98 protein-coding genes and 2 tRNA genes (2 of these 100 only partly in view) are annotated in these 115343 nt (G+C 44.1%); 36 read left to right on the forward strand and 64 right to left on the reverse strand.

Annotated elements, in window-relative coordinates; translation table 11 throughout:
* The 3 genes in view from pdhA to NL647_RS05170 are tightly spaced (each overlapping or abutting the next) and all read left to right on the forward strand, a layout consistent with a single transcriptional unit that may run on beyond the window.
* Window positions 1–337, forward strand: partial view of a pyruvate dehydrogenase (acetyl-transferring) E1 component subunit alpha gene (gene pdhA, locus NL647_RS05160; RefSeq protein WP_009704619.1) — the final stretch only. It extends 758 nt beyond the left edge of the window; 337 of the gene's 1095 nt are visible here — the last part of the coding sequence; its start codon lies beyond the left edge, outside the window; its stop codon occupies window positions 335–337.
* The gene (locus NL647_RS05165; protein ID WP_253649760.1) at window positions 330–1313 is read left to right on the forward strand and encodes an alpha-ketoacid dehydrogenase subunit beta; all 984 of its coding nucleotides are present in this window, start codon (window positions 330–332) and stop codon (window positions 1311–1313) included. Before pdhA ends, NL647_RS05165 begins: the two co-directional genes overlap by 8 nt.
* Window positions 1310–2452 (forward strand): dihydrolipoamide acetyltransferase family protein, encoded by a 1143-nt coding sequence (locus NL647_RS05170; protein ID WP_253649761.1) that lies wholly within the window; start codon window positions 1310–1312, stop codon window positions 2450–2452. The genes NL647_RS05165 and NL647_RS05170 overlap by 4 nt, the downstream gene beginning before the upstream one ends.
* Window positions 2453–3166: 714 nt before the next feature.
* Here the strand turns inward: NL647_RS05170 and NL647_RS05175 are convergent.
* Window positions 3167–4132 carry an electron transfer flavoprotein subunit alpha/FixB family protein gene (locus NL647_RS05175; protein WP_253649762.1) on the reverse strand — a complete coding sequence of 322 codons (966 nt, stop codon included), beginning with the start codon at window positions 4130–4132 and terminating at the stop codon, window positions 3167–3169.
* An 11-nt stretch (window positions 4133–4143) separates the two neighbouring features.
* The gene (locus NL647_RS05180) at window positions 4144–4893 is read right to left on the reverse strand and encodes an electron transfer flavoprotein subunit beta/FixA family protein (protein WP_253649763.1); all 750 of its coding nucleotides are present in this window, start codon (window positions 4891–4893) and stop codon (window positions 4144–4146) included.
* 278 nt (window positions 4894–5171) lie between these two features.
* On the opposite strand from NL647_RS05180, the gene NL647_RS05185 reads away from it, so the two are divergent.
* Window positions 5172–6833 (forward strand): electron transfer flavoprotein-ubiquinone oxidoreductase, encoded by a 1662-nt coding sequence (locus NL647_RS05185; RefSeq protein ID WP_253649764.1) that lies wholly within the window; start codon window positions 5172–5174, stop codon window positions 6831–6833.
* A 145-nt stretch (window positions 6834–6978) separates the two neighbouring features.
* Window positions 6979–7146: a hypothetical protein gene (locus tag NL647_RS05190; RefSeq protein WP_153303268.1), complete on the forward strand. Its 168-nt coding sequence runs from the start codon at window positions 6979–6981 to the stop codon at window positions 7144–7146.
* A 52-nt stretch (window positions 7147–7198) separates the two neighbouring features.
* On the opposite strand, the gene NL647_RS05195 is transcribed toward NL647_RS05190, so the two are convergent.
* Both NL647_RS05195 and NL647_RS05200 read right to left on the reverse strand, forming a co-directional pair.
* A complete protein-coding gene (locus NL647_RS05195; RefSeq protein ID WP_253649765.1) occupies window positions 7199–8170 on the reverse strand; it encodes an FAD:protein FMN transferase in 972 nt (323 codons plus the stop codon).
* 95 nt (window positions 8171–8265) lie between these two features.
* On the reverse strand, window positions 8266–11280 hold the full coding sequence (locus NL647_RS05200) for a flavocytochrome c (RefSeq protein WP_253649766.1): 3015 nt from the start codon (window positions 11278–11280) through the stop codon (window positions 8266–8268).
* Between the two features lie 501 nt (window positions 11281–11781).
* Between NL647_RS05200 and NL647_RS05205 the strand changes: the two genes are divergently transcribed.
* From NL647_RS05205 to NL647_RS05220, 4 genes are all read left to right on the forward strand, one after another.
* Complete coding sequence (locus tag NL647_RS05205; protein ID WP_253649767.1) at window positions 11782–13188, forward strand: DUF3404 domain-containing protein; 1407 nt, start codon at window positions 11782–11784, stop codon at window positions 13186–13188.
* The gene (locus NL647_RS05210; RefSeq protein WP_005531518.1) at window positions 13166–13816 is read left to right on the forward strand and encodes a response regulator transcription factor; all 651 of its coding nucleotides are present in this window, start codon (window positions 13166–13168) and stop codon (window positions 13814–13816) included. The genes NL647_RS05205 and NL647_RS05210 overlap by 23 nt, the downstream gene beginning before the upstream one ends.
* On the forward strand, window positions 13813–14637 hold the full coding sequence (locus NL647_RS05215; protein WP_009696335.1) for a DUF2861 family protein: 825 nt from the start codon (window positions 13813–13815) through the stop codon (window positions 14635–14637). Before NL647_RS05210 ends, NL647_RS05215 begins: the two co-directional genes overlap by 4 nt.
* Before the next feature lie 73 nt (window positions 14638–14710).
* Entirely contained in the window at window positions 14711–16981 is a 2271-nt protein-coding gene (locus NL647_RS05220; protein WP_253649768.1) for a glycoside hydrolase, read from the forward strand.
* An 88-nt stretch (window positions 16982–17069) separates the two neighbouring features.
* Here NL647_RS05220 and NL647_RS05225 read toward each other — a convergent pair whose 3' ends face one another.
* Window positions 17070–17717, reverse strand: coding sequence for a glutathione S-transferase family protein (locus NL647_RS05225; protein ID WP_253649769.1), 648 nt, complete (start codon window positions 17715–17717; stop codon window positions 17070–17072).
* Window positions 17718–17835: 118 nt separating this feature from the next.
* Between NL647_RS05225 and NL647_RS05230 the strand changes: the two genes are divergently transcribed.
* A complete protein-coding gene (locus NL647_RS05230; RefSeq protein WP_017190893.1) occupies window positions 17836–18666 on the forward strand; it encodes a LysR family transcriptional regulator in 831 nt (276 codons plus the stop codon).
* Window positions 18667–18675: 9 nt separating this feature from the next.
* On the opposite strand, the gene NL647_RS05235 is transcribed toward NL647_RS05230, so the two are convergent.
* The 6 genes from NL647_RS05235 to NL647_RS05260 form a co-directional block, all read right to left on the reverse strand.
* Entirely contained in the window at window positions 18676–19248 is a 573-nt protein-coding gene (locus NL647_RS05235) for a protocatechuate 3,4-dioxygenase (RefSeq protein ID WP_061066509.1), read from the reverse strand.
* A gap of 138 nt (window positions 19249–19386) precedes the next feature.
* Complete coding sequence (gene artM, locus NL647_RS05240; RefSeq protein ID WP_005450156.1) at window positions 19387–20055, reverse strand: arginine ABC transporter permease ArtM; 669 nt, start codon at window positions 20053–20055, stop codon at window positions 19387–19389.
* Window positions 20052–20741 (reverse strand): arginine ABC transporter permease ArtQ, encoded by a 690-nt coding sequence (artQ, locus tag NL647_RS05245; protein WP_005388570.1) that lies wholly within the window; start codon window positions 20739–20741, stop codon window positions 20052–20054. Before artQ ends, artM begins: the two co-directional genes overlap by 4 nt.
* Before the next feature lies 1 nt (window position 20742).
* Window positions 20743–21474, reverse strand: a complete 732-nt coding sequence (locus tag NL647_RS05250) for an arginine ABC transporter substrate-binding protein (protein WP_005443853.1) — start codon at window positions 21472–21474, stop codon at window positions 20743–20745.
* A gap of 88 nt (window positions 21475–21562) precedes the next feature.
* A complete protein-coding gene (artP, locus tag NL647_RS05255; RefSeq protein WP_101905864.1) occupies window positions 21563–22291 on the reverse strand; it encodes an arginine ABC transporter ATP-binding protein ArtP in 729 nt (242 codons plus the stop codon).
* Between the two features lie 265 nt (window positions 22292–22556).
* Window positions 22557–24449: a methyl-accepting chemotaxis protein gene (locus NL647_RS05260; RefSeq protein WP_005450160.1), complete on the reverse strand. Its 1893-nt coding sequence runs from the start codon at window positions 24447–24449 to the stop codon at window positions 22557–22559.
* A 628-nt stretch (window positions 24450–25077) separates the two neighbouring features.
* On the opposite strand from NL647_RS05260, the gene NL647_RS05265 reads away from it, so the two are divergent.
* Both NL647_RS05265 and NL647_RS05270 read left to right on the forward strand, forming a co-directional pair.
* Window positions 25078–27312 (forward strand): hypothetical protein, encoded by a 2235-nt coding sequence (locus tag NL647_RS05265; protein ID WP_253649770.1) that lies wholly within the window; start codon window positions 25078–25080, stop codon window positions 27310–27312.
* A gap of 192 nt (window positions 27313–27504) precedes the next feature.
* Window positions 27505–28302 (forward strand): glycine betaine ABC transporter substrate-binding protein, encoded by a 798-nt coding sequence (locus NL647_RS05270; protein ID WP_253649771.1) that lies wholly within the window; start codon window positions 27505–27507, stop codon window positions 28300–28302.
* Window positions 28303–28360: 58 nt separating this feature from the next.
* Here NL647_RS05270 and NL647_RS05275 read toward each other — a convergent pair whose 3' ends face one another.
* The 7 genes from NL647_RS05275 to NL647_RS05305 all read right to left on the reverse strand — a co-directional run bounded on the left by NL647_RS05275 (window position 28361) and on the right by NL647_RS05305 (window position 36194).
* Window positions 28361–28753, reverse strand: coding sequence for a nuclear transport factor 2 family protein (locus NL647_RS05275; RefSeq protein ID WP_080994935.1), 393 nt, complete (start codon window positions 28751–28753; stop codon window positions 28361–28363).
* A 134-nt stretch (window positions 28754–28887) separates the two neighbouring features.
* Window positions 28888–29619 (reverse strand): DUF3726 domain-containing protein, encoded by a 732-nt coding sequence (locus NL647_RS05280; protein WP_253649772.1) that lies wholly within the window; start codon window positions 29617–29619, stop codon window positions 28888–28890.
* Complete coding sequence (locus tag NL647_RS05285; protein WP_253649773.1) at window positions 29616–31355, reverse strand: CRASP family complement regulator-acquiring lipoprotein; 1740 nt, start codon at window positions 31353–31355, stop codon at window positions 29616–29618. The genes NL647_RS05280 and NL647_RS05285 overlap by 4 nt, the downstream gene beginning before the upstream one ends.
* A 112-nt stretch (window positions 31356–31467) precedes the next feature.
* Complete coding sequence (locus NL647_RS05290) at window positions 31468–33072, reverse strand: BCCT family transporter (protein WP_009696346.1); 1605 nt, start codon at window positions 33070–33072, stop codon at window positions 31468–31470.
* 114 nt (window positions 33073–33186) lie between these two features.
* Complete coding sequence (locus NL647_RS05295) at window positions 33187–34173, reverse strand: membrane dipeptidase (protein ID WP_069687663.1); 987 nt, start codon at window positions 34171–34173, stop codon at window positions 33187–33189.
* 67 nt (window positions 34174–34240) lie between these two features.
* A complete protein-coding gene (locus NL647_RS05300; protein WP_253649774.1) occupies window positions 34241–35701 on the reverse strand; it encodes an aldehyde dehydrogenase family protein in 1461 nt (486 codons plus the stop codon).
* Window positions 35702–35795: 94 nt separating this feature from the next.
* Window positions 35796–36194 carry a RidA family protein gene (locus NL647_RS05305; protein WP_253649775.1) on the reverse strand — a complete coding sequence of 133 codons (399 nt, stop codon included), beginning with the start codon at window positions 36192–36194 and terminating at the stop codon, window positions 35796–35798.
* A 155-nt stretch (window positions 36195–36349) separates the two neighbouring features.
* Between NL647_RS05305 and NL647_RS05310 the strand changes: the two genes are divergently transcribed.
* Entirely contained in the window at window positions 36350–37240 is an 891-nt protein-coding gene (locus tag NL647_RS05310) for a LysR family transcriptional regulator (RefSeq protein WP_253649776.1), read from the forward strand.
* A gap of 97 nt (window positions 37241–37337) precedes the next feature.
* Here the strand turns inward: NL647_RS05310 and NL647_RS05315 are convergent, their stop codons facing one another.
* Together NL647_RS05315 and NL647_RS05320 are read right to left on the reverse strand one after the other, a co-directional pair.
* The gene (locus NL647_RS05315) at window positions 37338–38531 is read right to left on the reverse strand and encodes an acetate/propionate family kinase (protein ID WP_009696351.1); all 1194 of its coding nucleotides are present in this window, start codon (window positions 38529–38531) and stop codon (window positions 37338–37340) included.
* A 362-nt stretch (window positions 38532–38893) separates the two neighbouring features.
* Window positions 38894–40825 (reverse strand): DEAD/DEAH box helicase, encoded by a 1932-nt coding sequence (locus NL647_RS05320; protein ID WP_009696353.1) that lies wholly within the window; start codon window positions 40823–40825, stop codon window positions 38894–38896.
* Between the two features lie 379 nt (window positions 40826–41204).
* Between NL647_RS05320 and rnb the strand changes: the two genes are divergently transcribed.
* Together rnb and NL647_RS05330 are read left to right on the forward strand one after the other, a co-directional pair.
* Window positions 41205–43208 carry an exoribonuclease II gene (gene rnb, locus NL647_RS05325; protein WP_253649777.1) on the forward strand — a complete coding sequence of 668 codons (2004 nt, stop codon included), beginning with the start codon at window positions 41205–41207 and terminating at the stop codon, window positions 43206–43208.
* 71 nt (window positions 43209–43279) lie between these two features.
* The gene (locus tag NL647_RS05330; RefSeq protein ID WP_005452179.1) at window positions 43280–44074 is read left to right on the forward strand and encodes an AraC family transcriptional regulator; all 795 of its coding nucleotides are present in this window, start codon (window positions 43280–43282) and stop codon (window positions 44072–44074) included.
* Window positions 44075–44112: 38 nt separating this feature from the next.
* Here NL647_RS05330 and NL647_RS05335 read toward each other — a convergent pair whose 3' ends face one another.
* On the reverse strand, window positions 44113–44469 hold the full coding sequence (locus NL647_RS05335) for a DUF3024 domain-containing protein (protein WP_005452180.1): 357 nt from the start codon (window positions 44467–44469) through the stop codon (window positions 44113–44115).
* 299 nt (window positions 44470–44768) lie between these two features.
* On the opposite strand from NL647_RS05335, the gene NL647_RS05340 reads away from it, so the two are divergent.
* Window positions 44769–45596, forward strand: coding sequence for a phosphate ABC transporter substrate-binding protein (locus NL647_RS05340; RefSeq protein ID WP_038897478.1), 828 nt, complete (start codon window positions 44769–44771; stop codon window positions 45594–45596).
* A gap of 64 nt (window positions 45597–45660) precedes the next feature.
* Here NL647_RS05340 and NL647_RS05345 read toward each other — a convergent pair whose 3' ends face one another.
* Window positions 45661–46341 (reverse strand): MaoC family dehydratase, encoded by a 681-nt coding sequence (locus tag NL647_RS05345; protein WP_005452183.1) that lies wholly within the window; start codon window positions 46339–46341, stop codon window positions 45661–45663.
* A gap of 329 nt (window positions 46342–46670) precedes the next feature.
* On the opposite strand from NL647_RS05345, the gene NL647_RS05350 reads away from it, so the two are divergent.
* The 5 genes from NL647_RS05350 (at window position 46671) to NL647_RS05370 (ending at window position 53431) form a co-directional block, all read left to right on the forward strand.
* Window positions 46671–46761: transfer RNA gene (locus tag NL647_RS05350), tRNA-Ser, on the forward strand.
* An 85-nt stretch (window positions 46762–46846) separates the two neighbouring features.
* Entirely contained in the window at window positions 46847–47032 is a 186-nt protein-coding gene (locus NL647_RS05355; protein ID WP_253649778.1) for a DUF6538 domain-containing protein, read from the forward strand.
* 497 nt (window positions 47033–47529) lie between these two features.
* The gene (locus NL647_RS05360; RefSeq protein WP_253649779.1) at window positions 47530–48183 is read left to right on the forward strand and encodes a hypothetical protein; all 654 of its coding nucleotides are present in this window, start codon (window positions 47530–47532) and stop codon (window positions 48181–48183) included.
* A 1-nt stretch (window position 48184) separates the two neighbouring features.
* On the forward strand, window positions 48185–49219 hold the full coding sequence (locus NL647_RS05365; RefSeq protein ID WP_253649780.1) for an ATP-binding protein: 1035 nt from the start codon (window positions 48185–48187) through the stop codon (window positions 49217–49219).
* Between the two features lie 399 nt (window positions 49220–49618).
* Window positions 49619–53431, forward strand: a complete 3813-nt coding sequence (locus NL647_RS05370; protein ID WP_253649781.1) for an SIR2 family protein — start codon at window positions 49619–49621, stop codon at window positions 53429–53431.
* A gap of 297 nt (window positions 53432–53728) precedes the next feature.
* On the opposite strand, the gene NL647_RS05375 is transcribed toward NL647_RS05370, so the two are convergent.
* The 7 genes from NL647_RS05375 to NL647_RS05405 form a co-directional block, all read right to left on the reverse strand.
* Entirely contained in the window at window positions 53729–56056 is a 2328-nt protein-coding gene (locus NL647_RS05375) for a hypothetical protein (protein ID WP_253649782.1), read from the reverse strand.
* Between the two features lie 314 nt (window positions 56057–56370).
* Entirely contained in the window at window positions 56371–56535 is a 165-nt protein-coding gene (locus NL647_RS05380; RefSeq protein ID WP_253649783.1) for a hypothetical protein, read from the reverse strand.
* 455 nt (window positions 56536–56990) lie between these two features.
* The gene (locus NL647_RS05385) at window positions 56991–58175 is read right to left on the reverse strand and encodes a sensor histidine kinase KdpD (protein WP_253649784.1); all 1185 of its coding nucleotides are present in this window, start codon (window positions 58173–58175) and stop codon (window positions 56991–56993) included.
* Window positions 58172–58867, reverse strand: a complete 696-nt coding sequence (locus NL647_RS05390; protein WP_253649785.1) for a response regulator transcription factor — start codon at window positions 58865–58867, stop codon at window positions 58172–58174. The genes NL647_RS05385 and NL647_RS05390 overlap by 4 nt, the downstream gene beginning before the upstream one ends.
* Before the next feature lie 419 nt (window positions 58868–59286).
* Window positions 59287–59895, reverse strand: coding sequence for a peroxiredoxin (locus NL647_RS05395; RefSeq protein WP_253649786.1), 609 nt, complete (start codon window positions 59893–59895; stop codon window positions 59287–59289).
* Between the two features lies 1 nt (window position 59896).
* On the reverse strand, window positions 59897–60394 hold the full coding sequence (gene tpx / locus NL647_RS05400; protein ID WP_050940421.1) for a thiol peroxidase: 498 nt from the start codon (window positions 60392–60394) through the stop codon (window positions 59897–59899).
* Between the two features lie 111 nt (window positions 60395–60505).
* Window positions 60506–61417 carry a DMT family transporter gene (locus NL647_RS05405; protein WP_253649787.1) on the reverse strand — a complete coding sequence of 304 codons (912 nt, stop codon included), beginning with the start codon at window positions 61415–61417 and terminating at the stop codon, window positions 60506–60508.
* 366 nt (window positions 61418–61783) lie between these two features.
* Here NL647_RS05405 and modF point away from each other — a divergent pair, with 366 nt between their 5' ends.
* On the forward strand, window positions 61784–63232 hold the full coding sequence (gene modF, locus NL647_RS05410; protein ID WP_253649788.1) for a molybdate ABC transporter ATP-binding protein ModF: 1449 nt from the start codon (window positions 61784–61786) through the stop codon (window positions 63230–63232).
* 5 nt (window positions 63233–63237) lie between these two features.
* On the opposite strand, the gene NL647_RS05415 is transcribed toward modF, so the two are convergent.
* The gene (locus NL647_RS05415) at window positions 63238–64707 is read right to left on the reverse strand and encodes an EAL domain-containing protein (protein WP_009696021.1); all 1470 of its coding nucleotides are present in this window, start codon (window positions 64705–64707) and stop codon (window positions 63238–63240) included.
* 449 nt (window positions 64708–65156) lie between these two features.
* Between NL647_RS05415 and NL647_RS05420 the strand changes: the two genes are divergently transcribed.
* The 3 genes from NL647_RS05420 to NL647_RS05430 all read left to right on the forward strand — a co-directional run bounded on the left by NL647_RS05420 (window position 65157) and on the right by NL647_RS05430 (window position 70178).
* Window positions 65157–65891 (forward strand): IclR family transcriptional regulator, encoded by a 735-nt coding sequence (locus NL647_RS05420; protein WP_005452217.1) that lies wholly within the window; start codon window positions 65157–65159, stop codon window positions 65889–65891.
* Between the two features lie 6 nt (window positions 65892–65897).
* On the forward strand, window positions 65898–66737 hold the full coding sequence (locus tag NL647_RS05425; RefSeq protein ID WP_009696019.1) for an arginase: 840 nt from the start codon (window positions 65898–65900) through the stop codon (window positions 66735–66737).
* Between the two features lie 324 nt (window positions 66738–67061).
* Window positions 67062–70178, forward strand: coding sequence for a polymer-forming cytoskeletal protein (locus tag NL647_RS05430; protein ID WP_253649789.1), 3117 nt, complete (start codon window positions 67062–67064; stop codon window positions 70176–70178).
* Between the two features lie 105 nt (window positions 70179–70283).
* On the opposite strand, the gene NL647_RS05435 is transcribed toward NL647_RS05430, so the two are convergent.
* The 5 genes from NL647_RS05435 to pcp form a co-directional block, all read right to left on the reverse strand.
* Window positions 70284–71576, reverse strand: coding sequence for a DEAD/DEAH box helicase (locus NL647_RS05435; protein ID WP_009696017.1), 1293 nt, complete (start codon window positions 71574–71576; stop codon window positions 70284–70286).
* A gap of 165 nt (window positions 71577–71741) precedes the next feature.
* Window positions 71742–73361 (reverse strand): sensor domain-containing diguanylate cyclase, encoded by a 1620-nt coding sequence (locus tag NL647_RS05440; RefSeq protein WP_009696016.1) that lies wholly within the window; start codon window positions 73359–73361, stop codon window positions 71742–71744.
* Window positions 73362–73525: 164 nt separating this feature from the next.
* Window positions 73526–74512: a GTP-binding protein gene (locus NL647_RS05445; RefSeq protein ID WP_253649790.1), complete on the reverse strand. Its 987-nt coding sequence runs from the start codon at window positions 74510–74512 to the stop codon at window positions 73526–73528.
* 63 nt (window positions 74513–74575) lie between these two features.
* The gene (locus NL647_RS05450; RefSeq protein ID WP_005452225.1) at window positions 74576–74839 is read right to left on the reverse strand and encodes a hypothetical protein; all 264 of its coding nucleotides are present in this window, start codon (window positions 74837–74839) and stop codon (window positions 74576–74578) included.
* Window positions 74840–75005: 166 nt separating this feature from the next.
* Window positions 75006–75644: a pyroglutamyl-peptidase I gene (gene pcp / locus NL647_RS05455; RefSeq protein ID WP_253649791.1), complete on the reverse strand. Its 639-nt coding sequence runs from the start codon at window positions 75642–75644 to the stop codon at window positions 75006–75008.
* Between the two features lie 307 nt (window positions 75645–75951).
* Here pcp and NL647_RS05460 point away from each other — a divergent pair, with 307 nt between their 5' ends.
* Window positions 75952–76200, forward strand: a complete 249-nt coding sequence (locus tag NL647_RS05460) for a hypothetical protein (RefSeq protein ID WP_005452227.1) — start codon at window positions 75952–75954, stop codon at window positions 76198–76200.
* A 360-nt stretch (window positions 76201–76560) separates the two neighbouring features.
* Here the strand turns inward: NL647_RS05460 and NL647_RS05465 are convergent, their stop codons facing one another.
* Complete coding sequence (locus NL647_RS05465) at window positions 76561–76842, reverse strand: DUF2218 domain-containing protein (RefSeq protein WP_017818692.1); 282 nt, start codon at window positions 76840–76842, stop codon at window positions 76561–76563.
* Between the two features lie 374 nt (window positions 76843–77216).
* A complete protein-coding gene (locus NL647_RS05470; RefSeq protein ID WP_253649792.1) occupies window positions 77217–79223 on the reverse strand; it encodes a TonB-dependent siderophore receptor in 2007 nt (668 codons plus the stop codon).
* A gap of 116 nt (window positions 79224–79339) precedes the next feature.
* On the opposite strand from NL647_RS05470, the gene NL647_RS05475 reads away from it, so the two are divergent.
* Together NL647_RS05475 and cueR are read left to right on the forward strand one after the other, a co-directional pair.
* Window positions 79340–80311 carry a helix-turn-helix domain-containing protein gene (locus tag NL647_RS05475; protein WP_049537694.1) on the forward strand — a complete coding sequence of 324 codons (972 nt, stop codon included), beginning with the start codon at window positions 79340–79342 and terminating at the stop codon, window positions 80309–80311.
* A 360-nt stretch (window positions 80312–80671) separates the two neighbouring features.
* Window positions 80672–81058 (forward strand): Cu(I)-responsive transcriptional regulator, encoded by a 387-nt coding sequence (gene cueR, locus NL647_RS05480; RefSeq protein ID WP_005437780.1) that lies wholly within the window; start codon window positions 80672–80674, stop codon window positions 81056–81058.
* 87 nt (window positions 81059–81145) lie between these two features.
* On the opposite strand, the gene vctC is transcribed toward cueR, so the two are convergent.
* The 4 genes from vctC to NL647_RS05500 are packed head-to-tail and all read right to left on the reverse strand — an operon-like array spanning window position 81146 to window position 84713.
* The gene (vctC, locus tag NL647_RS05485) at window positions 81146–81901 is read right to left on the reverse strand and encodes an iron chelate ABC transporter ATP-binding protein VctC (RefSeq protein WP_009696072.1); all 756 of its coding nucleotides are present in this window, start codon (window positions 81899–81901) and stop codon (window positions 81146–81148) included.
* 2 nt (window positions 81902–81903) lie between these two features.
* The gene (gene vctG / locus NL647_RS05490) at window positions 81904–82854 is read right to left on the reverse strand and encodes an iron chelate uptake ABC transporter permease subunit VctG (protein ID WP_009696071.1); all 951 of its coding nucleotides are present in this window, start codon (window positions 82852–82854) and stop codon (window positions 81904–81906) included.
* The gene (gene vctD / locus NL647_RS05495; RefSeq protein WP_253649793.1) at window positions 82847–83782 is read right to left on the reverse strand and encodes an iron chelate uptake ABC transporter permease subunit VctD; all 936 of its coding nucleotides are present in this window, start codon (window positions 83780–83782) and stop codon (window positions 82847–82849) included. The genes vctG and vctD overlap by 8 nt, the downstream gene beginning before the upstream one ends.
* Window positions 83783–83804: 22 nt before the next feature.
* A complete protein-coding gene (locus NL647_RS05500) occupies window positions 83805–84713 on the reverse strand; it encodes a siderophore ABC transporter substrate-binding protein (RefSeq protein ID WP_253649794.1) in 909 nt (302 codons plus the stop codon).
* Between the two features lie 302 nt (window positions 84714–85015).
* Between NL647_RS05500 and NL647_RS05505 the strand changes: the two genes are divergently transcribed.
* Window positions 85016–85171, forward strand: a complete 156-nt coding sequence (locus tag NL647_RS05505; RefSeq protein ID WP_005452237.1) for a DUF3012 domain-containing protein — start codon at window positions 85016–85018, stop codon at window positions 85169–85171.
* 84 nt (window positions 85172–85255) lie between these two features.
* Here NL647_RS05505 and NL647_RS05510 read toward each other — a convergent pair whose 3' ends face one another.
* From NL647_RS05510 to rbsD, 10 genes are all read right to left on the reverse strand, one after another.
* Complete coding sequence (locus NL647_RS05510; protein ID WP_005452238.1) at window positions 85256–85936, reverse strand: Crp/Fnr family transcriptional regulator; 681 nt, start codon at window positions 85934–85936, stop codon at window positions 85256–85258.
* Window positions 85937–86058: 122 nt separating this feature from the next.
* On the reverse strand, window positions 86059–86790 hold the full coding sequence (locus NL647_RS05515; protein WP_005452240.1) for a nucleoside phosphorylase: 732 nt from the start codon (window positions 86788–86790) through the stop codon (window positions 86059–86061).
* A gap of 4 nt (window positions 86791–86794) precedes the next feature.
* Window positions 86795–87532 (reverse strand): nicotinamide riboside transporter PnuC, encoded by a 738-nt coding sequence (gene pnuC / locus NL647_RS05520; RefSeq protein WP_005452241.1) that lies wholly within the window; start codon window positions 87530–87532, stop codon window positions 86795–86797.
* 158 nt (window positions 87533–87690) lie between these two features.
* Window positions 87691–87909 carry a hypothetical protein gene (locus tag NL647_RS05525; protein ID WP_005452242.1) on the reverse strand — a complete coding sequence of 73 codons (219 nt, stop codon included), beginning with the start codon at window positions 87907–87909 and terminating at the stop codon, window positions 87691–87693.
* Window positions 87910–88135: 226 nt separating this feature from the next.
* Window positions 88136–89143: a substrate-binding domain-containing protein gene (locus NL647_RS05530; protein ID WP_005452243.1), complete on the reverse strand. Its 1008-nt coding sequence runs from the start codon at window positions 89141–89143 to the stop codon at window positions 88136–88138.
* Between the two features lie 15 nt (window positions 89144–89158).
* Window positions 89159–90076, reverse strand: coding sequence for a ribokinase (rbsK, locus tag NL647_RS05535; protein ID WP_253649795.1), 918 nt, complete (start codon window positions 90074–90076; stop codon window positions 89159–89161).
* A 203-nt stretch (window positions 90077–90279) separates the two neighbouring features.
* On the reverse strand, window positions 90280–91158 hold the full coding sequence (gene rbsB / locus NL647_RS05540; RefSeq protein ID WP_005452246.1) for a ribose ABC transporter substrate-binding protein RbsB: 879 nt from the start codon (window positions 91156–91158) through the stop codon (window positions 90280–90282).
* Between the two features lie 92 nt (window positions 91159–91250).
* Window positions 91251–92234 carry a ribose ABC transporter permease gene (rbsC, locus tag NL647_RS05545; protein WP_005452248.1) on the reverse strand — a complete coding sequence of 328 codons (984 nt, stop codon included), beginning with the start codon at window positions 92232–92234 and terminating at the stop codon, window positions 91251–91253.
* On the reverse strand, window positions 92231–93736 hold the full coding sequence (gene rbsA / locus NL647_RS05550) for a ribose ABC transporter ATP-binding protein RbsA (RefSeq protein ID WP_005452250.1): 1506 nt from the start codon (window positions 93734–93736) through the stop codon (window positions 92231–92233). The genes rbsC and rbsA overlap by 4 nt, the downstream gene beginning before the upstream one ends.
* Window positions 93737–93760: 24 nt before the next feature.
* On the reverse strand, window positions 93761–94180 hold the full coding sequence (rbsD, locus tag NL647_RS05555) for a D-ribose pyranase (RefSeq protein WP_009696124.1): 420 nt from the start codon (window positions 94178–94180) through the stop codon (window positions 93761–93763).
* 541 nt (window positions 94181–94721) lie between these two features.
* On the opposite strand from rbsD, the gene NL647_RS05560 reads away from it, so the two are divergent.
* The gene (locus tag NL647_RS05560; RefSeq protein ID WP_053050914.1) at window positions 94722–97058 is read left to right on the forward strand and encodes a bifunctional diguanylate cyclase/phosphodiesterase; all 2337 of its coding nucleotides are present in this window, start codon (window positions 94722–94724) and stop codon (window positions 97056–97058) included.
* A 94-nt stretch (window positions 97059–97152) separates the two neighbouring features.
* Here the strand turns inward: NL647_RS05560 and NL647_RS05565 are convergent, their stop codons facing one another.
* The 4 genes from NL647_RS05565 to NL647_RS05580 all read right to left on the reverse strand — a co-directional run bounded on the left by NL647_RS05565 (window position 97153) and on the right by NL647_RS05580 (window position 99854).
* Window positions 97153–97908 carry a 5'-methylthioadenosine/adenosylhomocysteine nucleosidase gene (locus NL647_RS05565; protein WP_005452257.1) on the reverse strand — a complete coding sequence of 252 codons (756 nt, stop codon included), beginning with the start codon at window positions 97906–97908 and terminating at the stop codon, window positions 97153–97155.
* 136 nt (window positions 97909–98044) lie between these two features.
* A complete protein-coding gene (locus NL647_RS05570; protein WP_009696122.1) occupies window positions 98045–98218 on the reverse strand; it encodes a hypothetical protein in 174 nt (57 codons plus the stop codon).
* A gap of 48 nt (window positions 98219–98266) precedes the next feature.
* Window positions 98267–98965 carry an aspartate/glutamate racemase family protein gene (locus NL647_RS05575; RefSeq protein ID WP_253649796.1) on the reverse strand — a complete coding sequence of 233 codons (699 nt, stop codon included), beginning with the start codon at window positions 98963–98965 and terminating at the stop codon, window positions 98267–98269.
* Between the two features lie 451 nt (window positions 98966–99416).
* A complete protein-coding gene (locus NL647_RS05580) occupies window positions 99417–99854 on the reverse strand; it encodes an NUDIX hydrolase (RefSeq protein WP_045490919.1) in 438 nt (145 codons plus the stop codon).
* Window positions 99855–100428: 574 nt separating this feature from the next.
* Between NL647_RS05580 and NL647_RS05585 the strand changes: the two genes are divergently transcribed.
* From NL647_RS05585 to NL647_RS05595, 3 genes are all read left to right on the forward strand, one after another.
* Window positions 100429–101070 carry a murein L,D-transpeptidase catalytic domain family protein gene (locus NL647_RS05585; RefSeq protein WP_005452264.1) on the forward strand — a complete coding sequence of 214 codons (642 nt, stop codon included), beginning with the start codon at window positions 100429–100431 and terminating at the stop codon, window positions 101068–101070.
* A gap of 210 nt (window positions 101071–101280) precedes the next feature.
* Entirely contained in the window at window positions 101281–101688 is a 408-nt protein-coding gene (locus tag NL647_RS05590; RefSeq protein ID WP_050932161.1) for a hypothetical protein, read from the forward strand.
* Between the two features lie 94 nt (window positions 101689–101782).
* A complete protein-coding gene (locus tag NL647_RS05595; protein WP_005452266.1) occupies window positions 101783–102100 on the forward strand; it encodes a hypothetical protein in 318 nt (105 codons plus the stop codon).
* Window positions 102101–102185: 85 nt separating this feature from the next.
* On the opposite strand, the gene NL647_RS05600 is transcribed toward NL647_RS05595, so the two are convergent.
* The 3 genes from NL647_RS05600 to NL647_RS05610 form a co-directional block, all read right to left on the reverse strand.
* Complete coding sequence (locus tag NL647_RS05600) at window positions 102186–102863, reverse strand: DedA family protein (protein ID WP_005435728.1); 678 nt, start codon at window positions 102861–102863, stop codon at window positions 102186–102188.
* A gap of 50 nt (window positions 102864–102913) precedes the next feature.
* Window positions 102914–103321 carry a hypothetical protein gene (locus NL647_RS05605; protein WP_222324628.1) on the reverse strand — a complete coding sequence of 136 codons (408 nt, stop codon included), beginning with the start codon at window positions 103319–103321 and terminating at the stop codon, window positions 102914–102916.
* Between the two features lie 137 nt (window positions 103322–103458).
* Window positions 103459–103977 carry a DUF4136 domain-containing protein gene (locus tag NL647_RS05610; protein ID WP_005452270.1) on the reverse strand — a complete coding sequence of 173 codons (519 nt, stop codon included), beginning with the start codon at window positions 103975–103977 and terminating at the stop codon, window positions 103459–103461.
* A gap of 325 nt (window positions 103978–104302) precedes the next feature.
* Here NL647_RS05610 and NL647_RS05615 point away from each other — a divergent pair.
* Window positions 104303–104377: transfer RNA gene (locus NL647_RS05615), tRNA-Gly, on the forward strand.
* 181 nt (window positions 104378–104558) lie between these two features.
* Here the strand turns inward: NL647_RS05615 and NL647_RS05620 are convergent.
* The 6 genes from NL647_RS05620 to NL647_RS05645 all read right to left on the reverse strand — a co-directional run bounded on the left by NL647_RS05620 (window position 104559) and on the right by NL647_RS05645 (window position 111361).
* Window positions 104559–104966, reverse strand: coding sequence for a hypothetical protein (locus NL647_RS05620; RefSeq protein ID WP_253649797.1), 408 nt, complete (start codon window positions 104964–104966; stop codon window positions 104559–104561).
* Between the two features lie 103 nt (window positions 104967–105069).
* Entirely contained in the window at window positions 105070–105927 is an 858-nt protein-coding gene (locus tag NL647_RS05625; RefSeq protein ID WP_005452272.1) for a sterol desaturase family protein, read from the reverse strand.
* 9 nt (window positions 105928–105936) lie between these two features.
* Window positions 105937–106947 carry a DUF2804 domain-containing protein gene (locus NL647_RS05630; protein ID WP_253649798.1) on the reverse strand — a complete coding sequence of 337 codons (1011 nt, stop codon included), beginning with the start codon at window positions 106945–106947 and terminating at the stop codon, window positions 105937–105939.
* 495 nt (window positions 106948–107442) lie between these two features.
* The gene (locus NL647_RS05635; protein ID WP_005452274.1) at window positions 107443–107910 is read right to left on the reverse strand and encodes an OsmC family protein; all 468 of its coding nucleotides are present in this window, start codon (window positions 107908–107910) and stop codon (window positions 107443–107445) included.
* A 120-nt stretch (window positions 107911–108030) separates the two neighbouring features.
* The gene (locus tag NL647_RS05640; protein ID WP_017190713.1) at window positions 108031–110391 is read right to left on the reverse strand and encodes an ATP-binding protein; all 2361 of its coding nucleotides are present in this window, start codon (window positions 110389–110391) and stop codon (window positions 108031–108033) included.
* Window positions 110384–111361 (reverse strand): cytochrome-c peroxidase, encoded by a 978-nt coding sequence (locus NL647_RS05645; protein ID WP_253649799.1) that lies wholly within the window; start codon window positions 111359–111361, stop codon window positions 110384–110386. The genes NL647_RS05640 and NL647_RS05645 overlap by 8 nt, the downstream gene beginning before the upstream one ends.
* A 259-nt stretch (window positions 111362–111620) precedes the next feature.
* Between NL647_RS05645 and NL647_RS05650 the strand changes: the two genes are divergently transcribed.
* On the forward strand, window positions 111621–115223 hold the full coding sequence (locus NL647_RS05650; protein WP_367618290.1) for a transporter substrate-binding domain-containing protein: 3603 nt from the start codon (window positions 111621–111623) through the stop codon (window positions 115221–115223).
* Window positions 115224–115343 carry the start of an EAL domain-containing protein gene (locus NL647_RS05655; RefSeq protein WP_045408925.1) on the forward strand. 1023 nt of this gene lie beyond the right edge of the window, so 120 of the gene's 1143 nt are visible here — the first part of the coding sequence; its start codon is at window positions 115224–115226; the stop codon falls past the right edge of the window.

Consider the following 115343-nt stretch of genomic DNA (forward strand, 5'->3'; position numbering starts at 1 on the left):
AATAAGTTACCGCCTGAGCGATCACACCACCGCCGACGACGCGACCCGCTATCGAAACGAGGACGAGGTTCAAACGGCTTGGCAATATGAACCCGTTCGTCGACTTAAAGCTTTTCTCACCAATCAAGGCGTTTGGAGTAACGAGAAAGAGCAAGAGTGGCAAGCCCACTGTAAAGAACAAGTTGAACTCGCCGTTGAACGTTATCTCAACATGCCGAATCAAGCGCCTGAAACGGGCTTCGATTTCCTTTATGAATCCCTACCCCAAGAGCTTCATGCGCAGAGGGATGAGCTAATCAACAAAGCAATGCGAATGCAGGGAGGGAAACATGGCTGAACTCACGTTAGTTGAAGCAGTGAACCTCGCGCTGCACCATGAAATGGAACACGATCCGAATGTCATCGTCCTTGGCGAAGATGTGGGTGATAACGGTGGTGTATTCCGCGCCACAGTTGGACTCAAACAAAAATACGGTCTTAAGCGCGTTATCGACACACCTCTAGCTGAAGCGCTTATTGGCGGTGTCACTGTCGGCATGGCAACGCAAGGCTTAAGACCAGTGGCAGAGTTTCAATTCCAAGGCTTTGTCTTCCCTGCACTGGAGCATTTAATGTGTCATGCAGCGCGAATGCGTAACCGTACTCGTGGTCGACTCACCTGCCCTGCAGTGTTCCGCGCGCCCTTTGGTGGCGGTATTCACGCACCAGAACACCACTCCGAAAGTGTCGAAGCATTGTTTGCTCACACCGCAGGTTTTAAGGTTGTGATTCCTTCATCACCGCAACGCGCTTATGGTTTGCTCCTAGCAGCCATTCGTAGCAACGATCCGGTAATGTTCTTTGAGCCAAAACGTATCTATCGCACAGTGAAATCTGAAGTGGTGGGTAATGGCGAAGCGCTACCTCTCGACACATGCTTTACCCTTCGCAAAGGTCGCGACATCACGCTCGTGACTTGGGGCGCCTGCGTGGTCGAATCACTGCAAGCGGCTCAAACGCTGTCCAATCAAGGTATCGAAGTTGAGGTGATTGATTTAGCCAGTATCAAACCCATTGATACCGCGTCCATCTTCCGTTCGCTAGAGAAAACCGGACGCCTCTTGGTGGTACATGAAGCCAGCAAAACCTGTGGTGTCGGCTCAGAGCTGTTAGCCAGAACCGCAGAACATGCCATGTGCCTACTCAAAGCGCCACCAAAACGTGTCACAGGTATGGATACCATCATGCCGTACTACCGCAACGAAGATTATTACATGATTCAGGAAGAAGACATTGTGCTCGCCGCGCGCGAACTCGTGGAGGATTGGAAATGAAGACGTTTAACTTACCCGATCTCGGCGAAGGTCTCGCTGAGTCAGAAATTGTGAAATGGCATATCAGTGTCGGCGATATGGTCAAGCTCGATCAAGTGGTGCTTACCGTCGAAACCGCAAAAGCGACCGTGGACGTCCCTGCGCCTTATGGCGGTCGTATCGTGAGTCGTCATGGTGAAGAAGGCGACGTAATCAACATTGGTGCTCTACTTCTGGAAATTGATGAATCCGGAGCAGAGCAAACCGTCTCTGAACAGAAACAAACTGCCGATGCAGCAACCGTGGTCGGTAATGTATCCCAACATGCACACAGCGTGAATGTGGACGACTTCTGGATTGGTGGCGAACACAATCCATCGCCTGATAACCTCATCACAGCCCTACCTTCTGCTCGCTTATTAGCGAAGAAACTGGGTGTTGATTTGGAGTTAGTTAAAGGCAGCGGTCCGGATGGTTTGATCGTCGATGCCGACATCTACGATGAAGCAGGCAAACAACGTCCCGGTACAGAAGTACTCAAAGGCGCACGCCGAACCATGGTGTCGACCATGGCGGAATCCCATCACAATGTCGCGGCAGTGACCATTACTGAGGAAGCTGTCTTAGATGGCTGGAAGCAAGGTGAAGACATCAGTATTCGTCTGGTCCAAGCGATCGTGCATGCGTGTCAGGAAGAGCCAGCTATGAATGCATGGTTCGATGCCGAAACCATGACGCGTTGTGTCCACAGCACGGTGAACATTGGTATCGCCGTAGACAGCCGACACGGTTTGTACGTGCCAGTTCTGCGACATGCCGACGAATATGAGCCTCAAGAGGTACGTCGTTGGTTGGACCAAACCGTACAAGGCATACGTGAACGTAAGATCGGTCGTGAGCAGTTACAGCACGCCACCATTACGCTTTCAAACTTTGGCGCGATTGCAGGCATTTACGCAACGCCTGTAGTTACGCCGCCACAAGTCGCCATTGTCGGTGCAGGTCGAATCATTGAGAAAGTCGTAATTCGAGACGGACAAGCTGTGGCAGTGAAAGCTATGCCACTTTCGATTACGTTTGATCATCGCGCATGTACCGGCGGTGAAGCGGCAAGATTCACAAAAGTGCTGGCAGAGCACTTGAGAAAACCGAGCATTTAAAACAACGTTTGCCATGAATAACAAAAGGGCTTCCGATTGGAAGCCCTTTGTTTTGAGAGTGAATTTGAAAAGATTCTGAATCACGCTCGTTTCTCGCAGTTCAGAATGACGACTTAAAGTAGTAAGCAAGAAAAAGATTCCCTACTCGTTCATTCTTCACTCTAGGGAATGACGCTGTTTGGTCTGTAATCAACAAAAAGCGCCGTAAAAACCTAATACTTAAGAAGAAACTTTAGCGCGTCATTCCAGCAAGCCTAAGCGCGACTAGCAATCTAATGGCAAAATGCACTGAAGGGCTTTCATAGCGATATTCCAACCGTGCACTTTGACAATAGATTCTGAATCACGCTCGTTCCTCGCTGTTCAGAATGACGACTTAAAGTAGCGAGCATGAAGGGATTCCCTACTCGCTCATTCTTCGCTCTAGGGAATGAGGCGGTTTGGTTTGCACTTAGCAAAAAGCGACTTAAGAATTTGAATCTTAGCAAGAAACTCTAGCGCGTCATTCCAGCAAGCCTAGGCGCGACTAGGAATCTAAGAACAACGAACACCGAAGGTCTTTCGTAGTAAGAACCCACAGCGCACTTTGATAGCGGATTCTGAATCGCGCTCGTTCCTCGCTGTTCAGAATGACGACTTAAAGTAGTGAGCAAGAAGGGATTCCCTACTTGCTCATTCTTCGCTCTAGGGAATGACGCCCCACAAATACCGAACTTAAACCTTCTCCAGCAACTCCGGCATAATCTCAAACAAATCACCAACCAAACCATAGTCTGCGACTTGGAAGATTGGCGCTTCAGGATCACTGTTGATCGCCACAATCACCTTGGAATCTTTCATCCCAGCCAAATGCTGAATCGCCCCAGAAATACCCACAGCAATGTACAGTTGAGGCGCAATAATCTTACCCGTTTGCCCAACTTGCAAATCGTTAGAGACAAAACCAGCGTCTACCGCAGCACGTGATGCACCAATTGCACCACCAAGCTTGTCGGCAAGCTGTTCCACCAGCGCGAAATTCTCTTTACTGCCTAACCCTCGACCACCCGAGACAACAACGTTTGCCGCAGGTAGTTCTGGTCTTTCACTTTCCGCTTTTTGCTGTGAAACAAACTCACTGTGCTCTGCCTTAATGACCGTTTCTAACGTCACGACATTCTCGACTACTGGTGAGTCAGACACCGGAATTGCGTCAAACGATGAACTTCGAATCGTCATTACTTTGGTTGTATCGTCCGAACGAACTCTGGCTAACGCATTACCGGCATAAATGGGGCGAATAACCGTATCGAGCGATTCGATCGCAATCACATCTGACAACTGCCCAACATCCAGTGAGGCAGCGACACGGGGCATCAAATTCTTACCAAAGGTACTGGCAGGGGCAAGGATATGAGAATAATCCCGACCAACTTCGGCAATCAAAGTAGATAAATTTTCTGCCAGTGCATGCTGATATTCGGCAGCATCAATAGCGATGATCTGCGAGATACCTTGCACAAACTTCAACTCATCCAAAACCGAGCTGCACTGATGTCCGACTAACAAGGCGGTGACAGGCAAAGAGGCACCGTCTTGTTGAATCTGAGAAGCCGCGCTCAACGCACGTAATGTATCCGCTGAAAGTGATTTGTTGTCGTGCTCCACAACGACCAAGGTTGCTAACGGTTTGTTTTCCATGGTTATGCCTCCTAAATCACTTTCGCTTCATTTTTGAGCTTGTCGACTAACTCGCTCACACTGCCCACAATCTCACCGGCTTTACGGGCAGGCGGTGTCATGACTTCCAGTACTTGCTGAGAGCGTTCAACACTCACACCAAAGAAGTCTGGCGTCATTACCGATAACGGCTTCTTCTTCGCTTTCATGATGTTCGGTAGCGAGGCATAACGCGGTTCATTCAATCGCAAATCCGTACTGATGATCGCAGGCAGATCCAATTTCAGAGTTTCTAAGCCACCATCGATTTCTCGCGTAACCAGAACCGTTTCCCCTTCTACTTTCACTTCCGATGCAAATGTCCCCTGCGGACGATTAGTCAGTGCCGCCAACATTTGCGCGACTTGGTTGTTATCAGTATCGATTGACTGTTTACCCAGAAGCACCAATTGAGCCTGCTCTTGCTCCATCACAACTTTGAGTAACTTCGCGACCGCGAGCGGTTCTGGTGACTGTTCAACATCAATATGAATCGCACGATCCGCACCTAATGCGAGCGCTGAGCGCAATTGTTCCTGACAACTGGTGTCACCAATCGACACCACCAACACCTCCTCTGCTACCCCAGTTTCTTTAAGGCGTACTGCCTCTTCCACCGCGATTTCACAGAATGGGTTCATCGTCATCTTCACGTTGTTGGTTTCCACGCCGGAACCATCAGATTTGACTCTTACTTTAACGTAAGGGTCAATTACACGTTTAATCGCAACCAGTACTTTCACATTCCCTCCTAGCAGATCGCAAAGCGATACGCGTCCTAGCAATTGGGTCATGCGTGACGAAGATTTGTGTTAAAGCTCAGTCTTTTCATTACCTTGCTAACAAAAAACGCATTGTGACATTGTCACTCAAAATCTTTATCACGCCCTATGACGTTACCATTTGAGCTTAGTTTAGTTTACGTTTACGTCAACTGGACTATAGTTCTTTATACGAGCACTGCGTAATAGAAGAAGCACCTGAATCACAAAGAAAGGTTTCGCATAAAGGAAGCAAGAAGATGGAAAGAGAATGCATGGAATTTGATGTGGTGATTGTCGGCGCCGGACCTGCAGGTTTGAGTGCAGCATGCCGCTTAGCGCAACTCAACCAAGAGCGTGAAGGTGAGCCGCTGTCTATTTGTGTGGTAGAGAAAGGTTCAGAAGTTGGTGCACATATCTTATCTGGCGCGGTATTCGAAACGCGTGCATTAGACGAACTCTTTCCTGATTGGCAAAGCATTGGCGCACCGCTTTCCGCCGCGGTAAAAAACGATGCCTTCTTGTACCTAACCACAGACCTGAATCACATTCGTATTCCCCACTTTCTTACTCCCAACCCAATGCACAATGACGAAAACAACTACGTCATTAGCTTGGCGAACTTGTGTCGTTGGTTAGCAGAACAAGCAGAATCGCTTGGCGTTGAGGTCTATCCCGGTTTCGCTGCATCCACGATTAACTACGATGCATTTGGCGCTGTTACAGGGGTAAACACCAGCGACATGGGCTTGGACAAGAACGGAGAAGCCAAACCCAACTTTGAAGCCGGTATTGAGCTAAAAGCCAAATATACGGTATTCGCCGAGGGGTGCCGAGGTCATTTAGGAAAAGAGCTCATCCAACGATTTGGTTTAAACGATGACAAGCAACCGCAACATTATGCGCTCGGGCTTAAAGAGATTTGGGAGTTACCTGCCGATGCCAGAGACCAATCAGGCAGCGTGATTCATTCTGCAGGGTATCCTTTGAGTGAATCCAACACCACGGGTGGCGGTTTTCTCTATCACATGGAGAACAACCAAATCGCTGTCGGGCTTATTGTCGACTTGAATTACAGTAACCCTTACTTAAGTCCGTTTGACGAATTTCAACGCTTTAAACACCACCCTGCAATCGAACAACATTTGAAAGGCGCTCAACGCATCGCTTACGGCGCAAGAGCCATTGCGAAAGGTGGACTATCTTCTCTGCCGAGACAGCAATTCCCCGGCGGTCTATTGATTGGCTGTGATGCAGGTACTTTGAACGTCGCCAAAATCAAAGGCAGCCATACTGCGATGAAATCCGGTTTATTAGCCGCAGAAGCCATTGCTGAAGCATTCACACAATCCAATTCGGAACCGGATTACCAAACCAAGTTTGAAGATTCATGGTTGTATGAAGAGCTTAGTGACACACGCAACTTTGGTGCGAACATTCACAAATTCGGCAGCATACTCGGCGGCGTACTTTCCACCTTCGAACACAATCTGTGGCAGCCTCTGGTTAAGAAACCAGTACCGTGGACAATCACTGATCCTTCGCACGATCATGAACAGCTGAAACCAATTGATGAGTGCCAACCTATTCAATACTCGAAACCAGATGGTGTAATCAGCTTCGATAAACCCTCATCAGTATTTTTGTCAGGTACACAACACGAAGAAAATCAGCCTTGTCACTTGCAACTCGCCTATCCTCATATTCCGATTCAAGTCCATTTGAAGAAGTTTGATGAGCCAAGCCAGCGCTACTGCCCTGCTGGCGTGTATGAAGTGGTAGAAGTCGAAGGCGAGCGAATATTCCAAATTAATGCCGCAAATTGTGTGCATTGCAAAACCTGTGACATCAAAGATCCATCGCAAAACATTACATGGAAAGCACCAGAAGGTGGCGGCGGACCAAGCTATCAAAACATGTAAAAACGTTAGTATGTTTACGCTCTAACAAATGGATAAACAATCCAACTGCTGTTTTTATGCAGAGAAATTTGCCTTCGACACGAACAAATCCACCAGCGCATTTCAATTCCGGATATAATGCCGCCCTTGTTCCAACTGATGAATCATGACAATGCGAAAATACTACGTAACTGAAGGCGACACGACGTCTAAGAAAGAGAAAATTGCCTACCCAAAACTGGCGCTATGTGACCAATGTGTGGGTAGCTATGTTGTGATCAGTGAAGGCGAACGCACGTACGAAGAGTGCGCTAAATGCGGTGCGGACGATTAACGCTAACGCGATAAGTTAATGATACGAGGCAGGTTTGAATCTCTGCCTCATATTACTCTCCCAGAGCTGACTCTTCGCGCAATAAAATACAGCCTTTATAGTCCATCAGCCCTTGTGTGACGTGCACTTCACCTTGCTTTGAAACAACCACTGCCTCGATACCTTGTTGCTGATTTAGGTACGACATCGAATCTTCTACACTCGGTAAAAAGCCAGCAGTACTCCAAATTTCACCATCGACAGACAGGCGAGAGATAATCGTCAAACTGGCGATATCGGTTGAGATTGGCATCCCCGTTTTGGCATCCAACAAGTGATGATAACGCTGCCCGTTGGATTCAAAAAATCGCTCATTGATACCCGATGTCACCATCGACATGCCTTGTAAAGGTACGACGCGAACTACGTCACCACGCTCTGATAATGGGTTCTGAATGCCCACATTCCATGCTTTGTTGCTGTTATCTGGCGAATGACCGATGGTCAGTACGTTCCCACCCAAACTGATAAAACCGCTTTGTACGCCTGCTTCAACCAGTTTGTGCTTTACCTGACCAGCGAAGTAACCTTTAGCAATCGCGCCCAAGTCTATCTCCATCCCCTTTTGAGCTAAGAACACCGAGTGGTCATCTTCGTTCAAAATGATCTTGGTAGGATCGACCAAGGATAACTTGTCGGTAATCACATCATGAGACGGCACTTTGGCATCCTTAAAACCAATTCGCCACGCTTTTACAAGCGGACCAACTGCAACGTTAAACGGGTTTCTTGTGTCTTCACTGTATTGTTTAGCAAGCTTAATCAGGTCAAATAGGTCATCTGCTACCACCACAGGCGCAATGCCCGCATTTTGGTTGACGCACATCAGCTCAGAGTGGGATTGATTGACCGTGAATCGCTCTGCATAATCGGCGAGTTGGGCATAGGCTTCTCTGATCAGTTGCTCACCATTCGAGTGATACACCACCACATCGATAAAGGTGCCCATCATCTGAAATCTGGCGCTGTATTTATTGGTGCTCATCGATTTCTCCAAACACTGAATACGGAAAAAGAGGGAAGCATCACTCCCCTCTTATTGATTACTTATCTTGCTCTGTTTCGCTCTTGAATGAGTGCTTAAACAAGATCAGATGCACTCTCACCAGCGATGCGACCATAAGTGAAGATATCGATCAGCGCGTTACCTCCGAGACGGTTACCCGCGTGGATGCCACCTGTTACTTCGCCCGCTGCGTATAGACCTTGAATAACTTCGCCGTCTTTACCAATCACGCGCGCCTTAGTATCAATCTTCAAGCCGCCCATAGTATGGTGAACTGAAGGCTGACGTGGCGTCGCGTAGAACGGTGCTTTTTCCACTTTCAAACCGAACGCACTCTTATGGAACTCAGGATCCTGTCCTGCATCCACACAAGCGTTGTATTGTGCGATGGTGTTAGTTAGCTCTTGCGTCGGAACGCCAATTTTCTCTGCCAACTCTTCTAGCGTGTCAGCTTGAATAATGATGCCTTCTTTGATTTCACGTTCGATGGTTTCATCTGACGTATTCGCTGCGGTTTGACGAATGTTCTCGTCCGCAATCATGTAAATCAGACCACCGTTATCGAAGAACGCCTCAGAAAGCACGTCACGGCTACCACACTCATCAACAAAGCGCTTACCTTGCTTGTTCACGAATACAAAGTTCTCTGGTGGCACAATCAGACCGGTCAGCAGCGCACCTGATTTAGGGTCACCAACTGGCATTAATTGCACAAAGCCCATACCAACTAATTCTGCGCCTGCTTTCTCACCAATTTCGATGCCGTCACCAACCAATGCTGGTGAGTTTGTGGTCTTGATGTCGTCCGCGATTTCTTTCCAGTATGTGTTGTACTTTTTGATCATCTGAGTGTTTGCGCCGAAACCACCAGAAGCCAACACCACACCATGATTCACGTGAAGGATAAGCTCTGTGCCGTCCGCTTGAACCGCTTTGATGCCCACCACTTTACCGTTATCAACCATCAAATCCGTTGCACGCGTATCTGTAATGATGCGACCGTTTTGCTCTTGAATGCGTTTTGATAGTTTGTCGACAAACTCTACGCCTTTTGGACGTTTAGGTTTGTGTGCACGACGCCACAAGGCACCAACGGGGATCTCAACAACGCTACGGTCAAAATCAATGCCCTTTTCACTCAACCAATCAATAGATTCCATAGAGCGAGATGTTAGGGTTTCAACCAAGTCGTATTGACCGTAAATCGATTCACCGTTCAAGTCGGTACGTTTACCACCAAGGTAGGTTTGAATGCGGTGTAATTCGACAGAATCAAACAAGTACTGCTTGCCGTTCTCAAGGTCTGTAAAGTAGCCATCCAGTTGCGCTTTAAGCACTTTGAAGTCTTCTAAGTACTCACCCGCAAACTCGGATTCCGCTGTTTTCGCTAGCAGCATCAAGGTTTCTTTTTCGCCAGGAAGTGCAGGGAAATCACCTTGCCATTTTGGTTCTGCCGCGTTCACCCAACCGCCAGTACGCACCGTGTTACCACCGATTGCAGGGAACTTCTCAAGCAAAATAACCGACTTGCCTTTATCTAGCGCCGTTAACGTTGCACTCAAGCCGGCACCGCCGCCGCCAACAACCACGATATCCACGGTTTCTTCGATGGTTTTCGATGACCATGCCACCGCTTCTTTGGCTTTGCAGCGCAGTGCTTCTGAGTTACCGCCCGCCAGATCAACCGCGTTTGATACGCCGTCCAGTACTGCTTGGCTGCTGACTGTCGCACCTGAAATCACGTCGATGTTCAGTGTTTGACCATCAAGAATTTGTTGAGGAATACGTTCAAACGCTGGGTTTGCGATGCCGTCCGATTCTTTTGAAGAGTCCACCACAATGTCGAGGATCTTATCTTCAGAGAACGTAACGGTAACCGGTAAATCACCATTGTGACCGCGACCATACGCCGTGTATTCACCTGAGTTAAATTTGATTGGAACGTTCTGCAGCTCTTTGATGCGTTGGTGCTTCAATGCTTCTGCTGCGCTGTCCACAATCATGTAGTCCATGATTTCCCAAAGTGGTGTTGGAATTTGCAGCGTTTCTTGTTGCGCGATGTCCGCGAACTCGGCACAGGTCTCATTGTTAAGCGCTTTGTTTGCCCAAGTAGGTTCAACCAAATAACCTTTACCGACACTGACCATGTCGTAACCTTGCTCTAATGCATTTTCTGCATCTTTACGCTGAGCAATACCACCAACACCAATCACTGGTACTTTTGCGACACTTTCAGATTGAAGCTTACGGTATTTGTCGATTAGCGGCTCTTGATCCTCAGGTGTGACGATAGAATTGCGTAACCAGCTACCCATTGAGAAATGGAAGTAATCCAAGCCGTGAGTCGCAAGCTTATCTAGTAGGAACATGGTGTCATCAAAGCGGATGCCCGGCTGTTCAATCTCCTCTGGAGAGAAGCGGTAACCGATGATGAAATCAGATTTGTTATGTTGCTCAGCCACTTGCTTGGTTTTTGCAAGTACAGCCAGTGGGAAAGAAGTACGTCTTTCAATGTTGCCACCCCATTTGTCGTTACGACGGTTTGAGTGTGGCGAGAAGAATTGCTGAATCAGGTATGTGTTTGCGCCGTGAATTTCAACGCCATCGAAACCGGCAAGGATTGCACGGTTTACTGCATCACCAAAGCGCTCGATCATCTCTTCGATTTGCTCTTTGGTCATCTCAAGTGGTGTTTCAGCGTTGTCACGTAACGCAGCGACAGGACTTGCAGAAATCGGTTGGTGTCCGCCATTGAACTCAGGGTTTGCCATACGACCCGCATGGTAGATCTGCAGGATAGCTTTAGAGCCTTTTGCTTTAATCGCATCGGCAAGCTTTGTTAAACCTGCGATTTTGCTGTCGGTATCAATACCAAGCGCACCCGGGAAAGCACGACCGTAATTCTCTACAAACGCACTCTCGACAATGATCGCCCCTGCATCACCAGAACGAGCCGCGTAGTAGTTGATCATCTCTTGCGTTACGCTGCCATCAAAGAATGCAGACTGAATCGTCATCGGTGCCATCACGATACGATTATGCAGTTTGACCCCTGATTGAAATACAATTTCATCGACTAACTGAGTCATAAATAGTTTCCTTTAACAGATTAATTTTCATATCAAAGGCACCTCCAGTTCGGTCAGCGCACCACAAGTGTTTTTGATATGAAAACCAATGTCCTTATTCGATAACCACAAAAATATTATTGATTTGACCGTATGAGTAAAATGAATACTTTGCATTTCAGCTATGATTGGTACGCATTAATTACAGGCTAAGTGGTTTGATTTGAATGGTAAAAAAGGCAGGAGATGAAGTGCGACGCCTTAATGTTTAGTTAGGCGCTAAGCCTTTTCTGAACTGGAATATAACGAGTAATTTAAGTGCTAACTTACGAAGAAAAGGTAAAAGTGAATTGGGTAACTAGACGATTACTCAGCGACTCAACAAGCCTACGAGGTACGGATATTATCGCCGTTATCTGTACTCCGTATTTTTATGTTTCGGTACTATTGTTGACAGTAGGGTTACAAAACTCAGTGAAATAGCTCTAGAATTCGAGGGTCTATTTGAAACCAAGGTTTGTCATGTTTGAGCGCATATCTTTCTTATTGTTTGGCAGTTTACTGTCATGCTTGGCGCATGGAGAAACCTTGCAAAATCGCTGGCAAGAGCTCTACCAAAATACATGGCAAAACACTCCATATGCCCTTACACAGAACGAATTGAGTCGTTATCCACCAGCCTTATTAAAAAGTAGTGCACTCTATCCCGACTTCAAAACGTTTACTTGGCATGATTTACGACTCTTAAACACCGCCGCGACCCATTGCCAAAGCATAAAGTCAGATAACGCCAAACTTAACCGAGCGATAGAGTTTGAGCTTGCACTTTGTAGAGGAAAACAATTAAAGCCGGACTGGTTTAGCTCAAACGATGTCATGCACCCAGCAGGCGGTGGTTATGCAGATCGATACCTCAAAAAATATAATAACATTGAGCCACAATCATTAATGGCAATTGCACCATTCACCACAATTTCCAACCCAATTAACCCCTTACATCGGAAGCTGGGTTCCCTTTCTCCGCAAGGACGAGATGCCCTGCTAAATGGTTATCGAGCATGGTTAGAGGCTGATACCCTATGGCTTGGAAATGAAAGTGGCTTAAAAGCGGTGTCTGCTTCGGTTTGGCAGCCGCTAGCTCAAAAAGCCAATCTGTCTTTACAAGGTGAGAATTGCGCTTTTACTTACAGTAATTTATGCATCGCAGAAAGAAACACGTCGACAATTTCATGGCAGATCGTGCTTACTCTTTTAGGAGGCATTTGCTTAGCTTTTATTGCTCGACTGAGCTTTTTAAAGCATAAACAACGTCGAGAAAAACGTTTTATTTTACAGTTGCTCACTCATGAACTTCGAACCCCTATCACTAGCTTAGGGCTAACTGTAGATATATTTCGCCATCAATTTGATGATATGGACGAGACATTACAAGATACGTTTTGGCGTTTGGTTTCAGATTATCAGCGCCTTTCGCAACTTACTGAGAACAGTAAGACCTATTTGAGCACCTCAACATCAGATAAGTTGTTGTATCAAACCGCATCACTAGAAGAATGGCTAACCTACTGCTGTGAGAAAAATAATGTGAGATATCAACTCAACCAAGAAAAGCAACTTAGCTTACCTTATTACTGGTTAACGATTTGTCTTGAAAACTTAGTCAAAAACGCTCAACAGCATGGAGCCGGAGCCATCACTGTGCATGTTCACGTTTCTCAGACACTGACGATAGAAGTGCAAGATGAAGGTCAGTTCCCTTCTTATTGGCAACGGTTATTTCCTTCAAAAGCGACTCATTCAAACAACATGGGGATTGGTTTAGATATTGTGAAACATTTAATGAAGATGGCGAATGGAAAACTCATCATTCTTCGTAACCCTACTCGTTGTATATTGGAGCTGCCTTATGAAGACCATTCTGCTGATTGAAGACGATGAACTACTCGGTCAAGGCTTGGTTGCCTTTTTCACATCTCATCAGTTCAAGTGTTTGTGGGCGACCAATGCCGAACAAGCCAACAAACTCTGGTATAAAGCGGATGTGATAATTTTAGATCGTCAGCTAAATGACGGAGATAGTTTACAACACTTAGCTCAGTGGCTATTGCTGAAAGCGGTACCTGTTATCGTTTTAACGGCAAAAATAGAGGTTGAGCAACGTATTGAAGGACTAATGGCTGGCGCAAAAGATTACGTTACTAAACCATTTTCTAGCGAGGAGTTACTTGCAAGAGTACTCACTCAATTGCGCCCTCTTGGTTCTAGTTTGTTGACGTACGAGAATATCGAATTGGATTTAGGGCAAAGAGTAGCGCGAGTTAAACAGCAGAACATTGCGCTAAAACCGAAAGAATTCCAGTTACTATTGCTGTTAGTTCAAAACCAAGGGCGAGTTTTTCACCGAGATGAATTGCTGAACAAAATTTGGGGGTATGAAGCCTTTCCCAGCACTCGTACCGTAGACAACCACATATTGCACTTGAGACAAAAACTGCCAAGCTTGAACATTGAAACGCATCGCGGTGTAGGTTATCGACTTCGTGAGGAACAAAAATGACACGAGTATGCAAAAGGCTCCTATTCGCTTTAGCCGGTGCGGGGACGGTTTTGTCGACTTATGCTCACGCAAACCTATTTACAGCCTCTCCGCTGGAACATACTTATCAAGCCACGTTGACTCATCAGCCTCAGTTGGCTTGGCAAGAGCTTTTTCTCGCTCTACGTCAGAATGAAATCAGTAGCAAATACTGGGTTCCTATCAAGAATGAACTCCTATCCCAAACCGCTTGTGGAACGGAGTTGAGTTCAGGGAAGAAATTGACTTCACAACTCACGCTTGGTGTGATTAGGCGATTTGGGCTCACCTCTCAAGGTTATCAAATCCGCCTTTCTGTTGAGCAATACACGAAAAATCAATCCGTTACACTCACATCGCCAAATGGTGTTGCATTACTTAAAGGTGACTTGATTGCCAACCCACAGTATCAAGAAATCGAGAGCATTGACCTGCTGCAAAAACCAGTCTCGGGAATTTACACCTTATCTCTTGGAAACCAGAAAATCGATTTACTGATTGCAATTCCAGAAGGTGCACCATGGTTATCTCTGGAAAATAAAGAAGGGCACAGAACAGTCGAAACAACTTTGCCAAGTAGCGTCTCATCTTGCCCAAAAGCCATGGCAACGTGGCAATGGTTTGATAAGAACTACAATTTGCTAGGCAGTACGATCCCATTTACCCATTCTCTTGAAGGCATTCCTAAACAACCGTTCACCGAGGACAAAGCAGAACATTTGACTGCAAGTGTTGAATTAGTTGAGTTTCAAAATGGCGTGCAAATTGAGTATATCCAGCGATTAGCCATCCCCTATCGATGAATAGAGACATATAGGTGACACGCGCAATATTGCACTTCGATTAAATGACGTTATCGTTAATTGGAGTTTAATTATGTCACCCAAAAAAGTTTTACTGTTTCTTTTTCTTAGTAGTATTAGTCTTATCGCAATCAGACCAAGTTTTGCCCGACCTATACACCTTCACGATCAAAACAACCAAATCTATATTGCACCGCAAACACTGGAAATTCGTTGGAATACATTATCCATAAACGAAGCCTCATTAACCGTCGACAAACAGAAGCAACAAAGTTATGAGATTCTTAAAATGGCAAAGAATCTTGTTTCTTGGAAGCTTATTCCTAGCCAAATAGAAGTCACAGCAAGATTATCAGACTCTACGCTCGACCTTTCCTTTGACTCTGGATCAAACACGACCGTTTCTCGCCAAAAACCAATGTCTCTGAATTGGTTTGATCTCAATGAAAATCGAAGCCAAACGCTTCTATTACCCCTTAGCGAGGGAATGCGAATTCCTATCTCTAACGCGCAATGGGCTGCGTTCCTCGAAGATAACTATTCGGGTTCAAACACGACACAAGATCTCAAAATGCCATTTTGGACAGTCGAACAAAACGGCAAGTACATCAACTATCTCATTACAACGCCAACCAATAACCTGCTCAACTTCGAACGCGTCAATGGACGAATTAACATGTCTGCGAGCCATCAATTTACGCAACTTAATAAAGATGCCCCCTTTAAGTTGCAAGTATCGATTGATGACACGCAGTTGAGCGGAGCAAAAGCATATCGCCTATGGCGCCAACATGAAGGATTCAGCGATCCTCTCAGTGCAAAAGCAAAACGCAATGCCAATGTAAAGAAACTGATTGGAGCAAGCCACGTGTATTTGTTTGGTAAAGGTCCACTTAGCATTAGTGATGTAAAAGACTGGTGGGGTCTGAAGAATTGGTATTTGACACAATCCAATTTGACAGTGCCAAGCTCCGCAAAACAAGAGCTAGACGCACTAAAAAAACAGCAAAAATGGTTTAGCCAGTATCACAAGCAACTGCTGCTCGATTCAATTATTGACTCGTTAACGATAAAGTTCCCTGTCTCTTATCCAACCTTAGACAACAATACTATCCAAGATCAGTACCGCGCGGCTCAATCTATTAAGACCTACTTAGCAACGCATGCTGGTCGCTATTTGAATGGCACAAATACTTGGGGACAAGCGCTTTCATCTGGCATGCTCGATAACTTTCACAAAGCGGGATTAGATCATCTTTGGCTTGGTTTTGATAATTGGATGCCAAGCTTCTATAACCCACAACTTATAGATACCGCGAAACAACAAGACTATTTAGTTGGCGTATACGATTCTTATAACACTGCGATTCACAAAGGCAGTAACGACGGTTGGTTAACGGCAAACTTGCCTGAAGAAATGCGCCTAGGGTGCGCAATTGAACTCGCTAGCGGAAAAAAGAAATCTGGTTTTCGAGGGAATGGATATTATCTCAACCCGAACTGTCACTTGGACTATGTAAAGCGTCGGATGTTAGATATTGTTAAATATGGTCACTTTAATAGTCTTTTCTTGGATGTCGATGCGACTGCAATGGCAAGAGAGGATTACCGCGACAACAGTGGCGAAAATGACATGCTAGACGCGTTTAATCAAAGATTAGGTTGGTTGGCAAAACAAAGCGACCTTGTTTTGGGTTCTGAGGACGGCAACGGGTTAACCACTAAAGGCATTGCATTTGCTCACGGCTTAGAAACGGTTGGCTTTGGTTGGATTGACGCCGACATGACGAAACATCGCCAATCTGAGTATTACCTCGGTCGTTGGTACCCAGACCAAAAACCAGAGTACTTCTTTAAATCTGCAAAAGTAAAAGAGCCTTATCGTTCGCTACTCTTTGCACCTCAATATCGTGTTCCCCTTTATCAAACGGTATTTCATGATGAAGTGATTAACTCTCATCATTGGCATACTGACAGTCTAAAATTCAGCAATGTAAAAATGGAGCGCGATCTAACTGCGATGTTGTACAACACCCCAGCGATGGTACATCTCACTCGAGACGAAGCTCTGACAGATCAAAGCAAACGAATACAAGCGCTAAAGCACTATCAGGATGGCTTCGCTCCTATTCATCAACAGTTGTGGAACCAAGCGTTAGTGGATTTTTCTTGGTTAGATTCTGAGGGTAAGGTCCAGCAGACAACCTTTGAGAATGGCAGCCAAATCATTGCTAACTTCTCATCTTCTCCTTATGACAACAATAATATCGCCGTACAAGCAGGTTGCATTTATGCACAACTAAGTAATGGGCAAAAGATAAATTGGTGCAGTCAGGCGCAATAATCCAAAGGGAACAATCTAATTTCTACTGACACTTTCTCTACAGTGGTTACTTAGAAGTAGACTAAGCAACCACTGTAGAGGGGTGACTTTAAACTTCTACCCCTGCTTCATCTTCTTCTACGATATCCGTTTCTTGGCTCGCCTCTTCCAACCATTGCTGTAAAGATTCACTTGCTAGCACCTTATGTTGGTAGGCTTTGGCACCTTCCGATAACTCGATGCCATAAGTTTGGAAACGCAATGCCACTGGTGCATACATGGCATCGACGATTGACCATTCTCCAAATAGCCAACCATTCGGATGCAGCTTGGCTTGTTCTGCCCAAATAGCGTCAATGCGAGCAATATCTTTACGTGCACCTTCAGTTAAATCGACTTTTCTGCGCGCGCGGATATTCATTGGGAGTTCGTTTCTTAAATCAAAGAAACCCGAATGCATTTCTGAAGCGATGGCGCGTGCTTTAGCCCGTACTGCGGAGTTGCTTGGCCATGCTTTACCTTGCAAGTATTGCTCGTTTACGTATTCCAAAATCGCTAATGAATCCCACACTGTTGCATCGCCATCCATCAAGACCGGTACTTTCGCCGTTGGTGTAATATCTTCCAAGGTCTTATAAAAATCTTCCGTGAATAACTTGAGCTTGGTGACTTCCACATCCAGTTTGAATTGAGAAAAGATCAGCCATGCGCGAAGTGACCAGCTTGAGTAGTTTTGGTTAGCAATAAACAGTTTCATGACGCCTCCATGCGGTTCGTGTTTTGATTACCAATTAACAATATCTGATTGTATTTAAGGGGACTAACGGATAGTTTTGATGGAACACTTCAACAAAAACGATGGATGAGTTTTAGATATGGATATCGATGCGTTGCGCAGCTTTCTTGCTTTTGTAGAAACGGGAAGTTTCACTCGTGCTGCCAAGCAGATCAATCGCACCCAATCAGCGTTTAGTGCACAAATGCGTAAGCTGGAAGACGAACTCAGTGTCAGCTTATTTGAAAAAGAAGGTCGCAATCTTGTCTTAAGTGAAGCGGGATTGGCACTACGCTCTCATGCAGAGCAACTAGTCAGCTTACATAATCAAGCGCTGAAACAGGTGAAACGCTATGAAAATAAGCGTCCTCTTCGCTTAGGTTGCCCAGAAGATTACAACGACAATATCCTGCCTAAAGTCATTCGTGTATTACAACAATCTGAACCCACGTGTTCGATTCAAGTCTTCAGTGAGCCCAGCATCACCTTGAGAGAAAAGCTGGATGAAGGAAAGCTAGACGCCGCTATTGTGACTAGAGCACCGGACAGTGAAGAAGGTTATTGGCTAGCAAGCGACAAAGGCGTGTGGATTGCTCACCCTGATTTTAATATCGAGGCCGCCCAACCTCTCCCTCTTGCCCTTTTCCAAACCGACTGCAAATACCATGCGGCAGCGGTAGACGGATTAACCAAACGTGGTATCCCTTATCAACTACTGGCGTGTTGCAATACAGCATCGGCACAAAGAGCGATTGTACGTTCAGGCATGGCTATCGGTGCTATGGGCAGTATTAGCGTTAGCGATGATCTCGAGATCTTAAACGATATGCCATCGCTGCCTTCCGTGGATATCGTTTTAGTCACGGGTGTTGAGCCTCATCCAATACTGGATAAAGAATGCTTGGCGCAATTGGTTGAGTTAATGGCTTAACCGGATTAGCTAGCCAATCACAAAGTTAAATTCGCCTGTTAACCGCCCGTCGATTCGTATAGTTTCAAACTGCAGATAATCACGGGCTTTGCCTCCCCACCATTCATCGCCAGTATTGCCTTTCAAGTACAACTGAGTGGTCAGAAGTTCTTGATTATCTCGCCACAACTTAACGTGAATGTGCGGTGGGCGAGAAGCATAAGGTACAGGGTACAAGGTCTGAAACAAGTAGCGACCATCCGATTGAGTTTCGACTGCGCCAAAGCCAGTAAAGTGAGCATCAAACTTATCGTTATCAGGTTGCTTAGGATGATCGTAAATCCCCTGCCCATCGCATTGCCAGATTTCTACTTTGATGCCTGAGGCAGGGTTTCCCGATGTATCTAATACTCTGCCTTGCAACACGATAGGTTCACCGACCAAGCCTTCTGATTGCAGAATCAAGTTTTGACGAAGAGGAATATCCACTACTGGATAAAATGGTCCTTCTGTTTGTGCTGGCGTCGACCGCATTGGTGTTTTCGCTTTTAAAGAGGGGGCGAACAACAATGTCCACAGTGCTAAAAAGTGTCTTCTTTCCATGATGCCACCAATGCAATTGGGTTGAATTAAGTTTGGTGGAACTCGAGGAATTTGCCATGACAAATATAAAAAATGCCCCTGCAAGAGAGTCATTCGCAGAGGCACTGTGGAACTAAACGATGAGTGTTGATTGAAGGATTATGCGGCTTCGAACGCCAATGCTTTCTTCTCTACCTGACGGAAAATGAGAGTCAGCACACCATTTACCGTTAAATAAAATGCGCCTGCAACACCAAATACTGTCAACGTATCGTAAGTTTGTGCGTTAATGCGCTGCGCGTAACCCATCAGATCCATGATCGTAATCGTGCTTGCTAGTGACGTGCCTTTGAAGACCAAAATCACTTCGTTCGAGTAAGCCGGAACAGCACGGCGAATAGCGTATGGCAGAAGCACTTTCAGTGTTGCTGTTTTGTTCATGCCTAATGCACGACACGCTTGCCATTGACCGGAAGGAATCGCGTTAAACGCTCCTTTGAACAACTGAGTGCTGTAAGCAGCGGTATTGAGTGCTAATGCTAGCATCGCACAGAACCAAGGTTGGCTTAACCATGTCCAGAATACGCTTTCTCTTACGACATCAAACTGACCTGGACCGTAATACACCAAGAAGATCTGCACCAACAAAGGTGTACCAGTAAACAAGGTGATGATGCCACGACTTAACCAATGCAAACCCGGAGTACGTAAGATCAGAGTCAGCGTCATCATCAAAGCTAAGAGACAGCCCACCACCAAAGAAGCGGCGGTCAATTGAAGGCTAGTGCCTAAGCCATCCAGCATTTGCCAAACGTGTTGTTCGTTCATGCGGTAGCCTCCTGTCCCATACTCATGCCTTGAATTGAGAACTTCTTATCAATCAGTTTTACGGCACGTTGCGTAATCAAAGTAATGCCTAAGTAAATCGCCGCAGCAGTTGCGTACCATGTAAACGCTTCATGCGTCGCTGCAGATGTTAGCTGTGCTTGCTTCAATAAATCCGTTACGCCAATCAGTGATACAAGCGCGGTATCTTTCAGCAAAACCAACCATTGGTTAGTTAAACCTGGTAGCGCGTGTCTTACCGCTTGTGGCAAAACAATGCGAACAAAAGCGTGTGCTTGACTGATGCCGAGTGCACTTGCTGCCTCTCTTTGCCCTCTTCCAACGGCTTTCAATGCGCCACGTAGAGTTTGAGAAGCATAAGAAGCGAAGATTAACGACAACGCCACCACGCCAGACAAGAACGGGCTAACCTCTATAAAGTCTCCGGTGATTAAAAACAGAACCTGCGTCGAACCAAAATAGATGAACAACACGACAAGGATTTCTGGCAAGCCACGTACAATCGTCACAAACGCCGTCATTGGCCATTTAACGAAAACGCGGCGAGACATTTCACCACTGGCGAATACCACTGCCAGAATCAAACCGACTAATAGGCTTGTGAAGGCTAGCTGGACAGTCATCCAACTAGCTTGAACAAGCGATAAAGAGTAACCCGTTAGTGCCATATTACTTACCGAAGTACTTGTTGTAGATTACGTCGTATTCGCCGTTTGCTTTCACTGTTTTCAGTGCTGTGTTCAGCTTGTTCACTAGCTCGTCGTTACCTTTGTTTACTGCGATACCGAAACCGTTACCGAAGTATTTAGGGTTAGTGACGTGCTCACCCACGTAAGCTAGGTTATCTTCTTTCTTGAACCATTCTGCTACGACTGCTGTGTCACCGAATACAGAATCAATACGACCATTTTTCATATCGATGAACGCGTCTTGGTAGCTTGAGTAAGGAACCGCGGTTACGCCCGGCATTTGCTCAATCAGGTAACTTTGGTGTGTTGAACCGTTTTGAACACCAACGCGCTTACCTTCTAGTGCTTTTTGATCAGCCACTTTTTCTTTGATAGAAACAAACGCTGCTGAGTTGTCGTAGTAAGGGTCAGAAAAGTTCACTTGCTCCAAACGTGCATCAGTAATATCCATTGCAGAGATAGCCGCATCATAACGCTTGAATTTTAATGCAGGGATCAGGCTGTCAAAAGACTGGTTGTGGAAGGTACATTTTGCTTCCATTTCTTTACATAGTGCGTTCGCCAGATCCACATCAAAACCTTGGATTTGGTTGTTTTCATCCATGTATTCGAACGGTGCGTAAGTCGCTTCCATCGCAAATTTGATCTCTTCTTGTGCTGCTGCGTTCGCTGAGACAAGGCCGATTAGTGAAGCTAGTAGAATCTTTTTCATTGCAATACTCCGTGTGTACTTAGTGGGCTGACACTCGCAATGACAGCCGAGCTTATCTGTTAAATAGACTGAACTTTAAAAACGTAATTTAGTGATTTAGGTAATCGGCAAACTGAGTGGTTTGCGGATTAACAAATGCGTCGTGCGTACCGTGCTCTACGATGTGCCCTTTTTCTAGGTATAGAACATGGCTAGCGATTTTCTTGGCGAAATCCACCTCATGGGTCACAACAACTTGTGTAATTCCCGTTTCGCTTAAATCATTAATAATCTTGACCACTTGATTCGTAATTTCAGGGTCAAGCGCTGCGGTAGGCTCATCAAAAAGTAATACTTCTGGTTTCATCATCAGCGCACGGGCTATCGCCACACGTTGTTGCTGACCACCAGAAAGTTGCATCGGCCATGCATCCGCTTTGTCTGCCAAATGCAGCGTTGCGAGAATTTGCATTGCCTGCTTCTTCGCTTGTTCTTTATCCATGCCAGAGACTTTTACCGGAGCCTCAATCAGGTTCTCCATCACTGTCATGTGTGGCCATAGATTGTACTGTTGGAAAACCATGCCCACTTTACGACGAAGCGCTAAACCTTGTTTCTCTTTGATTTCAGTTGAAAAGTCGAATGCGTCATCAGCGATGTTTAATTGCCCGTTATCCGCGCCTTCAAGAAGGTTAAGAACACGTAGTAGAGAGCTCTTCCCTGCACCACTTGGACCGAGTAACACCAGCGTTTCACCGCTTTCACAATTAAAACTGACATCGTGTAAAACTTGGGTATCGCCGTAAGATTTATTGATACTTTTAACTTGAATACTCATGCTGCCATACTGCATTAATTGTCATCTGGGAGTTATACTAGCAAGAAAGAGATTTTATGCAATAAAAATGTATAAAAATTTAGATTGTTAATTTTTTGTATAATAAACAACCAACATAGCAGAGTATATGACTGGCGCAATGAGTTTAGGTTTTAACGAGGTTTGTTGAAAAACCTAATGGAAAGGAAGTCAATGAAAGGCAATAAAAAGAGAGGTATGCGCCTCTCTTTCGTTGGTGTTAAGTCTTAAACTTGAACGATATAACTTAGTTCAACTTAAACATGCTGACACTATCACGAAGCTTATTCGACATCGCAATCAAGGCTTCTGATGTATCCACATTGTCTTGAACATCTACCGTCGTATCACGTGCAAGATCATTCACGTTAATCACGCTTTCGTTGATCTCATGCGCCACCTGAGATTGCTCTTCAGCCGCAGTGGCAATTTGGTGGTTCATATCTTGGATTCGCTGGATTTCATGGCGAATCTGGTCTAGAGATAACGTCGCCTCTTCTGCCTTATCAAGCGTGCGTTTTGCACTGTCCGAGTTGTCTTGCATCAGCAATACCGACTTGTTCGCTTGCTCTTGCAGAACTTCAATCATCGATTGGATCTCATTGGTGCTTTGTTGCGTTTTCGTCGCAAGAGAGCGAACTTCATCCGCTACTACAGCAAAACCGCGACCATGCTCACCAGCACGTGCAGCTTCAATAGCAGCATTCAGTGCAAGCAGGTTCGTTTGATCAGCAATGCCACGAATCACATCCAGAATACCACCGACATTTTCCGTTTCAGTATGAACGTTACGTATCACCTGTTGGACCTGGTTGATGTCGTTTACAAGCGTCGTAATATCAGAGTTCATTTGAGCAACAACCGTCAAACCTTGCTCTGAGCTGTTATTTGCATCGCTTGATGAGCTTGATGCCTCAACCGCACTTTGGGCAACCTCAGCCACCGTTGCTGTCATCTCGTTCATTGCGGTTGCAACTTGCTCCAGTTGCATCATTTGAGATTTAGATGAGCCATCCACTTTGATAGATGAACGCTCCAGCTTGCTCGACGCTTCAATAAGCTCTTCCGAAGACAAATTGATGTCGGTGATCATAGTCTTCAATTTATCTGCCATTAACAGTGTTGAACGATACACACCAATGTCACTGCCTTTTGCAGCTGGAATATCAGTCAGATCACCATTCGCAATCTTGTCGACTAGACGTTCAATCTCTTTCGGCTCGCCACCAATTGGGTTGTACAACAACTTTTGAATTAACAATGACGCACCTAGCGTGCCAATAATAATGAACACGAGACCAGAAACTAAGTTGGTGATCACTGCTTCACGAGACGTCGCTTTAATGTCTTCCCAGCTCGCGAAAGCCCAAACGGTCCAACCAAGCGCTTTCGAACGTTCAGATACTACGTAAAACTCACCACGGTCTGGAACCGTGTAAGAGTGTGAGCTAGATGCATCACTCGCGTACTGCTTGTATGAAGGTCGTAACTCAAACAAATCTTCGCCGACAAGCTGCTCTTCATACGCCGCCATCAAGTAACCATCTTCACGAGCAACAAAAACATTGCTGTCTTCCGCCAACCCATTAATGAAGCGAGTCAAATCGTTCATCAGCAGACTCAAACCAACAATCGCCACGACCTCACCGTTTCGTTTTACCGGAATAACGAGAGAAATAGACATCTGTCCCGTGCTCGCTTTAAACGGCTTAGTGACAACTTGGTCCTGCCCAGACATCGCCTTTACATACCACTCCCTTTGCAGCTTTTTAGCATTAAAAGTTGGATGCAGACCTTTTGAATCTGAATCGTAAAGAGTTCCGTCAGGAAGCGCGATAAAGTAGTTGGAAACCCCTAGGCTCTTTGTACCTTGAACCAACATCTCCACCATACGGTTATCAATAGATGCAGTTTGGTTGTTGACTTCAATGGCAGACGCTGTCGCTTCTAAGCTCGTAAAGTAAGTTTGGATCTTTTGTTCAACAGCTGACGTTATTAAATGTGTACTGGTAGAAAGGTTAGTTTGGTAAGAGTTTGTGGAAGAAGAGTTAATTTGGTTGTAACTCAACACTGAAATAATAGTTACGATCGTAATTATTAAAATACCTATTGATGCTAAAAGTTTATTCTTTGCATTCATGCGACATTTATCCAAAAGGGTCAAATGTTTACTTATTGTAAACAAGCGATTAAATAAAATACTTATATTTTTTCTATCTGACTTTTATAAGTGTATATAGACAAAAAAAGTTAGTTTCATATGCACTTTCAATATAAGAAAGTGGCAATGAACTGAACAAACAAAAGGCGGCTAGCCGTGTGAGGACTATCTAGCACAACTTCGGATTTATACGCTCTATACGCCAAAACTGAAAGAACCCCAGCGAGGCGAACTATATTGCCACTCTATTTTACCTTTATGAGTTTATTTTGATAATCATTTTGATGAATAACTCAACAAAGATCACTTTTAAAATATAAAATCTGATGCTTATTTTAGCTCTTCATGAAATACCATCGTAAATACGTAAATTTTCATTTTGAAAAGAACTAGAAATATCGAAACTTTTATTCTTCAAGTTTCATTTTTGAGACAGTAAATATTAATTTTATAAATTACTGAATAGCGACAACTATTGATTCGATATAAAAGTGATAAACCAAAAGACACACTCACCCTTCCTTGAATTGGTCATACCTATCGCTAATACTTCTTCTTAATTTGATTCGCAATTTGAGTAATCAACATTTTTGATTGGGACAACTCAATGATGAAGCCAATGCATTTTATGCTCTCAGCTTTGGGCGCTCTGAGCTTACTTTCTGCGCCTATGACATGGGCAGCGACAGCGATCATTCTACCGGGGTTACATGAACAAGGCGTTGATATGCAAGATACCCCAATCTCAGCCGCTGCTTCTATTGAATGGGAGCTAGAGAATGCCGATGTTGTTTTTGGAACGTATCCAAACAAAGCCGATAACGAGCGCGTCAAAGCCATTGGCTACATGTACAACCAAAAACTTGAACTCAATACAGGATGGGTAGAAAACGATATTCGCAACGAGGCAGAGCTGAATGGGATTGATTACGAGGATTACTTTCTCCATTTTGCCGAAGACACCATCATCGCCGAGGTAGACGAAACTCATGGCGAAAATACCCTGCTTAATCGAAAACCGATGATCGTTGGCTATACCGCTAGCGCCGACCACGCCGGTTTTTGGCTATATCAATCACCGCCATGGAACGCTGACGTATTCGGTCAAGCTCATAATGGCGGGGCGCTCTATGTTTATCACTCAGAAAAGTTCGACCGCTTAGCTTTTAAGTTCACCCAATTTGCTCAAGGCGGCAGCTTCACCATTGAATACCCTTCTTCTGTCGATTCGTTCGGTCAGGTAACGGAATGGACAAGCTTCGATATTAAGAGAGACAAAACCGAGAGCATGACCAAAAACCAGACTGTAAACTGGTCTGTTCCATCAGATTGGGTTCGTGCCACAACGCACGATGGCAGTGGACAAACCTATGGCGGCGGTCAGTACTTTGGTTCGACCTTCTTGCGAGATGGTGGTCGCTTGTATGTTGCGAGAGTGACTTGGCATGGTGACAATATTGAGAATCGCCCTCACCTAAAAGAAGTGAAGCTCAAGAACAGTTTTCCAACCGTTAAGTTGACGAATGCACCAACGGCAACACCTGACGGAAAAACGATTCAACGTTGGCGCAAAATTCGTGGCTTTGATAAATCTGCGGATCTTAACCAAGACAATTATCTCTCTTGGAATGAATATAAAAACCGCTCAAACAAAAATGCGACCGCTCGTTTCCGTTGGGAGTCTCGAGTCATTCCATTTGGGCGAATGTGGAACCAAACCTCCTCGTGGGCATTAACCAATCTCGGCAATCCCAACTTTGCCAACGCAGTTCACCACTATTACCAAGCAGAATGGGCGAAACAAGGCTTAAACGGTGCATACAATGACGATACAAACAAACTGCTTGGTGCAAATCAGTTCTACATCTATTCCGGTGGTATGGTAGATGAACTTGGTTTGGTTGCAGGAAGCCAAGCCGCTGATGATGCGTACAAAGCTCAGTTTTCGGCATTCTTAAACAAACTGGCAACGCTGGATCCGGATGCGCTAATTGGTCTCAACATAGGCACGGCAAACTTATATGGTCGCAATGGACAGAGTCACTTAGTTAAAGCAGGTTCCCTGTACTTACGGGAGCACTATCTATTCCCTTCTACTGGCTTTAGTGGCTATGCAGGTTTGGCTAAATTCTGGGATAACGCCGCTCTCGCCAAAGTAGGTCAGAAAGTGATTTACCAAGCAACAACACGTTATGGTCGAGTTCAGTACTTCGGTAACACTGAAGACAATTGGAAGCAGGATCAATACTCTGCATTAGCAGCGTTTTACTTAAATCACCACTCGGGATACAGCTATTTTAATCAATGGGACAGCGGTTATCTGTACGGCAGCAACAACACCACTGTCGACAACTTCTGGAAAGCCGGAGTACCCAAAAACATCGCTTATCAACCAACTACATTACTTGCCGTTGATCTGGGCGAACCAGTAAATCAAATCCCAGAAGGCTTTACAGCAATACCTTTGATGATGTCCACCAGCACTCCTTCAGCCGCTGATTACACCGTAGTTGGTGACTCTTCCATGAATGAAGTGGTGCACGCAGATCTGCCCGATGGTCTTGCTCACGTCCTACCGACATATACCTATTTTGCCTTTCGCTCAGAGGAATCCGTAGTTTCTGATGGTCCAATTGAGATGGTGTTAGCAAGAGAATTTAGCAAAGGGCGCGTGTTATATCGCACTGATTTTTTTGGCAAAAGCGCGGACTATTTTACTGCGCCCAAAATCACCATCACGCTAGACAAACCAATGCGACCTGTCGACAAGGATGGCAATGTTGGAGACTATGTTTCCGACATTCATATTGGTGGATACGAAGGACTGTTCTTACTGTATTGATCCGCGACTTAAGCCCCCTTTCCCGCAACCTTGCTCAACATCCTTCATGTAATTATCGCACTTGATTATCAAATCATTTTTGACAGTGACTCAAAGCGTTCGCTATTTATCCCTTCCTATCTTGAGCCTACTATCACTTCGAAAACACAGTGCACGACTCAACTTCGCACGAATAAAAATAAGGAATTCAGTATGACTCAAACTAACACGTCAAAAGCTATAAAACTCGGTGTCACTAACCTCTCATTTCATCGTGTCACTGCTTCTCTTGTCAGCCATATACTCAATGATATGGGTTTTGAGGTCGAGCGTATTTATTCACCCCATGAAGAGAACTTCTCAAAGCTCAAATCTGGTGAAATCGACATGCTTTCTTCGGCTTGGTTACCATCAAGTCACGGCATTTACAAAGCATCGGTAGAAGAAGTACAACCCCTACTGGAGATCGGCTTACACTACGAACCTTACGCACTTTGGGGTGTACCAGATTACGTTCCAGAAGCGCTCGTATCAGAAGTGAGCGACCTAACTAAACCTGAAGTTGTAGCGAAAATGAAATCCGATATTCAAGGCATTAACCCTGGCGCAGGCATTACGCGCTTTTCGATCAAGATGATGGACGAATACTCGCTGACCGAAGCAGGTTATCGTTTCCACACAGGGACGGAAGAAGATTGCTTTACTGCATTTGAGAAGGCGGTAGAGAACAAACAATGGGTTATCGTGCCGCTTTGGAAGCCTCAATTTCTTCACTATAAGTACTCAATTCGAGAAATCGCAGAACCAAAAGGTTTGCTGGGTATTGTCGATAAAGCGGTATTGCTATTGCGCCAAGACAAATCAGATAAATTTACTCAAGATGAGTTGAATAGATTGGACACGCTCCGTTTCTCAAACGATATCATTGCGGAATTGGATTACAAAATCTGTCGTGAAGGACGAGATTTAGACACGGTGACACGTGAGTGGCTGGATAACCAAGCGCAATAGACTTAATTACAATCTCAGTGCCTTGCCGTGCTTAACGCGTATGGCAAGGCTCGGTGCGCTAGTACATAGAATTCCCGTTTGCTGTCTCTTTCGGTATTTCCTGCAACGCATCCCAATGCTCGACAATCTTACCGTTTAGATCAAAGCGGAAGAAATCCATCGTTACATATTCCACATCATCAGGCCACGTCTGATGAGTATGCAGTGCCACCAAATTCCCCTCTGCAACTGCGCGAACAAACGTAATATCTTTGTTGGGATACTCTTCCTGCATTCGCTCGAAATAAGCGATAAATGGCTCGGTACCGTTACCCACTAACGGATTGTGCTGAATGTATTCATCCCCCACGTACAGCTCGACCGCTTTTCTCGGTTCTCCTCGATACGCCATCTCATAGAAAGCTATGGCATTGCGCTTATTCTCTTCTATATCGATTTGCATGGTGCTCATTTGATTCTCCTTCGTCATGCAAACAACCTGTCATTAGCGTAGTTGAGAATCATAATCCTGCTTTATTCTTAAACGAAAAGAGGCAGCATTCAGCTACCTCTCTTTCTATTCCCAGTGATGCCGTTTTGGTTGCGCTACACTAACTCACCCGCGCCTTGCACCGAGCGTTCACTGTTCTCAACAAGGAAGACTGTGGCAGTTTGTTTAAGAGCTTCCCATTCTCCGTCTTCAACAAAGATACCCTCTTCCCACGACGTTTTCTGCGCACGATTCAGTTCATCTCCATCAATATGAATTGCGTAACCTTGTGAACTTGCTTCGATATCAAAATCCGTTACGGCAAGCTCTATCGTCATACTGTGATAATCGGTACTGTTGTCTTCAATCTGATCAGAAAAGAATACCTCTGGTGCAATCCGCCCACGGTTTAACACATACAAGGTTCGCTTTGGGCTAGTGCCATTAACCCACTGAGCACGGCACGCAATGCCTTTGGCAGATAGCCTAACTAGCTCACTAAACGCTAACCAACGATTGTGGCATTGTTTGAGTGTGATGGTGACGCTCTTGCTGTTGACCATTTTCTCAAGCGCAAAATCCAACACCGCCGGTAAATGACAGGCGATACTGCCATTGTTTAACTCGACTTCGATATGAGAGTCGGTGTTACTCGTAATAGTGACCGCGCAATCTGAATCTAAGTTGAGAAACAGGCTGGCGTTGTTGAAGTGACGCACGCCGTGCAAACCCACCATTTGCAGATCCGCAACCATATTGGCAATCACATCGGCTTCACCGCAATGACGGCGCATACCAAGAAAAGCTTTGTTTACTGCTGCTACCAGCTCGTTATGCGAAACGATCATAATGCAAAACCTCCAGTGATTTTTTGATTGTCGCTTTGCGCGATTTCTTCACGCTCTGGCATGGTTGGGAAAATCCACGTATCGCTGAAACGCGGGTCCTGAATCTCATCAAGCAATGGTGCGCCTTGGAAAAAGGTCACGCGCACCCATCGGTCTGAACGCGGATCAAACTTAGTCGCACCAAAGATTGCTAACTTACAGCGTAGTAGATGCATCGGTAGTGCGTCTTCACGTAGTACATTCATCTGGATATCGCCCATTTCTCGATTGCCGAGCGTCCATACACGACGAGTGATTGCACGATACTGCGGATGCTGCAGTAAGAACTCCGCCAACGATGTTTCTGGCTGGCACGTTTGCAGCGCATGGTAGAGGCGGTTTACTTGTCGCCCTATATCGAGTGGCAACTCACGTTCTTCACCGATTTCTTCCCCACGAATGCCTAGTCTCGGTTCTTCTTTGTCTTGTGAGCGATACCAGAACCAATAGTTGTTCTCTGGTAACGTGTAGTCGGCATCGATTGACCAACGGTATTTGCTCTCTAGTATTTGCAAAACATCTTGAACGCTTTTACCACCAGGAATAGAGAGTGACTCATCGGTGTTCATTTGGTTTTCAAATTCATCAACCAAAGACGGGTAAAGCTCGATCAAACATGAAGTTAGGATTTCTTGGGCTTCCAAACTCATGGTTATGGTTTGTTTGATCAAGCTTGCCCAATTCGAGTGCTCTGCCATCAAAGCATTTAAGTTAATTTGTAGCGCTTGGAGATCAGCAATCGCTTGATGATTAAGCTGATCTTGATGTTCATTGATTGTTATCACTTGCTCTAAGTGTCGCTGTGCTTTTTTAAGCAGGGCTTTTAACGGCAGCTCTAACTCGGTAGATTCACATGGCATGGCAAGCACATTTGCAATAGCACGCTCACGTGATGTCATCCATTGGTCGACAATACATGGATGGTTGATTAAATATGGCGCCATACCCAAACCAGTTGCATTCCCCACACCAAGATAGCGCTGCAGGCCTTTGTGAAGTGCAACTGCATTATCTCCGCCTTTTTTCGCAGCAAGGTAATGAACCCAATCTAAACTGAATTCACGCAGCATATAAACGGCACACATTTGTGCACTGAACGATTGGTTGAAATCAGGGTTGTTCTCCAGCAGTTTAAAATCGGCAATACCAAATTTACCGTTACCATAAACGGCGGTGGTTCTTAGGATGTAACCCACTTCTGCTAGTTCCGAAGGCTCTGGCTGCTCACCTTTAGAAAGCGCATTCACAATGTGTTCAAACACACGAACACTCTTATTCGCACGAGCAAGAACAAGCACGTTGTTTGGATTGCGCCCCGCTTCTTGCAAAGGCACATTGGCTCTAAGTTGCTCTAGCAACTCAACATTAACTTCACCTTTGACCAGCGCAAAGGTTACGTCCCATTTTTCAGCAATGACTCGGTCGTTACGCTCTTCATCAGCAATTTCATCGCAAAAAACAACCAAGTGATAAATGTGTTCCGGCGTCGCTAATTTGTAAATTACATGACCAAAACCGCGTGGACACAATTGCCACTCATGCTTGCTCACTCGCCATTCCTGACTCGCCATTTTTCGGATCAAACTTCGCACAAAGCTGATTCGATTTTGGTGCATAGCCCCTAGCCTGTCTGGCGCCATCACAATTGCAGCGTTGCGAAGTGTTGTTTCAGTGTAAGTAGAACGATGTGCATCCATTTTGCTCACCACCTATTTTTTATTGTAAGAATAAGGGCTTGTGCGGGAGTGGGGAGGAATCACCCACACAAGCGCCACGTTATTGGGTTTGATCTTTTTGTTATAACCGTTGTTATAGCCCTTGCTCTTTCGCCATCTTCATAGCGATCTGCGGTGCATTCCAAAGTGACGGTAACAGAATTAATGACACTGGAACGGCTGTAATCACGATGAAGGATTGCAGGGCTGATATACCACCAGAGCCAAGTGAGATGAGAATCAACGCCGTGATACCCATAGCCACGCCCCAGAAGGTACGAATAATCGCATTTGGTTCTGTCTCACCACTGATCACAACACTGATGGTGTACGTCATTGAGTCACCAGTAGTAACGATGAAGATCGTGGTCAAAATCAAGAACAAGATTGAAACAAGTAGCGGCATTGGCAGTTGTTGAGTCACTGCGAGTAACGCGCCCGGTAAATTGAAGCCTTCAAATGCTGCACTCACACTGCCTGGGTTCGCAATTTCAAACGCTAAGCCAGAGCCACCAACAATGGTGAACCAAAAACACGTAGTAAGCGGAGCAACAATGCTGATCGTCGAGATAATTTGACGAATACTGCGACCACGAGAGATACGTGCAATGAAGATCGCCATCATCGGTCCGTAGCCCAAGAACCAGCCCCAGAAGAATACTGTCCACCAGCTCAACCAACCTTCATCACCACGGTAAGTTGCCATTGGGATAAAGTTATCCAGCATGGTGCCCACGCCTTGAATATAACCATTGAAGATAAAATCTGTTGGACCAAATAGAAGGATATAAACCATCAACACTAACGCGAGAATCACGTTGTAACGACTCAGCATTTGCATCCCGCGGTTTAAGCCACTTAGGGCAGAGACGGTGTACAACACAATCGCAAATAAGATGATGATCAACTGTGTGGTAAAGCCATCCGGGATATCAAACAATGCATTTAACGCGTAGCTAACCTGTAAACCTAGGAACCCAATCGGTCCAATGGTTCCTGCCGCTACGGCGATGATGCAACATGCGTCAATCAATGCGCCTGTTTGACCTTTTAGCGCTCGCTCACCCAGCACTGGATAAAGCAAGATACGAGGTTTTAACGGCAGTCCTTTATCGTAGTGTAAATGCATGACCACGATAGACGTTAAGCTGCCAACAATAGCCCACGCGAGAAAACCCCAGTGCATAAACGACTGTGACAACGCATTAATGGCACCTTGCTGAGGATTGTCTTGCGGACCATACAAAGGTGGAGGACTCACGTAGTGCGCGATAGGCTCTGCCGCCGCCCAAAATACGCCGCCGCCAGCTAAAAGCGTACAGAAGATGATTGCCATCCAACGAAAACCATCCATTTCAGGCTTCGTTGTTCCGCCTAAAATCACCTTGCCTGTTCGCCCTGCAGCCAAGCCAAGACCAATAAGAAAAGTGAGAAGAAGCAGTATCTGCCAGTACGGACCGAAGACTTTTACTGACCACGCAAATCCCGTATTAACTAACGTTGATAGCAACTCTCCATCGTAAAGCGCGATAGCTACGAACAAGGCAATAAAGCCACCGCTATACCAAAGTGCCGGGTTACTTAACCCTAACTTATCCGGTGAATTTTCTGTTGCTGAAGTGTCGTTGTGTTTTGCTTGTTGCTTCTTTGATGACACGCTCATCGTTGAAGCTTTCATGCTATTGGTTAGATCAGACATACTCTGACTCCAGAGGTTTATTGCAGCTGCCATAACGGCTACAAAAAGTGACTTTAACACTCGCCTTGTTATTATTTTTTGAGCGAGCTATTCCATGTTTATTTGGGTTACGACCTAGCTCGCCTCCAGCCCTTCTTTAAGGAAGTTAAACCAGTTCTCACCCAGGATTTTTCCTGCCTCGGATTCACTGAATCCATGACGCATTAAGCCGTTGTAAATGTTCTCCATCCCTTTACTGCCACTAAACCAAGGCAAAGCATCAGGCCACCCCGCATTACTAGCGGAGCCTTCACCATAGTCCATTGCTTTGGACCAACGACCGTTGCGCATCCACTCAAGCACTTGCTGTGGTTGGTTTAAACAAAGATCACTGCCGATGCCTAAGTGATCCACACCGAACTGATCGGCAGTTTTCGCGACCATTTGGCAGAAATCTTCTAGCGTGCATTGGCTTCCGTTTGGAAGATGGAATGGGTAAAGACTAAAGCCAATCAAGCCGCCACGTTCGGTGAGCGCTTTAATGACCTTGTTCGATTTGTTGCGCAGAGCATCATGAGCAAACGTTGGGTTCGCGTGACTAATACAAATGGGACGTGAAGAAAGGTCAATCGCTTCCAACGTTGAGCGCTCTGCACTGTGGGACATATCGATGATCATCCCGACACGGTTCATCTCTTCGATGGCTTGTTTACCAAAACGCGTGACACCAGAGTCGTTCTGCTCATAGCATCCTGTCGCCAGCAAGCTTTGGTTGTTATAGGTCAACTGCATAATCAGCAAACCTTGACGGCGCATGACTTCTATTAAGCCGATTTCATCGTCAATTGGAGAGCAATTCTGCGCACCAAAAAAGACGCCAACCTTACCCTCTGCTTTTGCTTTCTCGACGTCAGTCATCGAGTAAATAGGCATAATAAGGTCTGCATTTTGTTCAAATCTCAGGTTCCATTCGGCAAAGCGAGTTAAGGTCTCGCGTGCATTCTCATGATAAACAATCGTCGCATGCACAGCCGTAATACCGCTCGCCTTCAGCGTTTGGAAGTATTCTCGATCCCAATTGCAGTACTGCAATCCATCAATCACAATCCGTTGTTGGTACATAACCACTCCTTAAACGTTAATGAGCCTTTAAGGTTGGGCAGCGGAATGCTCGGCTGCCCTATTTCACTTAGTAAGGACGTTGATAAGCGGTTTTCACCACGGTGTAGAATTCTTTTGCGTATTGACCTTGCTCGCGTGGACCAAAGCTCGACTCTTTACGACCGCCAAACGGCACGTGGTAATCTGTTCCTGCGGTTGGTAGGTTGACCATGACACAGCCAGTTTGCACTTGTTGTTTGAAGATGGCGCTATTACGCAGGCTTTGTGTAATGATGCCGCCCGTCAAGCCAAAGCGAGTATCGTTCGCTACAGCAATGGCTTCGTCCAAGTCAGAAACTCGAATCACGCTTGCCATTGGCGCAAACACTTCTTCTTGGTTCACTTCCCAGCTGTTTTGCGTATTGAGGAAAAGAGTTGGCGACATGTAGAAACCGTCATGCTCTAAGTTCAAGCGCTCGCCACCGAACGCTAACTCGGCACCGCTTTGACGTGCTTTCTCAATCCATTCAAAGTTGGCATTCAATTGGTTTCCATCCACAACAGGTCCCATGAACACACCGTCTTCTAAAGCGTGACCGACTTTAAGTTCACTCATACGTTTGATCAGCGCTTCCACGTAGGCATCGTGAATGCCATCCATGACGACAAGGCGAGAAGACGCGGTACACTTCTGACCTGCTCCAGAGAAAGAGCCTGCAATGGTTGCTTCAACGGCAATTTGAATGTCTGCATCATCGGCTACCACAAGTGCGTTCTTACTGCCCATTTCTAACTGACAGCGCACAAAATTCGGTGCCGTTGCTGCCGCTACTTTACGTCCGGTATCCACAGAGCCAGTAAAGCTCACACCATTTACACCTTTCGAGTTGATAAGCGTGTTACCCACTTGCGAGCCGCTGCCCAACACAAGGTTGAACGTGCCTGCTGGTAAGCCTTGACGATGGATAATCTCTGTCAGTGCAACTGCACTAGCAGGCGTTAGGTTAGCGGGCTTCCACACAACGCTGTTGCCGAAAGCAAGCGCTGGTGCGATTTTCCATGCAGCCGTTGCGGTTGGGAAATTCCAAGGAGAGATAATGGCGATAACGCCGACGGCTTCACGAGTGACCTCTACGGAAACGCCTGGACGGACAGAAGCTGCGTTATCGCCAATTTGACGCAGCACTTCCGCCGCGAAATATTGGAAGAATTGACCAGCACGGTAGATTTCACCGCGACCTTCAGCAAAAGGCTTGCCTTCTTCACGTGAAAGCAGCGTACCAAGCTCATCACAACGAGCAATCAGCTCATCACCAATCGCCTGCAAAACCGCTTGTTTGCGCTCAATCGGCGTTTTTTCCCACTCTGGCTGCGCAACTTTCGCGGCTTGAATGGCTTGTTCTACTTGACCTTCACTCGCTTGAGCAAAATCGCCTAAACTCTCACTGATGTCTGAAGGGTTAATGTTCGCAACCGTATTAATACCGGATTGCCATTCGCCTGCAATGTAGAGAGATTTCTCTGCTTGAACATTATTGATAAAAGTCATTGCTCTGTCCTTATTCTTCCTGACGTCTGGTGATCGCCACCAGCTCACTGATCTCACTGACAAAGCCCGGTGATGAGGCTTTGATTATTATTCTTTACTCTGGTTGACTCGCTGATGCATACACCACAAACTCCACCAGCATCTCTTCACGCGCTAGTCCTGCCACAACCATAGCGGCACGATTAGGGTAAGGTGCGTCAAAATACTCAGCGTAGACTTGGTTAACCGTTTTTAAGTACTCACGATCCGTCACATAAATCAGCACTTGCAGAACAGAATCTAAAGACTCCCCTGCACACTCCAGCGTGTGAACGAGATTATTAAAGGTTTGACGAGTTTGCGCTTCGATACCGCCTTCCACGACAGCACCATTATCATCAATCGGGATTTGCGCGGTGTATAAAGTACCATTGTTGACGATTGCCCATTCAAGCGGCGCTTTAGAGGCAAACAATGCAGTTTTGACTGGGTATTTTTTCGTAGAAGTATTCACGTGCCCTTCAACCTTTGTAACAACCTTGTTTCAAGATAGTTAAATACTGCACATTGACAGGCGATAAATCGAACGGTAAATTTTTTACATTTGATAAGAAAAATCTATCACCTTATTAAAACTAAGGTAAATAAAGGGATTGCAGAGGTTTCGCCGTGAGTATCAAGCTTCAACAATTAAAGCATTTTGTGATGGTGGTCGAGGAAGGTGGCTTTCGAGCCGCTTCACATAGAGCAAATCGCTCTCAAGCAGCACTGTCGACATCCATAAAAGAACTAGAAAAGATACTTGGTCAGAGCCTATTTGAATCTGGAAATAAATCCAAACTCACACCTTTCGGCGAGATCTGCCTGCCTAAGATCATTCAGTTTCTCAACATCTATAACGCACTGGATAATGACTTGAAAGCCGCCGCCGCAGGGCAGCAAGGGCGGGTACGCATCGCCAGCGTTCCTTCTGTTGCTGCCAAGCTGATTCCCAGTGTGCTCGGCGCATTCTGTGAACGATACCCGAATGTAGAAGTCAGCCTAATTGATGATAACGCCGCTGGCGTCGAAGCGCGTTTGTTATCAGGCGAAGTGGATTTAGCGTTGGGTAACCCATCACACTTGGACGAAGGCGGTATCGAGTTTACCCCGTTAATCTCTGACCCCATTGGTGTAGTGTGTTTGAAGGATAACCCTATTGCTCAGCATCCAGAAGGAATCGAGTGGCAAACGCTGTTGGTACAACCTTTTATTCGAAACGGGACTTGTACCCTACTCGATCCCACTCCTGCACGCGCGCTAAGTGAACAAGCATTGTATTCCGTGGAGAACATTACGTCTTTGTTCTCAGTCCTTGAGCTCGGTATTGGTGTCACCACCTTGCCAAAGTTAGCGTTCCCAACCAATGAAACTCGATTAGTTTGGATTCCGCTTATTGATCCACCTTTGAAAAGGCAGGTGGGAATCTTTACCTTAACGGACCGAACAATATCGCCTCAAGCTAAAGCTTTCCATGAGCTGTGCATTCAATACTTAAACTACCAAGGGAATGAGGAGTAACAGTATCGATAAAATCGTTACTCGCCTCTCTCCAAGACGAAAAAAGCCCTTTCCAACCGGAAAGGGCTTTGACTTAGTTCCCAAAATTTTTGCCGTTTTACAGCAGTTCCACCGACTGTTGAGCGATAACCCACTCTTCATTGGTAGGAATAACTAGCGCTTTCGCACCAAGTAACTCAGATGTAGCAACAACACCTGCGTTACCAAATCGTGCATCTTCATTACCTTTCACATCTTCAACAAAACCTAGAAGTTTTAGGTTGTTTAGGATTTCGCGACGAATTGGCATAGAGTTTTCGCCAATACCGCCAGTGAAGATGATGCCGTCGAATGAATCAAGAGCAGCAAGGTAAGATGCGATGTATTTAGACACACGGTATGTGAATACTTGGAATGCTAGAGCAGCGCCTTCGTGACCTTCTTCCATCGCTTCCAAAATACCGCGTGCATCGCTTGTTAGGCCAGAAACACCTAAGAAGCCAGAAGCTTTGTTCAATGAGTTGAACACTTTCTCTTGAGACCAACCTTTCTTCAGTAGGTACTCAATGATGCCTGGGTCAAGGTCACCACAACGTGTACCCATCATTAGACCAGACAGTGGCGTGAAACCCATAGACGTATCTACAGATTCGCCGTTGTTGATTGCACAAACAGAAGCACCGTTACCAAGGTGAACAGAGATGAAGCTCGATTCTTCAACCGGCTTGTTAATCATCTTCGCAGCTTCGCGACTTACAAAGTAGTGGCTAGTGCCGTGGAAGCCGTAACGACGGATGCCGAAGTCTGAGTAAAGCTCTTTCGCAATTGCACCAGTGTAAGCTTTTGCAGGCATTGTTTGGTGGAAAGCAGTATCAAACACAGCAAACTGAGGTAGCTCAGGGAATGCCGCCATTGAAGCACGCATACCAATCGCATGAGCAAGGTTATGTAGAGGAGCCAAATCACTTAGCGCTTCTACGTCTGCAATAACAGACTCATCTAAACGGACTGTTTTGGTAAACTTCTCACCGCCGTGAACCACTCGGTGACCAACAGCAACAACATCTTCAATTAATTTGTACTCTTTTACTAACTCAACTAGTTTTGCTACTGCAAGTTGATGGTGATTCTCATCGCCTTGAATAGCGTACTCAAATTTCTCACCGTTGAATTTCCAGCTCATACGAGCGTCTGATAGACCAAAGCATTCGCCCAGACCACTTAGCACAGCATCGCCAGATTGAGAGTCGATTACTGCAAATTTTAGTGATGAGCTACCAGAGTTGATCACCAGTACAAACGAATTAGACATGAAATAGTTTCCTGTTGTGGAGCAGAGGTTGTAATTGCGCTTCCGCGCTGCGTACTTCTTGTTTGTGCCTTCTATTATTCAATAATTTTTTAATCTTTCAACTATCTTTTAGAGTTAGTTGTTCGTTTGCGTAAATTTTATTGATCTACCGCAAGTTTAAAATTTATTTGAACCATGAAATATATCGACTCATTCAACTAAAGTGGAACCAGACACTTAAAAACGTCAATAAATGAAGAATAAAGCAAAAATATTACGAATTTTTTTGAATGAATTGGGCATGGATGAGCAGGGACAAAAAAGCCGAGCTAACTGCTCGGCTTTCAAATTCAACTATTTTTTAATGCAATAGTGTGCAGGTATTATGCTTCTTGTGAGCGACGACCACGACCGTGACCACGTTCACCACGGTGTGCACCACGGTGGTCACCACCACGGTTACGATCGAAACGACGTTCGCCACCTTCACGGTTACCATCTCGGTTGCCGTCACGGTTACCACGGAAGCCACCTTCGCGACGACCGCCTTCACGACGACCACCTTCGCGGTTGCCATCACGGTTGCCACGGTAACCGCCGCCATCACGACGACCGCCATCGCGACGACCACCGTCACGGCGACCACCACGAGACTCACGGAAGTCATCGAAGTCACATACTACAGCACCAACATCTTGTTGACGGATACGTAGCTTGCTTAGCTTGTTCGCAGCATCTGAAGTCATTGCTTTAGGTAGCTGAACGAATGTGTGACCTTGTGCTAGCTTGATTGCACCGATAGAGCCTTTACCTAGACCTAGTTCGTTTGCAAGAGCACCAACGATGTCTTTAACTTGAACGCCTTGCTCGCGACCAACTTGAAGCTGGTAAGTATCCCAGTCTTGGTTGTTGAAGTTGCGACCACCGTCACGACCACCTTCACGGCGCTCTTTACGACGTTGCTTGTCACGCTCAATCGCTTCAATCATTGGGTCTTCGCCAATGTAGAATAGCGGGCGTTTACCTTGCTGACGCTTAAGAAGCATTGCAGCAAGCATTGTTGGGTCGATTTCTAGAGAAGTTTGTAGCTTCTCAACAAGCTCTGCGAACTTGTCTAGAGCTTTGTGCTCTTTCTCTGCTTCCAGTTCAGCCGCTAGCTTGTTTAGACGAGCTTCTGCAACTTGGTCACGTAGAGGAAGTTGGATTTCTTCCATAGATGACTTAGTTACGCGCTCGATAGTGCGAAGCATACGGATTTGGTTAGTGCGAACTAGAAGGATCGCTTTACCTTTACGTCCAGCACGACCAGTACGACCGATACGGTGGATGTAAGACTCAACATCGAATGGGATGTCGTAGTTAAATACGTGAGTAATACGTGGAACATCAAGACCACGTGCAACAACGTCAGTTGCAACTAGGATATCGATAACACCCTGTTTGATGTGATCAACAGTACGTTCACGTAGAGACTGAGGAATGTCACCGTGTAGTGCAGCAGCTTTAAAGCCACGTGCAGATAGCCAATCAGCTAGACGCTCAGTGTCTTGACGAGTACGTACGAATACGATTGACGCGTCAGTTTCTTCAGTTTCAAGAAGACGAGACATAGCTTCATCTTTCTCTACACCCTTCACTACCCAGAACTGTTGTTGAACTTTGTCTACAGTGTGGTTTTTACCAGCAACGTCGATAGTTACAGGATCACGTAGGAAACGCTCAACAATGTTTTTAAGCATTGGAGGCATAGTTGCAGAGAAAAGAACGCGCTGTGCAGATTCTGGAGCGTGCTCCATGATTGCAGTTACGTCGTCCACGAAACCCATGTTTAGCATTTCGTCCGCTTCATCAAGTACGAAAGTGCTAACTTCGTCTAGATGCAGACGTTCACGGTTGATAAGGTCTTGTACACGACCAGGAGTACCAACTACTACGTGTGCACCGTTTTTAAGTGCACGCATTTGATCTACGATAGATGCACCACCGTAGATTTCTAAAACTTTAAGACCCTTGATGTTTTTACCAAGGTTCTTCATCTCAGCCGCAACCTGAATCGCTAGCTCACGTGTTGGAGCAAGTACGATTGCTTGTGGTTTACGTTGGTCAAGATCAAGCTTGTTTAGAAGAGGCAGAGAGAATGCTGCCGTTTTACCTGTACCCGTCTGTGCTTTACCCAGCGCGTCAGCACCTTCCAACAGGTGTGGGATTGCCGCAGCCTGAATTGGAGTTGGTGACACGAAACCCATTCCGTCTAGAGCAGAAAGGATAGAATCATTCAGAGATAAATCGCTGAATTGAATAACAGAATCTTGCATTGGGATCCTACTTAATTAAACAAAAAAACAGTCCCATATGCTCTTCCAATTCGATACTGATCCATCCAATTACTAAATCCGTTCAGACAGGAGCTAGTACAGTACACAACCGCGATAAGCCATTAGGGACGACTAAGGGAGGCGGATTATTCCTTAAATGCATAAAAAAAGCTAGAAAAAATTGAATTACATCACAATTTATTCTCACTAATGGTATTATTCGCATAAATTTCCACCTCTCCCCCCATTCTCCGGAGAGAAAAGCACCAACAAGCTGTTCAATTCATCAATAATTCACAGCGAATTTCTGTGCTTTAGGTAGTAATAATAGTGCGCAATGATTATAGTGTGCCCAATTCCAACGGTAAGTTAAGAAAAGATGTTTCAAGATAACCCGCTATTAGCTCAGCTTAAGCAGCAAATCCAAGAAAACCTGCCTAAAAAAGAAGGCTCAATCAAAGCAACCGATAAAGGCTTTGGCTTCCTGGAAGTGGACAGCAAAACCAGCTTCTTCATCCCACCTGCGTACATGAAAAAGTGCATGCACGGCGACAAAGTCGTTGCCATCATCCGCACTGAAAACGAACGTGAAGTCGCAGAACCACAAGAACTGCTAGAACAAGCCGTAACTCGCTTTATTGGTCGAGTAAAAATGTTCAAAGGCAAGCTAAACGTAGCTCCTGATCACCCACAGCTTAAAAAGCTTTCTCTTAAAGCAAAACTAAAGAAAGGTCTAAAACCTGACGAATTTGCTGAAGGTGACTGGGTTGTCGCGCATCTTATTCGTCACCCACTTAAAGGTGATAACGCTTTCTTTGTAGAAATTTCGGAGAAGATTACCGATTCAAACGACAAGATCGCGCCTTGGTGGGTAACGCTTGCTCAGAATGATCTACCAAACTCTGAGCCAGCAGGCATCGAGAACTGGGAACTGAAAGACGACGCCGATCTAGAACGCGTAGACATGACACATGTTCCTTTTGTAACTATCGATGGTGAATCAACCAAAGATATGGACGATGCACTTTACGCGAAGAAAACAGAATCTGGTGATTTCGAACTGACTATCGCAATCGCAGACCCAACAGCGTACATCACACCTGAAGATGATATGGATAAAGTGGCGCGTGAACGTGGCTACACTATCTACTTACCAGGTCGTAACATCCCAATGCTACCTCGTGATCTAGCGGACAACCTATGTTCTCTAATTGAAGGGGAAATCCGCCCTGCTATCTGCTGCACAGTGACAGTAAATAAAGAAGGCGTGATTGGTGATGACATCAACTTCTTTGCAGCGAACATTAAATCACACGCTCGTCTAGCTTACGATCACGTATCAGACTGGCTAGAAAACGGCAGTTCAGACGTATGGCAACCGTCGGAAGAGATCGCGACGATTGTACGCGACCTATTCGACTTCTCTCGCGCTCGTGCTGAATGGCGTGAAAAGAATGCCGTGGTATTCCCAGATCGCCCTGACTACCGCTTCGAGCTAAGCGAAGACAACGACGTTGTTGCAATCCATGCTGACATGCGTCGCAGCGCAAACCGCCTAGTTGAAGAATCTATGATCACGGCAAACATCTGTGCGGGTCGTACGCTACGTGAAAAGTTCGAAACGGGTGTATTCAATACGCATGCTGGCTTCAAAGCTGAGAAGATTGAAGAAGTAGTTGAACTGGTAAACCCAGAAGGCGCACTAGAGTTCACTGCTGAATCTATCGCGACACTAGAAGGCTTCGCAGCGCTTCGCCGTTGGTTGGGTGAGCAAGAGACTTCTTACCTAGATAACCGTATCCGTAAGTTCCAAACGTACAGCGAAGTGGGCAATCAACCTCTTCCTCACTATGCAATGGGTCTTGATATCTACGCAACTTGGACTTCACCAATTCGTAAATACGGTGACATGATCAACCACCGCATGCTGAAAGCCGTGATTTTGAATAAAGAACCGGTTCAAAAGCCAGACGATGAAGTGGGCGAAGAGCTAGCTCTACACCGTAAACACCACAAAATTGCCGAGCGAAACGTGTCTGATTGGCTATACGCACGCACTCTTGCAGACGAGCCGAACAAGCAAACGTGTTTCACAGGTGAGATTTTCGATATTAATCGTGCCGGAGCACGTGTTCGACTTCTCGAAAATGGCGCAGCAGCCTTTATTCCTGGTAGCTTGATTCTTGATAATAAAGAAAGAATTGAGTGTAACGGCGACAACGGTACCATTTCTATCGATAAAGAAGTGGTATACAAGTTAGGTGATACATTGGAAATCGTTCTAGCAGACGTGAACCAAGAGAACCGCAGCATCGTTGCAAAGCCGACCCAGGTATTCGCTGATAAACCAGCGCCACAAACAGAAGAAACTGTGAGTGAATAATACCGATTGAAGTTTAAAGGCGCTCAATGGAGCGCCTTTTTTATATGTCATGCAAAAAGATAAGAACGAATATGCCGAACATTGAGATCATTCGCTTTAATCACTTCACTGCCCGCAAAAGTGAACGCTACACCGCCACTCACAATGGCTTATATGTTGTTGAAGAAGGCTCACTCATCATTAACCAACCAAGTGGTGAGCAAATTGAATTAAATGCAGGAGACTTCACTCTATATAATTCTGCAGACCTACGCAGCGCTGAAGCTAAGCCCGGAGTGTTTAAAGCACTCGCGCTTGTGTTTGATATTGGCTTGTTTAGCGAGTTTAAATCTACGCATCCAGGCGTACAGTCAGAGACAGAAGAGCGTCGCTTCTACCCTTTCTCTTCAGAAAGCCAATCATCAATTGTAAAACTTAAAGACACGTTAATTCAGTTAGCAGACAATAAAGCGCCACAATACGCCCAAGGTCATATTGCGCTTTCCTTGTTATCACTGATGGTTGAAGTACAGCCGGACATCTTATCGATCATTGATGACGCAAGCAGTCTCACTGCCTCTCAGAAGGCAATTAAGTACATTGAAAAGAACATCGAGAAAGACATCACGTTGGAAGCGCTAGCAACACACATGAGCATGTCTATCGCGACATTGAAACGCAGACTAGCAGCAGAAAACCTTTCGTTCTCGCACATTTTGAAGGTGAAACGCATCAACCACGCAGCAACACAACTGCGAGTGTCACAAAAGTCGATTACTCAAATTGCATTTGAATCCGGCTTTAAGAGCGCCGCACACTTTAGTACTGCGTTTAAATCGATTTATAGCATTACACCAAAAGAATTTCGTAGCCAAATCGCAAAGTAACGCTTGATACGTTACGCATTAGCAGATAGAGAAACCTGTTAATCCCAGAAACACGCTTGAGGATCGCTTTCTAATTCGGCGAGAAGCACCTCAAGCGTCTCACTACTTGGTAGCTTTTCATAAGGCACCCACATCAACTCCTCTCCACGATATGTAGGCACATAGAAACACCAAAGTTGAGTGTTGGCATCAAATAGAATTTTAGCGATGGGAGACGTGTATTCACTGTGTTGTGAATCAAGTAAGAAGTGTGCGTGATAAAGCTCTACACCGTTCTCTATGGGCTCGTATAAACACTTCCCTATCGCTTCTACTGGCAAATTGACATTACGCCTAGCGCAGAGCGTTTGAACCAACTTGTGCAAGCGACTGGTCGCCATTTGAGACACGGACATGAGCGTACTCCTGATATGTTGTTCTTAGTATATACCCAAGTGCCTGAGAGAGGCAGAAATCACCATCGGGGCATGCGCCCGCTCAAACCTAGAATAACACCCCATCTGATGCCGAAAAGCTAACTGTGTCACCTCTTTCGTTTCAAATCAGTAAAATCCACTCATCCTACATTACTGATAGTTATCAACTTAAAGTGAATGCAATCGATCTTTTGCTATGGATATCAACGACCATTCACAAAAGTGTAACCTGAACGAAATATGATGAGCGCTGCTTTATACCGTATTTGGAGTTAAATATGTTACGTCTTTCTGTGGCGACCTTACTAGCCATGGCTTTGTCTCTTCCTTCTGCTATGGCAAAAGAAGTCAACATTTCAGGTTCTACCTCTGTGGCACGCGTAATGGATGTACTGGCTGAAGAATATAATAAAACGCACCCTGACGATTACATTGCAGTACAGGGCATTGGATCAAGCGCTGGTATCACTATGGTGAACAAGGGCGTAGTTGAAATTGGAATGAGCTCACGTTATCTAACAGAAAGCGAGAAAGGCGAAGATCTCAACGTATTCCCTATCGCTTATGATGGTCTTGCTGTTGTCGTTAACCGCACTAACTCTGTAACTAACCTTTCGGAACAACAACTGTTTAATATCTACAAAGGTAAAATCGACAACTGGAAACAGGTGGGTGGATCAGACCAACCTATCGCCGTTGTAACGCGTGAAGCCTCTTCTGGCTCTCGTTACAGCTTTGAAAGCTTGCTAGGTCTCACTAAGATCATCAACGACCGTTTGGTATCAGACATCAATCCGAACAACTTGGTGGTAAACAGCAACAGTATGGTAAAAACCATTGTGAACCATAACCCACACGCTATTGGTTTTATCTCGGTAGGCTCGGTTGATCGCTCTGTAAAAGCCATTCAGTTTGAAGGTACAGACCCAACCGCAACTAACATCGCTAACCACAGCTACAAACTCGCTCGTCCATTCTTAGTTTTGTACAAAGTGGATGGTTTAGATAAAGCAGGTAAAGACTTCGTGAAGTTCCTGAAATCGGAGCAAGGTCAAAAAGCGATTGCAGATTACGGCTACACCCCAGTAAAAAGCTTTAATCAATAAAACGCAGACACAAAAAAAGAGAGCCAATTTCGGCTCTCTTTTTCGTTTGAATCTTTGAATTCGATTAGAAGTGCAATTGAATCACTGAAACAACTACAGCACCAGGTCGACGTACGCCTTCAATTTCTACTTTGATTTCACGCTCAATCTCAAGACCTTTCTTAATTGGCGTAATTTTAGTTAGCGTACTTGATGCACGTACGTTGTTGCCCGCTTTTACTGGGTAAGGGAAACGTACTTGGTTCAAACCTAGGTTCACCACTAGTTTTGCTGTTGGGAACATTGGTTTTTCTGGATCCACAGAATCTGTCAACTTAGGCAACAGCGCTAGCGTCAGGAAGCCATGTGCAATCGTTGTTTTGAATGGAGATTCAGAAGCCGCACGCTCTGGATCTGTATGAATCCATTGCATATCTTCGGTTACAGAACCAAATTGATTAATGCGCTCTTGAGATACGTGAACCCAATCACCTACATGGATCACTTCACCCACCTTCTCGCTTAGCTCATTAAATAGAACTTGCGCTTCAGGCTTTAGCACGATTGGCTCAGGTTGAGGGATCACCTCTTCGTTCACCGCTGGTTGCTGGTGATCGCGAACTTTAGAAAATAGGAAGCTGCTTTGTGCTCGACCTAAGAAGTCACTCCAGTAATCGCGTAGCGTTGGAGACATCCAATTCATAAACTCTGATTGGTGAGCAGAAATCGCACCAACTTTGTCTTTAAATAGATTCGTGACTTTCATAAAAACCCTTAGATAAATTCAGCACAACTGGCTATACCAGTTAATTTTGAATTAGTTCACAATATGTTGCAAACACTTTCGGGCGAACACATGTTTACTCAAAGTCATTTTATTCTTACTTTTCATTAAGATATCAATAAAACACTATTTTATTAAGTAACCACAACATAAAGTAAATACTCTACAAAATACTGTAACAAGCGCCCTTTTGAGCATTCCATCAGACTTCATCCGTCTATAGGTGTGACCACAAAACAAGCAAACAGTTCTTTTTCATTAAAACAATGCTTTACAACGTTTATGCCTCCCCCTATTATACGTCCCGCAACGGAGAGATGGCTGAGTGGTTGAAAGCACCGGTCTTGAAAACCGGCATACGTTAATAGCGTATCTAGGGTTCAAATCCCTATCTCTCCGCCACTTTTAAAGATTAAACCGCTGTTTTTACAGCGGTTTTTTCACATCTAGAACCTCGAAAATCATCTTGCACAGAAAGGTAGCACAGATGTACTTAATGAGACTTCCAAACAGCGTGTACTACACACGCATCGCCACCCCACTTTCACTGCGCAGCAGTGGTTATCCTAAAGAGTTTAAATTCTCCCTACTGACTCGTGAGAGAAAAGTTGCTTACTTAAGAAACATAGAGCAAGTTCAATTGCTTATGGCGTTATTTGAAGGAGCTGATTGATGCTGTGAACAGCTTTGACATCAATCTTAACTAATCGAAACACAAAAAAACCGTCACACTAAAAAGTGTGACGCAATAGCAACCCGCTGCGGTAGTGTCACACTTTTACTTCGTAAAAGATGAACACTACCTGCGGGCAAGAGAGGTATCTCTTGACTCTCTGCCATGCGAACCTCGGTTGGCATGAATAGAACACTTGTAAACACGATTTTGCCCCAAAGCAATTTAACGCAATTACTCAGCGGTAGATTGTGTCGCTGGAGTCACGGTACTTTTCCTTATAGCAGGCTGTGAAGAAACGGGGCTTAGCTCTCCCTATTTCTTTCTGTGTGCACCATATCAAATCTGGTTATTATTTTCATAACGATTCCCTGTACTGATTGGTCTAATCACTGTGGGGGAATTAAACTCATAGCACTCGAAAAAACAACTGATTGATTAGTTTACAAAAATTTGAGATATTAAACAGGTTGATATGAATCTAATGAGATACAGAAATGGCAATTGAAGAAAGCAATTTATTTTATAACTCCTTTGAATTTGTTGTCGAACATGCAGATGTGATATTTAGCGGAATCGGTGTTGCTGCATTAGGTGGTATTTATACAATATCTCGAGGTAAAAAAAACAACCCGAATAGCGATAATAATAATGAGAACTCGATAACAAATAATATAAATATTGGTCTAACCTCTCAAGATAAAGAAGATAAAGAAGATAGAGAGGAAAAGGAATCTCTTTCAACGCCCTTGTCAGATAGTAGAGTTAGAGAAATAAAGAATAACACTAAAATTCTTTTTATTGATGATGACACTCGATTTAAAGTGGTTAAAATATTAAACAAGTCTGGGTGGGTTAACTCTAAGTTAGTCAAGGATATAGATAGCCTTGATTGCCACGATGTGCTTGAATCAGATATAATTTTTGTCGATGTACAAGGTGTTGGCGTTGAGTTGAACTTCAAAGAAGAAGGACTTGGATTAGCATCTGCATTAAAAGACAAATACCCGCAAAAAAAAATAATAATTTACTCTGCGGAGCAGAAAGGGGATAGGTTCCATGAGGCCTTGCGAAAGGTTGACGACTTTTTAGCTAAAGATGTAGATCCTTATCAGTTTACCTCTTTAGTTGAGAAGTTTGCGGGAGTGTAATATGAGTTTTCAATACAAAATTCTTGATAAGCAAGGCAAGACTATTATTAATAAGTTGCCTGAAAAATATCATTATTTAATAGAGTTAACGGTTGATTCAAGAATTAGTAAGAAAGAGAATTTATTCGGTTCAAATATAAGGTATGTAAAAATAAGTAATGGTAAATATACCATTTTTGCGTTAACTACTAAAACTCAATATATAAAAAGCAGTAGAAAGTTTAACACTGAAGTACAACTAATTTTGGATTGTATGGATGATGCAATTAAATTCAGGTCGGACTTTATAAAAAATACCCATGAACATACTAATCGATTAATTCACAACCTTGTTACGTTAAATGCACATAATATGCAAGAGGTTTATTCGATAATACCACAAGAAGTTCTAGCTGATAAAAGAAATAAACAATGGAAAAAAGTTATCACCGAGCACGTTCAAGAAGACTTATCTGAAGCTGCATTATCTTTAGTTAGAATAGCAAAGAATAGCCTTAAAATGAAAACTGAGATCTCTGTTTATGATTCTCTAAGAAACGGTAGAGTGAGCTTAGAACAAAAGAATCATCATATTCATAGGGTTTTGATGAATTTATTTTATGTTTTTTTTCCCGACTTTACTGATAAAGATGTATTAGTAAACGTTGAAAGAACAACTTTGCAATCTGTTTTTGATTACGAAACAGTAACCGTTGCCTTGTACTATATACTTGATAATATTGTGAAGTATATAAAACCCAATTCAGAACTTACGGTCTCAATAGATAAAGAACAGTTTTCATCAAAAATAACGATAACCTTTGATATGCTCAGTATTAAAGTGGATGAATCGGAGTTGGAAAAAATATTTGAAGAAGGGGTTTCAGGTCATCATGCGACTCGCTGTGGAAAAGCAGGACAAGGGATTGGTATGGGCCGAGCTCGCGAATTACTTAAAATTAATAATATGGACATACATTTTGAGCCAGTTAAAGATACCGAATTAAACCAACTTCACTACTGCTATCAGCGCAATTTAGTAAAAGTAATACTTTAATGTTTGGTTCCGTTACGTGTAAATCAGCCACCTTGATAAAAGGTGGCTGCTTGGGGTTGGGGATACTAAAAGTTATCCGTATTTTCTTAATTTAAGTGATCACCTTAAGAAGCTTTTGTCCAGAACCTTCACTGTTGGCACTTCGTAACTCTGAAGTGCCCCAAAATGCGCAGCCTTACCTCTGCCCCTCTAATTTAAGAAAAGCCATTTGACTTAATTTTTCTTATCCGAACAAAGGACATTTCGTCAGAGCTTTCTAAGTTAAATATGATATTGTAATCGTATTGCTATTCTTAGTGCAGCTATTACCAATAGGAGCGCTATCACCTTTATTGATGCGATTAATCATCGCTTAAGTCACAACACCTAAAAGTTAGAACTTTAAACACAAAAGGAAACATGATGCGATTCCTCGAAAATGGACCTTCAATACCTGATGAACTCTTATTAGCCAGAGACCAAGGTCGAGTGGTGTTTTTTTGTGGCGCAGGTGTTTCAAGAGCAAAAGCGGGTTTTGCCGATTTTTTTGGGCTAGCTTCATCAGTAACATCTGAGCTTGGTGTAGAAACCAACAGCCCTGCCTTGAAGCTTATAGATGCTGCTAAAGAAATAACCGCTAGTACTGGCGTGGAAGGAGTAGTTTCGGCTGACAGGATATTTGGTTTGCTAGAGCGAGAGTTCTTAACGAGCGATATATATAAATCAGTAGCTAAGGCTCTCACACCTGAGGGAGAAGTTGACCTTAGTGCGCACCAAACGATGCTTAAACTAGCTACAACGAATGATGGCATAGTACGTTTGGTAACAACTAACTTTGATCGCTTATTTGATCTTTGCAAACCAGATATACATACCTTTATCCCCCCAAGACTACCTGATCTTAATCATTCCGTTGAATTTAATGGCACTGTATATCTTCATGGCAAAGTAAACGAGGATGGTACAGGTGCTGCAAGCAACGGCTTCGTCCTCTCAAGTTCTGAATTTGGAGATGCTTACTTGGCTAATGGCTGGGCTACTTCATTTGTCAAAGGGATATTGGAAAAATATGTCGTAGTTTTTGTCGGTTATTCTGCGGACGATCCGCCAATTCAGTATTTGTTAGAAGCACTCAATAAAAGCTCAAGTCATCTCAACGATATATACGCATTTCAATCTGGTGATGAAAGTTACGCTAGCTCAAAATGGCACCATAAAGGGGTAAAAGCGATTGCGTATGACGAAACAAATGGACATATCGCGCTTTGGAACACTTTGGAATCTTGGGCCGAGCGTGCTTCTGACCCGGATGCATGGTATCAAGGAATAATCACAAAGGCTGGAATGGGGCCTCACCTCTTACTGCCCTTTGAACGCGGTCAGATTGCACATATTGTTTCAACAACCGAAGGAGCCAAAAAGTTTGCTAATAGTGAAATACTAGCTCCTGCCACTTGGCTTCATGTGTTTGATCCTGAATTGAGATATGAAGCTCCTCGTAAAAATTTATCCGGTTCAGAAAACCTAACTGAGATGGTAGACCCATTTCACCTTTACTCTTTGGATTCGGATCATACACCACAGCATGTTGACCCTAATGACTTTTATAACAAACGTGAAGTTCCCACAGGAGCATGGGATGCTTTTGAGTTTAACTCACAAGACATTAAAGGAACACAAGACCAACGTTCTATAAGATTTAGACGGGATGATTCCAGTTACCCTCAGTTTTCAACCCTGCCTCAAAGGCTCAACGCATTAACATATTGGTTGAGTAGAGTGGCGGAACAGCCAGAAGTAATCTGGTGGGTTACGAAGCAGCAATGCCTTCATCCTTGGGTTCAGTTTGTACTTAAGTCAGAATGTGAGCGTCGTTCTAAAGATATGGATAGTACACTCAATCAGGCATGGAGCTATGTTTTGGATGGCTTTGAACAAACTGATAAAGGAGGACACCGCGATTGGTTTACTCTGGAAAGAGCAATTAAGAATAATGGTTGGTGTCCCAGAAAATTACGGCAATTTGAAAAGGTAACGAAACCATTCATCAAGATCACGCCGCCTTTCCGCACCCCGAATGAGATCAACTGGGAGCAGATTAGTTTAAAAGACTTAATTCATTTAGATGTCCATTACTCAGAACTACCAAGAAGGCTTGAAATTTCTGATGAGTGGATAATTCGTACCGTTGAAGTCCTGAGACGTAACCTAGAGCTTGCTGTTGAACTAGAAAAAGAAATAGGAGGATATGGCCTGAGCCTGAGTTGTTCGTTAACATCCGAGAAGAATACAGAGGATGCGTATAGTCGAACTTACGGTCTATCTGCATGGGTATTGCTGTTTGTTTCTTACTTAGAGAAATTAGTTTTGATTGACCTTGATGCTGCTCGGAAGGAGCTTTCAAGGTGGCCATGCGATGACAGTACTATCTTTGCAAGGTTAAAGATTTGGGCGTTAGGGAAAACCAATCTTGTGCCTAATGAAAGTATTATTACTACTTTAAATCAACTTTCAGACGAAGCATTTTGGGATAGTTATCATGCTAGAGACTTGCTTCTTGCTTTCGTAGCTAGATGGAAAGAACTCGACCAATGTAGCCGTTCCACAATAGAAAATAGAATATTGCAAGGACCTAAACTTTGGAAAACCGAAGATGAAAGTAGATTTAAGGAACGGAAAGCGAGAAATATTCTGGATAGAGTAACTTGGCTTAAACAAAATGGTTGTGAGTTAACAATAGCGACGGATAAGTTAGTTGATAGGCTAAGAGATGATACGCCGGAATGGAAGCCTGAGCATGCAAAAGGTGCAGCGCGTTCCTTTGAAGTTCGCAGTGGTATTGTTACGAAAAATACAGACTATTCTTTGTTAGCAGATGAGCCAATCGCCTCAATCCTTGAAAGAGCAAGTGAATTATCTGGTAGGCAAGCTGATTTTTTGATTGATGAAGACCCATTTCTTGGTTTATCACAAGAAAAACCGATTCGAGCTTTCAGAGCGTTAACTTGTTCGGCAAAAAAGGGAAATATTGTTGACTGGGCTTGGGATACTTTCCTTTATTCGGAAGCTCGTAAGAATGATAAACCCCAATTTATGGCATTAATTGCAGAGCGTTTGTCTGGTTTTACCAGTGACGACTTGGCAAAAATACTTCGTTCAGTATCAAGCTGGTTTGAGAAATCTACTAGCGTACTTGCTGATAACTATTATGCTACATACTATAAATTAGCGTTTAAATTAGTTGATGCAATGTCGATACAACCTGCTAAGGGTGAATCTTCAATAATTCGAGGTAGTAAAGCTCCTGATTGGTCCATGGAGTCAATAAACTCGCCAACTGGAAACTTAACTAGTGCAATACTGCAATCACAGCATAGCCGTACTTTTGAATCTGGAGAGTGCTTCACTGGAAATTTATTGTTAATGCTCAACCAATTATTAGCTTTACCTAATGATTTACATCGTTACGCAATGGTTATACTTAGCCGCAGTTTAAGTTGGTGCTTTTGGGTTGATCCTGACTGGACTCAACGGAACTTACTTTCTGCCTTAAACTCTTCTTCCGGAGAAGACCGTCAGGCATTTTGGGCTGGTGTTTTATGGGGAGGAGTTTCCGGGAAAGAACTATTCACCATTTTGAAGCCAAGTATTCTGGAACTGGCATACTCGGGAGAAGTTGAGAGCAGAGGTCATCAGGATGCTATTGTGCGATTGATTTTCTCAGCTTGGAAAATTAAAGATGAGGATGAAAGGTGGGTATCTGATCTTGAATTAAAAGAAGTATTAATTAAAGCAAGTGATGACTTTAGGTGTGGAATATTATGGCAAGCCAGGCATGGAGGTAGTGAAGACAAAGAGCATTGGTTACAACCATTCAGAGAACTTATCTCAAAAGTTTGGCCTAAACAGCTTGCTGCTAAATCACCCGCTGTATCTGAGCGCCTTTGTGATATCGCATTTTGGTCAGAAGATCACTTTCCTGAAATTGTAAACCTAATCACTCCGTTCTTAACGAAATTAGAACGCGCTAACCACATCTACCTAAATGACGATAACGTACTTAAAAAATATCCTAATGATCTTTTGTTACTTCTGAACATCGTATTACCTGATGATGTTAACAAATGGCCTTACAACATTGGGGAGTATTTAGATCAAATGATAGAAGCTAGTACCGAGTTAGGTGATGATGAACGCTTTATCGAACTCAAAAGAAAATGGGATGCTAGGTGAGTCGATTTTAACAAATATTTGAGATTTTAAGTTACTTTTTCTTATCGGAGTAAGGCGCGTTAGGGCGATATATCTAACGCGTTTTTGCCCAGAGTCTTCATAGACCTGAGTTTTTACTCTTGGTGCTTTACTCTTGGTACTTTCTGACTCGAAAGTGCCCCTTTTCGTGTTTCACTCTTCCTGAGTTGTCAAACTAAAGTCGAATTTTTGACTTACTTTATCCCATCCTATGATCCGCCCTTTAACATTTACTCATTTTGTTAATGTGTGACTGAATTTGAAATTGAAATGCTTCTTTTATGTCTTGCTCAATGACGCATTTACTCTTAATACAATGTTGCCATTCTCACTGTTGACCGTAAACCGGTCTAAGTTCAATCGTTCTAAAATAGCTTTAATATTAGGATCGATATCTTCGAAAACATACACAGGGTCGAGTTCTTGTTTGGAGACAAATAAGTACACTAATGGTGTAAGAAACTCTTTATCCACAAAGCCTGGGATGTGTTTGATATCAACGTTTGTAATCTTTAAAGTTGGGTTAAAGGACAATTTATCTAAAGAACTGTTAATAGAAGGATTAAATCTTACCCTTCCACCGACACCGGCTTTGACTGTTGCTGCAGCGACTTGTTTCCATTCGTGTGACGTAACAGGAACTTTCGTTTTGATAGGGTCATTGCATGTTGTTGGAACGTGTATACCCCATCGATTTTTTCTAATACATGGTCGTTTCTTGGAAATTACTTTGTTTTCCATACGGGTTGTTAGGACGTCAGCATGTAGTTCCGTTCTAATGGCACCACCGACTGTAACATTAGCGTGGTTGCCTTCTAATGATAATGTGCCTAAATGTACGCCGTATATGTTGCTTCGGGTCCGAGTATCTTTCACGGTAAATGCACTAAGTAAGCGAGTAGCGTCTCTACCAGGAACACCTCCATATTTTGGTTCCGTAGGTTCAGCAAGTACTTGTCTAACCGCCGTTTCTAGATTGGACTGTGGTAGGCTCAACTCCATTTTTACTCCAGTCAGGAGCAACCCTGTTTGTTTTCCATATTCAAAGCCAATCTCTGGTACTTTTAGGTATGCATCTTTTGCTAAAGTCGTAATAGCAACATTGTTGATCGTACTGACCCCAGACTCAAACCCTAGTGAACCTTCAAAACCATCTACTGTACCGTCAAGTGATAGCAAAGTGTTGTTAAAATCCAGCTTTGGTAAATCAGGAGCTATTAACGTGAAGCTAGAAATACTTGTTTGTGTGCTGAAAATGAAACCCTGGTTGTTCTCACCATAACCAATAACTAGCGGTTGATTTAAAGTTAGTTCTAATGGCTCTTTTAAATGGACTATTAGGTGCTCATTATCACTGTTTAATCCATACTCGATAGTGTCGGCATCTATAACCAGAGCATTCATAGTTAATTTAAGTTCTTCTGGCCTACTTATCTCGAAAGGGTCTATTTTTAGTGTGGCTGAATTAATTTTTAAGGATTTCCCAGACGAAAAAAGTATGTCTTTAGCTTGCACTTGTAGTGGGAATTCACTAGATAGAACTATCCCGTGAACTCCAGTTTCATGATCAATGGATAGTTTTAATGGGCTGATACCTGTGATCGTGTACTGAATCTCTCCAGATTGTTCTATGAAATCGACAAAAAGCAACGCATCAAAGTTTAGCTTTGAAGACTCAGAGCGACGATTGAAGCTAAAGGACCCGCTCTGAGCGTTCAGAGATAGTCCGTTTAATGAGAAATTCGTATCATTTTCACTAATAAACTGAACTTTGCCTATATTCACACCGATATTATTGGGTTGACTAGTAATGGTGAAATGGTCTTCGTGGTAATGCGCTTGACCATCAATTCGGAAGCCAGCCTGCTGTATTTGATATTGTGATGATTCAGATTGAGAGTTGATATAAACATTGCCAGCTGAGATGGAAATGTCTGAGAATAAATCACCTTTAGAGCTTTGGGTAAAGCTTGAAAGAGCAACAGTACCACCCCCGGCCATAGTAATTTGGTGACCATCAATGGTAATTTGGGAATCTGGTAGAAATATCCCTGCAGCTTCAGAGACAGTGAATGAATCAAGCTTGAAAGATAACAAACTGAGTCCTTCTGAGACGATTTCTTCTTTCAGAATGTATTTACTTAAAACATATCCAAGCGCATTAGCTATGTGTAACCTAGCTTCTAAATTAATGTTGCCATTTTTATGACTAAGTGTTTGGACTGAGATCATTTCATTATTGCCTAGTCCAACTTTTATTGGCTTGGATGCTTTGATAAAAAAAGTATCGAAGGCCGGAGCAATTTCTATCCCTTTATCGATCTGTTTATATGGAGCCATGTTGGCCATTAGGTCTATACTAAGTTCGGTATTATTTTCTATTTTTATAGTGATATTGTCGTTATCATATGGGATTAAGTAGCTTCCTGAATCCAATGTCCCTTTTCCTTTCAGCGTCCATTGGTCCACTTCGGCCAACATTACATTGGTGGCAGTATTTTCGATTACAAACGATTCAGGGGCAGGGAGTTTAACTTCCCACCACCCGAACCAACAACCATTGAGTGCCAAACTGATGAATAATATGAATGTGAGTCTATAAGCCATTATTGTGATCCCTATTATTTATGTTCTACACTGTAGTAATTCGTGCCATGTAGCTATTTGTGTAACCAGTGCCCATTTTCTCTAGCGAACATAAAAAAGCCTCCATGTGAATGGATAGACAAAGGGTTGGTAAAACGATAGTGCAACTAGTTAAATATTTCTTAGAGTGGAAGCAACATCACAGATTGTCGACATAGTTTTTGTTGTACGAATGCCTTATTGCATATTTCAGAGCATTCCGACCAGTCATTTCGGAATTATCCGATCACCCATTTCCGATGTCTTTCAAGTAAGTTGTCGCCGTTTTTACATATTCACAACACTTTAGGCTGCTTTGTCTCTGGATTTAAGAACATCTCGTCAATAGAGCTCCAATCTCTTGTTTGCCCGCTCCAACGTTCTGGGTTTGTTACTTGAGCTTTACGATAAACAAGCTTACGTTGCTCTAAGATGTCATGATCTTCACCAGACTTTCCCATACCAAAAGTTATCCTTTAAGTTATGACTCTAAGAAGGTTTTGTCCAAAAGTGTGCTAGGAGTTCAGTTGGGCTTGGAAGGTTAGTAAGTTAATAAGTTCAGTAACTAACTTACTAACCTAACGCTATGAGGTAAATCATCGGATTTGTCTTGACGCTAAGCTATGAAGTGGCTTTAATCTGTACCAGACAGATGACTAAATTGATTTGTTTGAAAGCTATATAAACCATTGTAAAATAAGCGTATTTTTACTTAGACCGTTGGGTTCAAATCCCTATCTCTCCGCCACATTCCGGTAAAAAGCCCGTTAAGAGATTAGCGGGCTTTTTCGTATTTCAGTGATTTAAAGGGATTAGCCCAAATCCCTCCTTAAATGCAAACCCAAACTAGGCGTCCCCGAACTCCGTCACATTTGCCGTGTGACAGCTAGGGAAGAGATTTGAGACTCCCTGCGATTCAGCGATTCATGATCAATATGACTTGCCCGCCTGCGGCGGTGTTAGAGAGTAGAACTCGCCCATTCAGGTAATTCGCTAGCTCGTAAATAAGTAACATACCAATACCAAAGCCATCTTTGGGTGAAACGTCGTTAACCTTGCCACTATTGAAAGCCTCAATCGTGGCTGGTTCAAAACCATCGCCATCATCACTGATCTTTACAACGTCAACGTTTGGATAAGCCATAAATACAACTTCGATTTCAGAATGACTGTAACGACTCGCGTTCGAGAGAATGTTGAGTAGCAATACTTTAAGCACCCTCTTGTCGGTAAATACAAGTTGCTGTGTGTTCACACGTTTGATTTGTCGCTCACATCCCTGAGCCTCTAACGCAAGATCTAAAATAGCTTGAAAACTGATGAACTCTCGTTGTAAAGGGACTTCTTTGTTCAAGATTTTAAGTAGGTGTAAGCTCGATTCACACAGAGTATTTAGGCTGTTTACCTGAGCCCCTAAACGATTCACCAAGAAGGTATTGTCCACACCTCCCTCTTCCATCATGTCGCTCGTAAGTTGAATAGCAGAAAGTGGAGTTCGTATATCATGAGGCAGAGCGGCAAAGATCATTTTTTGCCTTGTCATCAACGAGTCGATAGCTTGTGCCATCTGATGTTGATTATTGATAAGCGTTTTGATCGCCTCCGGACCAACGACATCGGTTCTTGCCTTAAAATCACCTTTGGCATAACGACTCGATAGATACTGGAGAGACTGAATGCCATTCGTCCATGTTCTCAGTGAAACAACCAGTACCAGTAAAGTGCATAGAATCTGAATCAAGTCTTCAGCCAACTCAACCCACATCAGCTTTTTGATGATGGGATCATTCTGATACGCGGTACTATTAAAGGTCGCTCGAATATGGCGATCTTGATATTTTCTCGTCAGCGAATATTCATCTTCATCTACGCGTTGTAGCTCACCAGTCGCGACATCACATTGAAACAACCAAATCGCATCTTTCTGTTCTTCCAAGGGAAGACGAGACTCAAAACCATTCAGAACCAACTCCACACGATGAAAGTTAAACGCCTCTTCTAATGCATTTTTGTAATCTTGAATAAACAGTTTAGACAGACCTGCACTAACTGCATACCCCAACAGCAGTGATGCAAAGATTTGTAGGATAAAAGTTTTCATCTTACAACAACCGGATAGTTCAAATAGAAACCTTTCGTGCGGCGGTTTTTAACCAAGTCTATATCTGGAAGAAACGACGCTAGCTTTTTGCGGATAGAAGAAATTCGCATGTAGACCGAACGATCTTCACAGTGATAAGAAAAGCCATGAATTTGTTCAAATAATTCATGTACTGGAATCGGTCTGCTCTTTTTAGACAGAATTTCTAACAGCTCAAACTCTGAAGGTGTTAAAGGAATCTTTACCTGCTCGTAGAGCAAACATGTTGCCTTTCTTTCAAGTATAAAAGGGCGTTCATCGATACTTGGCACCTCGTGAGAATAGTGCCTCGCTAGCGTGATTTGTCTTTTGATTCGCTCTCGCAAAGCATTAGTGCGTATGGGTTTGGTAATGTAATCATTCGCCCCGAGTGCTAAAGCATTGGTTTCTGTGATTTCATTGTCATTGGCAGTCATCATAATCACTGGGTAGTGATGCCCCTGCTCTCTCAACGACTTGAGTACGCAAAGCCCCGACGTATGAGGGAGTTGAATATCGAGTAACACTAACTCAGGATTTAATTCCACAATGTGTTCTACGGCATTCTCACCAGACGTAAGGCAACTGACCTCATAGCCCTCTACAGTAGAAAGAAAGTAACACAGCATGTCTCTCAACTGCTGATCATCTTCTACGATAATGACGTTTGGCATGGAATGGTTCTCCAAATTTATCGTTCGGTTAAAACTCAAAAGTCATGACTTAAAGTATATATACCTACGTGACTTCAAGATGAGGATTCAGAGTATTGGCTTGGATACTTTATTGCCGATTCTTGATTTAGGCTCACTAAACCTTTGAATCACTGCCGCGTCTACAAACCAAGTCATTCTCGCTGAACCTAGCATCTCAAGGTAGCTTGGGTATAAGCCATATTTGTTACTTGTATTGACTAACAGCGGTTGCCGCGCAGTGTATAGAGGTGAGGTTTCACTTTCTTTAAGCGAATGTAAGCACACGACGAAAAAGCGCTCGATATTGAGAGAAGATGCTGAATTAACAGAAAAATTAATTTGAGAGTTTTAAAGAAACTTGGCATTCCTTTGCCAAGTAACCAACAGAAGAGTAAAAACTAGATGTGTTGTTTCGCGATGTTGATCGCTGCTTCTAGATCTGGAATGGTCGTTAGTTCAGGAACGCGTTGTACGAATAATATTTTATTGTCTTTATCCGTGACTACAATGCTTCGGGTTAGCAAACCTAGCTCTTTAATTTGAGAGCTCGTTTTTAAACCAAACTCATGCTCAGCCGCGTCTGAAAGGTAAGTAGCATTCTTAAGAGAATGGGCTTTGATAAAGCGTTGCTGAGCAAAAGGCGTATCTGCACTCACTGCATAAAACTCAATACCCTGAAGCTCACTTTGGTGCGCAGAGATGTATTTTGACAACTCTATTGCTTGTTGAACGCAAACTGGTGTATCGACAGAAGCAAGCACGCTATAAATCTTAACTTTGTCAGATTTAGCACTGGTATCGTATGAATTCAGTTCTGACGTCAGTAAAGTAGCAGAAGGCATATATTGCCCAACTTTTACTGACTCACCAATCAGGTTGAATGTGTTCTCTTTCTCGAGTGTGACAATCTCGCCTGCCCCCAACTTTGCGTGGTCAGTGCTTGTCATAAATTGAGCCAACGCGGAACCAGAAGCTAAAGCGGTAAGTAATAATGTAGCCAATTTCATCTTAGTACCCCAAAGCCTTCATCACTGCGTCGTAGTTTGGTTCCTCAGTGATTTCTTTAACCAACTCGCTATAAAGTACGACTCCCGACTCATCAATGACGACAACCGCACGAGATGCCAAGCCTTTAAGGGCACCTTCGCTAATGTTCACGCCGTAGCTCTGAGTGAACGAAGGGGAGCGGAAGAAAGAAGCAGTTTGCGCAATATCGATGCCTTCTGCACCACAAAAACGCCCTGTTGCAAAAGGTAAATCCGCTGAGATGTTAAGAATCTCAATTTCCTTTTTCGCTAACTTCTGGTTAAAAGTACGAACACTAGTCGCACATACTGGTGTATCAATACTCGGGAAAATATTGAGTACAACTTTTTTACCGCTTAAGCTTTCTAACGGAAAATCGTTAAGTTCTGCTGAGCATAAAGTAAAGCTAGGCGCTTTCTGACCGACTTGCGGGAAAGAGCCTGTGATACGAACTGGATTTCCTTGAAAAGTTACCGACATGATTTCCTCTTTACGTATTTAATAATTTTAATTATGTGAGCGATATTTTTATCGCGGAGAAATAATACTCTCGCTTAAAACAAATTAAACTAAGCAAATGTAAGTGATAGACTAACTATTAGATTGAATCTGTGGGTTTAGGGCACGACCCTTTAATTCCAACTTGGTTAATAGAACACCAATGAGCAATGGAATTAACATGAATAAAGAATGGTCCGATATTACTTTACCGGTCATATGAGCGTTGATAGAAAGGGCTACTAAAGGAAATATTAGAAAACACAGTGAAGCGACGAAAGGAGAAGATACTTTACCTAGTTTAAAGTAAGCCACAATACCACCGACACTTGCAAACACGCCAAGGTAGCCAACAGCCAACATAGATTGGGTAGAAAACACCAAGGTATTTGGCTTTTCAAACAGGAATGAGCTGATTAAAAGCAGCAGCGCAGCAATAAAACTTGGTGTGGCGTTGTAAGTAATGACTTGGATATCAGCACAATAGTTTTGCACCACCACATACATCACTGCATGAATCAGTACCGCAGTGATCAGCGCAACGGAACCAAGAATGATTGTCTCTCCTCCGATAGCAAGTTCATTCGACAAAATCACACACAAACTCACAACTGCTGCAAATACACCAAATATCTGATGCGCTGCTAAGCGAAGCCCAAGAAATATCATTGATGTCATCATGACCGCAATAGGCATGTTGGCAAAGATAATAGAAGCTAAACCAGAGGAGATAAACATCTCGCCCGCAATCATTAAGGTAAATGGGATAGCAAAATAAAAAACAGAGACCACAATAACCCAGTGTTCTTTACCTCTTGGAAATAACAATGGTTGGTTTAATAGCCTAGCCAAGAAAATTAGAATGGGGCAAGCAATAAGAAAGCGCATTCCCGTCGCAAATAAAGGAGGGATCGTCGATACGGCTACTTCCATAGCAAACCAGGTCGTACCCCAAATTATGCAAACCGAAAAAAACAATAATATTGTTAATTTGTTTTTGAACATCTTGAAACTCGTTATATAAACTTGAAAAGAAATTTTCGTCACTAAATATCGCCGCCTATCTAGGAGAACTTAGGTAACGTTTATCAGAACTGTCAGGTTTGAGGAGCACATTAGCGTCCACGTTGGCTTCCAAGTTCCGAATGAGGGTCACCATAGTGATAACATTTTTAACATTCAATCCGGGGTGTGTAAGTGCGGGTAAGGAATTGTCAGCCTCAATACTCAACAAGACTAATAATACGCATCTACTTTTGAGGTCACATTTCCCCCAATAAACGGGCTTTTCTCGTAGCAAAACATTGGCATTAGAAAGAGTAAGCTTGGTATAACAAACAAAACGACAATAAATCATGGAAGAAAGACACAATGCCGATTCAATTTCATCAGCTTACTGCAAAGGAAAACACTTCTACTCTCTCTATCGACGATTGGCAGATTGACGCCGGACAATCTTGGGGAATTTTTAGCTCTGAAGGCGATATTGGCTCAATGCTTGGCGACCTACTCTGCGGAGAAATCAAGCCAGAAACTGGCGAATTGAAGCTCGAAGGTTACCATATCGCGCAAGTATCTCTTTCTGAACAGCAAAGGTTGTTGGAGTTAGAGATCGAAAAAGACGATACAGACTTTCTTGATCGTATTGACCAAGGTAGTTCAGTTTATCGATTGATTTTTGAGATCAGCCAAGATGACAACTTAACTCGAGCACTCATTGAAGACCTCGACCTATCTCATTTAACTGAAAGCGGATTTCGAGTGCTTTCAACGGGTGAAACACGACGCGTAATGCTTGCTAGAGCGCTTGCAGCAAAGCCTGACTTGGTGTTGTTAGATAACCCATTCACTGGTTTAGACGTCGCGCACCGAGCTTCACTAGCGGCTTATCTTCAAACATTGTCTCAATCAGTACAAATGCTGATTACCTTCTCCCGTGAATCTGACATGCCTGACTGGATAGAACGCATTGCGCTGTTCAGCGGTGGCAAACTTGACAGCACCATGGACAAACAAAGTTGGGATCAGCACCCTATCATCGCGCAAATAAAATCCCAGTCCGAGAAGCAAAGCGAAGAGATGATGACGTTGGTTCGCCAACACCAGCATTCAACGCACTTCGATAACCCAATCTTCGAGCTAAAAAACGGTAAGGTGGAATACACCGAAAAGACCATTTTTACTGACTTAAACTGGCGTATAGATAAAGGTCAGCATTGGCAAGTAAAGGGACCAAATGGCTGCGGTAAAAGCACGTTGTTAGGGCTGATATTTGGCGACCATCCGCAATGCTATAGCAACGATATCCATATCTTTGGTAAGAAGCGTGGCACCGGAGAAACTATTTGGGAAATCAAACAACACATTGGCATGGTTTCTTCGGCGTTACATCTTCAGTACCGAGTCAACTGCAGTGCCTTGGAGGTGATTCTGTCCGGCTTCTATGACTCAATAGGTCTTTATTCACAACCAAGTAAAAAAGAAATCAGCATAGCCAAAGAATGGCTAACGATTCTCCACATGACGCAGTATGAGAAAACGTCGTTTAAACAATTGGAATACGGACAACAACGCTTACTTTTGATTGCTAGAGCGATTGTAAAACAGCCTACCCTGCTGATTTTGGACGAACCCTACCAAGGTCTGGACTACTTAGGACGAGTGCTAGTAAAGAACACCTTAGAGCTGATCGCCAAAGAGCACCTAAGCCAGCTTCTCTACGTTTCCCATTATCAAGAAGATGGCTTAGACAGCATTCAGAATTATCTTGAGTTTAAGTTTGATCAAACGGCTCAATGTTACAAAGGGCACATCGAATAAGACGCCTACTTCGCATTGCCGACCACTTCTGCGTAAGGGAGTGGTTTGGCATACAAGTACCCTTGATGAAGGGTTACGCCCAGCGATCTTAAGTGGGCAGCTTGTTCCTCTGTTTCTACCCCTTCAGCAATAAGATCTACGTTCAGATCACCCGCAAGCCTTACGATAGCGTTGAGCACTGTCGAGTTCACGCTATCGATGCCAATAGTATCAATAAAACACTTATCTATTTTTAAATAGTCTACCTTCATATGCTGAAGGACTGCTAAGGCTGTCTGACCAGTACCAAAATCATCTATCAGGACTGGTATACCATGCACTCGCAGCGCAGCAATGTGTTTTCTCGCACTGTCATCAATCAACTGCCTTTCAGTGATTTCTATACTCAATTCGACATTGTTTGTTTTGAGCTTGCGATGAATATTCTCGATCTTTCTTATTACCTGAGAACCAACGAGGTATCCAGGAGGCACATTCACTCCCAAATGAATTGGCGTTTCAAACTTAACTTTAGAGAAATCGTTCGACACTTTTTCGAGAACGTAATCGGTCAGCGATTCGACTAACCCATTGCTTTCTGCCGCAGGAATGAACTCATCGGGTGATATAAAGCCTCTTAATTTGTGAGGCCAACGAATCAACGCTTCATAACCAAATGCATGCCCTGTTGTCGCGTCATATTGTGGTTGGTAATAAAGCAAAAGATCTTGGCGTTTTAATGCCTTTCTTAGTTCGGAAACCAGACTACGTTGTGGGTCAACAAAACGATGAATAACGACAATGAGTAAGTAGAACACCAACAAAATAGGTACCGCAGAGATTGCGTAGGAAAGCAGTTTTTGATCGACATAGATATCACTCGCCTCTATCAGTGCGTCGTAATTAAACTCGTTTGAATGGGCTAATGACACCGCATTCTGTCCGTGCTTTGAAGCGTTTTTAGGTGCCGACGCTCCGCCAACAAACATCGCAGACCGCTTCAGACGTACATCGTTACGATAACCAACAGTGACGCCAAAATAATCGCGATCAACGACAGTAATCGCTTTATATTCCGGACGCTTTTCACTTTTGGTGATCAGAAAAAGAACCTGTTCTTCGTAACCTTTAAGATGACCGAAAGACAATTGCCCGTTGCTATAAATATGCGTGTAATCGGTCAAAGGTCGAGACATCGCGCCTTGTTTTGACGAGCACACTATTTGATCCCCCTTCACAATGAGCATTTCATCAATGTCACGTTCGAACATCAGGTTCTGTTGCAGGGCTTCACAACGCTCAGGGTTAATCAGTGCCGTCCTATTTTCGGTCTTGATCTGAGAGAGGATCTCGTCCGCCACTTGGACATTTTTATCCAATATATGATCGAGGTTTCTCTGAATGCTTTGGTTTGCTAAATAAAACACCTCCGCAACAATCAATGGCAGCGGGAGCATGTAGATAACGGCTTTTTTCAAAAGCTCTTTATTTATCATCAAAAAGATGCCTTTTTTCAATCAGAATTAGTAATATCAAACGATTACTCTTCATTTATCAGCAAGTTAGAAACAACGTTTCATTCACCCCACTGAAAGCAATTCCACTGATTGAGTATGGTTAACAAGACTCAAAGTGGCAAATATAACAATAACTTATTGATATGTGGCTCATTTGCGAGACAGAGGTTATCAGGTTTCTTTACTCAGGTACGATGCGTGAAGAGGAATTCACATAAAATTTGCGTTTGGTTGGTCACTCAAAATCTGGTTGGCTTTCGCTATCTCTAAAGAACAGTAACCATCAAACGAGGGCTGCCAATTTACCTCTAAAATATTAATATGCCATTTTCTCACTGTATGAGAATATCCACTTCTAATTATTTTCCTTTTCTCAGCAACTAAGAATTATAGTTGTTGCATACTCATTATCACGTTACAACACACTCATGACGACAAACAAAGCCAACGCTAACCAAGTCAACGAAAAGGCGCTGCAATTGCTAATGCAAGTCGCAGTTAGTCCATTCCCAGTCTCTGCGAAAACACTCAGTGAACAACTGAATGTGCCTTTAAGCAGTCTTTATAGACACTTAAAGCTCCTCAAAGAGTGGAACTTGATAGAGGAAAGCGTGCACGACAAAACATTTGTGGTTGGTCCTGCCGCCTTGCTGTTAATGCACAGCTATGAGACCGCTCAACACGGTTTGGACATGGTAGAAACCATCCTTGCTCGTTTGGTTCAGCAAACCGGCGAAATGGCAGCTTATATGGTGCCATCTGGTTATCGTGCGCTTTGTGTCAGACAAAAAGAGAGTATGCAGGCGCTTCGATGCAGCTACGTCCAGGGTCAAAGTCAACCATTGCTTCGTGGCGCCTCATCTAAGGTGATGCTGGCTTTCATGCCTCAAAGTCGTTGTGAAAAGATCTTACGCCACTTTGGTCAAGATCATCGTCTCAACGAGTGGGAACAGGAACTCAGCACCATTCGTAAGAACGGATACGCTGTCAGTACATCAGAAATCGATCCTGGTGTCTCTGGCATCAGTGCACCAGTCATGAAAGGAAGTAAATTGATTGGCGCCGTCTCGGTCATGGCCCCGGCTCACCGAGTCGAAAAGGATAAGCAGCGTATCATTTTGCATGTGTTGCAGGCAGCGAGGGCGTTGCCGCCAGAAAGGTAATTCATCATGTTGAGCTTTTTCAAACGTTACAAATTTCATCGAGCTGACAAGCCAATTCATCACTACCCTTTTTCATTTATGACGGTATGTGAACATTTAGCCCCGATGAGCCGCGGAACGTTTGAATTAGCTGATCAAAGCTTAGAAAATGCCAGCGATTGGCTATATCAGCAACATGATCAAGGCTCAGCAGCCAACCTTGGGCACTTTTCCCATCATCAAATCGAGACTGGTGATTTTCAAGAAGCACTGAGCTTATCTCTTTCTCGTCATTCCGTTCCCGTTGTGTTGTCCAATTGCACAGAAGCAGTGCTATCTATGCTGCCCGTTGTCGTTTGTGATGATGACGAAGTGGGCATTATTCACATTGGTCATAAAATGAATTTAAACCCAACACTTGAGCCTCGTGTTGGGTCTGCGTTCCATTTTGCGTTATCCCGTTACCAAAACGTGCGATTGTTCTTTGCAGGCTCTAGTGAGCAAGATACCAAACAAGAAGTATGGGAATACGCAGAAGACCAAGGCTGTGACTGGGTAACCGACCGAGAGTTCTGCTTTCGTCACCGCAACCATCTAAAACAACAAATGGGTAACTACTTAGATCACTGCAATCAAGTGATTGTCTCGATTGATTTGGCATCACTACTGACCAAAAACAGCCTTGATGGAACACCAGCTCTCGATATTCAAATGGTGTTACGCACCATTCGTTTGTGCTTGGTATCTGGCAAAGTAAAAGCCATTCAGTTAGTCGGCGATCGAGATAGACTTGTATACTCAAAACAAACCAAAGCGATCCTTGAAGAGCTGTACCAAATGGCACCTTTAATTGATCACGCAGCCTAATATCTTTGCCTACTGAAGCTGAGAGCCAATGACCATTCGTTGGCTCTGCTGCACTTCGTACAAAAATCACCCTTTCTTATTATTTTTTAACAATTTATTACGTCAAAAGTGCGACACAGTTCAGCTCCACATCTTGAACTAAGATCACATTCAAGTTTTAATACTCATCATATGAACTTGGAACAACATGCGAAATAAAAAATAACCACAGTTCAATAAGTAAGCGTTAAATAAAAAATAATACAAGTCGTTGAATCATTCTCTGTGAGTCCATTGCTCACTCTCGCTTGGTGCCATTAAGTTCCACTAAATTTAGGACACTTGATGATGCGCTTTATTAGCATTTTAAGTACAGCATTACTCTTACCCACGATGGCTGAGGCAAAAGTTTATGATCTTGCCGATATTCCAACGTTGAACGAAATTTGTGTGGGTGATGGATTCAAAGTGCAAGGGAACCTCTACACCTGCTCTAGTTCCATTAGCATCCCTGAAGGTGCTCACATCACCAACTCAAATCCTACCCCTCAAACTGCAACGATCGTTGCTCACGGCAATGTTGAGCTCAAAGGGAAAAACAATATTGGCTCTGAAGCAACGCCCATTAATATCAAGACCGAAGGTGGGGACTTTGAGATCATCGTCGAAAATACCGGAGAACCAAGCAAGATAGTCGGTAATTTAACCTCGCATGGTCTGCTTTCTATCAAAGATACGATTGTTTTTGGTCATGTCGAAAGTGCCGGTGGCAGTATTTTAATCAAAGGACAATCCAACTTTGTGTTTGGCGACATTTATGCTCATCGAAAGGTAGAACTTGAACAAACTCAGGTAGATGGTGACGTCTATGCCGGTTCTTCGAGCTCGAACATGTTAGACACATCTCTATTGGCGAAAGACAGCGTGGTCAATGGCAACCTGAAGAGCGTCGGCAATATCAAGCTAGTTCAAGCAAAAGTCTGCGGAGATTTAAACTCAGAAGGTCAACACATCTTTTCAGAAGGCGGTCGAAGCCAAATTGTTGGCAATACGAGTGCATTTGCAACAGTCGACTTTAAGAATATCGATATCTTTGGTACCAACAACCTAACCAATAGCGTTAAAGGTAACAAAGTCACCATCGATGCCATAAGTAACGTTTACGCACCTAAATTAGCAATAAACTCATTTCAAAAAGCCACGCTGCAAGATACCTCAATATGTGGCTTTGTTTACTCTGCAGTTGCGATTGATACGGTTCCTGCAAACTACTGCGGCTTTGACGATGCAGATTGTACATACAGCAACCAAGTATCAAAGTTGTGTCCGATACCAGAAGAGATACCAATCTGCGATATTACACCACCAACTGATGACGATTATGACCTTATCGTCTCACCGACAGATGATATGGCATTAATGTGCGGTGACGATTTACCGGTTTTTACCGTAAAAACAACAAACAAAGGGGAAGCTGCGAGTGCAAAAGTTGTCGCTGCGTTATCTGATCCAAAATTGTTTTCGCTGCAAATGGTCGAAGGCAAAACCGAAGTTGACGAAAACACCTTTATTTCAAACGATGAAGGAACACTGATCATTAAGGTCATCCCGAAAGACATAGACTCAATTGCACTGGATGCAAGCTATAGCCTAACCTTCTCTCTGCTCGACGACACTAACAAAACTCAAGACGTAAAGTTCATGTTTACGCCTTTCATGTTTGAAGCTTACTCGGTCATGTCTGGGGAGTCTCTGGATGATATCAAAGTCATTGCGGGTAAGGAGAAAGATGTACACATGAGATTGCTCGCGTGTACCTCTGGAGATCAACCCGTTATCGCTTCCAATTACAATGGGTCACCCACAGTTAATCCAACAATTACACAACCTAAAAGTGGCAAGTTCGGTGATTTTAAGCTTTTAAACGACTTTAAGAATGGTGAATCAGAAGAGTCGAAGTTGAAAACCTATGAATCAGGGCAATTTAGAGTCGAATTATCGGATAGTTTTCAATGCGCTGATTATAAAGACTGTCCAAGTAGTGGCTCAGTCCCAGTCACAGGGCATTTCAACGTTAGTTCTCGTCCTTGGACTTTGGCTATCTGTGACGGCTCTACCCCACTTGCCTCAGGTACATCAGAAAGTGGAGAGGGTTTCATCGCGGCGGGAGACTACTTTTCTCTTTCAGTAAAACCCATCGTTTGGCAAAACAAAGCGCTGCATACGGATGAAGTAAATACCTCGAATTACTGTAACGCCAGAGTAACGAGTAACTTTATGATGGAGGATGCTCCTGCGGCCAGCATCGTCCTTACCAGTTCACAGCAAACACCAAAGGCAACTGCCGAGCAGACTCATACCTTACTGCGCAGTTCAAATACCCTAAAACTGAGCCATACCGAGAGTGAAAACTCACGCTATTACTTCTCTCAGCTAGTTTGGGACGAAGTCGGCAGCTTAAAAATTAAAGCGCAGCTCGATACTACCTATCTGGGAATGACAGTGAACACAGGCTACCGAAATATCGGTCGCTTCTATGCCAAATACTTCGAGGCAAAAGATGCAGAATGGCAATACCCTGAGAAGCAAGACTTCATCTATATGAACCAGCCATTTGAGCAAGTTACCTATGATGTTGTGGCCCTTAACGCCAAGGAGAAAAACATCGAAAACTACGTGCATTTTAATCCCGCTTTGCGCGAGAGTTTTTACCTTGGGGAACTCAGTGACTATACGAACCGATTTATTCCACCAGCAGCAAACAGCGCAGTATGGAACCTAGAGGCAGGAGCAAGCGTTGGAACTTTCACTATTGTTAAACCAGCGAACCATGCGACTTGTGAGAACAGTCCTTGCTGGAAGAAAGATGAAACCGATGGACGCTATCCAGACGGACCATTCAACAAAGTAAAAGACAATACAACAACCAAGACAAAAATAGGTTTGGCTTTCATCAAGCCAGTCGACGAAATTCACTTCATTGACGGCACTCATATTCTGAAAGAGCAGCCAGATATTCGCTTTGGTAGACTCAACTTTAAAGATGTCGGGGGCAACCAAGGCATGACCATAAAAGTCCCACTGGATGTCGAAGTTTGGCACAACGGACGCTTTGTTACCCACTTTGACGACAGCGCGACCACGGCAAATGGACAGCATCATTCACGCACACCAATTTGGTCCAACTCTGCTCCTGACAACACTAAGTTATCTGGTGAAGGCACCATGCTGGCAGGCAGAACCTACGATATCGTAGCCAGCCAAGTCGATTCCGCGCGAGAGCAAGTTCGATTCCACTTAGACTTAAGCGACAAGGGAAACAACTTACCTTGGCTTAAATACAATTGGGATAAGAAGAGCAAAGCCGAAGACAACCCACCCACTGTGGTCACCTTCGGGATTCATAGAGGGAATGACCGCATTATCTACCGCGGAGAACCGAACTTCATTGGTATGAATTAAACCGTTTGTATTTCCCCAAATCACCGAGGTGATGGTTAGGCATCGTGAATATAAACACAAACAAAAACGCCCCTCGTCATGAGGGGCGTTTTTTATATTCTGAAGTTAGTTCGAAGAGCGACGTGCTTTCAAACGTTTTACCATTGCTAGGCGACGTTCAGCTGAACCTTGGTCTGTTGCCGATTGGTTCGGGTTGTTACGACGACCTTGGCGGTTCTTGAAAGCTGGTTTTGAGTTTAGCTTCTCAATGTACGTTTCACGTTGTTTTGGTTCGTAACCTGCAAGTTCGATACGGCGAATACGCTGTTGAATAAGGTTTTCAACCTGTACTACCGTTAGCTCTTCTTCGCGGTTAACAAACGAAACGGCGTGACCTTGCTTACCAGCACGACCTGTACGACCGATGCGATGAACGTAATCTTCCGCTAGGAATGGCATATCGTAGTTCACAACGTGTGGTAGATCTTCAATATCCAAACCACGCGCTGCAACATCCGTTGCGACCATTACACGAGCTTTGCCCGTTTTGAATTCTTCTAGCGCACGACGACGAGCACTTTGCGCACGGTCACCATGACAAACAACCGCTTTAATGCCATCAAGCTTAAGCTCTTTTACTACATCGTTCGCTGTTTCTTTGTAGTTCACGAACACCAATACTTGCTTCCAGTTTTTACGACCAATTAACTCAGAAAGCAGTTCTGTTTTACGTTCTTGATCCACTGGGTAAAGGACGTGCGCAACCGTCTGTGCAGTCGTGTTCGCACGCTCTACTTCGATACGTTTTGGCTTGCGCAGAATGTCTCTCGCCAATAGGTTTAGCTGACTAGACGTCGTTGCTGAGAACATCATGATTTGTGGGTCAGTATCCACATCCAGCATGATCTTACGTACCGCATGGATAAAGCCCATGTCCAAGATACGGTCTGCCTCATCAAACACAAGAAACTCGATGTTCGCTACTGACACATTACCTTGTTCGATGTGCTCTTCAAGACGACCTGGCGTCGCCACCAAAATGTCGACACCGCGCTCTAGTGCAGAAATTTGAGAAGACATCTTGCGACCACCAAAGATCGCAGCAACCGATAGCTCAGTATACTTAGTGTACGCTTTAATGTTATCTGCGATTTGCTCTGCTAGCTCGCGAGTTGGAGCCATGATAAGCGCACGTGCCGTTTTACGAGATGCACTACGACCAGATTCCAACAACTGTTGAATCATAGGTAGCGAGAACGCGGCAGTTTTGCCCGTACCCGTCTGTGCAGTGGCAAAAATATCATGACCTTTACGAGCCATTGGAATCGCCTTCTGTTGAATTGGCGTTAACTTCTCATAACCGCATTCTGCCAGTGCTTTTACCACTTCTGGCGCAAAACCTTGAGATGAAAATGACATTGAGCGTATTCCTTAAACAAATCACTAAATAGCTTTAAAAATTTTAGCGGTGCACTATACCCGAATTCGAGTGATTTATCTCACTTTTCTCATGCGTTCACGTAAAAACTCATGGAATCACGCGAGTTTCGATTCGGTACTCTTTATTTTATGCCCAACTTTCGTTTACTGAATGAAGAAATAACGATTTTTCCCCGATTTCTTCGCTTCATACATCGCCATATCGGCTTGGTGCATGAGGTCATCAAACGTGCATTCCGGCTCGCAGGAATAGCAGCCACCTATTGAACTGGTCACTTGATGGAACTTGCCCTCTACCACTTCGATTGGGTCTTGAATTAAATGAATAAGAGACGCCGCGTAATGCTCAGGGTTTTCCATATGTTCGGTATTGCTCAAAAGGATGGCGAACTCATCGCCACCTAAGCGAGCGAGCAACGCTCTAGAACCGAATACACGACGCATTACCGATGCAATGTGAACCAGTGTTTTGTCCCCTGCAGCATGCCCATATTCATCATTAATGAACTTAAAGCCATCCAAATCGAGATAGATCAAACACGCCTTTTTGCCCTCTTTAAAACAACGCGCTAGGGTTAGCGTCGCTTGTTCTTGAAACGCAGCGCGGTTCACTAATCCTGTTAAGCTATCGTGGTGTGCAAGGTAATGAATGCGTTGATTATCGGAGAAAGCACGTAGCTGGAATCGAGCGATAAAATACGCCAGAGCGACAGCCAAAACCATACCCACTTGCATCAACCATTGACGCTCGTAAATGCCACTACTGATCTCTTTGCGTTTCGCGAAATCAACATAAGACACCAACTTCCATGCTGTTGAGCTGTTTTCGCTCACATGGTAATTCTGGAAACAATAGGGGTTAATTCTGTCCACAGCGCCAACAGACTCTATGGTCATGATGCCATGTTCAGTCTCAATCTGACCGGATTGCGTTTGCTTGATTTGAGCAGCTAATTCAGGGTAAGCATTATAGACGGTCTCTTGCTGCCTATCGGAATACATAAACGCAAATTCTGCGTCTCGGTTTTGCTTGTTAAAAAGGAAATAGCCGTCTTTATTCAAAAGCATGTAGTTAGTACCCATGTCGAGATTGAACAACGCCATACCTTCCATCAAGTACTTGGCTAAGTAGTTAACCACCACGATCCCTCGCTTGTTTCCCTGCTTATCAAATACGGGCGTCGCCAAGCGAATCATTGGTTTGAGAGGAACTTCGATCTGTCCGTGTTCTATATTTAGGTCCAGAGGAGATACATAGATTTTACGGCATCCAAGTTTAAGGGCTTTTGAAAAGTAGTAGCGTTTCGCTTTATTCTGTAATTCTTTCTTAGGTACGACTTCAGAATGACCACCATTAAAGTTGATTCGGATAACTTCATTACCCTGCATATCAAGATAGCGGAGCTGGTCATACACTTCTTTACGTTGACTCACAGCCTCTAGAATCGAATTCAAGCGAGACAATTCAGCACGTTGCGCTTGTTCAGAAGGAAGCTCAAGGGTTTCGTAAACTCGTCTCGCTGCCATGATATCCGCCAACAGAGCCGTCTCTCTCACTACAGACCCCATCACCCACTCAATGTACTGTTTCTTGCCTTTTAATAGCGCTTGTTGCTGCACACGAATATTGCTTTTTGCCGCTTCTTCCGATGCTGATTTGTCGTAATGAATGATGGCGCCAAATACGGCAACTAACAAAAAGAAAATCGCGACAAAGCGTAAACAAAAGAACTTCAGTTCCGAGAGGGTAAAGGTAGGATTCAAGAGATCTCCGGTTTCTTATAGCGCGAGAAAACCGGCGATTATAGTGATACGCGTCGCATATATATAGAGCAACGGCGATAATAAATTTCTATCGTCTCAATAACAAGATTCTATCGAAAAAGACCCTAGTCGATACTCAGGTCTTAATTTTGAGCACTTAACGCTCAGTTATCGATGCCACAAAGCTTAAGTAGAATCGCTTCGAGCTGGTCCCATGGCATTAGTTGTGAGTCGATCACCTCAAGACGAGATTCGAAACCTTCTAGGCTCATTTGGTTTACCGACACCACGCCATTTGCCACGTTAAACGCGAAACAACCTTGGTCTGTGTTAACAACCGCTTTAACACGTTCTGCTGTCAGATCCGATAACATGGAGAACAATTGATCAAAATTAAAGTGGTATTCGGCACCAAACAACCAGCCACAGCTGTAATAGCCCTGTCCTTTGTTTTCTTTACGGATGAACGCTTCGCCAGGAGGCAACTGAAATTGTGGCTCTTGATGCGCGTGATCATGATGATGAGCTTCGATATGAGAAGAAGCACTACCGTACACGCGTTCAATATCCAACACTTCAATAGGAAGATCACCATCATGAATCAGTTTGCTGAACACTTTTGAAGGCGATTGGTCCGTCACCCAGTCGTTGAAAACATCAATGTCATGGCTGGTACACAGATCAACTTTGCTGCCAATAACCACATCCGCGCTATCTAGCTGATCGACGAAGTTCTTATTTGATAGGTACTTCTCAACGCTGAGGTTACGAGGGTCCACCAGCGCGATGGTTGCTTTTAAATCAACATACGGCAGGTACTGATCAGAAGTCAGCGTTGCAATGACTTGCTTTGGATGCCCCAAGCCCGTTGGTTCAATAAGAAGACGATCAGGTTTTTGGCGTAACAATGCCGTAATACCAACAGACATCGGCACACCAGCCGTACAACACATACAGCCACCAGGAACTTCTTTGATCATTGCGCCCTGGTCAGTCATCATCGCGCCATCGATACCAATCTCGCCGAACTCATTCACTAACACTGCCCAGTTTTCGTTTTCTGGTTTGTTTTTCAATAAGTTCAGAATAGTCGTGGTTTTACCGACGCCAAGAAATCCCGTCAGTATGTTGGTAGGTACTCGATTTGACATGCTTTTCTCCGACAAGCTTGTGCTTTAATGCTTAGCCAAAGTATACGGAGAATGTGACATGCTTCAACGCTTTTTATCTCGGGAGTTTAAGCCCTGATGAAGCGCTTTTGCTTTAGTTTGCTGTGATCGTTCGTAATAACCAAACGCATCTGCATTGCCTACGCCAGATAGATGCATACTGGTATGAATGACACAAGTAAAGAACGCCACAATGGCAACGAGTATAGGAAGCAGTCCGAGAGTGTTTTCGAATTTTAGGGCCGCAATAGCCAAAGCGAAAACAACCGCAGAGGAAAGCGCAATGATCTTACTTCTATTGCTTTTCATGATAGTTCGCCTTTTTTATTGAAACGAGAGAGCAAAATGAATGAGTTAAACTCTTTCATCTGTCACCTCAATGCTACTCCTTTCATAGCCCACAAAATTTGAGCAACTTAACAGATACAAGAACACCGAGTGATGCGCCTAATGGCAGAGGCTCGATGATATCTCATCAGCAAATCTGCCCTGCGGTCACGGCGATATCTGATTCATTATCTATGGCTACTTGAGCCAATCGCGCCAACCCTTCAACAATGACGTCCAGTGACATCGTAGGCTGGTTGCCCGAGCTATCTTGTTCTGGCAAAAGTGGGATATGCACAAAACCATGACGTACCGATTTATCGCGTAAATAATGTTGAACACCATAAAAGAGATGATTACATACGAAGGTCCCTGCCGTGTTTGAGACTTGGCATGGAATGTTTTCTTGTTGCAGTGCTCTTGTTATCGCCTTAATCGGTAACGTCGTAAAATAAGCATCCGGACCATCAGGGATCACTGGTTCATCTATCGGTTGATGACCACCATTATCCGGAATACGAAAGTCATCCACATTAATTGCAACGCGCTCAGGAGTAATCGCAGTACGTCCTGCCGCTTGACCAACTGTGATAACAATATCGGGCTGATGCAGTTCTAGTGATTCTATCACTGCTTCAATGGATTCATATCGAGTAACAGGCACTTGGCACATTACCACTTCACCCCCATCGAGTTTTCTACCGTTTAAGCGCTTTACGGCCTCTAAGGCAGGGTTGATAGATTCCCCACCAAAGGGTTCAAAACCAGTAATCAAAACTTTCTTCATAGTGGCGGGTCTCATAGTAGTGGTCTTAACGAATCGTTGATGATGAATTTACAACAGCTTAGCTTTAGAACGTGAAGCATTATTACATCGCTTTTCCCACCCACCAAAGATTACGCTGCGCTTCGGATTGAAAATCTGAGATCCACCCTGATTTCACCATTGCTTGCTTGAATTCAAACCACTCGCATGTCCCTACTCCTCGTCCCTTGAGCCATTTGGTTAGTACAAATCCTTTCTTGGTTTCTGTCCGTAACTTAGGTAGAGTACGCGACCATTGAGTATCTACAATTCGAAGAGATTGAATACGATGAACATTGATAATCAAGTTATCGAAACACTAGAAGAGCTTGAAGCCTTCTTACACCTTATTGAAAGTGGCGCACTGGGTCTTGAGGGCGTAACCGGTGTGGCACTTGCGACAACGAACACAGATGGTCGTCCATTTGTGGCAGTATTGGGTGACAAACACCAATTGATCCTTGGTCGTTGGGTTTCTCAGCACGTTTACGATAACGGTAAAGACATCGTTCGTAACGGTCCACAGCGCAAACACTAATCGAATGTTTTTACCTCTAATCTTAGAGGGTTCTAAAACAGTAAAGCTCGCTTAAACAGCGAGCTTTTTTATGTCTACTGTCAGAGGTTTAAGGTAATTCCTACAAGTCCTGTTTGGTTTCTAAGCTATTGTTCAAAAATAAAAAATAAGCTTGCCACCAACGACTTAACTCGTGACATTTCGCTGACAAAACTGCGAAAGAAACCCCTAGAATTTATCTCGGAAGCGATTCTAATGTTCGTTTCCGGACACCATCGCAGAGCAGTGTTCCTAGTTGCTCTGTTTGCCTCGTTTAGTCCGCTTGACAGCCTTGGACTAAGCGGGGCTTTTTTCTGGCATCAACGAAAAGATAACGGCTAATTAGCGAACCCAAGTGAGCTCGATTGTTTCTCTTCGTGAGAACATCTCGATATGAGAAGCCACAACAGCCTTCACTTTTACCAACAATTCTTCAGATTCCGCTTCACAGATAACCAAGAGGCACTCCCCTTCCAACCTAAATTCCGTGCTTCCGACAGGAAACGTCACTAAGCCCTTTTCGTCATTCCAAGTCGCAGGTACCTTGCGAGCAAAATGGCGACATAAGGTGACGAGGTATTTACTCGCATGCTCGCTTTCGATTTTCGTCGTTTCTTTGATCATTGGTTTACACTTCCCTTCATAAACAAATCTCTCTCGCTAGGCTGTACCTTTCGAGCTCTCCAGAATAAAACATGGCTCTCTGATGAGAGCCAAATAGCTAAGGTTGTTATACCCAAGTGACTTCAAGATGCAGGATTCAGAGCGCTGTCATTGATTCGAGAGTAAGGAAAACAACGCAGTGTAATAGCTAGCTCTTTCCAAGTTGTTTGACGCAGCAATCGGGTCAATGACACGCTCCCAAAGGGCGAGCTGCCTTGGCTTGTATACTTTGTTGCCGATTCTTGATTTAGAATGACTAGATCTTTAAATCGCCGCCGCGTCTACAAACCAAGTCATTCTCGCTGAACCTAGCATCTCGAGGTTACTTGGGTATATTAGAATTGATAAGCCGCCGATAACTTATAGTTACGTCCTGGCTCGTAATCATCCAAAGTAATACCTCGGGCCGTCCCCGAACGAGATGCATGAGACGTATATAGCTCGTCAAAGACGTTATCGATACCAAATGTTACCGATAGACCATCGATGTCAGAAGGCACCCATTGTGCGTACAAGTTATGTACATCGTAACTGTCTTTCTTAGGTTGACCATCAAACACATTATCTTCTTCAAGAACAAACATTGAGTTCCAACCGAAGATGGTTTCTAGCGAATCAGATTGGTAATCCAACGTCAGCGAGATGCTGTCACCCATATCAATACTGCGACCATTGCCGCCCGCGACAGGACCACCAGTATCTTTGTTCTCTGTATCTGATTTAGAGTATGACAGTTTGCTACCGAAGCTTTCATAACCATAGAAGGCACTTGCTTCGAAGCCCTTGATTTCCACATCACCCAAATTGTAAATAAGATAAGTTTTCGTAGTACGTTGGTACTCTTCAGCAATGTAGTTATCAATATCAGTTTGGAAGAAGGTTAAATTTGCACCAAATGAATGCGCATCCATGGTTTTGTCAAAGCGCACGCCACCTTGTGTGTTTTGCCCCGTTTCTGGTTTCAAACCATCTTGTAGGTAAGCCACATCTTGGTAAGCGATAAAGGTTTCCATTAATTCTGGACCTTTAAAGAGTGAACGAGAGCTTGCAAATAGCGTCCAGTCTTGTGTTATTGCCCACTCTGCTGCCAGTGCCCATGTCACTTCATCGTAATCGTTATTACCTGTTTCTGCTTTGCGCTGGTAATCGTCAAAACGCAGACCCGCTGTGATGGAGAGAGCATCAGAAATGAAGAATTGGTCTTCAACGAATAACGCTGTAGAGACCGCGGATTCATCCATGAACTTACTGCTGCCGTAGTAACTCTCCGAAGTCTTATCCATGTAATCAAGACCGTACGTCGCACGATGATCAAAATCACCCAATGTCAGCAGTGATTGGAATTTTGCACTCAAACCAAAGTTCTGGTTTTTCGCCGTGTTTTTCGACAAACGATTTGCAGGCCAACGCGGTGCCATTACGGATTCATCACGAACAATTTCAGTCTCGGTGTTGTAAAGTGTTACGTCACCTTGGTGTTGATCGCCGCGCAATTCATAACTAAGAGTGACCGTGTCACGATCATAATCAGTCGGAATCAATAAGTTGTTGGATAGGCCATTGTTCGCGCCACCAGACATATCAGGTCGTGGGTTATAATCACCACTGTCACGGTACATGTCGTAAGAGATTTCAATGCGATGGATATCACCAAATTCGTACCCTAATTTCCCTAGGATATTGTAAACGTCACCTTCCGAGCCAAAGGTTTTCTTACCATCACCATCTTTAAAGTCATCACGCGTCACATAGTGACCGTAGACCATAACGTCCACGCTTTCAGACAACAGCCCATAAAGCGTTAAAGAGCCCTGTTGGTTATCATTAGACGCATAACCACCGTAAACACGCGCACCAAAGTTTTCATCGTAACGCAGCAGATCACGTGCATCTTTGGTTTCAAAGTACACCGCCCCACCAAGACCACTTTGAGTTACCGAGTTATTACCCACTTGGATATCCGCTGACTTCAAAATGTCCGGGTTAAGCGTAAGATTACCAATATGGTGGAACATGTTGGCGTGCTGAGAGGCTCCGTCCAAACGGATATCAAGGTCGGTTTCACCAAGACCGCGAATCGTAATGCGTTGGTTGACAGAGTGCGTACCACCCACATCAACGCCCGGAATATCACGAAGTAAATCCGACATGTGATCGGCTTGCTTGAGCGACATATCGTCAGCAAACATTGATTCGGTGTTGCTGGATACTTTCGTCCCCCACACAACTACCTCTTCGAAGTGAGAGTCTTGATCTTGAGCTAAAGCTGGATGGGCAAGCGCCATCCCCACTGCTAGGCATAGGCTTGAGAGCTTAATTGGTGAGCGAACAGGGCTTTCCATAAACGTCTTCCTAAATATAAATGATAATAATTCTCACGCATGATAGGATCTCAATTCATAAATACAAAGACGAATCACTTATGCAAAATCGCATAGGTGTTATGAGGAAACGTCAAATGGCGGCAGAGACCAAAAAAAGAACTAAAATTGCCAAAGTAGCTCTCACCAAAAAGCTTGAGCAGACGGAAAAACAAATAATTGTTACGCAAGGTCAAAGCAGCCAAACTCAGCTTGCTGAAGGGAAATTTCTCTCCTACCAATACAACGACCAGATCTTTGTCCATGGCGGACGATGCATCGAATTAGTCGATTCCAATATAGTCTCTACTGCCCATTCAGCCCTACTGATTACTATCCTTCTTGAGGGAAAGCTATCTTTTGGCTATGACGATCTTCAATTCGACTTTGACGCTAACAAAGCACCACAAGGTGTGGTTGTTAACCTAGCAAAACCCGCTAACTTCCGCCGCTCACTGATTCAAAATAACAGAATGAATAAGATCAACATTCTTATTAAACCACCTTGGTTAGAATCGAGAATGGCGGGAAATTGTGGACACAAGCGCTTCATTGAAACTCACCAAGCTTTTTACACACTGGAGCTTAATGAGACGTTAATTGAGCTTGCACGCTCTCTCACTCAACGTGAATCTCCGACAAATATGAAAGATCGTATAGAGGTCGAAAGCTTGATTTACCAAGTGCTTTCCCACTCAATCGGGCAAATGCCTGACGATTACTGCGCGGTATGTGAAAAACAGCATCGCTCCGCTGACACTCGCGTAGAAAATGTAGTCAGTTACATAGAAACACATCTCGATGAAGATTTAACCTTAGAGCGTCTAGCAGAAGAGTTTGCAATGAGCGTTTCAAACCTCCAACGACGTTTCAAACAAGCTTTTAACATGACCATTAATGGTTACATCCGCCATCGCCGCTTAGAGATCGCTCGCCAGCATTTAGAACGCGGATTAGTGACTATCACAGAAGCGGCATACGAAGCGGGCTATCATCATCCATCAAACTTTACCAACGCCTTCAAGAAAGTATTTGGAGTTCCCCCACATGAAGTCGTCAACAGCCATTGAGTATACCCAAGTAACCTCGAGATGCTAGGTTCAGCGAGAATGACTTGGTTTGTAGACGCTGCGGCGATTTAAAGGTTTAGTGGGTCTAAATCAAGAATCGGCAACAAAGTATACAAGCCAAGGCAGCTCGCCCTTTGGGAGCGTGTCATTGACCCGATTGCTGCGTCAAACAACTTGGAAAGAGCTGGCTATTACACTGCGTTGTTTTCCTTACTCTCGAATCAATGACAACGCTCTGAATCCTGCATCTTGAAGTCACTTGGGTATATATCCATATAAATTTGCTCTCAAAGCTATTTGGGAAGACAAACACTTGGCGTTATACTCGCGAGAAAGGTTATCTGAAATACAGAGGTCATCATGAATATTGGTGCAGTTGCGAAACTAACGGGGTTGTCTTCTAAATCGATTCGTATGTATGAAGACAAAGGCATCATTTCATCACCAGCTCGTAGCGATTCAGGTTATCGCGAATATTCTGACAAACACATCCAAGAGCTCAACCTTGTTTCCCGGGCAAAAAATGCGGGATTCTCACTGCAAGAATGCAAAGAATTTGTGCAACTGGCGCATAATCCAAATCGCAAAAGTAGCGAAGTGAAAGCGCGTACGATGGATAAACTTCATGAAGTGGAGCAAAAAATCGCTCACTTGTTGGAAATTAAAAAGCAATTAGAAGGTTGGGTTTCATCTTGTCCGGGCGATGCCGAGAGCCGATGTCCAATCATTGATGAGCTCACCAAGTAAGCTCATCAACATTTCTATTTCGGTTTACAGGGCTATTGCTCTAGTAAGGTACTGTTTTAACGTAATTCTGTTTTAGTAAATATCGCTTTAATGGTAAGTACACATACGCTTGCCATTAAGCTCAATGATATTAAAAGGTGTCTCGTAGATGTCTTCTAGCGTGGACGCCTGAATTACCTCATCTACCTTGCCACTGGCAACCACTTTACCCTTCTTCAGAGCAAGGATCTCATCGGAATAACAAGCTGCAAAATTAATATCGTGGATCACCACCACCATAGCTTTATTCATATCATGCGCAAGACGTTGAACGACTCTCATGATTTGAAGCGAATGCTTGATATCAAGGTTATTCAATGGTTCATCGAGGAAAACATAATCCGTATCTTGGGCTATCACCATCGCAATAAATGCCAACTGTCGTTGACCACCACTCAATTCATCTAAGAACTTATCTTGAATTTCTTTCAGATCTAAGTAGTCGATGGCTTGGTCGATAATCGCATGGTCATCTTTGGACAAGTTGCCTTTTGAATAAGGGAATCGCCCAAACGATACCAATTCTTTTACGGTAAAACGCATCGTAATCGTGTTAGCTTGACGTAATACCGCCAACTTTTTCGCAAGTTCTTTGGTGTCCCAATCTGCAATCTCTTTGCAGTCGATCATGACACTACCACCATCTCGCTCAGTCAATCGTGACGCCATGGACAGCAAGGTACTCTTTCCTGCTCCGTTTGGGCCAATAATCGATGTCACCTTCCCTTTCTCAAATTGGGTATCCGCGCCATCAACCACTTTGTTGGAACCAAATGCTTTGGTTAATTTATCTATAACTATCATGTTTATACGACTTTGTTTTTCAGCAGTAGATACAAGAAGTAGATACCACCAATAAAGTTAATCACTACGCTCAGCGTCGTTTCAAATGAAAAGACGTTTTCTATAATCCATTGCCCCGACAATAAGGCACAAATTGCCATCAAAGAGCAACCTATTAACAAGGTACGATGCTGGTAAGAGCGGAACATTTCACGGCTCAAGTTTGTCACCAATAAACCAAAGAACATGATTGGTCCGACTAAAGCCGTCGAAATGGCAATGAGAACCGCAGAGAGAATAAAGACATTGCGCGTCACTTTAGGGACATCAACCCCAAGACTCTTAGCATTGTCTTGGTCTAGCCAAAAAACATCTAAAGTACGATGCATGCGATACAACAACCAGCAAGCGATGAGCAATATTGGTGAACTGAGATACACCAAGTTCACCTTCACATTATTGAAACTCGCGTACAGTTTAGATTGCACAAACGCAAAAGTATTTGGGTCCATAAGAAGAGAAAAGAACACCGCAATGTTGTTAAACAACTGCCCAAAGATCAGCCCAACCAATAGCAAAGTGATGAGGTTGCGCCCGCCTTTTGAAAAATAAAACCCAAACAGCAATAGCGAAAATCCCACCATGACCAGCACAGCAATCGAGAAGTTGATGTAGACATTCAGAACGAGAGCGCTTAAACCACCAAACAACAAAACAATCAGTACTTGCGTTAACACATACAACGCATCAAACCCCATGATGCTTGGAGTAAGAATCCGGTTGTGGGTAATGGTTTGGAACACCAACGAAGATTGAGCAATCGCAATACCCGCCAATACCATAGCCAACACTTTAGGCACACGTCGCGACAAAAAGTACTGGTAGTTATCTGCTGTTAAGCCAATACCAATAAACAAAAAAGCAAAAAGCAGCGCGACGGCTGCCAATAAGAACAGTTTCTTGGAATCACGCACTTTGCTTACCTCGCAACAACATCGCGATAAACACCACTCCGCCCAAGATGCTGATCACGATTGAAATCGGCATTTCATGAGGGAAGATGATCAATCGGCTAACCAAGTCACACGCCAAAACGAGTATTGCCCCGTACATGGCAGTAAGCGGGATATTGCGTTTGAGATTATCACCGTAGAAGTAACTGACTAAGTTTGGCACGATAAGCCCCAAAAAAGGCAGTTGACCTACGATCATCACCACACTGGCTGACATTACCGACACCAAAAGTACGCCTAACGTCACCACTTGCTGATAGTTCAGCCCAAGGTTTACTGCAAAGTCTTTACCAATGCCAACCGCAGAAATGCGTGCGGCAAATAGGTAACTTAAAAGAGCGACGGGAACAGCAATATAAAGCAGCTCAAAATCACCACGCAAAATGTTTGCAAAGTTTGCTACGCTCCATGCTGACAGGCTTTGTAGTGCATCGTATTTGTAGGCAATTAAAGTAGTAACAGCGTCAACAACGTTACCAAAGATGATGCCCACGAGCGGCACAAACACGACGCTTTTGAATTGAATACGTTGAATGAACTGGACGAACATCAAGGTACCCAGGATAGAGACAGCGAAGACAAGCCAAAGCTGTTCGCCATTACCAAAAAACACCACACTCATTACGTAACCAAGCATGGCACACTCAATCGTGCCTGTTGTTGAAGGCGCGGCGAATCGGTTTTGGCTAATTTGCTGCATCACTAATCCAGCGATGCTTAGCCCTGCTCCCGCAAGAAGGATGGCAAATAAACGTGGAACCCGGCTAGTAAAGAAAAGCTCTAGTGCTTTTGCATCGCCCGAAAACAACTGTTGGGGTGTCATATTTGCCACCCCAACAAACAACGATGCAACGCTTAGAACAACAAGAACAAGCAATAACTTTTTCAAAGTTAACCTCAGCTAGCTTCGCTTACAGATCGATCGTGTGTTTAATTTCACTCACCATCTTTTCCGTTGCGGTCACGCCGGACATTGCTAAATACCATGCGTCAACATCTAGAAAAGTAATTTTCTTGTTCTTGTAAGCCGAAGTCGCTTTAACCAAATCGTTATCCAGCGCTTTAGCGAGGTCATGATCAGACTTTGCGTGAAGTGAATTTCTATCAATAACTAGAATATTTTTCGGATTAGCTTCGCGAATAAACTCATAAGAGATTACGTCACCGTGCGTGCCTGTTTTGAGGCTCTTCACTGTTTCTGTAAAGCCAAAATCTGTGTAAATCGCCCCAAAACGAGATTTCGCACCAAATGCACTGATGTTGTCACCAATACTTAGAATCGTAAGCGCATCGTTATTATGAGCTTGGTTATAATCACGAATTGCTTTGAATTGAGCGTCTAACTTTGTAATTTTTTGCTCGACCTTATCCTCGATATTGAAGATTTTGCCAATATTTCGCCATTGTGCTTTGGTCCCTTGCCAGTAATCTTCATTCTCGCCTGAAGCAAATACTACCGTTGGGGCAATTTCACTTAACTCATCGTATTTTGACGAACCGCGAGGACCAACCAAAATCAAATCTGGTTTTTGCATGTAGATGGTTTCGAAGTCTGGTTCGAACAGACTACCTGCCGATTTGTAATGAGCTTTACTGTACTTAGATAAGTACTTTGGAAGATGGGAGGCGTTCGATACTGCTACAGGGTCAATACCAAAACTGTCGAGTGTATCGAGTGGACCAAAGCCAATCACAACCACACGTTTTGGCGATTGTTCGACTTCTGTCGTTCCCATGTAGTGATCGATTTTGACGGTTGCAGCAAAAGCAGGTGAGATTGTTAGCAGCGAAACAAGAGCCGCACTGACGAGTTTTTCCATTATTCTAAGCCTTAAATGAGATCCATTATCATGCGCATTCGCAATATATCGTTACTCAATCAGGCATTCAACCGATTCTTTAATAACTTTATACCCAAGTAACCTCGAGATGCTAGGTTCAGCGAGAATGACTTGGTTTGTAGACGCGGCGGCGATTTAAAGGTTTAGTGGGTCTAAATCAACGAATTACACCTCACCAATATCGAATTTGAGACGGTAAGCGCAAAGTTATCAAATTAATATTTATCACTTTAATGAATGTTTATACTTCTTTTAAATGACTCACTAAAAAGGACTAGATAATGAAGAAGTTAGCATTGGTTTTATTTGTAGCAGCACAGCTAATGGCATGTACGGAAGTTGGCAGTGAAGCGTGGTGTAACGATATGAAAGAGAAACCAAAAGGCGATTGGACTGCTAACGAAGCTTCCGATTTTGCTAAGCACTGTGTTTTCTAATTCAGAAATAAGCGCTTATCGCTCTTAGTAAAAAGTGATCATGATGACCCACAACATTGTATTTCGGAATTCTAACGTTGTGGGTTATTCGTAAGCATCAAGAAATGTTTTTAGTGCCGCTTCATCAACAATCTCAAGCCCCTGCTCGCCTTTTCTGATCAAACCTTTGTCCATCAGATCTTTTACCGCTCGACGATAAACGCGTCCTGACGTGCCAAATCTTTCCGCTTCTTGGTTTACTTTGTCAAACCCACCCAACAAGGTGTTGGTCTGCTTTTGTACTAGCAAATCATAAGCAATGTTGTAAGTAATTGGGTGCAACAAGCGATTGGTATAGATATCCATTGAATCTTGATAATCCTCCGCCAAAGCAGAAGCAAAGAAAAACATCATGTCAGGTTGCTGATGCAATGCCTCAGTCAGTTTTTGGATGCAGATAATATCCACTTGCATATGTTCATCGGCGACGACGTTCCACTGACAAGGCGTTTGCGTGAAGTACTCCATTTCACCATAGATATGATAATCGCAATTGGCTTCACCCAATTGAAAACGACGACCGTTGACAGCAATAATACTCATTGAAACTCGACCGACTGGCACAACATACAGATATTGAAGCTGCTCACCTTGGCGAAGGATCTCTTCACCAGAGTCAAAGTATCGACTGCCGATTTGGCATTGATAGATTAAGTCACGAAACTCGGCACTTTTCTGTTCTAGAAAGCTTTTGAAACGTCCGGTTGAGTAAGGGCTGATTTTCACGTGAGTTTCTCTTTAATGACAACAATCTCAAATAGATTGTACTCGCTAGAATCGTTTGATGACAGCCAATAAAAAAGCGACACCAAAGTGCCGCTTTAAAAATTAACTAAGCTGTGATCCAGTTAACTCTGCGCAATTAAGGCTTCAAGAGCAGCGTAAGACGCTAAACGCTCCCCTTCCATCATCACTTGCGCTTCGTCTACGTACTGTCCTACGCCTTCTTTCACATCCTGCTGATACAAAACCACATTGTTCAGAATGGAGGCAACATTCAGTCCACGCAAACGACCGACAGTAAACAGAGCCGAGGTCTCCATATCCGCGCCTAGGATGCCTTTCTTGTTCCAGTATTCGCAAATCGCTTCTTCGTCGTCGGTATAGAAGCTGTCATGGGAGCGAACCACACCTAAATGATAGTGCGCCTCTTTTTCGGCTAAATAGTTGTCCAGCGCTTTCAGTAACGAAAAGCTTGCGTAAGCCGGATACGAAGATCGAACGTACGCTTTCGAACCACCTTCGTCTCTTACGGCGCCTTCAGCCACTATCAACTCACCGAGTTGAATGCCTGATTGCATCGCACCAGCCGATCCCACACGAATCACGTCTGTCACACCACACTGTTTTAGCTCTTCCACCGCAATGATCATCGAAGGAGCGCCTATGCCTGTACTGCATACTGAGATTTGCTTACCTTGGTATGTGCCAGTGAACACTCTATATTCACGGTTTTCAGAGACCAACTCTGCGTTATCAAACAACGCGGCAATACGGTTTGCTCGATCTGGCTCACCACAGACGATCACTCGCGATGCTATCTGGGTGTTGTCTACGCCAATATGAGGTTGTTTCATCATTGGCTTAACCTTGCGCTGTCGCTTGAGTTAGGGTCTTATCACCATTGCGTTTCGCACTACGTGCCCATTCTCTTGTGCCGTTTGCGGCGATGAACATTAGAATCGCGTATTGAACCGACATTGCGTACACGCCTTGTGTTGCGTAAATACCAACGCTGATGATGTTGATTACGACCCAAAGAATCCAGTTCTCAACGTACTTACGTGTCATTAAGATTTGCGCCACGATAGACAGAACGGTCATAGTTGCATCCCAGAATGGGAAAGCATCTGGCTCCAACACAGGTTCAGACAAACCTGCACCGAACACATTTAACGTATCAACGGCAATGTTAGCCAACGCAAAAAAGAATGGGTCGATATAGATGGTTAACAGCGCAATCGCAACAATGCTTACTGAACCTGTCGCGATGAGCTTCTGCTTGCTTAACCAGCGCACCTCTAGTGTCTCACCTTGTGCATTTGGTCTTGTCCACGCATACCAACCATAAATGTTGGCGCAGAAGAAGAACAATTGAAGCAGAAGCAATCCGTAAAGCTGAATCTGGAAAAAGATAACGGCGAAAAGTGTTACGTTCAGCAAACCGAACAAGTAGTTAATGGTTTTTTCTTGGCTCGCAAACCAAATACAAAGCAGACCGAAAACCGTACCAAAAGCTTCGATCCAACTCATCGCATAGCCACCACCAATAGGAATATTAACAAGGGTGTTATTGATGTCTAACAGGGCAAATAGGTCCATGAAGATGTCCTTTATTATTGTGCTTGGGATGTGCTCATCTTATTGCCTCGCAGCAAACAAAAAGGAGGACATTTGTCCTCCCTTCGATGTACCCGATCATAAATCAGATCAATACTTGCTTTAAAGTGCCTGAAGCACACTTATTCCTTCGCCACTATTTAGGATTCATGTCCCAAGTAACGCTTCTTGAAAGATGATGCCGCAGCAAATAGTGCTGTAGCTATGAACGTAAATGCGATACCCAATAAGTAAATGAATTCTTCATTGGCAAGCAACTCATAAACACTCAAAGAAAACACGAATAAGACTAAGAGAATATTGATACGGTGAAACCACGGTCTCTTAACTGAATGCAGTGCGTATCTCTTGACGAACATAAAAATTTTCCATTTGCTACAATAATTTATAAATCTATTTATAGACCCTTTTAATAATAAGCTTTTTGGAATATTTCTACACGAAATCTTTTACTTTACGCGCAAAAAATCACATTTTGTTGGGCTTATTGTTCAAAAGGCGTGGGGTTGCTTCCTAAATCCTAATAAAAAGCACCTTCAATAAAAGTATAGGTTTATAACTTATTGAGAATGAATAAATTTTGAGCTAAGAGAGACGCTTCACACTTTTACGTTCAATCAGTGTCGGCTCTAATTGCACAACCTGAGCTTCGTCAGACTTATCATCCAATTTACGCAACAATGTCTCTACAGCAGCTTGTCCAAGACGGTACTTAGGCTGATGAATAGTGGTGAGGGATGGCGACATAAACTTAGCGATGTGGATATCGTCATAACCAATGATAGAAAGCTGCTCAGGTACTTGAATACCCAACTCATTTGCCGCGTTAATTGCGCCCATGGCCATCATGTCGTTGGAAACAAAAATAGAACTTGGTAACGGACCACGTTCCGCCATTTTTTTGAAGGCTTGATAACCACCTTCGCATTCAAAGTCCGATTCAACAATCCAGTTGGCGTTGAACTCAAGCTCTGCTTCGATCATCGCGCGTTTGTAGCCTTCGTAACGCATTTGCGCTTGATGCTTAATTAATGGTCCAGTGATACAACCAATCTCTTTGTGACCACAATCGATAAGGTATTTGGCTGCCAAGTAACCACCACGAAGTGAGTTATCTTGGATCTTATCGCTTGTGAACAGCATTGGTCCCCAATCCATCACTACAACTGGAATATCAGGGTAACGTTCGAATACATCAATGCGCTCCCCTTCTAACGATGAACACATTAGAATCAGACCATCAACTCGCTTTTGTAGCAACGTATTGATGGAATCACGCATGCGTTCGTTATCGCCTTCAGTGTTACACAGGATCAGGCTATAGCCTTTATGGTAGCAACTGCGCTCAACACCTTTTACGACTTCACCGAAAAATGGGTTGGTTGAGGTAGTCACCAGCATACCAATGGTTTTGGTGCGATTGACTTTGAGGCTACGCGCCAAAGCTGAAGGCGCGTAGTAATTGAGCTCTTTGGCAGCGTTGTTGACTCGTTCCGAAATCTCTTCGCTGACAAAGCGAGTTTTGTTAATAACATGGCTCACAGTTGAGGTGGAAACCCCTGCCAGTTTTGCGATGTCTTTCATCGTTGCCATGTTATTACTCCTTAATTAGTTTTTAACCAGAAACTCCTCAACCTCTTTTCGGGTTGGAATGGAGGTTTGCGCGCCAAAGCGAGTTACTGAGATCGCTGCTGCTGCGTGGGCAAACTTAATCGCTGATTCTAAAGGTAAGTCTTCCAATAAACCAGTGACTAATGCCCCATTAAACGTATCGCCCGCCGCTGTGGTATCTGTTGCTTCTACGCGGAAACCAGGAATGATTTCACCGCGACCGTTTTGACTCAACCACACCCCTTTCGCACCGAGCGTGACCATGACGATTTCAATGCCTTTCGAATGCAGGATGTTTGCCGCTTCTTGTGCGCTGTCATCGTCCGTTACCGTCACACCTGTTAGTACTTCCGCTTCCGTTTCATTTGGTGTGATGACATCAATGCAAGACAGTAACTCATCAGACAATTCACGCGCTGGCGCTGGGTTCAGAATGACGTTGGTTTTGGCATCTTTCGCGATTCGCGCAGCTTTCTCGATGCCGCACATTGGCGTTTCTAGTTGCATCAACAAGTAATCAGCCTGACGAATGCGCTCTAGATCTGGCTCAATCGCCTCTGCAGTCAGCTTGGCGTTGGCTTCTGCGGAGATACAAATGCTGTTCTCGCCGCTGTCCGCCACTTGAATCATGGCAATGCCCGTTGGGCAGTTCGGCTGCATTTTCACGCCAGCAATATCGATGCCATCCATTTTGAAGTTCTCACGAATGTTGATGCCGAATGAATCATCACCCACACACGCAATAAAACCGATATCTGCGTTTAATCGAGCTGCCGCAACAGCTTGGTTGGCACCCTTGCCACCTGGGATAACTTGATAGTTGCGACCATGCAGCGTCTCGCCTGGACGAGGGAAAGAAGGCACTTGAAGAACATGGTCAGCGTTTACACTACCTAACACCACTAACTTATTCATACGGTTATCCTCGGTTCTGAATGAACCCTTTATATTTGAACAGGAGTAATAGGTTTACGCTCTTTGAAAAAACGTAAGCGTATTACGATTCAAATAGATTCAGTTTTCTAACGTACCATTTTGTTGTTTGGAATGACCCAATACATTCATTGGGTCATTCCATTATCTTCAACAAAGAAGAATCACTGAGTTGGGAGTTAAACTTACTTAGTCACGACTTTAAGCGGAACAGGAATGTACTCCTCAACCTTCTCACCTTTCAATACTTTGTCGGCCGTTTCTACACCCAAAGCACCAATAAGATCTGGCTGCTGCGCGATAGTTGCTGCTAGCTTGCCACGGTTAACTGCTGCAATGCCGTCGTCAGTGCCGTCGAAGCCAACGATGAGTACATCTTTACCAGACGCTTGAACTGCGCGAAGCGCACCCAGTGCCATCTCATCGTTCTGAGCAAATACTGCTTGAACGTCAGGGTTCGCTGCAAGCAAGTTTTCCATTACGTTCAGACCTTTAGTACGGTCAAAATCAGCAGGTTGGCTTGCTAGTAGCTCCATGTTGCTGCCCTTCACTGCTGTCATGAAGCCTTCACCACGCTCACGCGCCGCAGACGTACCGGCAATACCTTCTAGCTGGATAACTTTCGCTTTCTCACCTACTTTTTCCATGATGTAGTGACCAGCCATTTCGCCACCAACTACGTTGTCAGAAGCGATGTGGCTCACTACGTCACCACGGCTTGCACCACGGTCTAGTGTCAACACAGGGATCTTAGAACGGTTCGCCATACGAATTGCGTTTGACACAGCGTCTGAATCTGTTGGGTTAATCAGAATCGCTTTTACGCCACGAATCGTTAGGTCTTCGATGTTTGACAGTTCTTTACTCGGGTCATTTTGCGAGTCCAGTACAATCAAGTCGTATCCCAGTTCTTTCGCTTTCGCTTCTGCACCGTCTTTCATCGTTACGAAGAACGGGTTATTCAATGTAGAAACTACAATCGCCATTGTATCTTGAGCGTGCGCCGCTACCGATACGGTTGAAGAAAGAAGTGCAGCAGAGATAAGAGTTGCGAGTTTTTTCATCGTTCTAGTCCTTTGTGTAGGGTGAGCCAGCACACGTCCTCTGGCTCGGTTTGTATTCAGGATGTAATGGAGCTCTTTATTTTAAATATCAATTACTTGTTTTTGTTGTCTACCAGTACTGCTAGCAAGATAACCACTGCTTTCGCAATCATTTGGTAGTAAGAAGAAACATCGAGTAGGTTCAGCGCGTTGTTTAGGAAGCCGATGATTAGAGCACCAATCAATGTTCCCATTATGCGACCTTTACCACCCATCAAGCTGGTACCGCCAAGAACAACCGCTGCGATAGCGTCTAGCTCGTAGCCCATACCCGCTGTTGGTTGTGCCGAAGACAGACGAGACGTCACGATAATGCCAGCAAGCGCTGCCAACATACCGCAGATGGCGTATACACCAATTTTTACACGGTCAACGTTGATACCAGAAAGGCGCGTTGCTGATTCGTTGCCGCCAAGTGCGTACACATAGCGACCAAAACGAGTGTGGTTCAGTAGGTACCAAGCTGCCGCAAAGACAATCACCATCAACCAAACTGGAACCGGGATACCAAGTGCGTAACCTGTGCCAAACCATGCAAATGCATCTGCTGTGTCAGTAAAGCCCGTAGAGATAGGACGACCGTCGGTGTAAACCATGGTTACGCCGCGTAGTAACGTCATGGTAACCAGTGTTGCGATAAAGGCTTGAACCTTACCTTTGGCAATGATGATACCGCTGATCGCCCCCAAAGCTGCACCAGCGAACAATGCAGTCGGAACTGCGATAAGCACAGGCACTTCTAATGCAATCATGCTCGCGGCAAACGCACCACATAGTGCGAGTACAGAACCTACGCTTAGGTCGATGCCTGCGGTCAGGATAACCAACGTCATACCTACCGCGATGATTGCGTTAACTGAGGTTTGACGAAGGATATTAAGAATATTGTCTACCGTAAAAAAGTTCGGGTTCAAAAATGACACGACAACAATCAAAAATAACAGTGCAATCAGTGACTTTTGTTCAATCAGCCACTCTTTAGTGAACAGCTTCTTGCTGCCCGTTTCGTTTGGTTTGCTCATGGTATTAGTACTCATGCTGCTTCCTCATTGATCTTCTTGCCTACGGCACAAGCGAGTAGTGTTTCTTGGTCGGCGTCTTTCGCATCAAATTCGCCCGTGATTCGACCTTCGTGCATCACCATGATGCGGTCACTCATGCCTAGCACTTCAGGCATCTCAGAAGAAACCAAGATGATGCTCATGCCATCGGCTTTAAATTTGTTGATTAGCTGGTAGATTTCTTTCTTCGCACCCACGTCGACGCCGCGAGTTGGCTCATCCAGAATCAGAACTTTGGGTTTGGTCATCAGCCCTTTTGCGATTGCCACTTTCTGCTGGTTACCACCAGACAGGTTGCCAATGATTTGGTCTCGGGTTGGCGTTTTGATGTTGAACAGTTTGATGAAGTCTTCTACCGCCACGACTTCTTCGCCATGTTGGATTTGGAAGCCTTTGGTAAGTTTATCCAATGCACACAGAGACATGTTCTCCTTCACGGATAAGCCAAGCACCAAGCCATCGCCTTTACGGTCTTCAGAGATGTAAGCAATACCATTCGCCAAGCCATCTTGTGGGCTAACCGGGTTAATGGTCTTATTGTCTAAGTTGATGACGCCACGCTCACTTGGTAGCGCGCCGTAAATCACCTTCATCAACTCTGTACGCCCCGCGCCCATCAAGCCTGAAACACCAAGGATTTCACCACGTTGAAGCGTGAAGCTAATGTCATGAACACCCGAGCCCGTCAAACCAATCACTTCAAGACAAACATCACCATGCGTCACATCGATACGCGGGTATTGCTCTTCCAACTTACGACCAACCATCATTTCGATGAGTCCATCTTCGTTGGTGTCTTTAACTTGGCATTCGCCAATGAACTTGCCGTCACGTAACACAGTAATGTCATCACAGATTTCGAAGATTTCTTTCAGACGGTGTGAGATGTAAACGATGCCGCAACCTTGGTCGCGAAGTTCGTTAATCACTTTAAACAGCGATTCCGTCTCTTTGTCGGTCAACGCATCCGTTGGTTCATCCATGATGATGACTTTGGATTCGAAAGACAGCGCTTTGGCAATCTCCACCATTTGCTGCTCACCAAGACTTAAATCACCAAGCAATGTTTTTGAAGAGTGCTTTACGTTAAGGCGTTGAAGCAACTTATCTGCTTCTTCGTACATTCTGCTCCACTGAATACGTCCCATCGTGCCGGTAAATTCACGACCTAAATAGATGTTTTCAGCAATCGTCAGCTCAGGGATCAAGTTCAATTCTTGGTGAATGATACTGATGCCCGCTTCTTGAGAATCACGCGGACCTTTAAACGCCGCTGGCTGACCTTGATATTTGATGCTTCCTGCATCCATGTGGTAGATGCCTGTAAGCACTTTCATCAAGGTCGACTTACCTGCCCCGTTCTCGCCCATCAGCGCCATCACTCGACCCGGGTATACATTAAGGCTGGCTTTATCCAACGCCTTAACACCCGGGAAGGCTTTCTCAATGTCGCTTAGTTGTAGAATGGCTTGAGTCATAATTTGTCCTCAATTAGTTGTGGCTTAAAACACCACGCCAGCTTGGAAAATCACGTTCGCATACGGTGTGCACTCGCCTGTTCTAACAACAGCGCGACTCTGTTCTGTACGAACTTTAAAATCTTCATGCGATACATAGTTAATCGCGATTTGCTTACCTGTTTGCTCACTCTCTTTGGTTAGTTCAGAGATCAGCGCATCGTGGTGAACTGGGCTAACTGTTGCGAATTCTTCAGCAATGATGACCCCTTCAATTTGGGACTCAGACAGAATCACGCGAACGGTATCAAGGAAACCAGGTACGCCATGAGTCAACGCTAAATCAATACGTTGTACATGATCAGGAATTGGCAAGCCCGCGTCACAAATGGTGATTTCGTCGGTATGACCCAGCGTCGCCACCAAGTAAGAAATTTCTGAGTTAATTAGGGTACTTTTTTTCATCTCATCGACCTTTCGGTTACACGTTCATACAACTGTGAGTGTCTCTCTTGGACTAATTTCTATATTGACAAAACACTCATCGAAACGTTTCGATGCAATAATAGAACGCCAAGGAGAATTGACCAGTCGCAGATCGATAAGGTGTGAGAATGATCCGTAATTGAGTGCTAACTGATTAAGAAAAAGATATTGAGGTCACACTTCGCCATCGAAACGTTTCGATGATATCTATTGAACGGGAGAGAGACTTCCATTCAATCGGTATTAATCTGAATTCATAAGTCGGACGAATGAGTTGAAGACCTTTTCGCTGGAATAAATCTGTTCAATTTATGAGACGGTGACACCTGTGAACATGAAAAAACCTCACACAGCATCACAAATATCGGAAACCTGACTGACTTTCGAAAAACACACACTTACAATTTCCTCGAATACAAGGAAAGTATCATCATCCGTTCGATACCTCAGGTAGGCACCAATAGGTAATACTCTCAGGTTAGAAGCGTTTGTAGGGACACAAACGGAAAGTAAGAAATACATGAAATTAAGCAACAGAGTCGTTTTGCTTGTCGCCCCTGTCATTCTAATTAGCGCACTGGTGTCGAGTTACATCATCTATAGCATTCAAAAAGTCACGCTAATCAAAAGGGAAGACAGCTATATCCAGCTGCAAATGGAAAAGCTCGCTGGACAGTTTCGCCAAGCCAACATTTTTCTCAACAGTTATGCCTATACCTTGGGTAAAAGCGAGGTACTGCAAGATTATTTTGTAAATCATGATAACCGCTATCGTGAGAGGCAACTGTTCAAACGTTTAGATGAAACCATAGAGGTGCTCAGCCACGGGTACCGAGGGGATGCCAACATGGCGATCCTCGATGGTAGACAAGACCTTCTCTACTACACCGAAAATCAATATTACGAATCAAATGGTCGAGTGGACCCTAAGATCCTTGAGTATGTCGACAAAAGCTATAAAGCCAATGGGGATGTCAGCCATACCGGTTTTATTTACAACAGCAGCGGGCAAAGCATTCTATTGCAATATGAGTTGTTTGATAAACGTACCGGAGAACCCCCGTTAAGCTTTGACCCACAAAACGTTTTCTTTGTTATCGTGTCTGTGTCACTCGAAGCGTTCAATGACATCAAACATGAGATCGAATTTGATACGCACAGCGTGATTACCTTTTCTGACAAGCCGATTATCTTAGATATTCCCCTCGCCCAGACGATTGAACTTCTACCCCATTTCTATGCCATTTTATCGCCAGCAGAATATCTGATGTGGAATAAGGTCGATAAGGTCTGGCTAGAACTGGCATTGTCGTTTGGCATTGCCTCGTTTTGTACCATCACATTAATTGTCTTGGTGCTGTATCGTTACGTACTTAGCCCGGTATCCCACTTAGACAAACAGCTTAGAGAAATTGAGTCCAACAAGCGTGCTAACATTGAAAAACTAGACACTGATGACGAGATTGGACGCCTTTCTTCTCGCTTCTTTGATATGTATGAAGAGCTGAACAACGTCTACCACAAGACCAAGCGTTTGGCAGAAACCGACCACTTAACTCAACTTGCTAATCGTCATCGCTTCCATGAACTTGCAAGCCGTGAACTGGCGGATCCTTCAGATCAGCTTTGGGTAATTTATATTGACCTAGATAACTTCAAATACGTCAACGACAAATACGGTCACGAACTGGGCGATAAGTTGCTGCAAGTCTTCTCCAGACACATCAAAAATGCGTGTCAGAAGTTCACTCAACAATACAATAGCCCATCTTTCGGTGCGCGTTTGTCCGGTGATGAGTTCGCAATCTTACTCAGTTCTAATCAAGAGAATAGCGACATACCCGATCTGTTTGCCGCGGAGTTGCTAAAGCCAATTAACAACTTAACTCAGTCAGCGAAAAACTCATTTCCAGTAACAGCCAGCGTGGGTATCGCTCAATACCCAACAGACGGTGGTGATATCGCCAAGCTCTTATCGAGTGCAGACGCAGCAATGTACCAAGCTAAGCGTGCTGGTAAAAACCAATACGCTTACTATTCTGCAGCACTCAATATCGAGGCTCAACGTCGTAGCCAAATTGAACGCGCATTGCGCAAAGCTAACGTTGAAGAAGAGTTTCATCTTGTTTTCCAACCATACATGAACAGTAATGCCAACGAGATAGAAGGCTTGGAAGTCCTATTACGTTGGGAAGCTGAAGGGATCGGTTCAGTACCACCAAAAGAGTTCATTCCTATTGCTGAACAAACCGGTTTGTTCGAAAAGATTGACCGCTGGGTATTCGCGAATGCCATGGCGGAATACCACCAGCTCAAAAATATCTTTGGGAAAGACATTATTTTGTCCATCAACTTATCGTCTGCAGAACTGAACTCACTGTCTATGGCGGAATTCATCCATGATAAAGCATCACAAAATGGTGTTCCTGCGCATTGTATTGAGCTAGAAATTACCGAAACTTTTGCGTCTGATAAACAAGGTACAGCCCTACTCGATGAGCTATCGAAACTAGGTTATAAACTGGCAATAGACGACTTTGGTTCTGGTTATACTTCTTTGACGCAATTAGTGCAGTACCCGGTACAGAAAATCAAATTTGACCGAGAGTTTTTGTTAACCCTGATGAACACCGATAATGGGCATGTCATCAAACCAATTATAGAACTGTGTCATGCACAGAATAAGACCGTTACGGCTGAGGGCATTGAGCATAACGTGATGCACGAGTGGCTTTCTTCTTACCGCTGCGACTTTATGCAGGGCTATTTGTTTGGTAAGCCAATGAACAAAGAGCAACTCGATCATTGGTGGAAATCTGCAAACGATCAGCCGTTCAAGAGCACGCACATCGCTTAGTGGGTGAAGCGAATCTTCAAGAAAAAAGCAGCATTCTAAGTGCTGCTTTTTCGTCTTATTACGGCTTGCAAAAGTTTGCCGAACCTATTTTCAATTACATGCGTTTCAGCATATTCAGAGTAATGTTTGCAGAATTGTCTGCAGTTGCCTTCTTCAAGTCTGAGTAAACAACATCTGCTGAGCCATCCGCTTTATCAGAGATCGTGCGAATCACTACGTAAGGTACATTGAAAGCGTCTGCGACTTGACCTAGCGCTGCGCCTTCCATTTCTACCGCCATCGCGTTGTATTCTTGGTAAATGCCGGTTACCTTCACTTTGCTCGCAATGAACTGGTCACCTGATGCGATAATGCCTCGATAAACACTCTCTTTCCCAAGAGTGTCAACGGCAGCATCGAATGCATACTTTTGCAGTGTTTTATCGGCGTAGAAGTAACGCTCTTCATAATCAGGCAGCAAGCCTTTCGGCATGTTAAATGCGGTTAGGTCCACATCGTGTTGCACCAAACGCGTAGAGACGACCACGTCTAGCGGATCCAATTTCGGATCACTTGCGCCCGCAATACCTGTGAAAATAAGTTGGTCAACACCGAAAGATTCAATCAGAAGGGTTGTCGTCATCGCTGCATTGACTTTACCAACACCCGATTGAGTCACAACGACCGTTTTTCCCTCTAACTCACCCATATAAAAGCGATGGCTACCGATTTTCTTTACTTGTTGATTTTGGATTTTTGGTAATAGCGCTTCAACTTCAACATCCATCGCACCAACGATACCGATGGTAGAACCTGCAACGGAAGGAAGTGAGTACGCAGCAAGCATGAGAGCAAGAGATTTCTTCAACATGGGAGTCCTGAAATGTAATACGTGTCACCAAAGTGTGACGCGACGCAGATTATACAACACATCCCAAACCGAGCAATCGTTTGCATTGATCAATGCATACTGATTGGCTAAGAAATTCTCAATTAATGAGAAAGACTTAGCCATTTTTGGTTTTCATTGAAGAAGCGACACGCTCTTTTGCGCTAACGGTTGGCATAAAATAGTCACACGCTGGACGTTTTGCATCAGTGGGATGCCCCCATGCACCGCAAATATCTGCGCTACCTTTTTGACGAGTAAACTGGCGGCATTGCCCGCATCGATAGTTCATCACTCTTCCTTGAGTTCGTTGTTCTGATTAAGCCTGTTAAGCGAAGTCTCACTTTGAGTCGAGGGCTTTTTCTACCGCTGCTTTCGCGTGGATTTCAGTTGTGTCATAAAGCTTGACGTCAGTGTGCTGAGGTTCAACTAACATCGCGATTTCAGTACAACCCAGAATGACTGCTTCAGCCCCTTGTTCCACGAGTTTCTCAATAATCGTAAGGTAGTGTTGGCGCGAATCATCACGCACTTCGCCTTTACACAATTCGTTGTAGATAACGTCATGAACAATCGTCTGGTCATCTGAACTGGGTACGACGACATCAACACCAAATTTATCGATAAGTCGCTGCTTATAGAAGTCTTGTTCCATGGTAAAACGCGTGCCAAGTAAACCAACCTTCTTAATGCCATCCGCAACCAACTGCTCTGCGGTCGCATCGGCAATATGAACAAGCGGTACATTAACAGCCTGCTGAATTTGGTCTGCGACTTTGTGCATCGTGTTTGTACAAATCAAAATAAAATCTGCACCGCCCGCTTCCACTGATTTTGCTGCCTGCGCGAGAATGATTGCAGTATCATCCCAACGACCTTGGTGTTGCAGCGTTTCAATTTCGGCGAAATCGACGCTGTACAAGCAGACTTTACCTGAATGCAAACCACCTAAGCGCGCTTTCACTTCTCGGTTAATAATTTGGTAATAGTTTGCGGTAGACTCCCATGACATGCCACCAATCAGACCTATCGTTTTCATTTTCTTCCTTGTATATTTAGCTTTTGTTCAACTTTTACAGAAACTAGCATAACTTACTGAGAGAAAAGTTTATTTTTGATCAATGTTTTATACCCAAGTAACCTCGAGATGCTAGGTTCAGCGAGAATGACTTGGTTTGTAGACGCGGCGACGATTTAAAGATCTAGTCACTCTAAATCAAGAATCGGCAACAAAGTATACAAGCCAAGACAACTCGCCCTTCGGGAGCGTGTCATTGCCCCGCTTTTTTAATTAAACTAATGGCTGCGTCAAACAACTTGGAAAGAGCTGGCTATTACGCGGTGTTGTTTTCCTTGAACTCGAATCAATGACAACGCTCAGAATCCTGCATCTTGAAATCACTTGGGTATACAATTCATTTAAACTATTTATCAGAAAAACTTTATTTCAAATGTACTCGTCATTTAATCATTAATTAAAAATATTATGATTATCCACAAACATTATTTATTGAGAAGTCATCATTAAATACCGATTTTAATACATGCTTTAATCTTTGATATTCACTTAAAGCTATGCGGTCCACTTCTGTAGCAACAGGCGCATTTATTATTGGGTACCAATTGACAGATTCTGCTTCTAGGCTCTGAATATCTCCCACCCAATCAGTAACTACATAATAATGAAGCAATTGAAGTTCGGTGGTTGGGTGATATAAAGAACACAAATACCCGCACCTTTGCGGTCTGATGTTTAGCTCCTCGTCTAATTCTCTCAGCAATGTCATGGACTGACTTTCGCCTTGTTCCATGTGCCCACCGGGTATCGCGATCATACCTGGGTCAGAGTCCTTGTCCTTCGATCTTGTTTCTAATAACACTTCATCATCCTTAACTAGGATAAATGAGACACACTCATAAACTTCCATCTTCAATGCCTTCTGCTAACAGTTTTATAGCACGCTAACATAAAAAGTTTGGATGATGTGAACAGTGAACACGGATAAGTTGACGATATACAACAATCTAGCTGGCCGTTTGGTTGAATATGCTCCGCAACCCATAGTAGCTATCAATACATTCACCTTTATTCAGTCATGATTTGTTACGACTAGGATCACAGTCTAAAAACTTTTCGCCGAATGACCAGTTAGAAATAAGTTCATTGAATTCAAACAATATTTTTATTAAAAGTATAATTAAACGATGTTTTATTGAGTATCCATCTCAGTAAATATTGGTAAACACAGTTTTATTAATTAGCCAAATCGGCTAGTATTTGTTCTGAAGATTTTTAAAGTCATCAATTAACCTCTCAATATTGATTAAATTCAGTAAGTTAGTTGGATAGTCTTTACCAAATACTAAAAATATTTGAGTAATAGGTGTCACTAAGCATAATAAGCAACATTGGGAATAGAGTTAAATTGATGAACATGCTGTATTAACGACTGCACGAAGCAATCGCTAAATTTGTTGCACCAAGAGTTTTATTTAGTACAAATGAAAAAGCTATTTTTATTATTGATATGGACATCGCTGGCAGTTTCTCCTTTTGCCTTTGCTCATCATTCAGGCAAAGCGACAGAAACGAAAGCCACTAAACAACTTGTTGAAAAGACATATAAAGAAGCTAAGTTGGAAGGCGTCATTGACTTCAGTTTATTCAATGATGCGTTCTTAGCTTATAAGAAAACCTCAGACCGCAAAAAGCCACTTTTGACTATCATCGATTACAGTAAACCATCTACTGAAAAACGCTTTTATGTGGTCGATTTGGACAAGAAGAAGCTCATTTTTAATACTTATGTCTCTCACGGCGTAAACAGCGGCAAGAAGACCGCAACGAAGTTTTCTAATGTTGTGAACTCTCGTAAAACTTCTCTAGGAACATTCTTAACCGATACCACATACTATGGTTCTAACGGTTATTCACTTCGCTTGGATGGACTGACATCCGGCGTTAACGATAAAGCACGAGAGCGTTACATTGTGGTTCATGGTGCAGACTACGCAAATCCTTCTTTTATTAAGAAGAATGGTTATCTTGGTCGCAGTTGGGGTTGCCCCGCTCTGCCACAGAAGCTATCACGAGAAATCATCGACACCATTAAAGGTGGCAGTGTTATCTACGCTAGCGCTTAAGGTTTCTTGACCTAATGTTGAAAAGGGAGCTGATACGCTCCCTTTTTTAATGCGACAAAAAACTGTTCATCCTTTCAGCAAGTCGTTAGTATACGCAAGCGCCACCTTCAGGCAGCAAACGAATATCGATTCCATAGTGTTTTAGGGTTAGTTTTGGTTCACGTATTTCGCCTTTTGCTTTTGTTGTCACTCTCCCTGTTCTCAGGGCAAATGCTTGCAGCGCAAAATCAGCCATCCTCAGAATTCCAATACACGCATTCAGAAAAGCTTTATAAGCTCACTCAATACGATTATCACGCAATAAAAGCGCCTTATCGTGCATGGAATACTCGCGACTCTTGGAGTCCAGACGGTTACTTTCGTCACCTAAAACGTGATTTGCTTGGTTTACTCCCTTGTCGCCGTACATCCGGTAACGATGGTGATTTACCACTAAATATAACGCCCGACTATCACCTGTTAGTCGCGTTTTTGTCTCCATCACTGTTGGACATAGCGCTCAAAGCAACGCCATTACCCGATGCTGCCGATGTATTTGCATACCGTCGCTCGTATCATCTAGCTAGATGGAAGCAAGCCAATTTACTGTACGTGTTTGCACACAGTCGCGACGCTTAGCTCGCACATTGACTGTACTGACACAATATGGAAACCGTCAGTACCAGCCATGGATGATCTCATCTGAACACCGAATTAACTCGAGATCCTGATTATGAAAAAAATCGCGACTATTGCCACTTTGGCGCTTATTACTTTATTCACAACAACTACGCACGCAGCAAAACCAGAAGAAATGAGCAACAGCGCTCTGATGGAGTGTGCCAATGCTTCTAACGCCCGAACTGCGGTTCCTGAACACCGTGCAATGTTTCGTCATTACTTAATGGCAGAACGTGGGTACACATTCAGCCAGCTTTCTTCGGCAGAGACCGAATTCAAAGCAAAAGGCATGGATGAAACCAAGATGGAACAGCTCTACAAAACTGAGTGCAAAGAAGCAGGCGAATACCTTTATAACAATGGTTACTGATTCCAGCTCATTTCAATTTACGTAGAGAACCAAAAAGGCGCGGTCATCGCGCCTTTTTTGCTTTTCGAGCTTCAGGTTTATACGACTATGGCAATTGCGGCGTGGTTTTCGATTTACTCCAAGCCTTACGCACCTTCACCAATACAAAGCTCATAATGGCAATGGTCAGAGTAATCACCGGTGCAGCCATCAATCCCATGGTCACAATCTTGTTAAGCTTCTCTGGCAGTAGAGGCAATAATAAGCCTAAACCACACAGCAGCAGCGTCCATAGAATCGCACTCAACCATGCGAAGTAATGGAACTTACTCACGCGATTAACGCGCAAACCCATCATTAAAGGCAGCAAAGAACGCACAACCGGAATAAAGCGCGCACAAAACAATGCAATCAAGCCATGCTTACCAAGTAACATGTCAACTTGCTCCAAGCGTTTTGCAGGAACTGCATTTACCCAACCCTGCACCTTTGGTAAACGGTTTAACCATTTGCCTTGTAGGTAAGCAGCCCAGCTTCCCATTGCCGCACTCACCACGATCACTAACATGATCATCACTGGGTCCAATACACCCACCGCCGCTAAAGTGCCAGAAAGCACAACAACACTGTCACAAGGGAAAGGCGCCGCAGGAATAAAACCACTCTCAAGAAAAATAAGCGCACCCACAACAAAGTAGATAAGTCCTGCACTACCTGGTGCCATCAGTGCAGTAAAATCCTGGTGCCACAAAGCAAACAGCACCTGCGTAATTGAATCAAACATAACAAACTCCTAAACATCACAATCAAATTTCGAAAATTAATGAATAGGAATTACCGCGCATGAATAAAGCGATAGATCAGGTTGGACTCTTGCCCTGCTCCCAGCCGATATTTGGAGTGCGAATAAAAAATTTGAATGACAGGCAACGCTACGTCAGTAAACTCGCGTTTGTTGAAATCCTGCACGTCATTTAGCCAACGTGCAGGCAGCACATCGAAATCATCCGAATCTGGCGACGTATTGGAATGGTTTACGCGGAGTGCATTGCGGCTGAATAAACTCGCAGCGACTTTGCGTGAAGGAGAAAACGGTGCTTTCTCTAGATGCGCCTCACCATCGATCAATGAAGAGGTGTAACTGACGGCGTAGGAGATTTTTGGTGACGGTGAAGCCTGACTCAACCCAAAAGCCATCAGCGCAACAAAGAGTCCTAATACAGAGACTAAGTAAGCACGCACAGAATTCACCTAAACCACAACGATACGCTGTTGTAACTCCGTGCGTGCAAATTTGCAATTCAAATTCTTAATCGATAATAAAAAGAGCGTTTTGCAAATGATTGTTGGCGCGATTAGGCGGTGATTTAACCTTCAATTTACTCTTTACCATAAGGGTAGTTTTCAAACATTTTCGTGACTTCTTCCGAGATCAACTCTTCGCGCTTTTCAGTACTCATTGACTCGGTGAGCTTACGGCTAGAAACCCCCTTCCACACCACTTGATTGGCTTTAGTATCGACAAGCTCAACGACCAATTTGCCGTACTTCTTCTCCTTGTAACGCTCAGGACTGGACGTCACCACACCAAAACTGTTCCAACCGTAACCGACACTAAAACTTGAACCAGAAGATACGATCTCCGATTCTTTGATAATGTCGTGGTGCACATACAGATCACCGCCGCTTTTCACGCGCGACATTCCTTTTGATTCCAGTTGAGCTGCTAACCCTTGCTCAATGCGACGAGCATCCAAACTGGTTGGGGTATCTGATTGTTCACCAAAATCAAACGTCTTGTAGGATGAGAAATCCGCTTGCTTGTCAACATCAGTGGTTACCGTGGTACAAGCAACCACCGAGATAGCAAACAATGTTGCCAATAAACCTTTCCACATACTCTTTCTCCTCTCTCTATCGCGCCGGTCTCTCGGCAAGTTGTGGTATTCAATCTTACGAACCTGAGAAAATATTGAATCATTTCAACATTTAGTCTTGACCATGAATGCCAAGTGTTCAAATTCAAGACGTAATAGAGACTAAGAACAGAGTAAAACACTGGTTGAGAAAGAGAGTGAAATCGTATTCAGAGCGACATATTGCCAACAGTGCTGTGCGTTTTTTGAACGAATCGGTATTTATTTACTCACTAAGCAACTTATTGAGCAAAAAAGACTTTTCTTTTGCACTCAATCTGGCATATTGAATGAGTCCTATCGATGCGCGGGCATCGTATAATGGCTATTACCTCAGCCTTCCAAGCTGATGATGCGGGTTCGATTCCCGCTGCCCGCTCCAAGCTTTCCCTAAGCTAACTTTTTATCAGTTCCCTAAAATACCCTTTAAACTCGTACTTCATTGCTATCATGCTGTGGCTGTAATCGATCTCTGTATTTGCTACCTCTAACTGCAGGCATAAAAAAGCCCCTGCAGAGTGCAGGGGCGCGTCTTCGTTATTGTGTTCCCCATATCTTTGGGGTTAATCCAACTGAAGTGTCGTGAACGTGTCGTTTTTCAGCCCGCCACCAGCGCGTTTCTTCATGGTGACCTCAACCAATCGCTTCCCTTCATTGATGCGATAACGTATGGCTTGAGCGAGATATTTATCATTTCGCTTCAAGTCCCTAGCATCAATCTTTAACGTACGATTCTGACGATTCACCGTGCAGCGGTAATCCCAATCGTTTTTGCCATTTTTCAAAGCCAGCAAAATACGTTGACCCGATGTTCCCACTGATTTAATCCCGCGAGGCTGCTTATCAATAGCCAGTGCCAACCCTGCTTTACACAACTGATCTGCACTAAAAGCAGGTGCTGCGTATGCGTACCCAGAGCTGAGCATAGCGGCGGTCATCGTTACAATTGAGAAAACTCGATTAAATGTCATCGTCCGTTCCTTAAAGATTACGAAACACCGTACGCATTAAAACAACATCACCGAACACTGTCAAGCATTAATAGTATGGCGTTTAGTTAATCATTCAGAACAGTTACTCAATTGTATCGGACGGCGGAGCAAACAAGCACCGCCAGCGCTGACGCCAAGACAAATTAGGACGGGTCACCTCTTTGAACATGTCTTTCCATTCTGCAAACGTCACGGTAATAGGATTAAAGCTGTTAACGGGCTTTGAGATGCCATAACGGACGGTTTCTACTTCAGGCTCGAACGTCCCGAACATGCGATCCCAGATAATCAATACACCAGCGTAATTTTTATCAATGTATTGACGATTCACACCATGATGAACTCGGTGATGGGATGGTGTATTGAAGACCCACTCCAAAGGGCCAAGGGACCGAATCGACTGAGTATGAACAAAGAATTGCAGACCAAGATTGAGCAGTACAACAAACACCACCCATTTAGGATCAAATCCAATAATGACCAGTGGCAACCAGAATAACCACATACCCGCTAGTGGGTACATCAGGCTTTGGCGAAATGCGGTACTGAAGTTCATACGCTCTGAACTGTGGTGCACCACGTGCGCTGCCCACATCCAACGGATACGATGGCTTGCTCGGTGGAACCAATAATAGAAGAAATCTTGCAAGACCATGAGTAACAGGAAGGTAGAAACCGTCATCTCGATATCAAACAAGCGCCAACCAAACCACCACAAATACAGTTTAGCGATCAGCAGTCCTGTTAAGATATCTGTCGCTTGATGAAGCCCAGCCAATACAAAGTTACACACGACTTCTGGCAAGTAATATCGCGCACTCTCAGGTAATCGACCACCACGTTGCCCAAACCAATATTCTGCCGCAATACAAAGAAAGAATATTGGTGCGAGCAACATCAACAATAAATCAGGATGCTCTGTAATCTGTGACCATTCCATAGTCCGTTCCTACCATTTCGCGTAATGATCTTCGGTGAGTCCCATCACCTCATCGAGTTCGTGTTTAATGCCATTGTCATCAATCAAATAACCAGAAAAGTAACCGACAAACTGACGAAAGTTACTCTTCAAAAACCAGAAGTTCTTTTTCTCTGATCGTTGATTTTTAGGCTTGAAGATCAAGTCGATGCGCTTGTCTTGTGAGGTAATTCGCCATGACGCTTCTTGATGCATGCGAGAAAACTCGAACTGTACAGGCGGCATCAAGTGGCGTTCGCCATCAATCCATATGACGTTTTCACAGTACCCAGTTTCATTCACACCAGCCGCAAGGTTCAGTCCTATCCGTTTGCCTTTCCTTTGGTGATTGATGCTCGCCCATCGCCAACTGGTCTCTCTGCGCATGTAACCAGCAGAGAAATCATACCCAGCGACTGCATTGGTGAGATCTTGTGGCTGCCCTTTCACGCTCATTTCACCTTGAACAGCGAGTGCGTTGTGTTTTTGAGTGTAAGTCCAGCCCGAATATGCTGTTGGCGTGCAGAGCATCAAAGGCAAACTTTCTGGCTCAGGCGTTAACCTTAAGTCAGCTTGAATAAGGTCTGTTGAAAGCTGTATATGCCAGAGTCCATTTTCAATGTTGAACTGGATGGTGTCACTAGCGAGATAGGCTTGGCTGTTCCAACTAGAAGGTTGTGTTTGATAGCCCATGTTGAGCGGCTTTAGCCACTGCTGCTCGACAAGTTCATGAGTTTCGATATCAAACACATAGCAAAAGCCAGACGCCAAATAACGAATATCAGCAATCGCGACACCAATGATGTATTTCTCTGTCACGATCGAGACGAACTGGAACTGCTTATAGTCGAATCGCTTACGCCAACTCGATGCAGGCTGGTCCATCTCATTAAGATACTGAAACGCATCCAACTGAAGCGATTCGGGAACCGATGCTAAATGACCAAATTGAGGTAATCCATTCGCTTGAATAAAGGGATTCAAAGGCGTTTGCACATCCATGCTCGCTATTAATCAATGACACACCATTCGATATTAACATTAATTTAACAACAAACAGTTTGCGCCACTGCACAACATTGATTCACATACCGACTTAAAATGAACCAAAATGTGAAACCAGTCACCCATATTCAAACTATTAAACGGTTAATTAGAGCTTTATACCCAAGTAACCTCGAGATGCTAGGTTCAGCGAGACTGACTTGGTTTGTAGACGCGGCGGCGATTTAAAGGTTTAGTGGGTCTAAATCAAGAATCGGCAACAAAGTATACAAGCCAAGGCAGCTCGCCCTTTGGGAGCGTGTCATTGACCCGATTGCTGCGTCAAACAACTTGGAAAGAGCTGGCTATTACACTGCGTTGTTTTCCTTGCTCTCGAATCAATGACAACACTCTGAATCCTGCATCTTGAAGTCACTTGGGTATAACTTAGGTTACACAACAAGCAAGATTATGAAAGCTTCACCTCACTAACGCTTTTAATGGCTCATTCTCCTAATCCAATAACTCTGTCACGACGTCGGTCTTTACAGAGTTAGCGATAAAGCAGTTTTCATGTGCCATATGATGCATTTTTTCTAACTGTTCACGTGTCGGCTGTTTGTCTCCTGAAAAGACAATGTTTGGTCTAAGTGTCACTTTTGAAACCCACTCTTTACCATTTTCTCCCGTTGTAAGTTCGCCCACCGCTTCATCTACGTAAGAGTCGATCACATAACGGCGTTTAGCAGCAATAGAGAGAAAGACCAGCATATGACAGCTTGAAAGTGCCGCAATAAACGCTTCTTCTGGGTCCACATTCTCAGCTACAGATAAAGGCAATGGAACAACATGAGGAGATGGCGAAGCAGGAACACAAAGCCCACCATCAAACTGCCAAACGTGCGCTCGGCTGTATTGATTATCACTGAAAATTTCGTCGGTTTGACGTTGCCATTTAATCACTGCGGTATGTTGACTCATTGCAATTCCCTGCCCTGTCGTTGCGCACTCCAAAAGGAGATGATTTCAAAAGAGAGCTAAGTAGACCACAACCTAGGGCTTACTCCCACTCACAAGGCAGAAAATGCGGGTATAGAGCGATCAAATCACTTGGTTTGAATCTGTTTGTTGCTTTCGGCAACGATCAATCAAGCGCTGCCCTTGATGAATATTAACTTGCAGTCGGTTGATCAACTTTTGCAGTTGTTCAATATCAGGAATCTGCTTGTTCTTAACTTGAGTTTCGATTTCTAGCGCCTGATTCGCCAGTGTGTCTAACCCAAGATTCAACGCCATCCCTTTAGCGGTGTGCAAGGTGCTGTAAAGTGACGATAAGTCTTCTGCCATGAAATACTCAATCAACTCATCAACCGATTTTTCGAAATCATTCACTATGCTTTCAAGCAGATCTAACAGTGCATCAGGCTCCTCTTTGAGCATTTCTACCGTCTCAGAATGAGTCAGCTCTTCTTCTGTCAGTCTCAGCCTCTCAATTGGTTCACGATGTAACTCAACCACGTTTTCAGCTTGATCCGATACGTCATTTTGCACAGGTAAACGAGAGGCAAACTGCTTGAGCGCATCAGCAAAGCTCTCTCGCTGCAATGGTTTGGTCAGTACATGGTCAGCACCCGCGTCGATAAAGTTGTCGTGCGCTTCTCTAAACACATCGGCGGTGTAAGCAAACAATAAGGTCTTCACACCAAGCTTCTCTCGGATAAATCGCGTCGCCTCAACCCCATTCATCTCCGGCATGTGATTGTCCATCAGTATCAAGTCATATTGGTTCTCTTGTGCTTTCTTAGTCGCAATCAAACCATTCTCAGCAATCTCGACCGTATGCCCTAACTTTTCACAGAAACCTTTCGCTACAATCGCATTCACACGGTTGTCTTCGGCAAGGAGAATGTGCAGATTGCGTTTATTCTCCTGCTGTTGCTCAGCTTTGGTGTTTGGCATTGCCGGCTGTTCTTTCTCTACCCAAGGGATAGGGAGATCCACTAAGAACTGAGTCCCAATGCTCTCAACACTCTTGAGCTTAATCTCTCCACTCATCAATTCAGTGAGCTTTTTGACAATCGCGAGACCAAGCCCTGTACCTCCAAACTTACGCGTGGTAGAGGTATCAGCCTGTTCGAACGAGTTAAAAATGCGACCTTGTTTATCTTCCGGAATACCAATACCAGTGTCGTTCACCGAGAGGAGAAGACGTTTTCTTTGTTCATCAAGCTCAGCGCGGATCAATACATGCCCATCACCCGTAAACTTCACGGCATTGCCTGCGAGATTGAACAAGATCTGTCGAATACGCGCGCAGTCACCGTTAAACTCGATGTTTTCTGGCACTTCGTTCTCGACGTAAAGCTGAATGTTTTTCTCTTCGATTAAAGGCTGAATCGCACTACAAACTGGGGTTAGCACTTGAGGTAAATTGAATGGTGCGGCTTCTAGTTCCAACTTGTTCTCTTCAACTTTAGAAAAGTCCAAAATGTCATTGAGAATCGTCATGAGGTGCTGACCAGAGTCCAAGATCACTTTTACATGCTCTTTGGTTGTCTTTTCTTGAGTTTCGCTGGCGATGATTTGCGAAATGCCCAATACACCATTCATTGGCGTTCTTAACTCATGGCTCATGGTTGCTAAGAATTGTGACTTGGCTTTTGCCGCACGTTCCGCCTTTTCTGTCGCTTCAGTTAATTCGTCATTGAGATGTTTGAGCTTATTCACACGATGTTGAGTTTGCAGCACAAATACGGTTACCAATAAGATGATGGACAAAAGAACAAACACCCATGTGAGTCGAGCTTCACGCTGTGCGATCTCAAGTAGCTGATGTTCAGAATACTCAACAAACTCAAAATAATGGCTTTCTAAAATCTTGTTAGTAAGCAACTCTATCTTTCGCTCACTTTGGCGCAGTCGATTCAAGAACAATGAGATGTTTTGACTTTGAGGATTATCGCCTTGTAATGCGGCATTGGTTAGAAAGTTAAAATAGTGCTTCTCTAACCAAGAGTCATCATTTTGCGCCGCAAACTGACGTTGATAAATATTGTGTAGAGTGAGTGACTCATACTGGTTTGCAACTTGAACACCAATTAACATGTCCAGGGTTTGCGTCGCATCGCGAACCTTACCATCAAATTGAGCTACGATATTTTTTACACGATTTTTCGTAGGCGTAAATTCAAACCAAATTGACTGTTTGAAAACCGTACATAGATTCTCGGCGGCAAGTTCAAGCTCAACCAAACTTTCGGTAATTTCGTACGTTTTTCTCTCTTCCATTGAATAGCGATTGACGACTCTGTCTCGGGCTTCTATCAAATGGTGACCAATTTCAGAAAGCGATGCGTGCAACCCTTGAGTATTTTTTGAATTCACATGGCTCATGCACGCTAACACCGCCATTACGGCAATAACGACGAATAAGGCGGCGTTCACTAAACGGAATTTATTCATTTTCAAACACCTCCAAAATTGCAGGTCGTGGGGCGCTCAAGGTCTTAAGGAAGGCTTCGATATCTGCCACGTGATCGTCGCTCATCGTTACACCCAATTGAGTCTGCGACATGATTTGTATGGCATCCGATAACTTATCAATTTGCCCATTGTGAAAGTAAGGGCTGGTTTGTCCTACATTCCGTAAGCTTGCCACTCGAAAGTAGAACTTGTCTTCTCCATCAGAGGTTCTTAAATGCCGTCCTGTGTCGAGGTTGTCATCAGGTACTTGAAAATAGCCAAACCGTTGAATCATCGCCCCGCCAATATTTCGTCCTTGATGACATTGAACACAACCCACTTGCTGAAAAGTCTCCCAGCCTCGTATTGCCTGTTCATTCATAGCATCTGTCTCACCAAGCAAATAAGCATCAAATGGGGAACTTGGTGTCTGGAGCCCTTTAACAAACTCCACAATTGCACGCTTAATGTTGTTCACATCAATACTTCGGTTATCCGCTTGCTTAAAAAGCGCCTGATATGACGGGTTGGTCTGAACATATTTTTCTATCTCTTCCCAATTAGAATCCATCTCTAACGGGTTTTGCACCGGACCATCGATTTGAGCCATCAAAGAGTTCGCCGTGCCATCCCAAAGAAAACGATAATTTAAAGCCGCATTAAAAACAGTAATCGAGTTACGGTTGCCGACACCATTCACGCCAGTAGAAACCGCGGTTGGTTCTGCACCGTTAGTTGAAAGATCATGGCAAGTTTCACAACTGATTGTCCCGTTGGAAGATAAGTTTGGGTCTCGGAACAAGTGCCAACCGACTCGAGCTAGATCCATGTCGATCTTAGGTTCGCCATCAATTGGTTGCACCAACTGAAAATTCACCTCGTCATAATGCGTTGCACCAGCAATAACCGAAGCGCTAAAACCTATCATCAAACAGCCATATAACCCTTTTGTGGTAAGCCTTTTGTTCATAGTTCTGGGTATCCCTACCTAACCTCTTAATATGAACTTAGTTGCTTTTGACTTTTTTTCCATTACTGCCCGTATGGATATTGAGCACCCTCCCATAACTTATTGATTAATCGTGCGCAAGTTTGCACAAATCCCCCTCTTTAATATCAAGCGGAACTTGTCGACAGGACAAACATCCTTGATTGGCGGAAAGTGGCGAAAAGCTATACGATTCCGCCCCCTTTTTTGGATTCCGTCCTTGGCTGGAAATTTGAACCTAGTGAAACTTTTCGCTTTCATCACCGCATTACTGACTACTCTTTCATTCAACGCCTTTGCTCAAGACTTTCTGAGCTTTGAAGAGAGAGAGTTTCTAAACAACAAAGAATCACTAAAAGTCGGTGTTCTCGAAGGTGACTGGCTACCCTATTGGGGAGACCTAGCATCAAAAGAAGGCATCAACATCGAATACGCGGAATCCATGCTGCACGACTTGCATGTTGGTGCTGAGTACGTGCCATATAAAAGCCTCAACACTTTATTTGATGGCTTGGAAAACGGCGAAATCGACTTAACCGTCGGCTTTGTTGCAACTCAAAAACGTGCGCAACGCTTTCTGTATTCTCAACCTATTTTCAATACGCTAAGACTGATATGGCTTCGAGATGACAGCCTCGCAGACAAACCTCTTGATGAGCTGAAATGGGTTTGTGTTAAAGATTCCAGCGCGTGCGACCAAGTTCACGCTCTGGGGTTCAAACACGTTCATGCTGTTAAGAACAACTTAATGATGACAGCATCACTCAACAGTGGCGCTGCTGATGCTGCTGTCGTGGGTCTCTCTACACTGAGTTCTTACGGCTTTAAAAATCCGAATGGTGAACTTGTTGGTAAGGTGGTTTACAACCGATCTCTTAAACCGGGAGAGGTCACGGTGTTTACTGGCAAGAACTCACCAAAGCTAATGAGCATCATCGACAAGTACATTAAGCACTCGAAAGAGTCTAAACATAGTCGTTTACACATTGAAGCCAACATCAACATTCTTCACAACGAGTTGATGTTGGATATTTTGAAGCAGCAACAAGGGCACAAAACAGTTCGTTATACGATTCAAGATAACGTATACCCATTGTCTTACCTCGACCGAGAAACAGGTGAGCTAAAAGGCTATGTCCATGACTTATTAAAGCTTATGGAACAAAAGAGCATGATCAAATTCGAATACGTGCCAACGAATGGACGTGATGTGGATTTGATGCTTCAAGAAAAGATGGTCGATTTGCTGCCTGCAAGAAACATCAACCTAACAGATAAAAAGCGCTTTATTACCACTCGCACACTTGGGTTCCTTCAATATGGTTTTATTGAGTCACTCAACGAACGAGCGAAGAAATCCGTCGCGATTCTGGATCGTTCAGGGAACTTCTACCCTCATTTTCTCGAGCATCCAGAATATGAGTTTGCTGCGGTCTATAGAGAATTTGACTGTTTGATGAAAGCGTTTGAAGACGGCGACATTTCTCACGCATTCGTCAACCAAAGCCTGATTGACAATCATTACTACGGTGGTCAAGGGGTGAAGTTTAAGCCAGCGACACCACCCAACGATATGCCGTTGAAAATCAAATTGGGTATGGAGTTAAGAAAAGACTCGGAGTTTCTGCGCAGAGTACTAAACACGGTACTTAAGATCACGACCGACGCTGAACTAAAACAGTTAATGGATCGCCACAATAAAGTAACGGTTCAATACGGTGTCGACAAAGAAACCGTCGTCATTTGGGCGTTGGGCGGCGTCTGCCTTTTGTTGGTTGCAGTACTGATTTACATCGTTAGAACCGGACATCTGACTCGAACCATCAAACGCAAAGAATACGAAACTCAGATTCGCCAAAAACAAAACAAGTGGTTGTCGTCCGTACTGGATCAACTGCCCAATAAAATTCTGATATCGGATGACAATAACAAGCAGATTCTGGCAAACAAGCCGTTTATTAACATGCTTTCGCGCTGCAATGTCGATAAGAGCATTCCAGATGATGAACGAGAGCAAGTGCTCAAGTTGACCCGAGAGTGCGTAAACACAGATTCAGAAAGCTCAGAAACGTCTTTATGCTCTTTGGGAGACAAACACTACCGCGTTCGTAAGCAGACCCTACTCCACCCGGAAGAAGGGGCTCAATATTGTATGACGGTGTTTGATGACATCAGTGAACTTAAACAGAAAGAAACCGCACTGAAAGCATCCAACTTAAAGGCAATGCAAGCGATCGAGGCTCGCGAGCATTTTCTAGCCGTGGTTAGTCACGAACTCCGCACTCCAATCGCTGCAATGTTGGGCTTAATGGAGTTGTTAGAACAAGATTTAGAACGTTCAGAAAGCAAAGAGCTGCTGAAAAGCGCAATGCAATCTGCAGAGCGATTACAGCTGCACGTCAACGACATTCTAGATTTTTCGAAGATTGATGCGAACCAGCTTCAGTTGGATGTTCATGCAGGCAATGTTTATCAAGAGCTTGGTTCAACACTAAGAAGCTTTGAGAAAGCCATAGAGCAAAAATCGTTAGCGTTTGAGTTGAACTGGACTCCGACGCCGCATGCGTTGGTGGTTCTTGATTGGTTGCGAGTCAACCAGATCATCAATAACTTATTGAGCAATGCCGTTAAGTTCACCGAACACGGTAAAGTCATTGTGAGCGTCCATGTCAGCAAAAATCAGCTTGAATTTAGTGTACAAGACACCGGGTGCGGCATGAGCACGGCGCAATTGGCTGCTCTTTTCCAACCTTTTGTCCAAGGGGATAAAAGTATCAGTCGCCGCTTTGGGGGAACTGGGCTTGGTATGTCTATCGTCAAAAGCTTGGTCGACATCATGGAGGGCAGCATTAAGGTTGAAAGCCAAAAAGAGCAAGGCACAACCATCAAGGTGCAACTTCCGATGACCAGTCAACCGCTTGATTTGACTGCTTTGGTTCCGGTTTATACAGAAAGCAACCAAGTCCAGCGTTGGCTGAATACATGGCAAGTCACGCTAGATGAATTTGGGAGCAAGCATCATGTTGTCGAGGTAGATCCGCATTACTCTAATGTGTATCCCGATTTGATTTTGCAGAAATTGAACCGTAATACGACCACGCAAAGCCCTTTGGAACTAACAGAAGCGTATCATTGGGATGGTCGTGTGTTAGTCGTCGATGATGATGCTATCAATCGACTGCTATTTAAGCGTCAGTTTGAAAAGCTGGGGGTTAATTGCCAGCTTGCAGCCAGTGGCATCGAAGCCATTGAGGTGTTAGAACAAGCGCAAAGCGACAATACGATCACCTCTTTTAGTTTGGTGATTACTGACTGCCACATGCCTGATATGGACGGCTACCAACTGACTAAGGCACTCAAAGCAGATAGTAAGTTTGCCTCTATTCCCGTTGTAGCGTGTACCGCAGAAAACTCACGTAATGTGATTGAAAAAGCGGAACACAATGGCATGGAAACAGTACTGTTTAAGCCATATAACTTGGGCGATCTACAAGCCTTATGCGAGCAATACTTATCGAGAGCGTTTAACAGTGAACGCCAAGAAGACTGGCTTGAAGACTACAGCTACGAAGAAAAGCTCGAAATGGCACAGGTGATTTGTGAGGCTTTGAGCAACGATATTGCGTTGATTCAGTCTGGAGAAGAAAGCCTCAAGTCCATCGCGCACCGCATCAAAGGATCAGCCGCCGCCCTCAACTTAGTCCAGCTTGGATATGTGGCAATGCAATGTGAGTCTTCAGTAGGCAGTGAGCAAGAAACTCAGGCTCGCACCGCGCTTATTAACGAATTAGAAACCATAGTCAGTACCACACAACAGTGGCTGAAAATGAGTGAGAGCAATTAATTGAATATTTTGATTGTTGAAGACGATCGATTACAAGCAACTAATCTTAAGATTTTGCTCAATCGTCTGTTTGAGGGCACGATTACTATCGTCCATCGAGGTGCTGAAGTCACGACCATT

The sequence above is a fragment of the Vibrio sp. Y29_XK_CS5 genome, assembly GCF_024181835.1.
Taxonomy (GTDB): Bacteria; Pseudomonadota; Gammaproteobacteria; order Enterobacterales; family Vibrionaceae; genus Vibrio; species Vibrio harveyi.

Bases quoted from the DNA above. Each gene is read 5' to 3' on its own strand.
- NL647_RS05165 (WP_253649760.1), top strand. From the start codon at position 330: ATGGCTGAACTCACGTTAGTTGAAGCAGTGAACCTCGCGCTGCACCAT.
- NL647_RS05170 (WP_253649761.1), top strand. From the start codon at position 1,310: ATGAAGACGTTTAACTTACCCGATCTCGGCGAAGGTCTCGCTGAGTCA.
- NL647_RS05175 (WP_253649762.1), bottom strand. From the start codon at position 4,132: ATGGAAAACAAACCGTTAGCAACCTTGGTCGTTGTGGAGCACGACAAC.
- NL647_RS05185 (WP_253649764.1), top strand. From the start codon at position 5,172: ATGGAAAGAGAATGCATGGAATTTGATGTGGTGATTGTCGGCGCCGGA.
- NL647_RS05190 (WP_153303268.1), top strand. From the start codon at position 6,979: ATGACAATGCGAAAATACTACGTAACTGAAGGCGACACGACGTCTAAG.
- NL647_RS05195 (WP_253649765.1), bottom strand. From the start codon at position 8,170: ATGAGCACCAATAAATACAGCGCCAGATTTCAGATGATGGGCACCTTT.
- NL647_RS05200 (WP_253649766.1), bottom strand. From the start codon at position 11,280: ATGACTCAGTTAGTCGATGAAATTGTATTTCAATCAGGGGTCAAACTG.
- NL647_RS05205 (WP_253649767.1), top strand. From the start codon at position 11,782: ATGTTTGAGCGCATATCTTTCTTATTGTTTGGCAGTTTACTGTCATGC.
- NL647_RS05210 (WP_005531518.1), top strand. From the start codon at position 13,166: ATGAAGACCATTCTGCTGATTGAAGACGATGAACTACTCGGTCAAGGC.
- NL647_RS05215 (WP_009696335.1), top strand. From the start codon at position 13,813: ATGACACGAGTATGCAAAAGGCTCCTATTCGCTTTAGCCGGTGCGGGG.
- NL647_RS05220 (WP_253649768.1), top strand. From the start codon at position 14,711: ATGTCACCCAAAAAAGTTTTACTGTTTCTTTTTCTTAGTAGTATTAGT.
- NL647_RS05225 (WP_253649769.1), bottom strand. From the start codon at position 17,717: ATGAAACTGTTTATTGCTAACCAAAACTACTCAAGCTGGTCACTTCGC.
- NL647_RS05230 (WP_017190893.1), top strand. From the start codon at position 17,836: ATGGATATCGATGCGTTGCGCAGCTTTCTTGCTTTTGTAGAAACGGGA.
- NL647_RS05235 (WP_061066509.1), bottom strand. From the start codon at position 19,248: ATGGAAAGAAGACACTTTTTAGCACTGTGGACATTGTTGTTCGCCCCC.
- artM (WP_005450156.1), bottom strand. From the start codon at position 20,055: ATGAACGAACAACACGTTTGGCAAATGCTGGATGGCTTAGGCACTAGC.
- artQ (WP_005388570.1), bottom strand. From the start codon at position 20,741: ATGGCACTAACGGGTTACTCTTTATCGCTTGTTCAAGCTAGTTGGATG.
- NL647_RS05250 (WP_005443853.1), bottom strand. From the start codon at position 21,474: ATGAAAAAGATTCTACTAGCTTCACTAATCGGCCTTGTCTCAGCGAAC.
- artP (WP_101905864.1), bottom strand. From the start codon at position 22,291: ATGAGTATTCAAGTTAAAAGTATCAATAAATCTTACGGCGATACCCAA.
- NL647_RS05260 (WP_005450160.1), bottom strand. From the start codon at position 24,449: ATGAATGCAAAGAATAAACTTTTAGCATCAATAGGTATTTTAATAATT.
- NL647_RS05265 (WP_253649770.1), top strand. From the start codon at position 25,078: ATGATGAAGCCAATGCATTTTATGCTCTCAGCTTTGGGCGCTCTGAGC.
- NL647_RS05270 (WP_253649771.1), top strand. From the start codon at position 27,505: ATGACTCAAACTAACACGTCAAAAGCTATAAAACTCGGTGTCACTAAC.
- NL647_RS05275 (WP_080994935.1), bottom strand. From the start codon at position 28,753: ATGAGCACCATGCAAATCGATATAGAAGAGAATAAGCGCAATGCCATA.
- NL647_RS05280 (WP_253649772.1), bottom strand. From the start codon at position 29,619: ATGATCGTTTCGCATAACGAGCTGGTAGCAGCAGTAAACAAAGCTTTT.
- NL647_RS05285 (WP_253649773.1), bottom strand. From the start codon at position 31,355: ATGGATGCACATCGTTCTACTTACACTGAAACAACACTTCGCAACGCT.
- NL647_RS05290 (WP_009696346.1), bottom strand. From the start codon at position 33,072: ATGTCTGATCTAACCAATAGCATGAAAGCTTCAACGATGAGCGTGTCA.
- NL647_RS05295 (WP_069687663.1), bottom strand. From the start codon at position 34,173: ATGTACCAACAACGGATTGTGATTGATGGATTGCAGTACTGCAATTGG.
- NL647_RS05300 (WP_253649774.1), bottom strand. From the start codon at position 35,701: ATGACTTTTATCAATAATGTTCAAGCAGAGAAATCTCTCTACATTGCA.
- NL647_RS05315 (WP_009696351.1), bottom strand. From the start codon at position 38,531: ATGTCTAATTCGTTTGTACTGGTGATCAACTCTGGTAGCTCATCACTA.
- NL647_RS05320 (WP_009696353.1), bottom strand. From the start codon at position 40,825: ATGCAAGATTCTGTTATTCAATTCAGCGATTTATCTCTGAATGATTCT.
- rnb (WP_253649777.1), top strand. From the start codon at position 41,205: ATGTTTCAAGATAACCCGCTATTAGCTCAGCTTAAGCAGCAAATCCAA.
- NL647_RS05330 (WP_005452179.1), top strand. From the start codon at position 43,280: ATGCCGAACATTGAGATCATTCGCTTTAATCACTTCACTGCCCGCAAA.
- NL647_RS05335 (WP_005452180.1), bottom strand. From the start codon at position 44,469: ATGTCCGTGTCTCAAATGGCGACCAGTCGCTTGCACAAGTTGGTTCAA.
- NL647_RS05340 (WP_038897478.1), top strand. From the start codon at position 44,769: ATGTTACGTCTTTCTGTGGCGACCTTACTAGCCATGGCTTTGTCTCTT.
- NL647_RS05345 (WP_005452183.1), bottom strand. From the start codon at position 46,341: ATGAAAGTCACGAATCTATTTAAAGACAAAGTTGGTGCGATTTCTGCT.
- NL647_RS05355 (WP_253649778.1), top strand. From the start codon at position 46,847: ATGTACTTAATGAGACTTCCAAACAGCGTGTACTACACACGCATCGCC.
- NL647_RS05360 (WP_253649779.1), top strand. From the start codon at position 47,530: ATGGCAATTGAAGAAAGCAATTTATTTTATAACTCCTTTGAATTTGTT.
- NL647_RS05365 (WP_253649780.1), top strand. From the start codon at position 48,185: ATGAGTTTTCAATACAAAATTCTTGATAAGCAAGGCAAGACTATTATT.
- NL647_RS05370 (WP_253649781.1), top strand. From the start codon at position 49,619: ATGATGCGATTCCTCGAAAATGGACCTTCAATACCTGATGAACTCTTA.
- NL647_RS05375 (WP_253649782.1), bottom strand. From the start codon at position 56,056: ATGGCTTATAGACTCACATTCATATTATTCATCAGTTTGGCACTCAAT.
- NL647_RS05380 (WP_253649783.1), bottom strand. From the start codon at position 56,535: ATGGGAAAGTCTGGTGAAGATCATGACATCTTAGAGCAACGTAAGCTT.
- NL647_RS05385 (WP_253649784.1), bottom strand. From the start codon at position 58,175: ATGAAAACTTTTATCCTACAAATCTTTGCATCACTGCTGTTGGGGTAT.
- NL647_RS05390 (WP_253649785.1), bottom strand. From the start codon at position 58,867: ATGCCAAACGTCATTATCGTAGAAGATGATCAGCAGTTGAGAGACATG.
- NL647_RS05395 (WP_253649786.1), bottom strand. From the start codon at position 59,895: ATGAAATTGGCTACATTATTACTTACCGCTTTAGCTTCTGGTTCCGCG.
- tpx (WP_050940421.1), bottom strand. From the start codon at position 60,394: ATGTCGGTAACTTTTCAAGGAAATCCAGTTCGTATCACAGGCTCTTTC.
- NL647_RS05405 (WP_253649787.1), bottom strand. From the start codon at position 61,417: ATGTTCAAAAACAAATTAACAATATTATTGTTTTTTTCGGTTTGCATA.
- modF (WP_253649788.1), top strand. From the start codon at position 61,784: ATGCCGATTCAATTTCATCAGCTTACTGCAAAGGAAAACACTTCTACT.
- NL647_RS05415 (WP_009696021.1), bottom strand. From the start codon at position 64,707: ATGATAAATAAAGAGCTTTTGAAAAAAGCCGTTATCTACATGCTCCCG.
- NL647_RS05420 (WP_005452217.1), top strand. From the start codon at position 65,157: ATGACGACAAACAAAGCCAACGCTAACCAAGTCAACGAAAAGGCGCTG.
- NL647_RS05425 (WP_009696019.1), top strand. From the start codon at position 65,898: ATGTTGAGCTTTTTCAAACGTTACAAATTTCATCGAGCTGACAAGCCA.
- NL647_RS05430 (WP_253649789.1), top strand. From the start codon at position 67,062: ATGATGCGCTTTATTAGCATTTTAAGTACAGCATTACTCTTACCCACG.
- NL647_RS05435 (WP_009696017.1), bottom strand. From the start codon at position 71,576: ATGTCATTTTCATCTCAAGGTTTTGCGCCAGAAGTGGTAAAAGCACTG.
- NL647_RS05445 (WP_253649790.1), bottom strand. From the start codon at position 74,512: ATGTCAAATCGAGTACCTACCAACATACTGACGGGATTTCTTGGCGTC.
- NL647_RS05450 (WP_005452225.1), bottom strand. From the start codon at position 74,839: ATGAAAAGCAATAGAAGTAAGATCATTGCGCTTTCCTCTGCGGTTGTT.
- pcp (WP_253649791.1), bottom strand. From the start codon at position 75,644: ATGAAGAAAGTTTTGATTACTGGTTTTGAACCCTTTGGTGGGGAATCT.
- NL647_RS05460 (WP_005452227.1), top strand. From the start codon at position 75,952: ATGAACATTGATAATCAAGTTATCGAAACACTAGAAGAGCTTGAAGCC.
- NL647_RS05465 (WP_017818692.1), bottom strand. From the start codon at position 76,842: ATGATCAAAGAAACGACGAAAATCGAAAGCGAGCATGCGAGTAAATAC.
- NL647_RS05470 (WP_253649792.1), bottom strand. From the start codon at position 79,223: ATGGAAAGCCCTGTTCGCTCACCAATTAAGCTCTCAAGCCTATGCCTA.
- NL647_RS05475 (WP_049537694.1), top strand. From the start codon at position 79,340: ATGGCGGCAGAGACCAAAAAAAGAACTAAAATTGCCAAAGTAGCTCTC.
- cueR (WP_005437780.1), top strand. From the start codon at position 80,672: ATGAATATTGGTGCAGTTGCGAAACTAACGGGGTTGTCTTCTAAATCG.
- vctC (WP_009696072.1), bottom strand. From the start codon at position 81,901: ATGATAGTTATAGATAAATTAACCAAAGCATTTGGTTCCAACAAAGTG.
- NL647_RS05500 (WP_253649794.1), bottom strand. From the start codon at position 84,713: ATGGAAAAACTCGTCAGTGCGGCTCTTGTTTCGCTGCTAACAATCTCA.
- NL647_RS05505 (WP_005452237.1), top strand. From the start codon at position 85,016: ATGAAGAAGTTAGCATTGGTTTTATTTGTAGCAGCACAGCTAATGGCA.
- NL647_RS05515 (WP_005452240.1), bottom strand. From the start codon at position 86,790: ATGATGAAACAACCTCATATTGGCGTAGACAACACCCAGATAGCATCG.
- pnuC (WP_005452241.1), bottom strand. From the start codon at position 87,532: ATGGACCTATTTGCCCTGTTAGACATCAATAACACCCTTGTTAATATT.
- NL647_RS05525 (WP_005452242.1), bottom strand. From the start codon at position 87,909: ATGTTCGTCAAGAGATACGCACTGCATTCAGTTAAGAGACCGTGGTTT.
- NL647_RS05530 (WP_005452243.1), bottom strand. From the start codon at position 89,143: ATGGCAACGATGAAAGACATCGCAAAACTGGCAGGGGTTTCCACCTCA.
- rbsK (WP_253649795.1), bottom strand. From the start codon at position 90,076: ATGAATAAGTTAGTGGTGTTAGGTAGTGTAAACGCTGACCATGTTCTT.
- rbsB (WP_005452246.1), bottom strand. From the start codon at position 91,158: ATGAAAAAACTCGCAACTCTTATCTCTGCTGCACTTCTTTCTTCAACC.
- rbsC (WP_005452248.1), bottom strand. From the start codon at position 92,234: ATGAGTACTAATACCATGAGCAAACCAAACGAAACGGGCAGCAAGAAG.
- rbsA (WP_005452250.1), bottom strand. From the start codon at position 93,736: ATGACTCAAGCCATTCTACAACTAAGCGACATTGAGAAAGCCTTCCCG.
- rbsD (WP_009696124.1), bottom strand. From the start codon at position 94,180: ATGAAAAAAAGTACCCTAATTAACTCAGAAATTTCTTACTTGGTGGCG.
- NL647_RS05560 (WP_053050914.1), top strand. From the start codon at position 94,722: ATGAAATTAAGCAACAGAGTCGTTTTGCTTGTCGCCCCTGTCATTCTA.
- NL647_RS05565 (WP_005452257.1), bottom strand. From the start codon at position 97,908: ATGTTGAAGAAATCTCTTGCTCTCATGCTTGCTGCGTACTCACTTCCT.
- NL647_RS05570 (WP_009696122.1), bottom strand. From the start codon at position 98,218: ATGAACTATCGATGCGGGCAATGCCGCCAGTTTACTCGTCAAAAAGGT.
- NL647_RS05575 (WP_253649796.1), bottom strand. From the start codon at position 98,965: ATGAAAACGATAGGTCTGATTGGTGGCATGTCATGGGAGTCTACCGCA.
- NL647_RS05580 (WP_045490919.1), bottom strand. From the start codon at position 99,854: ATGGAAGTTTATGAGTGTGTCTCATTTATCCTAGTTAAGGATGATGAA.
- NL647_RS05585 (WP_005452264.1), top strand. From the start codon at position 100,429: ATGAAAAAGCTATTTTTATTATTGATATGGACATCGCTGGCAGTTTCT.
- NL647_RS05590 (WP_050932161.1), top strand. From the start codon at position 101,281: ATGCTTGCAGCGCAAAATCAGCCATCCTCAGAATTCCAATACACGCAT.
- NL647_RS05595 (WP_005452266.1), top strand. From the start codon at position 101,783: ATGAAAAAAATCGCGACTATTGCCACTTTGGCGCTTATTACTTTATTC.
- NL647_RS05600 (WP_005435728.1), bottom strand. From the start codon at position 102,863: ATGTTTGATTCAATTACGCAGGTGCTGTTTGCTTTGTGGCACCAGGAT.
- NL647_RS05610 (WP_005452270.1), bottom strand. From the start codon at position 103,977: ATGTGGAAAGGTTTATTGGCAACATTGTTTGCTATCTCGGTGGTTGCT.
- NL647_RS05620 (WP_253649797.1), bottom strand. From the start codon at position 104,966: ATGACATTTAATCGAGTTTTCTCAATTGTAACGATGACCGCCGCTATG.
- NL647_RS05625 (WP_005452272.1), bottom strand. From the start codon at position 105,927: ATGGAATGGTCACAGATTACAGAGCATCCTGATTTATTGTTGATGTTG.
- NL647_RS05630 (WP_253649798.1), bottom strand. From the start codon at position 106,947: ATGGATGTGCAAACGCCTTTGAATCCCTTTATTCAAGCGAATGGATTA.
- NL647_RS05635 (WP_005452274.1), bottom strand. From the start codon at position 107,910: ATGAGTCAACATACCGCAGTGATTAAATGGCAACGTCAAACCGACGAA.
- NL647_RS05640 (WP_017190713.1), bottom strand. From the start codon at position 110,391: ATGAATAAATTCCGTTTAGTGAACGCCGCCTTATTCGTCGTTATTGCC.
- NL647_RS05645 (WP_253649799.1), bottom strand. From the start codon at position 111,361: ATGAACAAAAGGCTTACCACAAAAGGGTTATATGGCTGTTTGATGATA.